The following is a 115,343-nucleotide window of genomic DNA, read 5'->3' on the forward strand; positions in this document are numbered from 1 at the left end:
TGAACGGCAACGGCTACCTGGATCTCTACGTGGTAAATTATCGGGAGATTAATGTTGTGGATGTTTTTGATGTGCAGGAGCTCGTGTGGGAAAACACCGTGCAGGATGGTGAACTGGTTGAGCCGTACGACGATTATTTTACGATCCTTGACCGCGGTGAAGGATTTCCGCCCGAGCGCCATGAAATCGGCCGGGAGGATGAATTCTACTTTAATAACGGGGATGGCACATTTTCTAAAGTGGAGGATCCCGAAAACATGTTCCTCGCTTCTGATGGCTCACCCCTCGGTTTCTATCCCGACTGGGGACTGGCCGCAAAATTTCACGACCTCAACGGCAACGGCCTGCCCGATCTCTACGTCTCGAATGATTACTGGACGCCCGACCGTGTGTGGATGAACCAGGGCGACGGCACCTTTCGCGCTATCGATACGCTTGCCATGCGAAATTCCAGTTTTTACTCCATGACGGTTGATTTTTCGGATGTGAGTCGCAATGGTCACCTCGATATTTTCACCGTAGAGATGCTCAACGACAAGCACAGCGACCGCCTGCAGATGCGCCTGCCAACCGAGCCGTTTCCGCTGCTTCCGGGTGACTATGAAAATCGCCCGCGCTATAACCGGAACTCCCTGTTCTTGAATCGCGGTGATAATACCTACGCAGAGATCTCATACTACAGCGGAGTTCACGCCACGGAGTGGTCCTGGGCCACGCGTTTTATTGATCTGAACCTGGATGGTTACGAAGATCTTCTGGTAAAAACCGGTTTTGCGTTTGATTTCCAAAACCTGGATTCACAGCGACAAATGCTCGATCACCTGATCGCCACGAGGGGAGCTGCTAGAAATTATGTAGAGGATTTTGATCGCCTGCTGCAGCAAAACCGCATCTTCAAAAATAATGGAGACCTTACGTTCACCGATCTGAGCAGCGACTGGGGATTCACCGAAAAAGATATCTCGCTCGGTATTGCGCTGACCGATCTCGATGGCAACGGTGTGCTGGATGTGGTATCAAGCCGGATGAATGATGAACCGGGAATTTTTAAAAACAGGGCGCTTGGGCCGCGAATTTCGGTTCGGCTGATCGGCACATCACCCAACACACAGGCGATCGGGGCGAAGCTGAAACTCACCGGCGGGCCTGTGGATCATCAAACCAAAGAACTCATCAGCGGAGGAGATTATCTCTCCGGGTCGGACCCGTTCGCCGTTTTTGCGGCAGATCCGGCCAATGAAAATCATCACCTGCAGATCACCTGGCCGGATGGATCGCAGACAGAAATGGACGTTCAGCCCAACCGGATGTATGAGATCGATCAGAATAACATCGCGTCGTCCATGCCGGATAATTCCAATGAGGAGTCTGCAGAACCATTATTTTCAGACCGAACCGATCAATTGAATCACCGGCACCATGAGAGTGATTTTAACGATTTCAGGGTACAGCCGCTGCTTCCTTTTGAACTTAGCAGGCAGGGTCCCGCTGTGGCCTGGCTTGATCTGACCGGGGATGGTGGCGAGGAGCTGATTATCGGTGCCGGGGCAGGTGGCAAAACCGGAATCTATCGCGTAGAAAACGGAAACTTTACCCCGCTGGATATTGATCTCTTGAATGAAGAAGCGCCCGGAGATCAAACGGGAATTGTGGGATGGAAGGAAGATGGCCAGACGCACCTTGTGATCGGTTTTGCAAATTATGAACAGGGGTCGGCGCGGGTTCCATCAGCTATTCACTACCGGCTGGAAGGCGGAGAAGTTGTGTCTTCCGATAGCCTGCCGGGAATCTTATCAACAACCGGTCCGCTTGCGGCTGCAGATTATACCGGGGATGGGCGAGTTGATCTGTTCATCGGCGGACGGTTCAAACCGGGGCAATATCCTTATGATGCCGATTCGCGCCTCTTTAGAAACGACAATGGGACACTGGTTCACGACACAGAAAACCAGGCGGTTCTGAATGATATCGGGCTGGTGACCGGGGCCCTTTTTGTAGATTACAATAACAGCGGTGAGCAGGATTTGATCCTAACTACGGAATGGGGTTCGCTGAAACTTTTTGAAAATAACGGCGGCATGTTTACCGAACGGACATCCGAACTCGGTCTCGATCGCTACAATGGTCTCTGGCAAGGCGTTGCTGCGGGAGATTTCAACGGAAACGGGTATTCCGACCTGGTGGCAACGAACTGGGGTGAAAACAGTCCGTACAGAATTGAAAATCCAGACCGTCCGCTCAGAATCTTTTACGGTGATTTCACCCGGAATGGCCGAATCGATATCGTTGATACGTATTACGATGAACAGATTGGCGGCGATGTGCCTCGCAGAAAACTGGAGGAGTATGAAAATATTGAGGATATTCTGCGCCACGTGCGGTCGAACAAGCAGTTTTCAGAAATGACCATCGGCGATATGCTTCGGGCGGACCCGGATCAGATTAACCATAAAGATGCAAATACGCTGAAGCATAAAGTGTTCATCAACCATGAAGGTGAACGTTTTGAAGCAAAATCTCTGCCGGTTGAAACGCAGTTAACGGCTGGATTTTACGCAGGTGTTGCCGACATGGACAACAGTGGTCAGGATGACATCTTCATCTCCCAGAATTTCTTTGCCGTTGCTGATCCGCAGCGAAAACCACGCCTCGACTCCGGACGCGGACTCTGGCTGAAAGGGGATGGCGATGGAAACTTTCAAACGGTACCGGGTCACCAAAGCGGCGTAAAAGTTTATGGTGAACAGCGGGGTGCCGCTCTGGCGGATTATACCGGAAATGGGAAAGTGGACCTGGCGGTGAGTCAGAATGCCGCTGCTACTCGTATTTTTGAAAACCGGTCGGCAGAACGCGGAATCCGGGTTGCTCTCGAAGGTCCTGCGCAGAACAGGCTTGGAATCGGTTCAATTGTGAGGCTGATGTATGCGGACGGATCGGCAGGCCCGGTGCGGTATATCCAGGCGGGATCTGGATATTGGTCACAAAACAGCACTGTACAGATTCTTGGAGTTTCAGGCACACCGGAAGCAGTTGAAGTGACCTGGTTTGATGGACGTGTGGATCAAATCGATATCGATCCGGGGCAGATGGATTATGTGATATCGTATTGATTTCATTTTTTTTGCCGCGGTGGCGCGGTGGCGCAGTGAGGGTGTTAAATGTACGGCTGGAGAATTTTCTCGCGGAGGCGCAACGGCGCAAAGAAGGTGATAATTATTGTGTGGTATAAAATCAAATTTTAACCTTCGTGTAGCTTAGAGTCCTTGTGTCCTTCATGGTGAAAACTGTGCGGCTGGAGTATTTTACCGCGGTGGCGCAACGGCGCAGAGATGGGGAAGATTTGTAAGGTGTAATAAAATCAATAATGAAACCTTCGTGAATCTTCGTGTCTTTGAGTCCTCGTGGTGAAAACTGTACGGCTGGAGAATTTTACCGCGGTGGCGCAACGGCGCAGAGATGGGTAAGATTGTGAGGTGTTATGATATCAATAATAGAACTTTCGTGAATCTTCGTGTCTTTGAGTCCTCGTGGTGAAAATTTTAAGGCTAATGAATTTTATTAATGTTATACCATCTTAAAAAATTGGGGATACAATCCGAAGATTTCAAAATGTAAAAATCTATCAATCGTAAAAACCCACAAGTATTGAACAAGATATCAGAGGTTCCCCGAACTTGTATTTGATATATAAAGCCAATCAACACAAACAAAAATATTTCAGAATGCCACCCTATTTGAAACCAGTTCCTGTACTTATCCTGTTTTTATCCGGATTTATAATGCTTTTAGCGGGATGCGATTCAGAATCGAACAGCGATCGTCTGCACGCATTGATGGATGAAGCTGAAGAGTTTGAAATTCGTGAAAATCCGTTTCGGGGAGGTGATGATGGAGAGTATCAGGAAAACGACAGACTTCAGTCGGTAGCGATGGAAGATCTTGAGCGCAGATATGAATTCTGGAGTGATATTCAGAATCAGCTGGAGTCGGATGTTACCCGCGATGAACTCGATCTAAGTCACCAGATTACGTACGACTCTTTCAAGCGTCAGGTTGACCACAATGTGAATCAGCACCGATACCGGAGTTACCTGGTGCCCATGAACCACGAAGGAGGTTTTTTTAACCGGTTAGTCGGCCTGGAAAACCGGGTACCGCTCGATTCCCTTCAGAACTACGAAGATTATATCACCCGCCTGAACGCTGTACCAAACTATTTCAATCAGCATATCGAACACATGCGAACCGGAATGGAAGAGGGGTATACGCTTCCATCAGTGATTTTTGTGGATGATTACGACCATTATTTTACCTCGGCAATTGTGGATGAAGCCACCGAATCCAGTTTTTATGAGCCGTTTGAGGATTTTCCGTCATCAATATCAGAATCAGATCGTGAACGTCTGGCCGAAGAGGGCAGAGCTGCAATTGAGCAGTCGGTTATGCCGGCGTACAGATCGCTAGCCGATTTTCTGACTAATGAGTATATCCCCGCTGCCCGTGAGACGATCGCGACTGCAGATCTGCCGGATGGCGAGGATTATTATAATCACCTGATAGAATATCACACCACGCTGCCGATGACGGCCGAAGAGGTGCACCAGGTAGGGCTCGATGAAGTGGAGCGTATTCGAAATGAGATGTATGAAATCATCGAAGAAGTAGGGTTTGAAGGGAGCTTTGATGAATTCCTGGAGTTTCTCCGAACCGATCCGCAGTTTTTTGTGGATGAACCGGAAGATCTGCTCAAGGAAGCATCCTACCATTCAAAACGAATGGACGGTAAACTCCCTGAAATTTTTCATATCCATACGCTGCCGAGAAGGCCGTACGGAGTTCAGCCGGTTCCCGATCACCTCGCCCCGCGATATACAGGCGGCCGGTATTCGCTCGGCGGCGGAACGCGTGCGGGTGAGTACTGGGTGAATACCTACAATCTGCCAAGCCGGACGCTCTACACGCTTGAAGCCCTGACTTACCACGAAGCTGTACCGGGACACCATCTTCAAATCGGACTGAACCAGGAGATGGATGATCTTCCCAGACGCGCAGGCGGATTAACTGCATTTTCGGAAGGATGGGCGCTCTATGCTGAACGACTCGGACTGGATGTTGGCCTTTACGACGATCCCTATTCCAATTTTGGCCGGCTCACTTACGAAATGTGGCGCGCCTGCCGTTTGGTTGTAGATACCGGGATGCATGCCCTGGGCTGGAGCCGCGAGGATACGATTAATTTTATGACTGAAAACACAGCGCTATCCCATCACGAAATCGACACGGAGACCAACCGATATATCGCGTGGCCGGGACAGGCTCTTGCCTATAAAATGGGTGAGCTGAAGATCCGGGAACTTCGCGAAACCTATGAAGAAGAACTGGGCGACGATTTCGATATCCGCGACTTTCATGAGGCGGTGCTGAAAAACGGTCCGGTTACCCTGCCGGTTCTGGAACAGCAGGTCGCTGATTTTTTTGAAAACCGGGATCAATAACCGAATATGGCTGAACAAAAAAGTATGCTGCTACGAATGAATATCAACCGGCACAATAAAACATCAGACACTATGGTATCACGAATACTTCTACAAACATGTACACTTACTGCCGCTGCACTTTTGCTTCTGCCAGCCGCTCTGTTTGGTCAGGGTGAGCTCGAAGATTATCAGCGGGCAGATGAACTGCGTGATCGTTTTGACGGCACCGTCACCGACAGAATCCTGGGTCAGCCGACCTGGCTGGAAGATTCACCGGAATTCTGGTACCGGAAAAGTGTAACCGGCGGTTATGAATTCGTACATGTGAACGCCGAAGAGCAATCACGGGAAGCACCGTTCGATCACGACCGGCTTGCACGGACACTGTCTGAAGCGGCCGGTGATGAGTATCACGGGCTTGAACTGCCGTTTAATTCATTTGAATATGTGAACAATCGATCTTCAATTGAAGTGTCTATCGATGGCACGATCTATACATGCTCGCTGTCATCCTATCATTGTGATACTCGTCCGGACGAAAACAGCGGATCTGGCTGGTCAAGCTGGGGCGTGTGGGATCATGACCTGGAACCGGTGAACCTGGCAAGAAGTGAAGAAGAACGGGAATCGCCCGACGGGAAATGGAAAGCATTTGTGAAAAATTACAACGTTGCGCTCCGTAACGTCGAGACGGATGAAGTAACCATGCTAAGCACCGACGGTTCAGAACAAAACTATTATAATTACAACTCTTTCCGCTGGTCACCTGATTCCGAAAAACTGGCTGCCTATCGCAAAATTCCGGGATACGACCGGAAAATACATTACGTGGAAAGTTCACCGCAGGATCAGCTGCAGCCGCGCCACCTCAGCCGTACATACATCAAACCGGGGGATGTGCTGGATATAGATCAGCCGGTGCTATTTCATGTGGAAGATGGAAATCAGATAAACGTGGATAACGACCTTTTCCCGAACGCCTATTCCAACAGTAACATGAACTGGTGGAGTGACAGCCGTGGATTTTACTTTGAGTACAATCAGCGCGGACATGAGGCGTACAGAATCATCGAAGTGGATGGCGAAACCGGCGAAGCGCGTGCTTTGGTGAATGATGAGCCCGATACTTTTTTCAGTTATGCAACATCACTGTACAGACATTACACTGAAAATGGCGAAGAGATTATCTGGATGTCGGAGCGGGACGGCTGGCGACATCTTTACCTCTATGATGGAAAAGAGGGTGAGCTGAAAAACCAGATTACGCAGGGTGACTGGGTTGTGCGTGACGTGGACTATGTGGATGAAGAGAACCGGCAGATCTGGTTCCGTGCCAGCGGGCTGGATGATGACCAGGATCCGTACTACATCCACTACCTTAGAATCAATTTTGACGGAAGCGGACTTACCCGTTTCACAGAAGCTGATGGAAATCATTCCGTGCAATTTTCATCCGACCGTGAATTTTATGTTTCTACCTGGTCGCAGGTTGACCAGGCCCCGGTTTCTGAACTTCGCAGAACATCCGATCAGTCCCTCGTAATGGAACTGGAAGAGTCTGATATCAGTGCACTGGAAGAGGCGGGGTGGCAGGCACCCGAGCAGTTTTCAGCTAAAGGAAGAGATGGAGAAACCGATATTTATGGTATTATCATCCGCCCGACAAACTTTGATCCGAATCAGAGCTACCCGGTGATTGAGTACATTTATGCGGGACCGCACAGTAATTTTGTGCCGAAATCCTTCATGAACTACAGCAATATGATGTCCCTTGCAGAACTCGGGTTCATCGTTGTGCAGATCGACGGAATGGGCACAGCCAACCGGTCGAAAGAGTTTCATGATGTTGCGTGGCAAAATCTGGGAGATGCCGGATTCCCGGACAGGATTCTCTGGCATGAAGCCGTAGCCGAGCAATACTCGTGGTATAATAATGAGAGAGTAGGAATTTACGGACGATCCGCCGGGGGACAGAGTTCCACCGGGGCGCTTCTGTTTCATCCCGAACACTACCACGTAGCCGTTTCATCCGTGGGCTGCCACGATAACCGGATGGATAAAATCTGGTGGAATGAGCAGTGGATGGGCTGGCCAATCGGACAACAGTACGACGATGCATCCAACATCGTACACGCCGATAAACTGGAGGGCAACCTGCTTCTTTTTGTGGGTGAACTGGATACAAACGTAGATCCCGCATCCACCTACCAGCTTGCGGACGCCTTGATTAAAGCGAATAAAGATTTTGATTTTCTGAGCATACCCGGTGCGGGTCACGGATCGATTGGTGATTATGAAGAGCGAAAGCGCCGTGATTTCTTTGTGGAGCATCTGCTTGGGAAACGGGCACCAAACTGGAATCAGCTGAGTACGCAGTGAGATCTGTGGGGTTTATACTTAGTTGGGGGTTCTCGCGGAGGCGCAACGGCGCGAAGTTTTAAAGGCGCAAAGGCGCAATGATGAAATGGGTTTTTGGACTCTATTTTTTATTTCGAACTTGCGTTGGGTATGAAATCATTTAAACCACCGTTGTAATGGATATATTGACAGTAAGCAAATGTGGAATATTAGGACCATATTTCTCATCAATTATTGAACAAACCCGCAGCAGATGAAAAATAATCGATACGTTTTCACTTCTTTTTTGATGATGGGACTGCTGTTTGCAGGGTGCAGCAGTACAAACGAAACCCGTTCGGGCGAAACCAGGTCGAATCAGCAGCCGGATATCGAAATTCATGATCCGTCACTTCGCCTCTCCGATTATTTGCAGCGTGTAGGCGGAGTGGATATTCACGAAACCGGTGGAAATATATCGGTGATTATCCGGGGGAATTTCTCTTTTGAAGCCGAAACGCAGCCGCTTTATGTAATAAACGGCGTTCGGTCGGGCCACGACTACAATCGTGTTGAGCGAATGGTGCCGGTTCAGAATATTTCTTCTGTACAAATTTTGAAAGGATCAGAAGCCTCGGTAAGATACGGACTCGCAGGCAGCAATGGCGCCATTGTTATCCGTACAAAGTAGGCTGATGAAAGGGTGAGACTCCACAACGAACTCCATAATGATCAAAAAGATATGGGATCCAAGTTGATGCCTCACGGGTTTTGCCCCGAAGTACTTCAGTACAGAATTTTTCATGAATCATGATGTAGACTTACGAATGGAGCGATCCCGCGGTTCTGAGAGCTGTTTATGGTTATGGATAGTACTTCCGCTATTTCTGCTGATGGCTTCCTGCGCGTCAGATGAGTCTCCGGATTCAGAATATAGCAGCAGTACAGCTCTTGATGAGCGCCTGACCGATAAAGAACTGATCGCCCGCCGCCATTGTGCCGGATGCCATATCTACCCGGAACCGGATCTTCTCGATAAAAATACCTGGCTCACACAAACCCTGCCCGCGATGGGTCCGCATCTCGGTATCTTTGAATATGACGGGGAAGAGTATCCGCTGGATGAGACCGAATATCTTCCCGAAAATTTCTATCCCGATTACGCTATAGCTACTGATGAAGAGTGGCAGGCCATCCTCGATTTTTATGAAGAGATGGCGCCTGAACGGCTTGAAAGAGATGACGATTTTACTGAAATCCGGCGTGAAAACCACATTTTTAAACCTCTTCGTCCGCCGTACCGGTCCGATACCCATCCCATGGCGAGCGCGGTGAAAATCGATCCGGTAAACGGACTGATTTTTCTTGCAGATGCCAACCTTGGACGGATGTTAATTTACAATCGTGACCTCGATATTGTTGACACTTTTGAAGTACCGGCTGCCATTTCTCATATCGCCTTCACCAACGATACATCCGAACCGGGAAGGAGAGAGCTGATGATTACCTACATCGCAAATATCAATCCGTCGGATGCCAAAGATGGGTTTATTTCCCGTGGATGGTACGATCCGGACAGCGGCAACGGTGAGTTCGATGATCGGTTTATCGAGAATCTGGCTCGTCCGGTCGAATCACTCCTCGCTGATCTCAATCAAAATGGTAAACTGGATCTTCTCGTAAGTGAATTTGGTCACAGGGAAGGTTCTGTGTTCTGGCTGAAAGGGGAGGGAAGCGGTAATTTTAATCAGCAAAAAAACATGCTGATCAACACGCCCGGCTGCCTGGACAGTGAGATCATTGACTGGACCGGAAATGGCCTGCCGGATATCCTGGCGCTCTGTTCACAAGTGGACCAGGCGATCTACCTGTTTGAAAATTTGGGCGATGGGCAATTCAGCCGCAAGACACTTCTCGAGTTCCCGATTACCGCAGGATCCAGCTCTTTTGAACTGCACGATTTTAATAACAACGGCCGCCCCGATATCCTTTATACAAGCGGTGATAATGCGGACTACTCGATGATGTATAAACCGTATCACGGGGTCTATATTTATATGAATGAAGATGAAAATCAATTTTCGGAAAAGTGGTTCTACCCGATTAACGGGGCATACAAAGCGATTGCAAAAGATTTCTCCGGAAACGGACATCCCGATCTTGCAGTTTCATCCTTTTTTGCGGACTACTCCCGCAAGCCGTATGAAGGGTTCATATTTTTTGAAAATGAAGGAAATAACACATTTACCCCGTTCCACCCGCCCGAAGCTTCTTATGGCCGATGGATCGCAATGGATGCCGCAGATTTTACCGGGGACGGAGCCGAAGATATTGTGCTCGCCAACTTTTCGATGGGGCCTACACGAGTCCATGAACAGATCGAAAATATCCTTACTCAAAGTCCCCATATTTTGCTTCTGAAAAATGAATCAGCGTCCGTTGAAAACTGAAGTTCCCTCTCTTAATTACAATTGGTTGTAACGAGTCAGATCTCCAAAATACCTGCTTTAAAAAGCTTCTGAGTGGTGTTTCTGGTAATTCATCCACGCCTTTAAATAAATTCTGACAAACAAAACAACAAGATAGTATTAGTTATATAAAGTCAAATTAGTAACCTTTTTAACAGCTATATAAAATCACAATAATCTTTATCTAACATAGATTCACTCATATCAAAACATAAGGGCAATATGAATTCAAACATACGATTAGTCTCTTTTCTGAAGATACTAATGGTTATCCCACTCTTGCTTGGAATATCCAATAGTGTCTTAGCTCAACATCAGGTATCCGGTACTGTTACTGATGCAGAAACCGGAGAAGCGCTTCCCGGTGTAAGTGTTTTAGTACAGGGAACCGATACTGGCGATGCAACCGGTCTTGACGGCAGCTTTCAGGTTACCGCACCTTCCGATGATGCAACACTGGTCTTTACCTACATCGGTTACGAAAGACAGGAAGTGCCGATTGACGGCCGTTCTGAAATTAATGTAGAAATGGTTAGTGCAGCAATCTTAGGCCAGGATGTTGTTGTGGTCGGTTACGGTACACAGCGCGTAGAAGACCTCACAAGCTCCATCTCCAGTGTGTCTTCGGATGATTTTGTACAGGGCTCTTCACGGAGTGCAGCTGAACTCATTCAGGGGCAGACCGCCGGTTTGATTGTAACCACCTCAAGCGGGAATCCCCGGTCAAGAGGTCAGATTAGTCTGCGTGGTATTACAACTATGAATGCGAGTACATCGCCTCTTATTTTGGTAGATGGCGTTCCCGGTTCACTTGACACGATAGCTCCGGAAGACATTGAATCGATCGATATTCTGAAAGATGGTTCAGCTGCTGCAATCTACGGCTCACGAGGGCAGAATGGTGTGATTCTGATTCAGACACGAAGAGCAGCACGCGGACAGGCACCCACAATTCAATACAGCGGATATGTAAATACGCAGACCGTTTACAATCGTCCTGAAATGCTGACTGGTGATGATTACCGCCGGCTGATTGACGAGGGGGTAAACTTTGAGGATTATGGTGCAAATACAGACTGGCAGGATGAAATCATGCAGACTCCTGTGGGTCAGACGCACAACCTTACTCTGATGGGTGGTGGTGATAACACCAGTTATACCGCTTCTCTGAACTATAAGCAGTGGGAAGGAATCTTCATCACATCAGATGATAATGAGTTAACCGGTAGAATTAATATCCGGCACTCTATGTATGATGATATGCTCACTGCTGATGTGAACCTGCTCTCACGTAAGAGAACTTTTGATAATTCCTTTGGGAACTACGATTATCGCCAGGCACTCATCCGAAACCCAACCGATATTGTTCGCGATCCGGTTGACGGTTCCTGGATTGAACGGGACGGTTTTAATTACGATAACCCGGTTTCCAGAATTCGTGAGACCAGCAGTGATGTAGAACAGCGTGAACTCCGCCTGAACGGTACTTTAACACTCGACCCTACCGAAAACCTGAGTTTATCATTGCTTGGATCTACTACGTTGTATAATGATCAGCGTGGATTTGCCCGATCATTTAACCACACTGCAACCGTTATGGGCGGGGAAAACGGGTATGGCAGCCGAAACTTTGATTCCAGCACAGAAAACCTGCTCGAATTTACCGCGAACTACCAGGATGTGGTTGGCGCGCATGATTACGGGCTTCTCGCCGGATATAGCTGGCAGGAGACAACGTATGAAGGTTTTGGAGCAAGCAACTACCGCTTTCCAACCGACCTGTTTTCGTACAATAACCTTGGTGTAGGGAATGCACTTTCAGATGGCGAAGCCGGAATGGGCAGTTATAAGAATGACTTTCGCCTGATCGGGTTTTTCAGTCGTGTAAATTACATCTTTGACCGGCGATACCTCTTTATGGCGAGTGTACGGTATGAAGGAAACTCCCGCTTTGGTGATAACCATAAATGGGGAATGTTTCCTGCTGTATCTGCTGGCTGGAGAATCAGCGAGGAGAGCTTCATGGATAGATTCGATTTTCTGAATGATCTGAAAGTTCGTGCCGGTTTCGGTATTACAGGTGTGGCACCGGGATCTTCTTATCTCTCATTGACCAGTTACTCTTATGGCGGACGAATGCTTGTGGATGGCAACTGGGTACAGGGTATTTCACCCGCACGGAACCCGAATCCGGACCTCAGGTGGGAGCAAAAAGAGGAGATCAATGTGGGTGTCGATTTTACCATGTTTAATGATCGCCTGTCAGGTACATACGATATCTACCAGCGGGATACCAAAGATATGCTCTGGAACTACTCCGTTCCTGTCCCTCCCTATTTGTATGGGAGTATTCTTGCAAACGTAGGACATATCCGAAACTACGGTATGGAAGCGTCTCTGAAATATACAGCAGCACAGACCGAGAATTTCCTCTGGAACACTGGCATAAACTATTCAACCAACTCTAATCGCTTGGTTACTCTCTCAGATGATCTATTTGAGACATCGGATGACTTCTTTTATGCCGGATATACAGGCGAACCGATTCAGCAAAGTACTCACCGGGTAGATATTGGCGGCCCGATCGGAAACTTCTACGGCTGGGACTCTGTGGATATCACTCCGGAAGGAGAATGGATCATTCGGAATGCAGAAGGTGAGCTAATGCCGATCAGTGATGCAGGCCTTGGGGACAGAACAATTCTCGGAAACGGAATTCCCGATCACTTTCTTTCATGGAATAACAATTTCAGATACCAGAATTTTGATCTGAATGTGACCATGCGCGGCGCGTTCGGTCACCAGATTCTGAACTTCCAGCGTCTGTACTACGAAAATCCAAGAGTTATTCAGTATAACATGCTGAACACTGCTTTTGATGAAGTATTTGGCAAAGCTCAACTCAACCAGGATCTCGCTTATGTGAGTTACTACATTGAAGATGGCGATTACTGGAAGCTCGATAACGTAACGCTCGGCTATACCATCGATCTGACCCGATTTGCAATCAACAATGCACGGGTATATGTCTCCGGCCGTAATCTGTATACATTTACCGGCTATAAAGGAATGGATCCTGAAGTCAGTTTTTCAGGTACAGATCCTGGTTCCGACCAAAGGGATAAATTCCCAACGACCCGAACATTTACGCTGGGTGTAAATCTTACGTTTTAAAAGAAACTTCTAAATAAAGCACATTATGTTTAAAGTAAAACAGATTGTTACGTTTGTCGTGCTCGGGTCGCTGATTATGCTGGCCTCCTGCACGGATTTATCGGAAAATGTGTACGATCAGATCACGGAGGAAAATTTTAATCCTACCGGTGACGAGATCGGATCACTCGTGGCGCCGGCCTATTCGGTGCTCCGAGGGATGAAACTCGGCTGGTACTCCTATTTTGACCTTCAGGAAGAATCATCCGATATCATGGTTACCCCTGTGCGGCCCAACGGCTGGTATGATGGCGGGGTTTATATCCGTCTTCACCGCCACAACTGGGATCGATTCCAGGGACAGCCTAATGGCTTATACGGCAATGCATTTAATGGCATTAACTCGGCAAACCGTGTAATCTATCAGCTCGAATCAGGTGCCGTTGTTATGGATTCCGGTTCAGAGCAGGTTCTCGCAGAACTTCGCGGGGTTCGCGCCTACTACTACTGGCTGCTCTTGGATAACCACGGAAATGTGCCGATTGTAACCGACTTTGCCGATGATTCTCTTCCAGAGCAAAGTACAAGGCAGGAAGTTTATAATTTCATTCTGAGCGAACTGGATGAGATTATGCCAAACCTGACTACAGAAACAGGAACTGCCACCTATGGCCGGTTCAACTACTGGGCAGCCCAGGCACTGCTGACCCGTATTTATCTGAATGCTGAAGTCTATACCGGCACTCCTCAATGGGAAGAAGTCATCGATCGTGCAGATGAAATCATCGACAGCGGACTTTTTGCCCTTGAACCTGCATATAGAAATAACTTTTCACTGACGAACAGTAACTCTGGTGAAGCAATCTGGGCTGTACCGTACGATGAAACTATGGCTGGAGGAAATCAATATCACATGAAAAGTTTCCCGCCAATCATGCAGCGAATCTGGGGAATGCAGGCACAGCCGTGGGGTGGTAACGCAGCTCTTCCGCAATTCATCGATACGTATGATGAAGATGATGGCCGGCTGGATGATACCTGGCTGACAGGTTCGTATGATGATCCGGATACGGGTGAAGAGCTCGTAAATTTCCAGAACTACCTGGAGACAACCGAATCAGGTGTACCACAGCCCTTCGACTGGGGATACTCTCCGGCAAAATATGAAGTGCCAATTCCTGGCGCCCAGGTGGATATTTCAACCGATTATCCTGTGTTCCGTTATGCTGAAACACTGATGTCGAAAGCAGAAGCACTGCTCCGTCTGGGAGATGGTGGACAGGCAGCGAACTATGTGAATCAGGTACGTGAGCGAAACTTCGATCCGTTCTCAGAAGATAAAATGGTTAGTGCTGCTGATCTTGAAGGCGGAAGTTCCTATCCCTACGGTTTCGTAGAAGATGGTGAAGTTGTGGATTTTGAAGGCGGAGATGATATCGTTTTTGGCGGAATGCTGGACGAACTCGGTTATGAGTTCGCGGCTGAAGGTCACCGGCGTATGCAGCTTATTCGCTTCGAGACAACTTCCGGCGAACCTGTATTTACAGCAAAAAGCTGGTTCAAACGACGGGCCACCAACAGCCCGCACCTGACAATCTTCCCGCTAAGTGACGGTGTATTAAATACCAACACCAACCTGAGTCAGAACCCGGGATATGACTAAAAATTCGCTCAATTAATTTATTTGTAACCTCAAAAACGGTGCATGGGAACATGTGCCGTTTTTTTTTTGATGGGTGCAAGTCCCGGAACTTTTACCAACGACGAGATATGGTATTTCTCAGGGAAACCACTGTGTTCCTATTTTCGAAGCCTTTTCAGGATTGTGAATAGTGCAAAATTCAGAACCTTCAGAAATACCATATCTGGGTTACGACCAACTTTCCGATGAGAGATAAGGTATTTCTCAAGTAAGCCAGCATGTTTCGATTTCCGAACCCTTTTTGGGATTGTGAATAATGCAAAATTCAAAACCCTCAGAAATACCATATCTGATAGGATAATACTTGAAATGTATTTGGCTGCATTCCAAACGAAAACCGCCCCGGATGGGGTGGTATGTTTGTAGAAAATGCAAATTGATTCACAAAGCCAGATTTCCCGAGGCGGATCATTACGAAATGGCGAACAAATATGTCGAGGGATTGTCCGATGAATTATGCAACAAACCGAGCCCGTTGAACAAAATCGATAAACGACCATCGGATATGCATCGCCCGATGGCCCTAATTTATTGCCATATCTTCCCCGGGATACGCCCGATTGCATCGTGCTTCACCCGGGCTACAAACATTTGTCCCCTCCGGGCCATTTGCAGGCAATGCAATGTATGAAGGCCAATCAGATGTTTCACTGGTGATTGACTTTGTAACATTGAATTTATCCCAATTTGTGGCAGGTCAAACAATCAAGCCCCGAACGGGGCGCAAATCAACAGCCCGGGGGTGCAACCCTGGGAAAAACAATGGGCACAAAAACGAGGAACCCCGAGGCAATAATCAATGCAGAATCAATGAACCAACCGAGAGGTTGTTCGATGAATTATCCACAACACGGAATCCGTTGATCAACATCTGTGAACCGCCATCGGATATTATTCCCAATCCATCGTTTATGCATCGCCCGATGGCCTTAATCTATTGCCACATCATTTCCCCGGGTTACGCCCGATTGCATCGTGCTTCACCCGGGCTACAAATATATGTCCCCTCCGGGGCCAGTTTGAACAACATTTTTGTGTAGGCTATATAATGCCTGTTGACCAATCGTATGTTTTAAGGTTGATAGATCGCTTGTTTGCCATATAATTTATTCTAGTAAACGAAGAATAATAAACCTGTAAACCCAGCCCCGAACGGGGCGCATATCAACAGCCCGGGGCAGCAGCCCCGGGAAAACGTTGGAAATCAAAAACAAGAACCCCGAGGCAATAATCAATGCAGAATCAATGAACCAACCGAGAGGTTGTTCGAAGAATGTTGCACCACACCGAATCTATTGACCAACACCGATAATTTCCCCGAAAACCCGCCCCGGATGGGGTGGTATGTTTGTAAAACATGAAGGTTGGTTCACAAAACCAGATTTCCCGAGGCAATAAAAAAAGCAGAATCAATGAACCAACCGAGGGGTTGTCCGAGAAATCAATTCAGATCCCTCAGAAATGCCATGTCTGGATTTCCACCCAACCCTTCGATGAGAGATGTGGTATTTCTAACGGAAACCAACGTATTCAGAAGTCCGGAGCCTTTCCGGGATTGTGGATTGTGAATTATTCAGATCCCCCAGAAATACCATATCTGAAATCTTATCTCTTAACTTGTTGGGTTCGTTTTACCGGTTCCTTCCGTGGATTGGGTTCGGGCAGCGATTTGTCTGTTGTAATATTTGAAGAGCGCCATCATAATTCCCCATTGTACAAAAACTGTGGCTACAGAGAATGTACTCAGCGGATTGTACCACGTGTCGGGTGCGTAAACTGCAGCGCTTAAGTAAATCCACCATCCCAGGAGTGTGATTACCTCAACAGGGATCACATATTTAATGATGGCAGTCCACCACGGTCCGAGCTGAAAATGTGTCTCTTCAGTATTTACCAGTGTTTCTCTGAATTTGTCTGCACCAAAAGAGATCACGGCAAACGAAATGAACCCGCCGGAAACCATCAGTCCAACTCCCCAGACAAAATCCTGGTTAGCGAAAAATTCAAGATTGATTGCAGATGGAAGTCCGAAAAGGAATCCGGTGGTGCAAACTGCAATGGCAGCTTTCTTCCGGGAAATGCCCATATCAACAAAAACTCTTGTTGCAAGCTCAATCATTGAAATGAGTGAACTGAATGCAGCAAATGTAAGTGCCAGGAAAAACAGAATGGCCAGGATCTGTCCGCCAGCCATTTCATTGAAAAGCTGCGGCATCCACATAAAAGTAAGACCTGTTCCTGCAGGGCCGGATGTTTGCATCACGTTCAGAATTTCTCCATCTGTCATCTGGCTGCCAAGTGTACCGAATACAGTGGAGAAAATGATCATGGCGGCCACAAGCGAAACAATGTTATTCCCAATTCCGGTCTGCAGAGCTGTTATCGTGATATCGTCACGATTCCGCATATAAGCTCCGTAGGTTAGAATTAGCCCCCAGGCGGCACCGGTATCCCATGCATTCTGTGTCAGCGCTTCAAGCCAGAGTCGTGGTTGGGAGAGAGTTGACCAATCCGGAGTAAACAGATAAGAGAGGCCTGCGCCGCTGCCCGGCAAAGTAAGCGCACGCACGAGTGCGATAATCAGCACAACAAGCAAAGAAGGAATCAGCACTTTATTGATCCTTTCAATGCTTTTAATCCCTTTTATGATGACCAATGCCCCGAAGAACATAACAATGGCGTGAAATGCGGAGGGCAGCATAGAGCCCTGAAATCCGGTCCATACTGCATCCGCCTGTTCCAGACTTTCCGGAAGAGCAGAGAAGAGAGATTCAAGAAGATAGTACAGGCACCACCCGGCTACCACACTGTAGTAAAACATAATGGCCGTAGCAACAAAACCGATGAATGAGCCCATCCACGCAAACTTTTCACCAGCAACTTTTATGAAAGATCCGATAACCCCTTTCCGGCCATTCCGCCCGATCCCGTACTCCGCAATGATGAGCGGAATCGACCATATAAACAGAAAAGCAAGCCACGCAATCAGAAAAGCTCCGGCTCCGTCGTCACCACCCTGCTGAGCCGCTATCCGGGGAAACCTCCATATGTTACCTGTGCCAACCGCAATTCCTAATACACTGAGTATAAGTCCCCATTTTGTGGCAAATCGTTCTTTCTTTTTAGTCACAGGTTTGTACGGTATGATATATTGTTGAGGTTCCGGCGATCTATCGGTCGTAGATACTAAAGATCTTACGAATTAGCCAATATTTTTCTTTTGAAACATAGACCTTTTTTACGCTGCAATTTATTTAGCGAAATGTATTAAGTAATCAGGTACAAACGCATCTTTCACTCTTGCATATCATAATAAAATTAGCTAATAATGAAATGTAAAATTTACACTTAAGTCACTGGCACCATTTTGAGAGATGTTTCCAGTGATTTTTTTATCAATAACTGAAAGGGCTTTTTTATAACCATACATAAGAAGCTGGAATGCATAAATAGAATATATTTATATGAATTTTAATCACTCATCACCATTTCTTACTGGATTTTTGATCCTCACACTCTTATTTACTGGCTGCACAGAAACTGAAGAAAATGAAAGAGTAATGGAAACGAACATGGAATTATTTGGTCAGCTTGAAGATGGCCGGGACGTGCATCAGTTTACACTGAAAAGTGATGCCGGTATTGAGGTTAAAATTATTAATTATGGTGGGATTATCACATCTCTTTACGCACCCGACAAAGATGGTGAACCGGGAAATGTAGTTCTTGGGTTTGATAATCTTGATGATTACCTGGGAGATCACCCTTATTTTGGTGCACTGATCGGCCGGTTTGGCAACCGGATTGCAGAAGGCCGGTTTGAACTGGACGGCGAAGAATACCAGCTTGCCACCAACGATGGAGAGAATCATCTACACGGCGGGGAACAGGGTTTTGATAAAGTTCTCTGGGATGCCGAATTGGTGGATGACCAAACCCTGCAGTTAACCTATCTGAGTGAGGATGGGGAAGAGGGATATCCCGGGAATCTCGAGGTTACCGTTACATATACTCTCACCGATAACGAGCTTGAAATTGATTATCGTGCAGAAACCGATAAGGCCACTCCGGTAAATCTGACGGCACACAGTTATTTTAACCTGACCGGGGATCCATCAAACACCATACTCGATCACCAGTTGAAACTCAATGCTGAAAAATTTACCCCGGTAAATGAACAGCTTATCCCAACCGGCGAAATAGCTGAAGTTTCAGGAACGCCGTTTGATTTTACCGATTCTCACACTATCGGCCAGCGTATTGGGAACGTTGAAGGCGGGTACGATCACAATTTTGTTTTGGATAATGAAAATGGTGAATTAATTCTGGCAGCTGAAGTAACGGAGTCTGAGTCGGGCCGGGTACTCTCTGTATACACAACCGAACCTGCAATTCAGTTTTACTCCGGAAATTTTCTGGATGGTGAACTCCAAAGTCCGGATGGAGTGTCCTATGAGCAATACAGCGGGTTTTGTTTGGAACCTCAGCATTTCCCTAATTCACCCAATGAACCTTCTTTTCCATCGACCATATTGCGGCCGGGAGAGATTTATGAGACGAAAACGGTATACTCATTTTCGACTCAATAATAAATTTTGAAAGAAAAAAAGTGAATTGGAAAAAGGTTCTGGTTATCTCCAAACCGAGAGCCTTTTATTACCTATAAATCTAACGAATGGACTATCGATGGAAGTGAATCAATATGAAGAGTATGACCGGATTTTTGTAGCACTTGACTGTATCATTTTTGGATTCGACCGGCAAAATTTGAACTTGCTGCTGATCAAAAGAGATTTTGAGCCTGAAAAAGGGAAATGGTCACTCATGGGGGGCTTTCTTAATAAAGATGAAAGTCTTGATGATGCCGCAAACCGAATTTTATATGAGTTAACGGGTTTGAAGAATATTTACCTCGAACAGCTTCACGGTTTCGGTTCGGTTGACCGTGATCCGGTAGATAGAACGGTCTCAATCGCCTATTACGCATTAATCAACATACATGATCACGACGAAGACCTGTCGAGCGATTACCAGGCAAAATGGTTTCCGATTGATGAAGTTCCCGACCTGATTTTCGATCATGAAGAGATGGTTGAAGCTGCAAAAGAGAGGCTTCGCTACAAAGCATCAAATCAGCCGGTTGGATTTGAGTTGCTTCCGGATAAATTTACGCTCCCTGAACTTCAGCAGCTTTATGAAGTGATTTACGAAACCGAGTTCGACAAACGAAACTTCCGCCGCCGGATGCTTTCTATGGATGTGCTCGAAAAAACAAATGAAAAACAGAAAAAATATTCAAAAAAAGGGGCCTTTCTCTACAAGTTTAACGGTGAAAAATATGATCGTCACGTTAAAAAAGATGGTGCATCTGCGATGAAATTCAAACCCCCTAACGCCTGATTTGAGAAGTTTAAGGCGATTAACAATAAAATAGCAGCAGTAACGTGAAATATTGTAGTTTCGGCGTCTGATAAAAATGTTTACATTATTAAATGGCTCAGTTCTGCTCAATGCTTTTATTTGAACCCCGGAATTTAATTTGCGGCCATTACGCTGGATAATCCGATTTTTGATTTCATGTCAGGTATGTATAAGATTTTTTTTGCTACACTATCGTTGACCTTCCTTTCTCTATTTTTATTCATTGGCTGCAGCAGTGATCCTGATGAAGTATCAACAGAATCTGAAGATTACCAGCAGGCGATCTCTGATTTTTATGTGAGCCTTGGGGCGAGTGAGACCCAGGAGGCTCGTTTTGCATTCAACAAAATGAATGATGTGGCACAGGCTTTTCCACAGGAACCGGCAGCATGGGCTAATCTGGGAGTTTACGCCATGCGCCAGGGAAATTTTGAACTTGCCGACGACCGTTTTACTGAAGCCAGGAACCTTGCACCGGATCATCCGGATATCTTATTCCTTTCCGGTTTATTTGAAAGCCGAAGGGGGGATGTTGACCGGGCTGTAGAGTTTTTGCGGGAAGCCCATCAAGCCGATCCAAACAGCGTTATGATCCAGTATTCGCTGATAGAAGCGCTGGAACGTCAGGATGATGTGGCAAATGCTGATGAAATTCTTGAACGGATTGAATCACTTAAAAATCAGCATCCCGAAAACCAGGCGGTGCTTTTTGAAGCGGCCCGGATTGGAGCGAAAGAACAGAATGCAGAATTGCTGCAGTCCGCAATCGAGTCACTTGGAGAGTTCACCTACCTTTGGGATGATGAAGCGGTTGAGCAGTATCGTGTAGTCAGCGAAGTGATTGAAGACCGCGATTTTTCCGAACTTAATTTTGAGCTTACATTTCTCAGAAATGCCGTTGAACCTTCCCCGGCATTTCAGCAAAATCTCAGGGAAATAAAGCTGGAACCGAATGAGGTTGGTTTCCTGATGCAGAGATTTATCACGCTCCCGATGCCCGATTTTCGAGCGGCTGATCCCGATCTCGAAACCACTTTTGCAGCCGGCGAAACCGCTGCCCCGGATCGCCGGGCTACCCTGGTTAAATCCGTGACGCTCCTTGAGGAGCTTCCGCCTTTTTCCATTTTTGTAGCCGACGGTGAACTTCACATCGATGATGATAACCGGCTTCCGTTTCCCGGTGATACGGCTGAACAGCTTCCGCCATCTGCACTTGCAGAAATCGATTACAACTATAACTTTCGCAACGATATCGCACTGGCCGGCAGCAGCGGATTCCGCTTATTTGAACAGAACAGCGACGAAACATTCAGCGATATTACCGGTCGGCTTAATCTCCCCTCATCGGTAACAGAAGGTTCTTACCGGGGTGTCTGGCCTGCCGATGTTGACCTGGATGGTGATCTCGACCTGGTTTTGGCACCGGAATCCGGATCACCGTTTGCGCTCAGAAACAATACGGATGGCACCTTTACAGAGATCAATCTCTTTGATGACGTAGAAAATGTGATCGATTTCCGCTGGGCAGATCTCGACAGCGATGGCGCTGCTGACGCACTTTTTCTCACCCGGCAAGGCGAACTGGTCATCTACAGAAATGAACGGGGCGGAGTGATGACCCGCGTAGAGAATCTGCCGTCCGGAAATGATTTTAACGCTGTTGCGATCAGTGATATCGATGCGAATGGCGAGTTTGATGTGCTGGCCGTGCGCGGAATGGAATCCATCGAACGGGTATTTTATAACCGGGGTACGGGTGAATGGCAAACCGATACACTGGTTGATGATATCCGGATATCGCAATCCGGGAACTCTGACTTCGCTGCACTTTTCTCAGCAGATATCGATAATAACGGGAGCCTTGATATTATTTTTTCCACCGGTGATGAGACATCGGTCTGGCTGAGTGACAGCGAACGAAATTTTTCAAAGCTTGATCTCTCGCTCCCCGGCAATCTATACTCGATTTTTGATATCGATGGAAATGACCGCCTCGATCTGCTCGGTCTCGAATCGGACGGGTCGATATACGAGTTGATGAACAGCGGACCGCAGAACTATTCAGCCCGATCCATTCGTGCGCGTGCATCCGGCCTCGAGGGAGATCAGCGGATCAATTCATTTGGGATTGGGGGAGAGATGGAAATCCGGACCGGTCTTCTTTATCAGAAACAGCTTATCAGTTCGCCGATTGTACATTTTGGTCTGGGGATACACGATGAAGCAGAAATGCTGCGGATCATCTGGCCAAACGGATCGGTTCAGGCTGAATTTGCAGAACTTGGTATGGGTTCTACCATCTTCAACGAACAGATTTTGAAAGGATCATGCCCGTGGCTTTTCACTCATGATGGCGAGGAGCACCACTTTATTACCGATATTTTATGGCGTTCACCGCTCGGTCTGCGGATTAATGCGCAGGAAACGGCAGGAGTTATTCAAACACTCGACCGTGTACGAATTCCGGGGGATCAGCTCAATCCGGTGGATGGAATCTATGATATTCGCATCACGGCAGAGCTTTGGGAGACCCATTTCTTTGATTATGTGAACCTGGTGGCGGTGGATCACCCCGAAGGTTCTGAAATCTTTGTGGATGAACGATTTGTATTTCCCGCACCGGACCTGTCCACCCGGGCCGTATCAAGCCCGAATCCGGTGGCCCGTGTGTTGAAACAGAATGGTGATGATGTCACCGATACGGTAAGTAAACTGGACCGGAACTACATCAAACCGTTCAGAAAAACGAGCTACCAGGGATTGGTTGAAGAGCACTACATTGAGATCGACCTGGGAGAAGAGCCTCCCGCTGACCGCCCGCTCTACCTGGTTGCCTCGGGCTGGCTGAGACCAACCGACAGCTCGATCAATTTAGCGCTCAGCCAGGGGGATCATGAGCCTCCGGCCGGGCTGAGAGTTGAAGTATCCGACGGAAACGGCGGCTGGACTGAACTGCATGAAAATTACGGAGTGCCCGCCGGTAAAACGAAAACCATTCTGCTGGAACTCGACAACGTATTTGAAGATGCCGGTGACCGAAGGGTTCGGCTTCATACCACATCAGAAATCTACTGGGACGCTTTGATGTGGGCTGAAAAGCTGCCGGTTGACCAAATTACCGAAACGGAACTGCAGGCAACAAAAATGGATCTCCGTTACCGCGGATTTTCAGAGTGGAACCGTGCGAATGAGGTTTCTCCCAAAATGCCGACTTACGGTGAAATTTCAAGCACAAATCAACGTTGGAGAGATCTGGTAGGTTATCATACACGGTTTGGTGACGTAACCGAACTTTTATCCGATATTGATGATCGTTATGTTATTATGAACGCCGGGGATGAAATTGTGCTGGAATACGAAGCCATCGACGAACCGGCTCCCGGCTACACCCGAAGTTATATTTTTGTATCGGATGGCTGGGTGAAAGATGGAGATTACAATACCGAGGCATCCAAAACGGTAACACCGCTGCCTTACCACGGGCAGACCGATTATGATTACCGGTCTGGGTCCACGCTTCTTGATGACCCGGTCTACCAGAAACACCGAAGCGACTGGGTGAATTATCACACCCGTTTTGTCACTCCAGAATCATTCAGATCCGCTTTATTATTCGAATAAACCGTTAGCATCATGGAAAAATCAACGATTATACGAATAGGTGTGATCGCCTTTTTTTTGGCGCTTTTTGCCGTTCCTACCGTTCTGAAACAGCTCGACAACGTTGACCTGGATCAGATGTTTGATGATCGCCAGGAAGTGATCGACCGGTACGGTTTTTTCCTCGAGGAAGCTTCTGAAGAGTTGGGAGTTCAGTTTGTGCATCAGCGGCCGGAACTCGATAAAAAAATTGAGCATATCAACCCGCAGATCGCTTCAGTGGGAGCATCGGTTTCGGTTGTAGATTTTAATAACAACGGACTGCCGGATCTCTATTTCACAAACAGCGAATACGGAACAAAAAACGCCCTCTACATGAATCTGGGTGACGGAACGTTCCGCGATGTTGCAGAAGATCTTGGTATTGCCGATATCAACACAGATGGTACAGGTGTTTCGATGGGGGCGATATGGGGGGATATCAACAACAATGGATATGAAGATCTTTTCGTGTATAAGTGGGGGCGTCCGGAGCTTTACCTGAATAATGAGGGCACGGGGTTCACCCGGGTGACTGAAAGCGCCGGTCTGCCCGATTGGGTAAATGCAAACAGTGCGGTCTGGCTTGATTACAACAACAACGGGCTGCTCGACCTTTTTGTCGCCGGGTATTACCATGAAGATGTTGATTTCTGGAATCTGACCACCACTCGGATTATGCCTGACAGCTATGAATATGCTACAAATGGCGGGCGGAATTTTCTTTTTGAGAATCAGGGGGATGGAACCTTTGTAGATAAAACCGAAGAGCTTGGACTCAATACACGTCGGTGGACGCTGGCCGTGGCTGCTGCTGACCTCAATGATTCGGGTTATCCCGACCTGGTGATTGCAAATGACTACGGTGTGGATGAACTTTTTATCAACGATGGTGGAAACGGTTTCATAAATGCGGGAGAAAGTGCCGGCATGGGATTTGTCCCTAAAAGCGGAATGAGCGTGGCCTTTGGCGATATTATGAACCAGGGACAGCTCGCTATTTATGTCACCAACATTTCAGAGGCTGGAGTATTGATGCAGGGTAACAATCTTTGGGTTCCAACCCGCCGCTCAACGCCTGAGCAGCTTCGGTTCAGAAATCTGGCCGGGAATATGGGTGTGGATATTGGTGAATGGGGATATGGCGGTCAGTTTATCGACCTGAACAATAACGGCAACCTTGATCTTTATGTAGCGAACGGTTTTGTTTCGGATGAACCGGGCACAGACTACTGGTATGATTACGCAAAAGTAGTGGGCGGAAACAGAAACGTGATTATTGACGCGAACAACTGGCCGGCTATGAACGGGCGGACGTTTTCGGGATATCAGACGAACAAAATTTGGATGAACGATGGTGCGGGTCGATTTCGCGAAGTATCTGCAGCTGTGGGCGGTACCCTCGATCTGGACAGCCGTGCGATCGCCTACGCCGACCTTGATCAAAACGGGAGCCTCGATCTGATCGTGGCCAATCAGAACGGCCCGGTGAAAATTTACAGAAACCATCAGTCCGGCAGCAACAACTGGCTCGGGCTGAAACTTGAAGGCACAAAAAGCAACCGAAGTGCGATTGGTGCGGTAGCTATCCTGCACTGGGATGGCAAACAGAAAAAGATGGTTGTATCCGGCGGGGATGCATTCAGTTCACAAAGCCAGCGATCACTCCATTTTGGGCTTGGCGGGCATGATGAAGTAGACCGTATTGAAATTCGGTGGCCATCCGGCGAAACCCAGGAGATTCACTCTCCGGAAATCAATCTTGTACATACGATTACCGAACCGGTTGATGCATGAATAAAATTGCTACAACGTTAGGATTCGACAAAGGCTTTTCCATTCCCCGGCAATATTTTGCTCCGCTTCTGATTACAGGAATTCTGCTGGCAGCCCATATCTCATTCGGTATACTCGACAGTTTTAATAAACTTCTGACAGCCATCACCGTTGCGGTTTTAACCGAACTCGTACTGCACCGCGTGGTCACCGGGAAATTCAGAAACCTGAGCAGCGCTTACGTTTCGGGAATCAGTGCCGGGATCCTGGTACGCTCTCCGCTGCTCTGGCCATTTGCACTCTGCGCAGCCATATCAATTGCATCAAAATATGTGCTCCGGTATAAAGGGCGCCACATCTGGAATCCAACAAATTTTGGTGTTGTTGCGCTTATCATCATTGCTTCAGACAGCGCGGCAATCCTCAGTATCCAGTGGGGAAACAACATGTGGGCGATGTTTGTGATCTGGATGATCGGGCTGGTATCCCTCTGGAAAATTAACCGGCTGAATATAGCGCTCACATATATTCTTTGTTTTACACTCTTTGCGTGGGTCAGAAGTCAGTTTACAGGTCACGTTTTTCTTGCCGAGCTCGCCCCGCTCACGGGACCGATGTATCAGCTCTTTACCCTGTTTATGCTTACAGATCCAAAAACAACTGTAAAAAGCACAAAAGGGCAAAACCTGACCGTCGTAGCGATTGCCTTTCTTGAGATGATTTTGCGCCTGAACGAATTTATTTACGCACCGTTTTATGCTTTATTTATCATCGGGCCGATTGCTTTGATTATTGAAGATCGTATTCGGGAAAAGAAGGCGGGTAAACAAGCCGATTTAGAATCTGAAAAAAGTGCTGTGGTGTCATGAGTAAAACTCCGGAAGTTAATCCACATTTTATTTTTCTTTTTGAAAGGGCTTTCATATAGTTATGTGGTCATTTCGGGAATATGTCGAAATTCATTTCCAATCAATTTTTCATAGCTTTCACACGGTTTTCTGTTACTGTAAAAATCAGACAATATATTTTAATGAACTACCTCGGGGCAGAGCCCACGAGGTATCCACTTAGAATCCATAACTTTTTAGTCAATATTGAGTTTATGTTGAAGTGTCCCCCTTCGAAGGGGGCAATGGGGGATGACCTGTTATTCTTAACAACTACAAATGGGCACACTTCCGAACTCAGAGAGTCATCCCCCAGCTCTCTCCGTTCGCTTCCCCCTTCAAAGGGGGAATTTTATCCTTTCCGACCCAAAGGGTCGGGGAATTAAACCACTTTTTATTAAATACCAATGTCACGAATTTTCAGAATGAATATACTTACCAGGTGTACCGGGTTTTTCCTCCTCATGTTTATTGTAGCTGTCGGCTGTTCATCGGAGTCTGATGAGGAGCAGGAGCTCGGTTCTGAAGAGATCAGAACACTTCCCATGGAAAAACTGCAGCTTGATGAACTGACAGGATTTCAGCCCACCGGAGATAACTGGACAATTGCCGGGAATGTGCAGTCCGATTACCAGGCAGAACACTCGATGGACGTTTCGGATGGAACCGGAGTTCTGGTGAATCTGGGTGATGGGGATGAAGATCACATTTTTACAGATTTTGAACATGGTGATATAGAGCTGAAACTTGAATTCCTGGTACCGCGGGGCTCCAATTCCGGTCTCTATTTTCAGAGTCGTTACGAGGTTCAGATCCTCGATAGCTGGAGAGTGGAAGAACCGCAATTTTCCGATCTTGGCGGAATTTACGCCCGTTGGGATGGTTCGCGTCCCGATGGAGATGAACATTTTGAGGGATCGGCACCATCCGTAAACGCCGCCCTGGCTCCCGGTCTGTGGCAGGAGTACCATATATTGTTCAGAGCACCCCGGTTTGATGACGCCGGGAATAAAACAGCGAATGCCCGTTTTGAATGGGTGGAGCTGAACGGCGTTCGGGTTCAGGAAAATGTTGAGCTTTCAGGTCCAACACGTGAAGCTGCATATGAAGATGAGACAGAAACAGCACCGCTGATGATTCAGGGAGATCATGGCCCGGTGGCGTTTCGAAATATGGAATATAAACTCTACGGACAGACCGATTCTCTTTCGGTAGGCGAGCTGAACTACAGGGTATATGATTACGAGGGCGATCGAACGCCGGTGAACTTTGATGAGCTTGAACTGCTGGCAGAAGGTACAGTCGATTCATTCAATGTATCCCAGGTGAGCCCGAAAGGAGACCGCTATGCAGTGGTGCTCACAGGAGAACTGAACGTACCCGTTTCAGGAGACTACCTTTTTCAGACGCGCATGAATAACGGTGGAAATTTTTATATCAATGATGAATTGATCATTGAAAATACCGGCGAACTGGATGAACAACAGCTGGGCCGAATCATTCATCTTGATGAGGGCACACACGACCTGAAGCTCACTCACTTTCAGATTCAATGGGGGACATACGCTTCTCTGGTTTATGAAGGGCCGGGGATGGAGCGGCGTTCACTGGCTTCAACGGAACCGTATACCGGAGGAACTCAGGAAGATCCGCTCACTGTACAGCCGGAATCAGACCGCACAGAAATTGTCGGCGGATTTACAAATTACGGTGGCGAAAAACGCACACACACTCTCTCCGTTGGACATCCGGATGGAATTCATTACAGTTATGATTTGAATCGTGCGGCTCTGTTAAAAGTCTGGCGCAATCCTTTTGCCGATGTATCACAAATGTGGCGGGGAAGGGGACATGAGCAGCTTTTGGCTCCAATGAATGCGGCCGTCGAAGAATCTTCGGGGATATCTTTTATGATTGTTGGATCTGATGACGCTTTTGACAATCACCGGCTGAGTTCAGATTACGGAGTAGATGAGTATCAGTTAAACAGCTCGGGTGAACCCACATTTATAAGCCATCATGGTGATGTGCGGATTGAAGACCACATTTCACCATCCGATGATGGCACAGAATTTATCCGCACCCTCCGTTTTGAACGAGATGAGCAGAATGATAACGGAGCTGCACGAATTGCGCAGGGGAGTTCAGTGGAACAGCTGCCAAACGGGCTCTACAGGGTAAACGGAAGATATTATTTAGAGATTCTTGATGATGGAGGCCAATCACCCGAAGTCATCGAAAACGGGGATATTCAGGCACTCATCATTCCGGTGTTACGAGGTCAGAATTCATCTGAAATTCGATATCAGCTCATCTGGTAACCTGAACCATCCATTCACGATTTTATGAAATACGTTATGAAGCCATCAAAAACAGATATTTTTCCATTTATAGCCGCACTGAGTTTGTTCATTTGTTTCGGGCAATCCGCGCTCTTTGCCCAGTCATCCGATCGCAGTGAGTCCGATTATTTTACGATATCAACCCTGAATATTCCGGACGAAATCGTGATGGAAGCCGGCGGACTTTCTTTTGATGATGAGGGAAACCTGGCTGTGGTTACGCGCAGGGGGGAAGTGTGGATTGTGAATAACCCCCAAAGTGATAATCCATCGTTCAGCCGTTTTGGTCAGGGCCTGCATGAGCCGCTCGGAATTGCATATCGGGAAGGCGCATATTATATCGCTCAGAGGGGTGAACTGGTACGTCTGGAGGATAGCAGTGGCGACGGGTATGCAGATCTGTATCAAACCATCTATCGCTGGCCGCTCACGGGAAACTATCATGAGTATTCATACGGCCCAAAATTTTTACCGAATGGTGATATGCTCGTTACGCTCAACCTGTCTTGGATCGGTTATGGTGCGAGTCTGACCGACTGGCGCGGATGGATGCTGCGAATTACACAGGATGGTGAGATGACACCCTTTGCAACCGGTCTTCGTTCCCCGCTAGGGTTTGCACTAAATGCAGAAGGCGATATTTTTTATACTGAAAATGAGGGCGACTGGGTCGGATCGGGATGGATGACTCATCTCGAAGAGGGTGATTTTGCCGGTCATCCGGAAGGATTGAGATGGACCGAAATGGAAGGCTCACCCCTCGATCTTCGTTTTGATGATATCGATGATTCGGAAGGATTGACCCTCTATGAGCAATCACAAAACATCCCGGAGATCAAAAATCCTGCAACCTGGTTTCCGCATACGATTATGGGAATATCCACATCCGATATTTTACTCATCGAAAATGACGACCAGGTTGGTCCTTTTGCAGGTCAGTTTCTGGTAGGCGACCAGGGACATTCCAAAATCATGCGGGTTTATCATGAGAAAGTAAATGGCGAATACCAGGGAGCCGTGTTCGATTTCAGGGAAGGATTTCAATCCGGAATCATAAAGCTGGAATGGGGACCGGATGACCAGATTTACGTGGGAATGACAAGCCGCGGCTGGGGATCCACAGGCCGGGATCAATATGGCGTTCAGCGGATGCGGTGGAATGGCGAAATCCCGTTTGTAATGCAGAAAATCAACGCAGAATCAAATGGGTTTACGCTGACGTTTACAGAACCTGTTGATCATCAAAGCGCAATGGATATCAACAATTACAGCGTAACTGATTTTACCTACCGGTATGATGCTGCTTATGGAAGCCCGGTGATCAATCGTCAGAACAAAACAATCACACGTTTGTCGGTTGCCGATGACGGGATGAGTGTTCGCCTTTATGTTGATGGGCTCCGTGAAGGATATATCAATGAGGTGCAGGCCGCGGGTGTGCTCAATGAAGCGGGACAGAATCTGTTGCATTCTGCCGGATATTATACTCTGAATAACCTGCCGGAAGGAGAACGGTCTGCTGTAGCGGATGGTACGGGAGTGGATCGTCCGGACGACGAACCGGGTCCGTCAGCAAAAAAAGTTACGGAACGTCCGTCAGATTGGGATACCGGGCCGAATATGAGAATACAGCTCGCTACAGAACCGGGCTTGCAGTACGATCAGACACTCATCACGGTTCAGGCCGGCAGCCGGGTTGCCCTTACCTTTGAGAACGATGATGATATGGCTCATAACGTGGTTATTACTCTTCCGGAATCCGCCGATCAGGTGGGAGAAGCCGCAATGAGGCTCGGGTTGGATGCCGATGCGCTGGAGTTCGTTCCCCGCTTAGAGGAAGTTCTGTTTCATACATCCATGCTTCAGCCCGGCCAGAGTGAAACAATCTATTTCGAAGTTCCCGAAACTCCGGGTGATTACGACTTTGTATGTACATTTCCCGGACATCACATCTCTATGCGCGGCATTTTTAGAGTTGAGTAGATTCTTTAAACGTATTAATCGGCAGTGAACTTTTTGCTGCCGATGATGAGATGTCTTTATGGGAATTATTCCTCTCGCACATCTTTCAAGTTATTGAGAAGATGGATTCTTATATAATGCATTGGTGATCTGACTGATGCAGATGCTCTCCAAAGTTTTTCATCTAAACCACTGTTATAAATTGAGATAAAGTGTAATCTTCACACTTACTTCATATAATTCTCAGGTTTAGCAGAATCATCAAAAAAAAATTCAATTCTGCTAAAAATGAAATTGCACTGAGGAGAGATACATAACAAATCATGTTATATCGAATGAACACATTTCTGAAAGCAACAGATGATTAAGCACTTGATACTCAACAAGTAAGCGCTTACATCATATAAACAATCTACGTTTGCTGTGTAGCGAAAACAATAAAAGACACTGAAACGTGTAAGGGTGTATGTTTCTTATGAAAAACTTTTATATATGGAAGGGCTTTTTTATAATGTGAAGCAGATGTAATATTATTTTACATTTAGTTCGTTCCCACTGTGCCGGGAACAAAAGCTTCACCTAATTGCACAGAAGATGTAACTGCTACACTGTCACATTAACCACAGGTAATTCATATGAATGGAAAATGGCTACAAAAAAATGACCTCAAGGCAGGATTGACGGGAAGCGCTACCGGGATGCTTGCCGCAGGAAATGTCTGGTATAAAGGAATCATCCGAATATCGCTCACCTTCGGATTGATAGCAATAATGGGCGTTTATTCTGCATTTGCCCAGGATCGGGTAACAATAACAGGAGTTGTTACAGATGCACAGGATGGTTCCTCACTGCCCGGTGTAAATGTAACGGTTCAAGGCTCACAGGAAGCTACCGGTTCTACAATTGGTACAACCACGAATATGGATGGAGAGTACACCGTACAGGTACCGGGGGAGCTCAATTTTCTTGAGTTTTCTTTTATTGGCTATCAAAGACAGGTAGTTGAAATTGATGGGCGGACTGAGATAGATGTAGAACTTCAGCAGGATCTTCAGCTTCTGGATGATGTAGTTGTAGTAGGATATGGCACGCAGGACCGGAGGCAGATTACCGGATCAATTTCCAGCGTTAGTTCTGAAGATTTTGTTACGGGGAATGTGGGTAGTGCTGCTGAACTGATTCAGGGTAAAGTTCCGGGGCTGAATATTTCGCGCGCCGGTGGAAATCCGAATGAACCTCCAACATTGCGACTTCGGGGTGTTTCCAGTTTTGGCGGGGCACAATCACCGCTGATTGTTGTGGATGGAATTGTAGGTGCAGATCTCGCAAACATCGATCCCAACGACATTGAATCGATCGATGTACTTAAAGATGCGTCTGCAGCCGCAATTTATGGTACCCGGGGCGGAGCCGGTGTAATCGCGATTACCACAAAGAAAGGGGTTGCCGGTGAAACATCTGTATCCTACAGCGGGTCAATGACCCTAAACGGTGTGGAAAACAAAGTTGATATGCTGAGTGCAGATGAATTCAGAGAGCTTTCGGAGCTAACACCTTTCGAAATCAATGACTTGGGTGGAAATACAGACTGGTTTGATGAGATTACACAACGAAGCCATACTCAAATTCACAATCTATCGATCTCTGGGGGAACCCAGGCAACCACTTATAGAGTCTCTGGTAACTTTCGCGAGAGTCAGGGTCTACTTCGTACAACTGGGTTTGAGCAGTTAGGCGGGCGATTGAACATCAATCATCGCGCTTTAAATGATCAGCTTACACTCACAATTGATTTGGGGGCCACGAACCGCGAGGAGGATTACGGTTTTAATAACGCTTTCCGTTATGCTGCAACGTTCAACCCAACCGCACCGGTACGCGCTTCGGGTTTTGACAACACTGGCGGATACGTAGAGATTGATGCATTCGACATATTTAATCCCGTTGCCATTGTTGAAACTGCTGAAGATGTACGACAACGACGCCGGCTGAACGCCTCGTTCCGGGCCGATTACGAATTTGATCATCTCGTCCCCGGCTTAAGTGCATCAGCATTCTACTCAACTGAAACCTTCTCGGGAACGGAAAACCGGTTCTGGGCGAGAACCAATAAGTTTACAGGTGGTGCAACAACGTCATCTCTCGGCCGCGGCCAGGCTGAAAGGCTGGCGAGGGATAATAAAAGAGAACAGCTCGATTTTACCGCTAATTATATAAACACCATTTTTCAGGATCTTCGGGTAGAAACTCTTGCCGGGTACTCATTTCAGGATTTTGAGAGCAGCGGAACCACGGTTGCTGGGGGTGACTTTATCTCTGATGCGGTTCGCGCCAACAATCTCGAATTTGCCCAGGATTTCAACAACGGGCTGGGTACAGTTCAGAGTTTCCGAAACAGCAATCGTCTGATTGCCGGTTTCGGTCGAATCAGCATGAACTGGGATGATACCTATTTCGCCAATGCAAGTATTCGCCGTGAAGGTTCTTCAAGATTTGGTGTAAATAACCGATGGGGAACATTCTGGTCAGTCGGGGCAGGCATGGAGGTAACCAACCTGGTTGATTTAGGACTGATAGATCGATTAAGACTTCGCGGAAGCTATGGGCTTACAGGTCTCGACGCTCCGTTTGATGGTATTTCCAGACTTCGGTTCGCACCAAGAGGAAACTTCTTCGTAGGGGGCAGTTTTGTTCAGAGTTTCGGCCCGGTTAGTAATGATAACCCGGATCTGAAATGGGAAGAGACTGGCGAGTATAATATCGGGGTGGACTTTTCCATGTTCGATGAACGTCTTACCGGTATTGTAGAATATTATCAAAAAGTTACTTCTGACCTGATTTTTGAGATCGAAGTTCCGGTACCTCCAAATCTCTTCCCAACATCTTTCATCAATGTTGGTGAAATCGAAAATAAAGGGATTGAAGTTACACTCAACTACGATGTACACCGATCACAAAACGCAATGTACAACACAGGTATTACATTCACGACCTATGAAGTAAACCTGAACCAGTTCGAATCAGATGTTCCGCGATATATCGCGAATGTGGGATCACCCGGCCAGAACAATACTCAGATGGTGCGTCTGCGTGAAGGTGAGCCTCTCGGGCAGATTTGGGGGCCAAGATTTCACAGCATCGGTGATGACGGCCGCTGGAGATTTATTCCTGCCGAGTGGAATGGTGAATTTGACACTCTTCTTTTCAGCGATGAAGTGGCCCGTGAAGATGAGGCTATTATCGGTAACGGAATTCCTGAGTTTGAACTGGGCTGGTCAAATTCCGTTCGGTTCCGGAACTGGGACTTCAACGCATTTATCCGGGGAGTTTTTGGGCATGATCTCGTAAACAGTACGCGAGTATTCTTCGAGAATCCAATTAACATAACTACCTATAACGTTACAAAATCTGCATTTGACCTTATTGATCTGGAATCAGCCCCGGCTTATTCAAGCTACCATGTTGAAGATGCATCATTCATAAGACTGCAAAATATGTCTATCGGGTATACTGTGCCTTTGCCCGCTACAAGTATGATCAACCGCCTGCATCTTTCAGTCTCAGGTAACAACCTGTTTACAATTACAGGATATGATGGAATTGATCCCGAAGTGCGCTGGCTGGATGGTGGCGATCCGCTGGCACCGGGAATTGAGCGGAGAGAGCAATGGTATTCCGCACGCTCATTTACCTTCGGAATTAATCTTGATTTTTAAAATAACCAGGTCAACACTATGAATAAAAGAATGAAAACGTACAAAAAACGAACATTTGCATGGCTTCTTCTCCTGCCGGTCCTTTGGATAGGATCGTGTACGGATCTGACCGAAACCGTTCATAACCAGGTAACCGCCGATCAGTTTTTTCAAACTGATGAGGAGTTTATTTCAGCCCTGGGTGATGCATACGGGCCGATGACCAGCTTCGGTGGAAACTGTTGTGTAACGGCAATAAATGAAGTATCCAGCGATGAAATTGTGGTAACACAAAAGGGTGCTGACTGGGAAGATGGCGGCGTGTGGATTCGGCTGCATCGCCATACATTTACTCCGTCTGATGACGTGATTAACAACACATGGAACAATTTTTTCAGTGGTGTTGGTAATGCCAATCGACTGATTTTTCAATTTGAAACGGTTGTTGAGGCTGGTAATGTAAGTGAAGAAGATGCCGCTGCATTTATTGGTGAATTAAGGGCGCTGAGGGCATTTTACTACTACCAGCTGCTGGATAATTTTGGCAATGTTCCCATTGTAACCAGTTTTGAAGGGGCACCTGAAAGTCCGCCACAACCCAGTACTGATTTTCAGCAGGGCCGCACCGAAGTGTTCAATTTTGTTGAACAAGAACTGCTGGAAGTACTTGACCAGGTGGATACCGATGTGAACGCTACACTTGGAAGAGTGAATCGTTGGGTTGTTCACATGACGCTGGCTAAACTCTACCTGAATGCTGAAGTCTACACCGGACAACCACGCTGGGAGGATGTTATTACACATACGGATGCAATCATCGATTCTGGTAATTTTAATCTATTGGTTGATTACTCAGAGAACTTTATCGTAAATAACACCGGCAGCGCGGAGCATATATTTACGATCCCATTTAATGAGATTTTCCTGGGAGGATTTCAGCTTCATGTGATGACAAACCACATTCTCAGCCAGCCCGCGTTTAATTTTGGTGAGCAGCCGTGGAACGGCTTCCAAACCGTTGCTGATTTTTATGAATCGTATATCGATCCGGATCAAAATCCGGGTCCACAGGGAGAGGTTGTTGGGATGAGCCCTACCGGGGATATGACCACGGGTACGCTCGACAACAGACTCAGTAATTTCCTGGTCGGACCGCTTCTGGATCTTCAGGGTAATCAAATTGAAGACCCGGGTGTTGAGAGTTCCGACCCTGTCGGTCCTCCGATTGTTCATACTCCATACATCAATGAATTGGCACCTGGTGGCTGGAGACAGGCAGGAGCCCGTATTGCCAAATATGAGATGGAGATCGGGTTAAGTGGGGCCAGTATGAATAACGACATGGTGATTTATCGCTATTCAGATGTTCTTCTGATGAAAGCAGAAGCTCTCTGGAGAATGAACCCATCCGATACGGATGCCCTGATGCTGGTAAACGAAATCCGAAACCGTGCCGGAGTGGATCCTTTTGATAATTTGGACGCTGACAGACTCCTGGCCGAAAGGGGCCGTGAACTCTTCTGGGAGGTCGTTAGACGGCAGGATCTGATTCGCTTCGAAGGCAATACCGGACTAACTCGCTTTAACGATCCATGGTGGGAAAAAACGTCCAACAATCCGGACCGAAATGTATTTCCAATACCACAAAATCAGTTAGAAGCAAACTCAAGCCTGGTTCAGAATCCGGGATATTAATCCAGCAGTTAACATTATTACATTGAAGACACTCCGGTTCTTTACCGGGGTGTCTTTTTTTTATCTCACAAAATTGATACCATCAAAAATGCCTGTTCCGCCGGGCTGATTTGTAATACCGCACAGATATCAATGTTCGTTGTACAGGCAATATGAATAAGTCGCAGTCTATCTTTTTCAGTTTTGTGATGATTCTGTTTTTAGTGCACTGTTCTTCTTCCGAAGATGCAGAGACAGATCCCAGTCTTTTTGAACGCTTGCCATCCTCCGTTACCGGTATTGAGTTTGAAAACCGGCTCTACCCCACAGAAGAGTTTAACATGTATGTGTTTCGCAATTTTTATAATGGCGGGGGAGTCGCTATAGGCGATGTCAGCGGAAATGGTCTTCCCGATATTTTTTTTGGCGGAAATATGGTTTCCAACCGGCTCTATCTGAACAAAGGTAATTTCGAATTTGAGGATATTACCGAACAGGCCGGCCTGCTTTCTGATGGAATCTGGACCACCGGCGTGAGTATGGTTGACATTAACGGGAATGGCCTGCTTGACATTTATATCACAAAATCAGGTCCGCCGGAAGGGGAGAGACGTTATAATGAACTCTTTATTAACAACGGAGATCTGACCTTTACCGAAAAAGCGGAAGAGTATGGCCTGGCTGAAATTGGACTTTCGACACATGCTGTATTTTTTGATTATGATGGAGATGGTCTGCTGGATATGTACCTGTTAAATAATTCTTTTGATCCGGTTGGGAACTACGATGGAGTGACGGGTGAATCGAGAAAGATCTACGATCCTCATGGCGGCAGCAAACTTTTCAAAAACGAGGGCGGACGATTTACAGATGTTACCGAGAAAGCAGGTATTTACGGGAGTAGAATCGGGTTTGATTTAAGCGCATCCATTGCTGATTTCAACCGCAACGGTCTGCCGGATATTTACGTGGCAAATGATTTTTTTGAACGCGATTATCTCTACCTGAACAATGGAGATGGAACGTTTCGTGAAGTTCTTGAGGATAAAATGCGGAGTATAAGCTCAAGTTCGATGGGCTCTGATGCTGCTGATCTAAATAATAACGGATGGCCGGATATCTATGTCGCAGATATGCTACCGTATTCAGAAGAGCGCAGAAAATCGAAAATGAATTATGAAACGGAAGATGAGTACCGGGAAAGCTTTGAAAAAGGATTTCACCATCAATTTACACGAAATACTTTTCAGATGAACAACGGAGACGGAACGTTTTCTGAGGTCAGCCGGCTCACAGAAACAGAGGCTACGGACTGGAGCTGGGCAGTTCTGATCGCCGATTTCGATCACAGCGGCCACAACGATATTTATGTTACAAACGGAATTTACAAAGATTTGCTTGATCAGGATTATCTTGAGTATACCTCAAATCCCTCCAGAATTACTGAAATCATAGAAACAACGCCTGATCGTGTGATTATGTCACTCATGGATATCATCCCTTCGGAGCCTGTGGGGAATGTACTGTTTTCGGGAGAGGGGGAGATGGGGTTTCGGGACAGCAGCGAGGCGTGGGGCCTGGGTGAGCCGGGATTTTCGAGCGGTGCGGCGTGGTCCGACCTGAACGGGGACGGGGCTCTGGACCTGGTGGTCAGCGATGTGAACGGCCCGGCCCGGATCTATCGCAACCGCACCGCAGAGCTTCGCCCGGACCACCGCTGGCTGCGTGTGGACCTTGAGGGAACCGCGCCCAACACGCAGGCGATCGGCGCGCAGCTGCAGGTGTGGGCCGGCGGGCGGCAGTGGTACCGCGAGCAGATGCTCCAGCGGGGCTTCCAGTCGAGCGTGGAGCCGGGGCTTTTTGTGGGCCTTGGGGAGATCTCCCGCGTGGATTCGCTGGTGCTGCGCTGGCCGGACGGGCAAACCAGCCGGGCGGCAGACCTGGAGCTGCCGGCCCGGATCACCCTGCGCCAGGCGGAGGGTGAAGAACGTCCGGCCCCGCCCCCGGGACTGGCCGTACTTCCGGGCGATTTCCAGAACCTGCAAGAGTCCGAAGCGGAGCGGAGGTCCCGGCAGCGTTCAGGGGCAGAGGACCTGACAGAGTTGAGCGAATGCGAACCCTGTAAGAGTCCGGATATCGGGGCGGAAATTCATGACACAGACGCTCATTCATCCGACTCTGGCAGGAACGCAAAAGAGCGTGCTCTGCCAGGTCGTTCGTGGCTTCAGCCGGTGGAACTCCCTCCGCTGAGCGACCGGGCCCACGAGCGCTACCCGTACAGCGACTTCACCCGCGAGCGGCTGCTGGTGCACATGCGCTCGTCGGAAGGCCCGGCCCTGTGCACCGGGGACGTGACGGGCAACGGGCTGTCCGATGTCTACATCGGCGGGGCGCGGGGGCAGTCCGGGGCGCTCTACCTGCAGGATGGCGGCGGCTTCCGCGAGCAGACCCCGGCGTCGCTCACCGGCGACGCCGCCTCAGAGGATACCGACTGCGCGCTTTTTGACGCCACGGGCAACGGACACCTTGACCTGTACGTAGCCAGCGGGGGCAACTCCTTTTCGAGCAGCTCCTCGGCGCTGATGGACCGCCTGTATTACGGGGACGGCAGCGGCGGGTTTGAGCGATCAGGCCAGGTCCTGCCGACCCGGAGCCGGTATGTGAGCAGCTCGACGGTGGCGGTGGGCGACCTCACGGGCAACGGGCACGCGGACCTGTTCGTGGGCGAGCGGCTTCGGCTGTTTTCGGTGGGCCTGCCGGCGGGCGGCTACCTGCTGGAGGGTGACGGTCAGGGGCAGTTCCGGGACGTGACCGGGCAGTGGGCGCCGGAGCTGGGCGAGCTGGGGATGATCACCTCCGCGGTGTGGACCGACTGGACAGGCGACGGGCGCGATGACCTGGTGGTGACCGGCGAGTGGATGTCCCCGAAGGTGTTTGCCAACCGCGGGGACCGCCTGGAGAACATCAGCGCAGACCTGGGCCTGGAAGAAGTAACCGGTTGGTGGAACGCGGTGCACGCAGCTGACCTGAGCGGGAACGGCCTGCCGGACCTGGTGCTGGGTGGCCACGGGCTGAACTCGCAGTTTCGCGCAAGTGAAGAATCCCCGGTGCGGATGTGGGCGGGCGACCTGCAGGGCAACGGAATGGTGGAGCAGCTGCTGAGCATGCCGCGGGAGGGGCGCGACTACCCGGTGGCGCTGCGCCACGATTTGATTGATGAGATTCCCACGCTTCGGGAGGCCTACCCGGACTATGCGAGCTACGGGGGGCAGACGGTTCAGGATGTAATCGAGGCGGGTGGGCTGTCGCCGTCGGTGGAGCTGCAGGCTGCGGAGCTGGCCAGCGTGGTGGTGTGGAACGAAGGAGGCGGGCAGGTGCGTGTGGAGCGTATGCCGCTGCGGGCGCAGCTGTCGCCGGTGTACGGGATCTGGAGCGGCGACCTGAGTGGGGACGGCCGCCCGGAGGTTGTGCTGGGGGGCAACCTGCACGAGGTGAAGCCGATAGCAGGTCCGTATGACGGAAGCTTCGGCGTGGTGCTGTCTGCAGGAGAATCGGGGGAGCTGACCGCTTATCATCCGGAGCAGAGCGGGTTTCGGGTGCGCGGGGCGGTGCGCCGGATCGCGGCAGTGGAAGGCGCCGAAGGACAGAAGTGGCTGATCGCCGTCCGCAACAACGACACTCCGGTTCTCTTTAAAATGAATCAGAAAAATAATTAAGCGTATAGACTATGAATCGATTCATAATCTTACTAATTACCTTTTACCGAGTGAAATTAATGTTTTTGAATTGTTTTATTCAGTTGAAAACTGAACATGAATACAGAAAATTATACATTTCAATTTCTTAAGCACACTCTTATCATCAATTTAATATCATCGAAATCGAAACAGACAAATCTTATGAAGTACCTCGTTTTCATCACAATTATCTTCAGCTTAATTGCGTGTGATCAGAGAAGCGATTACGAACGTCTTATTCAGGACGGCCAACGCTCCGATGTTCGTCACGACTCACTTTTTCTCGGTTATGAACTTGGAATGGAACAGCAGCAATTCCTCGATCATAGCTGGCAGTTGAACCAGGAAGGTTTAATTACCGGCGGCACACAAATTGAGTACCGGCTCACAGACCTTTCATATGATGCACGGATGGTATTCTATCCGCATTTCGAAAATGGTAAGATTTATAAGATGCCGATTGAGATATCCTACAATTCCTGGGCAATCTGGAATCGTGAACTCTACTCAGAACACATGATCAATGACCTCCTTGAATACTATGAAAATATTTACGGAACCGGGTTCAGGCAGGTCGATCATCCGGTGCTAAACCGCCAGGTATGGATGAAGGTTGACGGGAACCGAAAAATAGTAATCTATCCTAAAGATGATATGATTACCCGGGTTGAATTTACGGATCTGTCAGTCCAAAAAGAATAAATGGAAATTATGAAACTGTTGGGAGACAATCGTATATCATATGTTGCCTTCATTATTTCTATATTGATTTTCTCTGCATCCTGCACTTCCGAAACGCATGATGAAGTGCTTTTTGAGAAACTTTCGCAAGATCAAACCGGAATTGATTTCGAAAACAAGCTCTCATTTGATCCCGATTTTAATATCTACAGATATAGGAATTTCTATAACGGCGGCGGAGTGGCTGCGGGTGATATAAGCGGAAACGGACTTCCTGATCTTTTCTTTATCGGTAATATGGAGCCGAATCGTCTTTACCTGAATAAGGGCGATTTTACGTTTGAAGATGTAACCGAATATGCCGGTGTGGCCGGATCGATGGGATGGTCAACCGGTGTAAGCCTGGTCGATATCAACGGTAACGGATTGCTCGATATATACGTGACAAACTCCGGGCTTTTTGATGAAGATGAGAGAAGAAACGAGCTTTTCATAAATAACGGGGATTTGACCTTTACTGAAAGTGCAGCAGAGTACGGACTGGACGATCCGGGCTTTGCGATTCATGCGATCTTTTTCGATTACGATGGTGATGGGGATCTCGATATGTATCTGCTGAATAACTCAAACCGCGCGATCAGCAGTTTTGATATCAGTGAAAATCTGCGCGATGTTCGGGATGAGCATGGCGGAGATAAATTATTCAGAAATGATAACGGTACGTTTGTTGATGTCTCTGAAGAAGCGGGCATATATGGGAGCGAAATTGGGTTTTCATTAAGTGCATCCATCGCCGACATCAACCGCAACGGCCTGCCGGATATTTACGTGGCAAATGATTTTTTTGAACGTGATTATCTCTATCTGAATAACGGAGACGGTACCTTCCGTGAAGTTCTGGATGAACAGATGCGAAGCATCAGTGCGGCTTCAATGGGTTCTGATATTGGGGATCTCAACAACAACGGATGGCCCGATATTTACGTATCGGATATGCTTCCCCAATCAAACCGCCGTCTGAAAACAATGACTACATTTGAGGACTGGGACCGATATACGGAGAAGGTGGAGTACGATTACGGTCACCAGTTTACACGAAATGCTTTTCAGATGAACAACGGAGACGGAACGTTTTCTGAGGTCAGCCGGCTCACAGAAACAGAGGCTACGGACTGGAGCTGGGCGGTTCTGATCGCCGATTTCGACCACAGCGGCCACAACGATATTTACGTTACAAACGGTTTATTACAGGATATCACCAATCTCGATTATCTTGGGGATATACGATCACCTGATATGGTTCGGTCGATTGTTACTGGCGAAGGTGCCGACTTTGAAGAGCTAATCAATATCATCCCTTCGGAACCTGTGGGGAATGTACTGTTTTCGGGAGAGGGGGAGATGGGGTTTCGGGACCGCAGTGAGGCGTGGGGCCTGGGCGAGCCGGGATTTTCGAGCGGTGCGGCGTGGGCCGATCTGAACGGGGACGGGGCTCTGGACCTGGTGGTCAGCGATGTGAACGGCCCGGCCCGGATCTACCGCAACCGCACCGCAGAGCTCCGCCCGGAGTACCGCTGGCTGCGTGTGGATCTGGAAGGTAAAGCGCCCAACACGCAGGCGATCGGCGCGCAGCTGCAGGTGTGGGCCGGCGGGCGGCAGTGGTACCGCGAGCAGATGCTCCAGCGGGGCTTCCAGTCGAGCGTGGAGCCGGGGCTTTTTGTGGGTCTTGGGGAGACTACCCGCGTGGATTCGCTGGTGCTGCGCTGGCCGGACGGGCAGACCAGCCGGGCGGCAGACCTGGAGCTGCCGGCCCGGATTACCCTGCGCCAGGCGGAGGCTGAAGATCGTCCGGCCCCGCCACCGGGCCTGGCCGTACTTCCGGGCGATTTCCAGAACCTGCAAGTGTCCGAAGCGGAGCGGAGGTCCTGGCAGCGTTCGGGGGCAGAGGACCTGAAAGAGTTGAGCGAATGCGAAACCTGTAAGAGTCCGGATATTGGGGCGGAAATTCATGACACAGACGCTGACAGGACCCCGGAAAACGCGGGGGCGCTTTCAGGTCAGCGTTCGGGGCCGGAGGCTCATTCATCCGACTCTGGCAGGAACGCAAAAGAGCGTGCTCTGCCAGGTCGTCCGTTGCTCCAGCCTGCGGAACTCCCTCCGCTGAGCGACCGGGCCCACGAGCGCTACCCCTACAGCGACTTCACCCGCGAGCGGCTGCTGGTGCACATGCGCTCGTCGGAAGGCCCGGCCCTGTGCACCGGGGACGTGACGGGCAACGGGCAGTCCGATGTCTACATCGGCGGGGCGCGGGGGCAGTCCGGGGCGCTCTACCTGCAGGATGGCGGCGGCTTCCGCGAGCAGACCCCGGCGTCGCTCACCGGCGACGCCGCCTCAGAGGATACCGACTGCGCGCTTTTTGACGCCACGGGCAACGGACACCTTGACCTGTACGTAGCCAGCGGGGGCAACTCCTTTTCGAGCAGCTCCTCGGCGCTGATGGACCGCCTGTATTACGGGGACGGCAGCGGCGGGTTTGAGCGATCAGGCCAGGTCCTGCCGACCCGGAGCCGGTATGTAAGCAGCTCGACGGTTGCGGTGGGTGACCTGACGGGCAACGGGCACGCGGACCTGTTCGTGGGCGAGCGGCTGCGGCTGTTTTCGGTGGGCCTGCCGGCGGGCGGCTACCTGCTGGAGGGCGACGGTCAGGGGCAGTTCCGGGACGTGACCGGGCAGTGGGCGCCGGAGCTGGGCGAACTGGGGATGATCACCTCCGCGGTGTGGACCGACTGGACGGGCGACGGGCGCGATGACCTGGTGATAACCGGCGAGTGGATGTCCCCGAAGGTGTTTGCCAACCGCGGAGGCCGCCTGGAGAACATCAGCGCAGACCTGGGCCTGGAGGAAGTAACCGGCTGGTGGAACGCGGTGCATGCAGCTGACCTGAGCGGGAACGGCCTGCCGGACCTGGTGCTGGGCGGCCACGGGCTGAACTCGCAGTTTCGCGCAAGTGAAGAATCCCCGGTGCGGATGTGGGCGGGCGACCTGCAGGGCAACGGGATGGTGGAGCAGCTGCTGAGCATGCCGCGGGAGGGGCGCGACTACCCGGTGGCGCTGCGCCACGATCTGATTGATGAGATTCCCACGCTGCGGGAGGCCTACCCGGACTATGCGAGCTACGGAGGGCAGACGGTGCAGGATGTGATCGAGGCGGGCGGGCTGTCGCCATCGGTGGAGCTGCAGGCTGCGGAGCTGGCCAGCGTGGTGGTGTGGAATGAAGGAGGCGGGCAGGTGCGTGTGGAGCGACTGCCGCTGCGGGCGCAGCTGTCGCCGGTGTACGGGATCTGGAGCGGCGACCTGAGCGGGGACGGCCGCCCGGAGATTGTGCTGGGGGGCAACCTGCACGAGGTGAAGCCGATCGCAGGACCGTATGACGGAAGCTTCGGCGTGGTGCTGACTGCAGGAGAAACGGGGGAGCTGACCGCTTATCATCCGGAGCAGAGCGGGTTTCGGGTGCGCGGGGCGGTGCGCCGGATCGCGGCAGTGGAGGGCGCCGAAGGACAGAAGTGGCTGATCACCGTACGCAATAACGACACTCCGGTTCTCTTTAAAATGAATCAATCTGAAGAACCGTAAATCGCACCTTATTAAGGTTAAAAATAGGTAAAGGGATCACCCATTTGTTTGCATAATTACCGAATCTTCATTATCTGTATGAGTCAGAGTAAACCTACATAAAACCAGCAAAATCATATTGTTTACATGAGTAAAAAAACAAAATTAGGAATGGTAGGCGGAAGCCTCGACGCTTTTATTGGAGAGGTGCACCGAAAAGCCGCAGCAATGGATGGAAAGTTTGAGCTTGTTTGCGGTGCGTTTAGCAGCAGTCCTGAAAAATCGAAGAAAACAGGCGAAGCGCTGTCACTCGATTCATCCAGAGTGTATGGCTCGTACAAAGAGATGATCGAAAAAGAGAGCCAGCTTCCTGAGAACGAGCGAATGGAAGCGGTTTCTATTGTTACGCCAAATCATGTGCATTTTGAGCCGGCAAAACTCGCCCTGGAAAATGGGTTCCACGTTATTATTGATAAACCCATTACGTTCTCGCTGGAAGAAGCGAAACAATTGAAAAAAATCGTGGATTCTACAGGAAACATCCTGGCTCTTACGCATACGTACACCGGTTACCCGATGGTAAAGCAGGCCCGTCATATGGTTGCTACCGGACAGCTGGGTAAAATCAGAAAAATTTACGTGGAATATCCACAGGGATGGTTGTCAACCCCGCTGGAAGATGAGGGAAATAAACAGGCATCCTGGCGGACAGATCCCGAAAAATCGGGAGCAGGTGGCGCAATTGGCGATATCGGAACACATGCCGCAAATCTTGCTGAATATGTAAGCGGACTGAATATCACCCAGATATCAGCTGATGTAAACATTTACGTCGAAAACCGTCGGCTGGATGATGACTCAGCCGCGCTGCTGAAGTTCGAAAATGATGCTTCCGGCGTATTGATGGCAACACAGATCGCTGCGGGTGAAGAGAACGATCTTAAGCTTAGAGTTTATGGCGAAAAGGGCGGTGTGAAATGGATTCATTCCGATCCCAACTCCCTGCATTACAAAACTCTGGATGGCCCGTACCAAACTCTTCGGGCCGGAACAGGATACCTTGCGGATAGTATCGCAAAATTCACGCGAACTCCTGCCGGTCATCCCGAAGGATATCTCGAAGCGTTTGCCAATATCTATCTTGAATTTCACAACGCCGTCTCCGATTTCAAAAACGGAAATTTCAGTTCTATCGAAGATTACGATTTTCCGGGAGCCGATGATGGAATCCGCGGAATGGCTTTTGTTGATACGATGCTCGAATCAAATAAATCAGAAACTAAATGGACACCGTTTAAAAAATGAAAACTATAAAAGGACCCGCAATATTTTTAGCTCAGTTTGTTGACGATGAAGCCCCTTACAACGATATAATTTCAATCTGTGAATGGGCAGCTTCTCTCGGATATAAAGGCGTTCAGATTCCAACATGGGAATCGCGGCTGATTGACCTCGAAAAGGTCGCCGAAAGCAAAACGTACGCTGATGAGTACAAAGGAAAAATTGAAGAGACCGGAGTAGAGATCACCGAACTTTCAACCCATCTTCAGGGACAACTGGTTGCCGTAAATCCCGCATATGATGTGATGTTTGATGGATTTGCGCCAGAAGAAGTTCACGGCAAGCCGAAAGAGCGCCAGAAATGGGCGGAGAATCAGCTTAAAATGTCCGCTAAGGCAAGTGCAAATCTTGGCTTAAATGCTCACGCATCATTTTCCGGAGCGTTAATGTGGCACACGGTATATCCCTGGCCGCAGCGTCCCGCCGGACTGGTTGAAGACGGATTTGCTGAACTCGCAAAACTGTGGAAACCGATCCTCAACGAGTTTGATGAACACGGCGTGGATGTATGCTACGAACTTCATCCCGGAGAAGATCTGCATGACGGCGTGACGTACGAACGTTTCCTGGAAGCGACCGGTGATCACCCACGGGCACGTATCCTTTATGATCCGAGTCACTTTATCCTTCAGCAGCTTGACTACCTCGCATTTATCGATATCTACAAGGATTACATCAAATCGTTTCATGTGAAGGATGCCGAGTTCAATCCAACCGGAAGAGCCGGGGTTTATGGCGGCTACGAAAGCTGGATCGACCGGCCCGGCAGATTCCGTTCCATTGGTGACGGACAGATCGATTTCAACGGCATCTTCACTAAACTTTCTCAGTATGATATCGATTGCTGGGCAGTTCTGGAATGGGAGTGCTGCATCAAACATCCCGAGCAGGGCGCGATCGAAGGCGCACAAATCATTCAGGATCACATCATCCGGGTGACGGAAAAAGCGTTCGACGATTTCGCAGGAGCCGGAAGCGACACCGAACTGAACAAAAAAATACTCGGTGTGAAATAAACCCGGGTTCAAATTTCAACTTCAGATCAAAAGAGAGCTGTACGATCTGCGTGCGGCTCTCTTTTTTATATACAACTTTTAGTCTTTGGTACCAGGTCGTTTACCAATAATTTCATTTTGATTCCGGTTTGATTTAGTTGTAACTATCCAGATATGGCAATACGATATTCAGAATTATTATTACTCTCTCTTTCCTTATTTCTGATTTTATTTTTTGCCGGCTGCAGCAGTGAAGCGGATACACATTTTTCACTTCTGTCCACCTCCAAAACAAATATCGATTTTGAAAACCAGGTTACGAGTACGCCTGAGTTTAACATCGTAAACTACATGTATTTTTATGATGGTGCCGGAGTTGCAGCCGGTGACCTGAATAACAATGGCCTGCCGGATCTCTTTTTCGTGGGAAACGAAGAACCGAATAAACTATATTTCAACCGGGGAGATTTTCAGTTTGAAGATGTCACCGAAACGACCGGGGTTGGCGGCGATCCCGGTTCGTGGTCAACCGGCGTGACCATGGCTGATGTGACCGGAAACGGTTACCTGGATATCTACATCAGCCGGGTCAACTATCTTACGAAATCAGGGCCAAATCAATTTTTTGTGAATAACGGCGATGGCACATTCACCGAACGGGCAGCTGACTATGGCATCGATTTTGAAGGATATTCCACGCAGGCTGCTTTTTTTGACTATAACAAAAATGGCCGGCTCGATCTTTTTATCCTGAACCATTCGTTTCACAGCGAAAGAACGTATGGTCCGGTTGATGTACTCCGCGATATTCACGATCCAAAAGCTGGTGACCGGCTTTTTCGAAATGAAGGAGATCATTTTACCGATGTAACGGAAGAAGCGGGAATCATAAGCAGTGCTCTGGGATACGGCCTGGGCCTGGCGATCAGCGACATCAACAAAAACGGCTGGCCCGATATTTACATCGGCAACGATTTTCATGAAAATGATTATCTCTACATCAATAACGGGGACGGCACATTTACCGAATCACTTTATGAATCGATCGGCCATACAAGCGGATCATCCATGGGAAATGATATTGCCGACATCACAAATGACGGTTATCCCGACATCGTATCCCTGGATATGATGCCGGAAGATCACAACTCATTTATGAGATCAGGCGGACCGGATCTGACTGTTGTAGCCGAAACCAAGGCTAATTTTGGATTTGGTGATAAAAATGCCCGAAACACCGTTCAGATTCACCGGGGAATGGCGCCCGATGGTCGTCCGGTTTTCAGCGAACTTGCCTTCACCCTCGGAATGGCAAAGACAGACTGGAGCTGGGCATCCCTTTTTGCTGATTTTGATAACAGCGGTTATAAAGACCTTTTTATAAGTAACGGTATGGTGCGCAGACCGAATGACCTGGATTATATCCGGCGTGTCGGGGATTTTCGGGAACGGAGTACGGAAGGAACCGTATCGGACGAAGAGTTTGAATCGATTCAGTTCATGCCGCCGATCTATATTCCGAATTACATCTACAAAAATCATGGAGAACTTCAGTTTGAAAATACCACGGAAGAGTGGGGGATAGATCAGCCATCATACTCCAGCGGTGCTGTACATGCGGATCTGAACGGCAATGGAATGCTCGATCTTGTTGTAAGTAATGTTAATATGCAAACTTTTGTATATCGAAATAATGCTGAGGTTGACTCTCTTCACAATTATCTGAAAGTCTCCTTTTCCGGCAGCCGGATGAACAGCACTGGAATCGGGACGAAAGTTATACTGTACAAAAATGATGAAATTTTCTACCAGGAGCAGTATCCCACCCGTGGATTTCAATCTTCGGTGGATCATGTCCTCCATTTTGGGCTTGGGTCTCATGCTGAAATCGATTCACTCTTGGTCGTCTGGCCGGATGACACATACCAGACCATTTATGATATCTCATCAAACCAAAAGCTAAGTCTCGATCATCAGGATGCCGGCGGGAGTTTCGACTACACCAGGCTTCACAGAAGTTATGAGAATGCTTTGGTTGAAAATGTCACCCACGATTTCTCTATCGATTTTGAACATCAGGAAAATACACACAACGATTTTTCCCAGGAACCTCTGATTCCCTATAAAATGAGCAGAATGGGTCCGGCAGTGGGGATAGGTGATGTGACCGGAAATGGCCGCGATGACATTTTTATGGGAAATGCGCATCGAAATCGCTCGGTGCTCTACCTTCAAAATGAGGCCGGTGATTTTACGTCATCGAATGAAACCTTGTTCACAGCAGATGCGAGATATGAGGATGTGAGCGCCCATTTTTTCGATGCAACCGGCAATGGATCTCTCGATCTCTATGTAGTGAGCGGAGGAGGTCAGCTTTTTGAAACGAATGAGCTATTTATGGACCGGCTCTACATAAATGACGGAGACGGAAGTTTTGAGCGGTCAGAAGGGCGGTTACCCGACCTGAGAAATAACGGCAGTGTGGCTGTAAGTTCAGATTTTAATGGAGATGGAAGTCTCGATCTGTTTGTGGGAGCCCGGTCGAGGCCGTGGTATTATGGTGTGTCACCGGAGAATGTTTTACTGCAGAATGACGGGACAGGGCGATTTCAGGATGTGACCGATGAAGCGGCCCCCGGACTCAGAGACATCGGAATGATTACAGATGCAGCCTGGGCGGATATTACCGGAAACGGTTATGATGATCTTATCCTGGCGGGTGAGTGGATGCCGGTAACCGTTTTTGAAAACAGGGGAGGGAATTTAGTGAACATAACAGAAGATCTCGGTTTTAACGAGCTCAGCGGATTGTGGCAGTCGATTACTGTTGATGATCTGAACGGAAACGGTGATTTGGATATCATTGCCGGAAATTTTGGGACCAACTCACGGCTGCAGGCGGACGAAGATCATCCGCTTAAGCTTTTTGTGAATGATTTTGATGAAAGCGGATATACATCGGGATTAATTTCGAGAAGAGTTGACGGAAAAGATGTGCCGTTTGAACAGCTGGATGAACTGTTACAGGAGTTTCCGCAGCTCACGCAACAAATTACCAGTTATGTGGATTTTGCATCGAAATCGGTGCAGGAGCTATTCGGCCGGGAGGCGATCGATGATGCTCAGACCCTTGAAATCCGTGAGCTTCGTTCCATGATTTTTTGGAATACCGGTGATGGCAGTTTTGATGTCCAGCCTCTGCCTGTGATGGCTCAATCGTTTCCTATAAATGCAGTTGAGATACATGAAGATTCTGAAAATAGAAAACATCTCCTGGCAGCCGGAAATCATTATCATGTGAAACCGAGTATGGGTGGTCGGCAGGATGCCGGGTATGGCCTTCATTTGATTTATGATCCGGAAATCGGGTTCAAAACGTTGAATCTTCAGGAGAGCGGATTCTTCACGGAAGGCGTAGCCAGATCTATAAATACAGTGGATATTGGCGGAGAAATGTATTATTTGGTAGGGAAGAATAATTCCGCGCCGGAGCTCTTCAGATTTACCGAGTGATATCTGAACGTAAAAACAGGAACTAAACTAAGAACACAATGAAAAAATTTACCGGAATATTGATCATTTTATGGGCTATGGTACATATGCCTGCCTGCGCACAAGACATGGACAACGAACGGGAGTGGGAGCCTGAAGACACTGAATTTTACGAGCCGGTTCCCCCCGTTGTTGAGGCCGAAGGCGGGTTTATGGATCCACCTTCAGATGCAATTATACTGTTTGATGGAAGCGATTTTTCCGCATGGCAGTCCGCCAATGGAGACGAAGTGGACTGGATGCTTGATGAGGGAGAGATGACCGTGATGCCGGGATCAGGCAATATTGTAACACGGGATGGTTTCGGTTCGATTCAGCTCTACCTGGAATGGAAAACGCCAACAGAAATTGATGGTGACGGACAGGGCAGAGGGAACAGCGGTGTTTTTCTGCAGAGGAGATACGAAGTGCAGGTTCTGGATTCTTATGAAAATGAAACCTACGTAAATGGAATGGCCGGAAGTATTTATAAACAATACGCCCCGCTTGTCAATGCAGCTCGTCCGCCGGGTGAGTGGCAAACCTACAACATTATTTATGAAGCTCCTGAATTTGATGACAATGACGAACTGGTATCACCCGCATATTTGACTGTATTCTGGAATGGTGTGATGATTCATAACCGGACGGAAGTGAAAGGAGATACTGAATACATCGGGCCGGCAGATTATTCAGTACACGGCAATGACGGAATCATGCTTCAGGATCACGGTGACCTGGTCAGTTTTCGAAATATCTGGGTGAGGGAACTGGATGAAAGCCCGGTGTGGGGGCATGAAGGGTTTTGATTGATTCAATATCAATCAAATTCAGAGCAGGAAACAGACTGTAAGAAGGCCGGTTTGTTTCTGCTCACATTTTTTTTCATCAGGATTTCTTACGTTACATTCAGGATAGTAGTCGTTTCAAAATCTCTCCTTACCTATCCTGTTCACTCACCAATTGAACATGAATAACTTCGGCCGAAGTGTTCTTATGAAATCATCCAAATGATCAAAACCTGTATAGAGTGATTTCAGACTCTCGTTGTATTCATATATTTAATTTATAGTTTCAATAATAAAAATGTGAAAATATAATGCACTAAAGATAAATATTGATATCATAATAATGTTTATATGTTATATAAAAACGTAATTTATATTAATAAACAATGTTGTTTTGTTAAGGTTAACATAGAGAGGTTGATTACTGAAATTGTAAAACTTATGATCAGTAAGAATATGAAAAATATAGACTTGTGAATTTGTCCCGAAAGTGTATTTAATACACTCTTTATTCTTTAGTTATAATTTGTTAATTAAAGAGAGGAGCTAAAATGTGAGGGAAATTCAATCGAAATTTTCTCTCAGCCATTCAGATGAACAATTAAAAAAATTGGGTTTATCACAACACGTATTGGATTTCTAATCTGAAGTAAACTGTACTATGGAGCAGGAGTGAATAGTGTTGTTGATTCATATGTGTAATATTATATAAATAATAAAACATATCATTTATATTGAAATAATTTATAAAAAAACATAATTGTATCAATATTAAAAGTATTAATTTTGTTTGATATGCATTCAGAATCTCATAAAAAATTATGGTTAAGATATGTGGAAGGCGATTATAGCGTCTACAAAAAAATATTTGAATCTTACTATAGTGGGCTTTTTGGCTATGGAATGAAGTTATGCAATGATTCGACCATTGTTGAGGATAGTATCCAGGATGTTTTTATTTATATCTGGGAAAAAAGAGAGGATTTAATGCATATCAATTCACCAAATGTATATTTGTTCGTATCACTCAGGAGAAAAATTATCAAAAGAAGAAATAAGTATCGTAATAAAAAGAAAATAAAAGATGGGGATTTCTTCATTGAGTTTGGTGTTGAAGAAATTATGATAAACAAAGAGATAAGGGATGAACAGAAAGAGGAGCTTCATAAGGCGTTGAATTTACTTTCCAATCAACAGAAAGAGGTACTGTTCTTACATTATTACAACGGGATGAGCTATGGTGAAATTGAGGAAATCCTTTCTATAAACAGGCAGTCTGTTCGAAACCATATGTACCGGGCAATAAGTACACTTAGATCTGCACTCAACAAAAATACTCTTCGCCTTGTTGTTTGATTTTTGGTGGATGATTATCTGCTCACCGATATCCGACCACTATAGTCAGCGGTTTTATAATCCTATACACTTCTATAATGTGATGAAGTTTGATCTGATGTAGATTGAAAATCATTTGTCAGTTAAATATGAATATATCTGTAGGTGTAATAATAACAGGTAATTAAGAGGCGCCATATCTTATAGAACTTCATTAAATCGGAGTTTCAGATCTGGCTTTTTAAAAAAGTTCAAGTCAATTTGAGTACGGAAGCGGTTTCATCAACTCTCCTATATCGAACAGGTCATCGATAAGCTTTCAATTTAACACTGTGACAGACAGAGAATATACGGTAGAAGAATTATTGGAGGATTCCTCGTTTCGACGATATGCGAAAGGCAGAGGTACAGCCGAAGATATTGAAAAATGGGACAGTTGGGTTGAAAGGGGTTTTGAGCAAAAAATTCTTTTTAAGGAAGCTTCAAAACAGTTGGCCGGTTTTGAATTCAGAGTTGATGTTGAATCGAAAATTGATAAAGCGTGGAAAAAAATATCTTCAAAAACTGTATCAAGACAAAGATATAGTTTTGAAAAACGACGTGATAGAAACTTTCACAGAAGGATATTTTATTTAGCCGCATCCGTGCTTCTGATTTTAAGTATGGTTGGCATAGGAGTTTTTCAGTTCAGTCAAAATGAAGAAGGTATTACTAACCTGGAGCAGCAGAACGAAGAGAAAATCATTACTACCGATGAAGGGGAAGTAAAAACACTTAGATTTTCAAATGGTTCACGAATTATTCTGAACAGCAACTCATCAGTGGCATACAAAGCAGGATTGCTGCAGGATGAAACCATTGAAGTCTCACTGCAGGGAGAGGCATGGTTCGAAACGGATCACTCGAATAGTAGTGCAGAACCGTTTTTTTCAATATCAACTTCGGAAGGTATCATCCGTGATATCGGGACGGAGTTTTTGGTATCTACCTCCAAAGATGATACTAAAGTAATTTTGCAAGATGGTCTTGTAGAAATTGAATACAACCTGGACGGTCAACACTCAGCAGATCAAGCCATTACGTCAGAAATCATCTTTGTTGAAAAGGGTGAAATGGTTCAATTCAGAAAAAATAAAGTAATCAACCGGGAGAGTGTGAATCCCACATTTTATACCTCTTGGGCAACCGGTTATCTCGAGTTTAACAAAACGAGTATTTATGAGCTGGCAGAGTATGTAGAACAACGGTTTAATGTAAAAGTAATTATTGCACAGAACGACCTGCAAGAGATTACTCTGGATGGGGCTATCTACTTCAATTCACTGAATGGTCTTGTGAGATCAGTTACTGATGTAATCGGTGTACCTGCGTTTCGAGATCCGGAAAGTGATAAAGTCTTTATTGGAAATCCAAATGGTGTGGATGATTAAAATATCGTCGGCTTTTAAGCCGAATGGGGCAAGTTCAATCAAAAATAAAATCAACTATGAAAAATGTTACGATAAAACTAACGAGGATTCTTATTGGTGTATTTTCAATTTGTCTTGCTATGAATTTCGGGCAATTGGAAGCACAGCAATTAGGTTCACTAATTCAATCTTCCGGCTCAACAGCTGATAAGAACCAATTACTCGACATTGTTTTAGACCAGGGGATGGATTTGGAATCGGCATTGGAAGTGGTGGAGGAGCAATTTGATGTTGTATTTCTGTATCGAACGGAAACGGTTGAAAATTATAAAATCAGTAAAGATTTCCGTTTATCTACAAATTTAGAACACAATTTAGAGAACATTTTAGGCAGCTTAGAACTTGAATTTAAAAACCTGAACCCGAAAACGTATGGGATCTATCCAAAAGCGGATGAGCCCGCTTTTGAAGAATCTTTGCCGGATCTGGACCATGAAATACGGGGGACGGTTACGGATCAAACCTCCGGGGAAAGCCTGCCAGGTGTAAATGTAGTGGTGGAAGGTACCACTTTGGGTACATCAACAAATATTGAGGGTATTTTTGAGCTAACGGTACCTTCACTGGAAGAAACCCTGATTTTTTCTTTCGTGGGGTATGAAAGAAAAGAAGTGCCACTCGATGGCAGAACAGAACTTACAGTAGAACTATCACCGCAGGCATTTGTTGGTGAGGATGTGGTTGTTGTGGGGTATGGAACTCAACAGGTGGAAACATTAACGGGATCAATCAGCAGGGTAGCCGGTGAAGATATGACAGCAAGCCCGGCCCCGAATGTTGCCGGTAATCTTGCCGGCCGGCTTCCGGGTTTAGTTGTTAATCAGCGTACGGGAATGCCCGGTTCAGAAGATGTTAATATTTTAGTTCGCGGTTCATCAACATTTGGAGATAATTCTCCTTTGATTGTTATTGATGGTGTGCCTCGCGGCAACATGAACAGGCTCAATCAGAACGATATAGAAAGTGTTACTGTGCTGAAGGATGCGTCTGCAGCTATTTATGGCGCGCGAGCAGCAAATGGTGTTGTACTGGTTACAACAAAACATGGTCAGGAAGGCAGCCCGGTTTTTGATTTGTCATACAGTACTGCACTGCAGCGTCCTACACAGCTGCCGGATATGCTGGATGCAGCTACATTTGCCGAAGCATTTAATGAGGCTGAATGGTACAGGGCCGGCCGGCCGGATAGGGAGAATTTTACACCGTTCTATTCGGACAATGCCATACAACGATATCGTGATGGCTCTGATCCCGTTTTATATCCAAATACGGACTGGGTGGATGAGGTAATGCTTCCATATTCGTACCAGCATAAAATTAATCTGCAGGCAAGTGGAGGAACTGAAAATACAAGATACTTTTTATCCTTTGGGATGAGAGATCAGGATGGAGGTTTTCGGAATAATCCTACTCATTACAGGCAATACAATGCCAGGGGAAGATTTGATGTGGATTTGACCCAGGATTTGACAGTAGGAGCGAATGTTAATGCGATCATTAATGAGCGAACGTATTCGTCAACAGCAACGGATGTCGATTTTGTTAATATTTTACAGGCAAATCCAACGCTCGCAGCGGTTTACCCGAATGGGTTAATTGCACCCGGCCGATTGCGGGAAAACCCTCTGCTGCTGGATCAGCGTGGTTTTGATAATATGAGAGATTATCCAATTCAAACTACCGTTACGGCCAACTACCAGGTGCCTTTCGTAAATGGACTTGAATTGAATGCCTCCTATAATTACGATCTGAACAATCAGTTCCAGAAAAACTTCGACAGGCCTTATTTCTATCATGAATACAATGTAAACACGGAAGAATTTGAACGCCGACAATATGGTGAAGAAATTCAGTTAACCGATACATACCGCAGATGGAGGGAATCGCTTTTTAATTTCAGAATTAATTACCAAACGGTTCTCGGGTATCGGAATAACGTATCAGCAATGGCAGGCTTTGAGCAGCAAAGGCAAGAGTTTAGCTATGCAAGTGCCTATCGAAAAGGTTTTGTGAGCCCGGCAATACCTCAGATTAATGTAGGTGGAACTGACCCCGAAGATATTAACAATTCCGGAAGCGCTTCGGAAAGTGCCTATAATAACTTCTTTGGGCGAATCAACTATGATTTTGATATGAGATACCTGTTTGAATTTGTGTTCCGGTATGACGGATCACAGATTTTTCCTGAAGGTAACCGGTATGGGTTCTTTCCCGCAGTTTCTGCAGGATGGCGAATGTCGGAAGAGGATTTTATGAGGGATAATTTTCCTTTTGTGACTGAATTGAAACTAAGGGCGTCCTATGGTGAAATAGGTAATGATCGTGTGGGTGCTTATCAGCATTTACAGGCCTTCTCTTTTGGCAACAATTATGTATTTGGCAGCAGAGATGCCCCCGGAATCTACTCAAATACGATGCCGAACCCGGATATTACCTGGGAGGTAAGCAGAAAGTTTGATCTTGGATTAGACCTTGAGCTATGGGATGGGTTACTCGGTGCAGATTTCACTGTTTTCACAGAGAACAGGTCAAATATATTAACTCAGCCAAATCTATCCGTGAGTCGTGTGTTTGGATTTCCGTCACTGCCAGATCAGAATATCGGTGAGGTGGATAATCGTGGTTTTGAACTTTTAATATCCCACCAGAATAATGTGGGCGATTTAGCATATCGCATCTCAGCAAACACATCATTTGCCCGTAGTGAGATTGTGTTTATGGATGAACCTCCACAAGCTGAAGACTACCAAACTCAAACTGGAAGTCCGTTAGGCGCAGGTTTATTCTATCGGACAGACGGTATCTTCAGAACACAGGAAGAACTGGATAGTCATCCGCACGGCAGTGGAGCCCAGGTTGGAGACATCCGAATCGTTGATATCAATGGTGATGGTGTTATCGATGCTGATGATCGTTATAGAGCTCAATACTCTGAAATTCCGGAAATTGTATTTGGGCTGAATTCCAATTTCCGGTATAGGGATTTTGATTTAACCTTGTTTATTCAGGGTCAGACAAATGCTCTGCACTACGATGGTGAAGTTGCGCAGCTTGGAGGGAGTGATTTTGCAAACACCCCTCATTACCGGGCTGATAACCGATGGACTGTAGACAACCGTGAGGGGGCTACAATGCCCAGGGCAGACCACTGGCAGCCAGGTGCTACGGATTTCTTCTTGTTCGACGCAACGTTTGTGAGGCTGAAAAACGCAGAACTGGGATACCATCTACCGGCCAGGTTATTAGCACGCACCGGGGCCCTCAGTGACGTTCGTTTATACGTTAATGGATCAAACCTGTTAACCTGGGCCAAAGAGATCAAATATAAAGATCCGGAGATGGGAGGACAGTTCGGGTTTAATAACTATCCCCCGATGCGCATGGTAAACTTCGGCATAAACGTAACATTTTAAATAGGTAAGAAACATGAATAAATTAACAATAATACCCGTTTTATTTGCACTGTTTTTGATATCCTGTGAAATGGACGTTTTGGATATATCCCCACAGGATCGTGTATCAGAGGATGCTGTTTGGGAAGATCCCAATCTAATAACGGCATACCATAATGAGCTATATAACGCAATCCCACACGGATTTTACCTTCACATGTACTCAAAATATACCGATGAGGCCTATAACTCAGCTCCTTGTTGCGGAGCCGATATTTTTGCCAGGAATACATTTGATCCGGATAATATTTCACAGGTAGGAGAAGGTGATTTCTGGGGCGGATACATGTACTACTGGGATCGGGGATATGAATATATCCGAAAAATTAATGTATTCCTGGAGAAAGCAGAAGAGGATCTCGGTTTGGAAAATCAAGACCGGATGGTAGCTGAAGCACATTTTCTCAGAGCTTTCACATATTTCGAATTGATTAAACGTTTTGGTGGTGTTCCCATTGTTACTCAAACTTATCAACTCGGGGATGAAGTTGAGTTTGTAAGAGATTCATTTGAAGAAGGAGTTCAATTTATTGAAGATGAACTCGCACTGGCAATGGCAAATTTGTCTCAGAGCTATCCATCTACGAGTTCTGAATATGGCAGGGCAACGGTTGATGCAAGCCAGGCACTGCTCTCCAGAGTTCTGTTGTACGCGGCCTCGCCACTGCACAATCCATCGAATGACCAGGAAAAATGGGCGCGGGCTGCCGATGCAGCTGAAGCACTTCTTGAATCCGGTTATTCACTCTATCCAGACTATCAGGAACTTTTTACGCTCTCACATGGGGATAGCCAAAATGAGGTGATATTTTCCAGAGGTTTTACTACCTCAAACTATCATGAAACACCAATGCATAATTTAAACCGAAGATTTGAAGCTTACGGTGGATGGTGGGGAAGTAACGGGCCTTCCCAAAACCTGGTGGATGACTATGAAATGATAAATGGTGAACGTCCATTTTTAGAAGATGGAACCGTGAACACCACTTCTGGATATGATCCTCAAAATCCATACCAGGATCGGGATCCGAGACTGAATGCATCTATCATATACAATGGGGGTGAATTTCGGGAAACTACATTTGAGATGTGGGTAGCTGAGGATGGCGAATCATGGGGATTTGATTCCTACAGAGAAAGTGGCGACAATCCACGGAGTCATTACGTTTTGAAAAAATTCATGCCTACAGAGGGACCGATAAATTGGGAAACTTCCTATACGATGAAATGGCCCCATTTTCGTTTGGCTGAGATTTACCTGAATTATGCTGAAGCTCAATTTGAGCTGGGGAATGAAGATCTTGCCAGGCAATATCTTAATGAGGTCAGAAGCAGAGAAGGTGTGAATATGCCTGATATTCCGGCAACTGTTACTGGTGAGGAGTTGAGACAAAGAATTTATAATGAGCGGAGAGTTGAATTGGCTTTCGAAAATCACAGATTCTTTGATATCAGACGATGGCTTATTGCCGATGAGGTTGAAAACCGTCCGATAAGAGGTATGGATATATTTAGAAATATGTCAACCGGTGAACTTTCATATAGTCCGGTGCAATTATTGGAGAAAATTCCCTGGGAAGATAAGATGAATTTGTTACCGATTGCATCTGATGAGATCCGTCGAAATCCTGGAATAGAACAAAACCCGGGATGGTGATTTTGAGTAGTTCATATTCATAAATATTTAAAACTAATAATATTAATAATAACTGGTCAGGTCGTTTGTTGATTTCGGATAGTAAAAATTCCGAAGACAATGTTACGACTGATCAGTTATTTATATGTTTAACTACATTTTGTTATTATTACTTTTAAGGTTAAAAATATCACAAAACTTTTATACTCTATGGTTTAGTTTGATTCTTGTTAATTCGTTATATACAAATCTGCTATCAAAATTAAATGCATTTAAACTAAACCATAGATGAAGTTAACTTTTCTCTCAAAAATTGCAGTCCACAATATTATAATCGGAACGTTGTTTCTGTCATTTTTCCTGGTGCAATGCACTTCATCAGACCGGGATGTGATCGAGCTTCATCCGGATGACAGCATTGTTTTGATCGGCAACAATCTTGGCTCACGGATGATGCACTACGGTCATTTCGAAACGGAGCTGCATGTTCGGTATCCCGGCCACTCTCTTGTTATTCGCAACCAGAGCGAGTCGGGGGATACGCCCGGGTTTCGTCCCCATTCTTCACGCGATACCCCGTGGGCTTTTCCCGGTGCCGAACAGTTTCAAACCGAGTATGCCACCAATTCCGGAAGCGAAGGCCATTTTCCTGAGCCGGATGAATGGATTTCGAAATTTAATCCGGAGGTACTGATCGCATTTTTCGGTTTCAGCGAGTCGTTCCGGGGCGAAGAGGGTCTTGAAAATTACAAAGCGGAACTGGACGCGTTTATTCGCCACACGCTCAGTCAATCCTATAATGAAGAAGGCGAAACCGAACTGGTTCTCGTTTCTCCGATTGCTTTTGAGGATCTGTCCGATCGGTATGATCTGCCCGATGGAGTGGAGGAGAACCGGAATCTTGAGCTCTATACAGATGCCATGAGGGACGTCGCTGATCGGCATGATGTTCGGTTCGTGGATCTCTTTCGCCCGACAAAAGAGTGGTTTGATAATAGCAGTGAACCTCTGACGATTGATGGTTCTCAGCTGAATGATGAGGGATACCGGCAGTTATCGGTTCTGCTTGCAGATCAAATTTTCGGATCCCGCTCTGCTGCCGCTGATGAGTATCGGGATCAGGTTCATGATGCCGTACTCGACAAAAACTGGATGTGGCAAAACGATTATAAAATCCCGAATGGGGTACACGCGTACGGCCGGCGGTTTGAGCCGTTTGGACCGGATAACTACCCGGCTGAAATTGAGAAAATTCAGCAGATGACCGAAATTCGTGACTGGGCGATCTGGAAGGCCGCCAATGGTGAACAGCTGGATGTGGCGGCTGAGGATGAAAAAACCCTCGAACTGCCGGAGATTGAGACCAACTTTGACCCCAATCAGCACGGAAATCCGGAGTATCTGTATGGTCAGGATGCACTCGATAAACTTACCGTTCCGGATGGATATGAGGTTGCCCTGTTTGCATCGGAGGAGGATTTTGCCGATATGGCTAACCCCGTTCAGCTTACGTTTGATAACGAAGGACGGCTCTGGGTGGCCACACTGCCGAGTTACCCGCACTACAAACCGGGAGATACGAGGCCAAATGATAAAATCATCATCCTCGAAGATACTAACGGCGATGGCAAAGCAGACACACAGTCTGTTTTCGCCGACGGACTTCATCTGCCGATCGGGTTTGAAATCACCCCGGAGGGCGTATATGTATCTCAGGGGCGTGACCTGGTTCTGCTTCGGGATACCAACGGCGATGGAAAAGCCGACACCCGTGATATTATTCTCAGCGGTTTTGACGACCACGATACGCATCACGCCCACAGTACTTACACCACGGATCCGTCGGGAGCTTTTTACCTGGCCGAGGGAGTGTTTCTTCACTCAAACATCGAAACGTCATATGGACCGGTGCGGGCTACCAACGGAGGTTTCTACCGATATAATCCTCAGCGAAAAAAACTTGAAAGAATAGCCCAGATGTCGATACCCAATCCGTGGGGCATCGCGTTTGATGAGTGGGGTCAGCCGATATTTGCCGAAACATCCGGCCCCGACGTGCTCTGGATGCTGCCAGGAATGATTCGTTCGCGTTATGGAGTGGCCAGCCCAAAATCCCGGAATCTGATCGAAGATAGTCACCGGGTCAGGCCCACATCGGGATTGGAATTTGTATCCAGCCGGCACTTTCCTGATGATGTTCAGGGTGATTTTATCATCAGCAATTCCATCGGCTTTTTGGGCACAAAACAACATTCACTTGAGGAGGATGGTACAGGATATTCAAGCCAACACCGCTTGGATCTGTTTCGCGGAGGGGATCCCAATTTCCGGCCTGTGGATATGGAATTTGCCCCGGACGGCTCGCTCTATATCGTAGACTGGCACAACGTTCTGATCGGCCATATGCAGCATAACGCACGTGATCCGCTGCGTGATCATGTTCACGGCAGAATTTATCGCATCACCCATACGGAGCGCCCGCTCGTTGAACCTGCTGAAATTGCAGGCGCTGATATCGATGTACTCCTGGAAAATCTGAAGCTCCATGAGATCAGGGCGAGAGACCGCACACGACGTGAACTTCGGGGGCGGGATGCGGATGACGTATTGCCACGGCTGGCTGACTGGATTGAAAATCTCGATACGGAGGATGAGCGGTACGACCATCATCGGCTTGAAGCACTTTGGGTGAGCTGGGGACTGAACCGGATAGACCAGGAATTATTGCGAGAACTGCTGGTGAGCAGCGATCACCGGGTTCGCGCAGCGGCGGCAAATGCAGTGCGTCATAATGGTCACCAGGTTGAAGACCATGTGGATCTTCTTGTGCAGGCCGCGGGTGATGATCACGGGCGGGTGCGCCTCGAAGCAATTGTGGCGGCATCGTGGCTGGATGTAGATAAAGGCATTGCAATTTTAAACGAAGCAGCCAATCATCCGCTCGACGACTGGATGTCGCGAAGTTATGAAGCTTCTATGGCACACCTGCTGGGTAATGTTCCGGCTGAATCGGTGGCCGAGGAGACTGAAACCAATCTTACAGGAGCCGACCTGGAGCTTTTCCAAAAAGGACGTGAAATTTATGTACGGGATGGATATTGCGGAACCTGTCACCAGCCGGATGGACAGGGGTTGACCGCTGCCGGATTTCCGCCGCTTGCAGGTACGCGCTGGGTCACCGGAAGTGAAGAGCGTCTGATAAAACTGACGCTTCACGGTCTGGTGGGCCCGATGGAAGTTCTCGGTGAGGAATATCCCGGCAGTGTACCGATGACTCCGTTTCGCGGCCTTCTGGATGATGAAGAGATGGCAGCTGTTTTGACCTACATCCGAAACAGTTTCGGAAACGAAGCTTCGCCGGTATCTGAAGAAAAGGTTCGTGAAGTTCGCGAGGCAACATCCGACAAAACCGGTTTCTATTCACCGGATGAACTGCTTGAGGAGCATCCGCTTGAATGAAATCTAAAACCAAAATATTTAAATTAACTAAGAGCCTGAGTTCGATTCTTAAAAATTGACTTCTAAAGTCTCCCCTGAGGCTGTCCAAAAAGGGCGAAAAAGAAGATCATTCGTCCTCAATTTAGTCATGCCGGACTCCGATCCGGCATCTCCTGCCCATATTAGAGATGGGAGATCCCGCATCAAGTGCGGGATGACCTTATGATCACATATTATCAGGTCCTTTAAATCAAATTAACTATCAATCCGATTAAACCACATCATGCAAAAAATAGCTATTCTTCTCGCTGCACTCACTCTTTTATGTACCACACAAATAGCGTGCGCACAGCAAAACGATTCCTGGATTACGTTTGAACCGGATGATGGAAATGGAAAGCACATTGTGCTGGTAAGCGGTGATGATGAATATCGTTCAGAGGAGGTTCTGCCGATGCTGGCGAAAATACTGACTGAACATCACGGGTTTAAAACCACCGTTCTTTTTGCGATCGATCCGGAGACCGGAGAGATCAAACCGGATCATCAAACCAACATACCGGGCCTGGAGCATCTGCAATCGGCGGATTTGATGATTCTATTCACGCGGTTCAGGGAGCTCCCGGATGATCAGATGATCTATTTCGAAGAGTATCTCCGGGAAGGGAAACCGATTGTGGCGATGCGCACATCAACCCACGCTTTCCGCTTTGAGCGCAACCCGGATAGCCGCTTTGCGAAGTATTCTACCTGGAGTGATACGGAAGGATGGGAAGGAGGTTTTGGCCGGCAGATACTGGGTGAAACATGGATAAATCACCATGGGGATCACGGTTCGGAAGGTACGCGAGGTTTGCTTGACGGACGGAAAGTGAATGCAGATCATCCGATACTGCATGGCGTATCCGATATCTGGACGCCTACGAACGTTTATGAAGTTGGCGAACTGGAGGGTGAAAATGAGATTTTGATCTGGGGCCAGTCCACATCAGAAAAAACTGCCGATTCACCGGTAAACTGGGAAAAACCGGTGATGCCCGTTGCGTGGACGCGAGAGTACTCCGTGGAAAATGGAGCAGCCGGTAAGGTTTTTACGACTACGATGGGATCAGCCGTCGATTTTGAAAATGAAGATTTGCGAAGGCTGATCGTAAATGCAGGATATTGGGCGCTGGAGATGGCCGATGATCTGCCGGAAGATGTAAACGTGGATATTATCGGCGAGTACAACCCGACAATGTACGGATTTGATGATTTCATAGAGGGACTGCGGCCATCGGATTATAAGTAGAAAATTTCCAATCAGAATTCACAAAAACATATTTAATTATCAATTTTTATGCTAAACGTACATAATTCGTTATGGCCCGGAATCGTGGGGAAAGGAGAAGGGGCGGATGAACCTGTTATTTCCCTGCAGCGGATGCTGGAACTTACGGAAAACGCCAGGGCAAATGGCCAACGGTTTGATGGTGTGGACCTGAACGTAATGGAGCCTCATCTGGATATAGATGCTGAAAAAAAGCAAATTCTTGAATTTGCTGATCAGGTTTCAGAAAGGGGTTTACAAATTGGATCTATCGGCGCACCAGTATGGCCGGACGCCGGCGGCGGATCGGCAATGGGGGACCAATCCGGCAAGCAACGATTTCTGGATGCGATTCGAAAAACCTGCGAATATGCCAAAGTGCTGAATCAACACGGAGTTCGACAGTACGGAATTATTCGGATTGATTCGGCAGATTCCCCCGAAAACTGGGTTAATGATCCGGATGGAAACACAAAAGAAATTGCCGAAACGTTCAGAGAAGCAGCAAAAATTGCATCCGGTTATGGGGAGCGGTTGGCTGCTGAAGGGGAAATTTGCTGGGCAGGGATGCATTCATGGCGTCACATGCTCAATCTTCTTGAAGAAGTTGGTATGCCCGATAGTTTGGGATTTCAGGCTGATTTAGCACATACTTATCTGTTTCTGCTTGGATATAATGCCCCGGATCATGCGCTGATCGGTAAAACGTATTCCGAAGAGGAATTCTGGCAGGGTTATAAAAAAATGACCGATGCACTTGGCCCATGGACAATAGATTTTCACGTGGCTCAAAGTAACGGTACCGTATTTGGCAGTGGTTCCCATGATAAAACAGGACGCCACTGTCTGCCGGATGATCCGGAGGGTAAACTCGATATTGTGGAGTGCAGCCGGTATTGGCTGCTGGATCAGTCGGGAAACCTGAGAAATAATATCCGTCATATCTGCTGGGATGGCTGCATGTTTCCAAACTCAGCACTTGAATCAGAGGAGACCTGGAAGGATGTTTTACAGTTGCTGATCCGGGTAAAAACAGATATTGAGAAACGAACGTAAAGTTAACCGATCAACCAAATACAGATGACAAAAATAGGGTTTAATATGCTGGCATGGTCACAGGTTGTTTCTGATGACCTGATGCCAAACGTGGAACGGCTTAAAAAAATCGGCTATGATGGTATTGAAGTTACATTGGGTACGGATGATATCGAGGCCTATCGAAGGCTTGGTAATTTTGTATCTCAGTTAGATATGGAAGTGAACTGTGTGATGCCATTGGGCCCTCAGGAAAACCCGATAAGTTCAGATCCGAAAGTTAGATCAAAGGCAATAGATCAATTAAAATGGGGGATTGATCGCGCTTCAGAGATGGAAGCCAAAGTTATATGCGGGCCGTTCCACTCCGCTTTTGGAACGTTCGCAAATAAACCCCCGGATGAGCAGGAAATGCAATGGAGTGCAGAAGTGCTGTCAGCCGCCGCAGAATATGCCGGTCAGGCAGAAATTACATTGGCGATTGAAGCTCTGAACCGCTTTGAATGTTACCTGTGCAATACAATGGAACAGCTTGTGGAGTTATCAAAACGGGTTTCTCATCCAAATCTTGGGGTGATGTTCGATACCCATCACGCAAATATCGAAGAGAAATCATTCTCGAAAGCGATCGATACCGCAGCTCGGCACCTGAAACATGTCCACATCAGCGAAAATGACCGCGGCACACCCGGTGATGGTTTGGTTCAGTGGGATGAAGTATTTGCCAGCCTATCGAAGCACCATTATGACGGTTGGTTAACCATCGAATCATTTACTCGAAACGACCCGGAATTCTCAAACGCTATCAATGTCTGGCGTGAATTTTCTGCCCCGTGGGATGTGGCTGAAGATGGGTTTGTATTCATAAACAGGATGCGGGAAAAACACGGACTTTGAATTTGTGGGAAGTCACACAACACTTATTTTAATTTAATTGCAATAAAATCAATTACTTAAAATGTTTATTAAGTGGTGATCGTTGTTAGGTTATTTAGCGCAGATTTACGCTATGTATGACGCAGATTCCCGCTGATTTTCAGCGTAACTCAGCGATTCATCTGCGTGACTCTGCGAGATAACAACCTATTGATTAAAAAATGGGATAATTCCTCTTAAACTGAAACATTTAGGCATACAAAAAAGATATAATTTAGATATGCAAAATTTACCTTTCAAATTTGGTGCAGAAGTGTACACCTGGTTTATGGATAACGAAGGAGAAGCCCATGCGGGCCGTCTCGGTCATATGATTGAAGTAGCGTCACGTGCAGGTTTTCAGGGAATCGAGCCGATGCATTTTTGGATGGGTGATTTAAGCGATCCCGGTCTGCTGGAGGCTAAATTACGGAAAGAGAATATAAAACTGGCTGCCATTGCGCTGATCCTGGAATGGAATGGTCCGGAAGAAACGGATAAGGAACGCCGGGAGGCAGATCAGGTTATTGAATTACTGAAACGATTTCCCGGAGCGCTTCTTTGCACGGTTCAAATGCCAACAGGACGGCATGATCTGGAGAACAGGAGAGAACATCTCATTTCAAATGTGAATGCAGTTTCCCGGCGGGCTTCCGCACAGGGAATTACCTGCAGTTTTCATCCCAACTCCCCGGAAAGTTCTATAAATCGAACCGAGGAAGATTATCGTGTGATTTTGGAGGGATTGGATGAGAAGGTTACAGGATGGACTCCCGATGTGGGACATATTATCAACGGAGGGATGGATCCGCTGGAAAAAATGAAAGAGTATAAATCCCTGATCAATCATGTTCACTATAAAGATTGGGATGGAGAGCCCGAATTCGCCCTGATGGGAAAAGGAGTGATTGATTTTACAAACATCACTCAGTGGCTCAAAGATGAAGGATACGACGGATGGATCGTTTGCGAGGATGAGGCACCCGAAGCGGTTGAAAATCCCGATGAGGTTACACTGCACGACGGGGAGTGGATTCGTCGCGATCTGATTCCTTCACTGAAATAAATTTTCAACCAAAACATATTTCAACATGCCCTACGCACAAGCAAACGGAATAAATATTTATTACGAGGAATACGGAACGGGTGAACCGCTTCTGTTGATCATGGGAATCACAGCTCCCGGATCGGTTTGGGAGAAACACTTGGCTTACTGGAAAAAACATTTTCGATGCATCCTGTTTGATAACCGGGGTGTGGGTAAATCAGACAAACCTGCAGGAGCCTACAGCAGCTCGCAGATGGCCGAGGATGCCGCAGGATTGTTGCAAGAATTGGGAATTTCAGAAGCACGGGTTGTGGGTGTTTCGATGGGCAGTATCATCGCTCAAGAACTGGCAATACGCCATCCTCAACAGGTTCGCTCACTGGTGCAAATGTGCCCCTGGGCACGGTGTGACCGGAAAGCTAAGGCCATATTTCGTCACATTATGCATATTAAAGCGCATCTCAGGCCCGAACAGTTTCAACATTTCATTCAGCTATTAATCTTTGATAAAACCAGCTGGGATGATGATGAGGTGTATCAGGAGTTAACGGACGGACAAAAGGAAGCGGCTTCCGACCCTTTACCACAGCCTTTGCATGGGCTGGAAGGGCAGGCACAGGCGTGCATGAATCATGATGTACTGGAAAAACTCGCAGATATTAAAACACCCTGCCTGGTTACCGGGGGAGAAAATGACAGATTTGTTCCATCATGGATGGTGCGGGAAGTGGCCGATGCTATCCCGGACTGCGAACTGTATATGTACAAAAACGCCGGTCACGCTTTCCACTGGGAAAATATTGAAGATTTTAATCCCAGGGTGTGTAACTGGCTGTTAGATCATTGATCAGCCATACAGTGCTTTTGAATAATTGGGTTGATAATCCGCCTGATGTTTTCACAAAACTTTTTACATTTTGATTAAACAATTTGTCCGATCATGGGAAGACCATTCCACTCAATGTACACTCTGCCATATGGTTGCCGGATTTGGATGCAATGTGGGTCCGGATCATTCAGATGATAAGCCCGGATCTGACTGAGGTCGAAATCCGAATTTCGAACGACCTGTTTGAAAGCATGAAGATATTGGGGTAATTAAATCAAATGAAGGTTAAATAGCAGTCTAAACTTTATTTTAAAAATGGAGCTCAAAGAATGATCATTTTATACCTGGTAATTAGTGTAATACTCATTATTCTATTAACGGCCAGGTATAAAGTGCATCCCTTTCTTGCCCTCTTTATGGTGGCGATTGTGTATGGGCTTCTCGCCGGTATGTCACTGGAACTTATCGTGGAATCGATCAACCAGGGATTTGGAAATACACTCGGCAGTATCGGGCTGATCATTCTGTTTGGTGTAATTATCGGCGCTTTTCTGGAAAATTCCGGGGCAGCGTATGTTCTTGCTGAAAAAATCCTGAAAGCGATTGGCAGGAAACGGGTTGGTCCGGGGATGGGCATCATCGGTTATTTTATATCCATCCCGGTTTTTGCTGACAGTGGTTTTATTCTACTCTCCCCGCTAAATAAAAGTCTTACAAAAAAAGCGAAACTGTCGCTTGCCGGAACTGCAGTAGCGCTCGGCCTGGGCTTAACTGCCTCGCACACCATGCTTCCTCCAACTCCCGGACCCATTGCCGCTGCCGGGATCTTGAATGCAGACCTTGGCCTTGTGATGCTGATCGGCCTGCCGGTGAGTCTGCTCGCACTCACGGCCGGAATCATCTTTGCCGTTAAAGTTGCTGCCCGCACAAAAATAGAACCCAATCCCGGAACAACCGATGCCGAAATTCAAGAACGCGTAAAACAGGCGCCGGGTGCGCTTCACGCCTCCTTTCCGGTTTTGGTTCCGATCGTGCTGATTATCATGAAATCACTCACGGAAGGGCTGAATTTATTGCCTGAAGGGAATTTGTACCAGTTTATTCTTTTCATTGGTGATCCGGTTATCGCTCTGATGATTGGTGTCTTTTTAGCTTTCACACTGCCGAAAAATCTGACACCCAAAATGCTCTCTTCTTCCGGCTGGATGGGCAAGGCGATCGAAACGTCTGCATCAGTCATCATGATTACGGGTGCCGGTGGAATTTTCGGGATGATCCTCCAGAATTCAGGAATTGCTGACGTACTGGGCGAACTGCTTGCGGATGTTCACCTCGGGATTTTCTTGCCGTTTTTATTAACTGCGGCCATTAAAACCGCCCAGGGATCATCCACAGTTGCACTGATCACCGCCGCATCCATTATGATGCCGATGATGGATTCACTCGGTTTTGAAACCGAAATGCAGAAAGCACTTGTTGTATTGGCGATCGGGGCCGGATCTGCCGTCGTTTCCCACGCGAACGACAGTTTTTTCTGGGTTGTGACACAGCTCACCGGAATGACTACAAAAACCGGATATAAACTGTATACTACCGGAACACTAATATTGGGAAGTACCGCCGCAATTATCGTCTTTATTCTCTATCAAATTGTTGCGTAATTGTTTGTATAACGGGTGATTGGGTGAAAATCCATCAAATCAACAAATCGAAATCTTCATAACACAAAAAAACTGCTAAAACATGGGTGATAAGAAAAATTTAAGAAGTCAGGAATGGTTCGGGGCATCGGATAAAATGGGATTTGTTCACCGTTCATGGCTCCGCAACCAGGGATACCCGGACGATTATTTTACAGGCAAACCGGTTATTGGAATCTGTAACACCTGGTCTGAATTAACGCCATGTAATGCCCATTTGCGCGATTTTGCGGATGTTGTGAAACGGGGTGTTGTAGAAGCCGGCGGTGTGCCGTTTGAATTTCCGGTAATGTCACTGGGTGAAACCCTGATGCGTCCAACCACCATGCTGTTCAGAAATCTTGCCAGCATGGATACGGAGGAATCGATTCGGGCAAACCCGATTGACGGCGTTGTTCTGATGACCGGGTGTGATAAAACCACGCCATCAACGGTGATGGGAGCCTGCAGTGTGGATCTTCCAACCATCGTGGTTCCGGGCGGACCGATGCTGAACGGCAGATTTAGGGGTGAGACGATTGGATCGGGAACGTTCAGCTGGAAAATCAAAGAGAAGCAGGAAAATGAGAATTTTACCGAGCAGGATCTGTTTGAAGCGGAAGCCTGTTCATCACGCAGCAGCGGGCATTGCAATACAATGGGAACGGCGTCAACGATGGCTTCGATGAGCGAGGCATTGGGGCTGACCCTTCCCGGGGCGTCAGCCATTCCGGCGGTGGATTCCCGTAAGAAAAAAATGGCTCAGCTTTCCGGCCGAAGAATTGTGGAGATGGTCAATGAGGACCTGAAACTTTCGGATGTGCTGACTCGCCAGGCGTTCGAAAATGCAATCATCGTGAACGCAGCTGTCGGGGGATCAACAAACCTGATCCTGCACTTGCTGGCCATTGCCGGCAGGATAGGCGTGGATCTCGATCTGAAAGATTTTGACGATATCGGCAGTAAAATACCCCTGCTCCTGAACCTGATGCCATCCGGAGAGTTTTTGATGGAAGATTTTTATTACGCAGGCGGACTTCCGGTTGTCATAAATGAACTCCGTGATGTACTTCGAAAGGATAGTGTCTCCGTTAACGGAAAGTCTATTGTTGAAAACAGTAAGGGAGCGAAATGCTACAATCGCGATGTAATCAAAGAGTATGATAAACCCCTGAAAAAAGAAGCCGGAATCGCCGTGCTGAAAGGAAATTTGTGTGAAAACGGTGCGGTTATCAAACCTTCGGCTGCTACGGATGAGCTGATGCAGCACAGAGGCAAGGCCGTCGTTTTTGAATCGATCGAAGATTATCATCAGCGAATTGATGATCCCGATCTGGATATTGACGCGTCATCTGTGATCGTATTAAAAGGAGTTGGGCCCAAAGGGTATCCCGGAATGCCGGAAGTTGGGAATGTGGATCTGCCTGCAAAGCTGATCAAAAAAGGAGTAAAAGATATGGTTCGTATTTCTGACGGAAGAATGAGCGGCACGGCGTACGGAACCGTGGTTCTGCACGTCGCCCCGGAATCGTCCACCGGTGGTTTGCTGGCACTTGTTCAGAATGGCGATATGATTGAGCTGGATGTGCCGAATCGGAAACTCACCCTGGATGTGCCGGATGATGTATTGGAGGAGAGAAGAGCCGTATGGGCACCTCCGGAACCGTCGACAGACAGAGGGTATGTGAAACTCTACCTGGACCATGTCCAACAAGCGGATAAAGGAGCCGATTTTGATCTTCTGAGAGGAGGTTCCGGCTCCGGGGTCGCGAGGGATTTGCATTAGCGGAGTTCATAGAACATTTAAAATCCATAATTTTAATTGGTCATGAATTTTTTAAGGAGTGTCCCCCTTAGAAGGGGGCAATGGGGGATGATCTTTTGTGCTTCGGAACCTAATGTGTGACCTTACCAGATTATGAAATTCATTTGAGACAATTTTTTTAGCCCCAGAGTATCGGGAAATCAAACCACTTATTAATTAAAGCCCACAGTAAAAATGAAAGCATATAACTTAAAAAACAGTATTTTAATCGAAGATGATACATCGGCATACCTGGTGAATGACCAGGATTGGGACTCTTTCATCAATGATGATAATCTGTACAACAAACTAAAGGACATCACTCAAACAGCTGAACCAGTTTCCGGATCAGCTGATTCAGTGAAGAAAGATCTGCTCCCGCCGATTGGAAGTCAGGAAATCTGGGCAAGCGGTGTTACCTATAGCAACAGCAAACTTGCCCGGCAGGCGGAATCGGCAGAGGCCGGGGGAGGAGAATTCTATGCCCGTGTATACGTGGCTGAGCGTCCTGAAATCTTTTTTAAAGCTACACCGGCACGAACGGTGGGGTCCGGCGGAAAAGTTCGCATTCGTAAAGATTCAACCTGGGATGTACCAGAACCTGAACTAACCCTTGCACTCACATCTTCCGGTAAGATTGTCGGCTACACGATTGGTAACGATATGAGTTCACGAAGTATCGAGGGGGAAAATCCGCTCTACCTTCCACAGGCCAAAACCTATGATGGATGTGCTTCGGTGGGCCCCGGAATTTTTGTGCCTGAAAAACCACTCTCCAAAGAGACCGAAATTGAAATGGAGATTTTACGATCAGGAAAACAGGAATTTCACGGCACGGTAGAGATCGGACAGATGAAACGTGAGCTGGATGAACTTGCCGATTGGTTATTCCGGGAACTTTCTTTTCCGAACGGATGCCTGCTGATGTCCGGCACAGGAATTGTCCCGGGTGACGGTTTTACGCTTCAATCCGGTGATGAAATTCGAATCACAATTGAGCCCATAGGTAGGCTTGTGAATTTTGTGAGCTGAAATTCGATTAAATTTATATTGACTATGGAAAACTCTCTCCTAATGAGACTGAGAGAAAACGTCATGTCAAATAATCGGTACCTTTAATTTTTTAACCGCAGGGGCGCATACAGCCGCGGAGGTTATTTATTCATATTCTTTATGTATTTTCGTTCTTCATGAAGAGGTCTCCTATGGATTTATTTAAAGTTGTGGAACTTTAAATCTAATAAATTCAGGGCGGCCTCTTTTTATAATACCTTGGCGATAAACATGTTTCAATATCCAGTTATGTTCACCCCCAATCCCGGCATACTCTATAACTTTGATAAATGTAATGACACATTTTGCGACAACTCCCGCACTCTACTCTCCAAGCCGCACCACGGGCCAGTCGTTTTCATCCCACTCCATTTCGAGAATCAACAGTTTGGAATTCCCTTCGTCGGCAACATCATAACCATGGGCAATCAGGTAGTCGGTCCCGTTAAATGTGTAGGCGGCATTATGACCAATTCCGGCATAATTTTCATTGCCCTGGAGAACCAGCGATCCGCCGCCGTGTCTCATGTCCTCGCCTTCTTTGTCAAGATATGGGCCCGTTACTTCTTTTGACCGTCCAACCACGACTTTGTATGTGCTATCTTCCCCGCGGCAGCAGAAATCCCAGGAGACAAAATTGTAGTAATAGCCATTTTTCTTAAAGATAAACGGTGCTTCGATTGCGCTGCTCATATCGTTGCCGGCAGTGCGGTCGTCAAGCTTCCAGTACCTGTTCCGGGCCGCGATCGTGTGCCACTCCTGCGGATCTCTGTCGATTTCAACCATATTGTCATTCAAACGAACCAGTTTCATTCCTTTCCAGAATGAGCCGAATGTCATCCACGGCGTGCCATCATCATCAAATACGATGTTTGGATCGATCGCATTCCAGAGATCTCTGCCGGGTACCGATCGGACTACTTTTCCGTGATCGGTCCACTCAAAATCGGGATCATCGGGATGAAGAGTCGGATTTGAGAGAACGCCAATCGCCGATGTATTTCTCCCAAACGCTGATACAGAATAATAGAGATAGTATTTTCCATTGTGATGGGTGATATCGGGAGCCCAGAGGTGGTACCGGCCACCATCTACAATCTCTTCGGTCCACGGCGGTGTTTCTGCAAATACGGGATCGAGCCGCTCCCAGTTTTCCATATCATCAGATGACCAGACCGCAATGCCGCGGCCGGTTCCAAATAAATAGAAGGTGTCATCCTGCTGCGCCATGACCGGATCGTGAATTCGAACCTCAAGATGTTGGGCTTCCAGGTCGCTGACCATCAGAGAGGCTCCAAAAATCAATAAACAAGTGAAAAAACCGCACAATAGTGCAGACTTCATTGCAGGGCGCGGGGAAATAAATGTCAATCTATTCATAGCTATAGTGGTTTGAAAATTGTGTGTGGCGATGAAAGTTCAGGTTTACCCGATGAGGTTAATCATCGAATTGAATAACCGGCCAGCCATCGCTGTCCCAGGTCAGTTCGAGGATCATCAGTTTAGGGCGGCCTTCATCTTCGAGATCGTAGGCGTGAGCAACCAGGTAATCTCTCCCATCAAACGTGTAGACAGAGTTGTGGCCGATCGCGGAGTAGTTTTCATTGCCTTTTACCACCAGTGATCCGCCACCGTAATTCATATTTTGGTCTTCTTTGTCAAGATAGGGTCCGGTGATCGATTCCGACCTGCCAACAACCACTTTATAGGTGCTGTCCTCCCCGCGGCAGCAACGGTCCCAGGAAACAAACAGGTAGTAATATCCATCTCTTTGAAAAATGAACGGGGCTTCAATTGCACCGCTTTCCGATTGTCGGTTCAATTCAAAGATGGCATCTGGGTAGAGCTCATCATAATCGAGTTCAGGATTGGCGGAGTCGCCTGCATCTCTCTCATCCAGTTTCCAGTAGCGGTGCCGCTGTGCAATGGTGAACCACTCATCACCTTCAGGGGTGATGGCAACCGATTTGAGATCATCCTCCAGTTTCACCAGTTTGATACCCATCCAGTGAGACCCGAAGGTTAGCCAGGGGGTACCATCATCATCAAAAGAGAGGGTGGCATCAATAGCGTTCCACATATCCCGGCCGGGCACCGATTCAACTACGATCCCGTGATCAACCCACTCAAAATTAGGATCATCCGGATGCAGCGTTTCATTCGTGACCAGTCCGATGGCCGAATTATTCCGGCCAAAAGAAGAGATGGAATAGTAGAGGTAGTATGTTCCCTGGTGATAGGAGATACTGGGTGCCCAGATATGATTTTCAAAACCAGGAACCACGCGTTCGGTCCACTCGGGAGCTTCCTCAAAAATAGGATCGAGCCGTTCCCAGTTTACCCTATCGTCAGAACGCCAGTTCGTGATTCCACTTCCGGTATTGAAAAGGTAGTAGGTGTCATCCTGCTGAATCATCGAAGGGTCGTGAACTACAATATCTATATGATGATTGATACGGTCGCTTTCAGAGTTTGTTTGATCGGTTGTCATTTCAGAAGAGCTGCAGCTAATCCATAAAAACGGAAAAATGAAAACTGCAAGTAAACAGGGGATATGTGCATTTCTTCTCTGCCGTAGTTTAGATCGTATGAAGATTTTCATCGTATTGGATTAGTGGTTTTTCGAAACAGAACTTTAAAATTGGTGATCAATAAAGCAGAATGTAACGAAGCGCTTCTGTAAAAACGGCTCTGAAATATTAACAAATGTAAATACAACAAATATTTTTGTTTCAGTTTTGATCCGGACAAAGCTGAGTACCATTATTTTCTACAATTCATTGAGTGTAAACACTTCATTTAAGTCTGTTTAATTAGTACAAAGTGATATTTATAAGTGGAGGGACATTAAATATGAAAATTGAGAATTAAATATCGATGTGAGGAAAAATAACAGAATTAGTCAGATAATAATTAAGTAGTTAAGAGGGGAGGTGAGTCTGATTGGTATAAGCTGGGTTCGCACAATTTTCACTCTTTATAAAGACCTCCCATATAGTGAGATTCGTCATAATTCTGAATGACACTTAACAGTGTTAAGTCATATATAATATCTGTGTTCAAGTATGAGAATCTGTTCATAAAAACCCTTGAAATTTGATCAACTCGCACAGAAATCTCCGACTTTTTTAAAAAAAATTACGCAATAAATTGAATATTGAATATTAAATAAAATGTTTTGAAAAATTTTAAGCTTTGTCAGACAATCAGAAAAGCGCTTTTAGTAAACCTGATTCCCCTTCCTCGAAAAAAATGAGAATCGTAGTTGAAGAGTATTGTTTTTTTGGTGTAGAAATGACACTATTGGGTTGTAGCTGGAAGCGCTTTTAAAATTTCGGCCCAAAAATGTGATTTCGTTCTATCAAAATTCACATTTTTAAGATCCAAAAAGGAGCACTTTCAAAAGATCAACTAAAATTCACAACAAATGAACCAAACGTTACTCTCTAAATTAATTATGAAGATGTTGCTGGTAATTCCGCTTCTCCTTATCGGGACAAACGGAATGGCTCAGCACGACGTATCGGGTACGGTGATCGATGGGAACACCATGGAGCCGTTACCGGGTGTAAGTATTCTTGTTATGGGAACCGATCAGGGAACCGCCTCAAATATTGACGGTGAATTCTCACTTTCTGTACCTGATCAAAACTCAACTCTTGTTTTCACCTACATTGGCTACGTGAGACAGGAAGTTCCTCTCGAAGGAAGAAATGAAATTACTGTTGAACTTCAACCAAGCATCCTCATGGGGGATGATGTTGTGGTTGTTGGATATGGTACACAAAGATTAGAAAGTCTGACAGGATCTGTAGCATCCGTTTCGGCGGAACAGATGGCAAAAGTTCCTGTTCCAACGGTGACTCACGCTCTGCAGGGTATGGCTCCGGGACTTCAGCTGCTGGATGGTGGTGACAGGCCCGGCCGAAATCAATTAAACTTACTTATTCGAGGTCAGGGTACATTAGGACGTGGAGATCCTGGAAGTGCAAATGCATCCAGACCTCTGGTGCTTGTTGACGGTGTAGAGGCAAATCTTGCAAATGTTGATATAAACGATGTAGAAAGGGTGTCCGTACTCAAAGATGCTTCTTCCGCTGCCATCTATGGCTCTCGTGCTGCGAATGGTGTAATTTTGGTTACAACCAAACGGGGAGCAGCCCAGGGAAGGGTTCAGGTTTCTTACAATGGATACATTGGTATGCAGAATATTACTGCGTGGCCTGAACAGGTAGATGCTGAAACCCATATGCGACTTGCAAACGTGGCCAGAACGAACTTTCTGAACTGGTGTCTTGATGGACGGGATCCAAATGCTCAGACTGAAGCCGCATGTTATGATAATCCAAGCTATGCACCAAGATATTCAGAGGAGTATATCCAGAATACGATTTCTAGTAACGATCGTGATGCATTTCCTGCTGATGATCATGTGGATGCAATGTTCAATCCGGCTCCGATACGCGATCATACCTTGCGTGTATCGGGTGGAAATGAAACCGCCAGGTATGCACTTTCTCTGAATCACATGGGTGAGGATGGCTTGATGCCAAATACTGGTGCAAATCGAACTGGAGTTCGTTTAAATACCGATTTCCAATTAACTGAGCAGATTTCTGGTGGTGTTGATGTGTCGGCGACACGTCGCTGGGACACAATTCCTGCAGAAAACTGGGGCTCTACATTTTTCCTTATTCACGATACACCTCCCACTATAAGAACCCGATATACGGATGGTACATATGGCCTGAACTTATTTGGCCATAGCCCTTTAGCGTATGCTGAAGTCAGCGGTAGTGAAGATCGGGTATTCTGGGATGGTACACTTACAGGACGGTTCAACTATCAAATAGTACCCGGAATCGTAGAAATTCAAACTCTTGCGTCATATGACTATGGAAGTATGGATTGGGAGAGATTCCGTACAAATCCGGCTCTGATTGATGATTATCCATCAAATGGTACCAATTGGGGACCAAGTTTTGGTGAAAATCGAACGAACACATCCCGGCAGTTAACTCTTCGGGCTCTGGCAGATTATTCCTACATCTTCGATCAAATTCATGAGGTGTCTGGTGTTGTCGGTTATGAGCAAATTGAGTATAACTTCGAAGAGTTTCGTGCGTGGAGGGATCAATTCTACAATAACGAACTCAGACAGTTGAATCTGGGTAATTCAGCAAATGACGGGAATTCGGGTTTTGGTAACGAATGGGCCCTGCATTCTGGTTTCACACGATTCAATTACACGCTTCTGGATCGTTATATGTTTGAATTCAATGCACGGTATGATGGGTCAAGCCGCTTTGCGGAAGGAAATCGTTATGGATTTTTCCCGTCATTTTCCCTTGGCTGGAGACTTTCTGAAGAATCATTTTTCAATGTAGATTGGGTAAATGAATTGAAATTCCGTGGTTCGTGGGGTAAACTGGGGAATCAGGATGTGCCTCTTTATTCCTATTATTCCTCCATCAACTTGGGGATTCCTTATTACTTAGGGAATTCCGGCGGTACTCAGGCTGTAGGCGGGGCTGCTACAAATCTTGTGAACGAGGACCTTTCCTGGGAGACTACCACTGTGATAAATTTCGGGGTGGATACAAGGTTTCTAAATGACCGGTTATCGATGTCGGCGGAATTGTATACACGGCGAACAGAAGACATTCTACTCCAATTACCTGTTCCTGATATGGTTGGTCTTGATGCTGCCTATCAAAATGCAGGAGTTGTTGAAAATAAAGGATGGGAATTATCTCTCGGATGGGAAGATGTTGTAGGGGATGTTAGTTATGGAATAAACCTTAACCTTTCGGATAACCGCAATGAGGTAGTGGATTTATTCGGCACTGGCCCTTATGTCTTGGGCGGGAATCTTGATGGCCATGTTGTGCAGGAAGGATCTCCGATTGGAGCCTGGTATGGACTTGAAGCCGTAGGATTATTCAACTCATACGAGGAAATTGATAATCATGCGCAAGTTGCCGGGTGGGAAACACGCCTTGGTGATGTAATCTTTAAAGATCAGAATGGAGATGGCATTATCAATGACGAAGATCGTGTAGTGATTGGTGATCCGAACCCGAGATATATATTTGGGGTAAATCTCAATATGGGATGGAGAAACTTCGACATGAGTGCATTTTTTCAGGGCGTTGGAAAGCGTGACCAATATCTGGGTCTTGGATTTGCCCAGGGGCCGGTTTGGGAAAACTTTACTTCGGAATGGCATAAAGACCACTGGACTCCTGATAATCCTGATGCCAGACATCCGGCTTACTATTCCAACTATAACCGAAATTATTACACTACAAATTCCTGGTGGATTTTGGATGGAAGCTTTGTGAAGCTTAGAAACCTTCAGTTGGGGTATAGTTTACCTCAAACACTAATTAACAGGTTGGGAATTCAAAATGTACGATTGTACGCAAATGGTAAAAATTTGTGGACTCGTCATAATTTAGGTCTTGATTTAGATCCTGAATATCCCTGGACAGTAGGAGATTACTATCCACAAACTCGTGTAATTAGCATGGGCGCCAATATTAGCTTCTAAATTTCCAAAAAAATGAAAATTAATATGAAAGACACAATGAATTATACGAGGACGAAAGCAATGAAACTGATGGTTTCAGGATTGCTGGTACTCTGTGTTGTTATAGGTACCTCAGGTTGTAGCGACGGTTTGCTAACAACAGTACCCACAGATAGAGTGTCATCAGGAACATTTTGGGCTAATGAACGTGATTTCAATACGGCCCTTAATGGAACGTATGAACGAATGGTAGGTGTAAATGGAAACCTTCCATTTTTTGATGGAACTACCGAAATTGGCTATTCGCATGCTGATTGGGTACGCCAGCACGGAACCGTTATGGGACGATCCGATGGACAATCGGGATGGCCAGCCGGTTTCTGGGCTCGGAATTATAATGGAATCACCCGTGCCAATGAAGTATTGTCTCAATTGGAAACGGTTGAAGATGGTGTTCTCTCAGCAGAGGCATCAAATCACATACGGGGTCAGGCTCTTTTTCTAAGAGGATACTTCTACCATCAACTTCTTTGGATGTTTGGTGAAGTACCAATTTTTACAAGTGTACCAACCGTTGAAGAAGCAAGCCAGATTAGCCGTAATTCCAGGGATGAAGTATACGCCAGAATTACGGATGACTTATCAGAAGCAGCAAACTTATTGCCTCCAAGCTGGCCATCGTCTCAATATGGGCGTGCAACAAGTGGAGTAGCTATGGGTTATCATGCCCGCACGGCCTTATATGAGGCGAGCTGGAAAAAGTATCATGAAGGCAATGATGCCCGTGCAAATGAACTGTTTAATACAGCAGTTAATATGGCGCAGGCTGTTATAAATCTGAATGAGTATTCCCTGCACCCGGATTTTCGGGAACTCTTCACATACGCTGGTGAACAAAGCAATGAAATCATATTTGACTACCAGCGGGTATCCGGTCAAAACGGATGGAGCGCCTGGCGAGCTTTTGCACCCAGTTCAATGGGCAGTAATGTTGATATAGCTCCAACGCGTGAACTGGTGGATCGATTTCCAATGGAAGACGGATTACCTATTGATGAATCGCCGCTTTATGATCCGGAAGCACCGAGAATTACGTATGACGGCAGTGGAAACCCTACGGTTGAAACGATTGGTAAGTATGCGAATCGTGACCCAAGGTTTTACGGTACTGTGCTATATCCGGGCGCTGAATTTAATGGTGTGATCTATAATTCCTACCCCGCTTGCGGTGATGGAGCACCCGCAGGTTATTGTAGCCCGACATCTGACAGAATCTTAATTTCTGATTACAATAATACCTACACCGGGTATATTGCGATGAAATATTTAGATCCTCAGGATGAAGCTTCTCCAACCAACAGCGGGCTAAACCACATCAAAATGCGATATGCTGATATTTTATTGATGTATGCAGAGGCCAAGGTTGAACTGGGCGAGCAGGATGCATCCGTAAACGAGGCTATTCAGGAAATTCGTGATCGATTAAATATCCCTCTTCCATATGACTTAACAACTATGTCACAGGAAGATGCAATTGATTTTATTCGAAATGAACGAACGATTGAATTTGCCTGGGAAGGGTTACACCTGGCTGACATTCGCCGATGGGGAACAGCTGAAATCGTTTTAAATGGTGAGACTCACGGAATTGATGTAAATCGGGGTGGAAATCAGTTTGAACCGATACCCGGACAACACGTTAGAAGCTTCTCCTCACCACGGGATTATTTATGGCCAATCCCTACAAGTGAACGAGACCTTAACCCGAACCTGGTACAAAATCCGGGATACTAATAAGTAGTAACAGATGAAATGTTGAATGAGGAAGGGGGCGGAATAGATCATTTCGCCCTCTTTTTTTTATTCATACGTAGTTTAATTCCCCGGCCCTCAGGTCGGAAATAATAGAAGCCCCCTTTGAGAGGCTGTGAGATAATGATTTATGATCTTGTAATACCCTAAAAATATATACCGCCAAGGTCGCTGAATACGCAAAGAATATGAATAAGTACCCTTTGCGGTTGATTGCGCCCCCGCGGTTAAAAAATTAAAGGCATTGATAATTTTACAAGGTATTTTCTCAAAGCCTCTCAAAGTGGGATACTCCAGGATAACCTCCATATCGACCAGAAAGGTATGGGATTAAAGTTGACACCTCACGGGTCCTGTCCCGAGATAGTTCATTTCAATCTTCTTTCTTTTATAAAGATTCGTGTGAATTACAGTTAATGAAAAAAGATATAAACGATTGATCATTACTGAGGGTCTCTTTTGTATTATAACATTCATACAATATCTTCAGTCATACAATTTCAGTAACAGCAAATCAAATCTGTAGCAATTTACACAGCAGTTGAATGCAAAAAACAATTATCACCTCAACCTGTTTATTGATTGGGGTTTTGTCTTGGTTCTTTTTGGCCGGATTTCAGGAAAATGAACCCTTTAGAATAGAGATAGATGCCATTGAAGGATTACAGTTTTCTCCCGTTCGATTCGCCGTAAAACCGGGTCAAGAAGTCGAATTGGTATTTCGTAACCGGGACGATATGATGCATAATCTTCTGATAACACAGCCCGGTGCACGTGAAGAGGTTGCAGAATTGGGACTCGCGAGCGGTATGGCTGAAAATTTTGTACCGGATACAAATTTAGTTCTCTGGGCAACTGAGGTGATTTCTTATGGAGAAACACAAACTATAAGATTCACTGCGCCGGATGATGAAGGCGAATACCCATATGTTTGTACATTTCCGGGCCACCCCGACCGGATGTTTGGAGTGATGTACGTAACCTCAGATGAAACTTCACTCCCCGAACTTTCTGAGGATCCCAATATACCTGAATATCTTCGGGATGAATTAGAAACCGACAGGGATCGTTTATTGATATGGGAACACAATCCAGCTGATGCCCCCAGGAAAGAAGTTCGCCGTACCTTTATACGGGATGCCGGCCCATCCGCAATCGGTGTGCATGCAGGGCGAAATCTATCTTTTATTTGGGATGCAGATACGGCCCATTTGCGGTATGCATGGTGGGGCGGATTTTTGGACAGCGAGCAACACTGGACAGGAAATCAATCCGATTTTTCTGAAGTAGAAGGTCATATTTATTATCGGGCATTGAGAGAGTTCCCTATTCGGCTGGGAGAAACATCCTACATTCCCTCCAGGAGTTTCCTGGGATACGAATTGATCGATGAGTTGCCAGGATTCGAGTATTACATGGATCAATATAGAGTCCACCAATACATTAGCAGTCTTCCGGACGATACAGGGCTGCGCATGGAGTTTGAGATACAGGACATCGATCAACCGGTCTATTTTGTCACAGATCTAAACGCCGGGGCTGAATTCCGGAGTTCTGCGGGTGAATGGGACAATGGAGTGCTGAAACTATCAGCAGAAGAAGCTGAAGCATTTTCAATTGATTTCATTGAACGTCCCGAACATGAACCCATTGGTTACTGGTCGATGAACGACGATCCGTGGACCCAATTTCAAAACGACCGGGTTCGCGAGGGAGTGGTGGGCCGGTCACTCCATTTTGAGGAACACGAGAAATTATCAAAAATTTACGGGGATATTGTCGATCCCGATATGACGTTTGCCGGATGGGTAAAAATCCAGGACAGTGAAAAAAATAATCAATTCATTTTTGGGCAGAGGGATGAAGATTCTGGCAGAGAGTTTTCATTACTATTTCATGACGGATTATTTAAAATCCATTATCCCGATGAGTATGGTGAACAGAATAGCGAAAATCTTTCTGCATCGATCCAGCCGGGGGAGTGGAATCACTTTATGTGGACCCGGAGTGGTTCAGATATGGAGGTTTTCGTAAATGGAAATCTGGAAACAAATCTGCGAATGGGTACGCTGCTTTATGACCAGCCATTTACAATTGGGGCCAGTAATGAAGAATATCACATGGATGGATATCTCGACCAGATTCTTATCTGGAGAAGAGTATTGAATGAGGATGAGCTTAACAGTCTGTATGAAAAGCAGGCGGATCATTTAAACGGGGAGTAATGCTATGAAAAAACGTAACATGATTTTGAGGTCTTGTTCTATCATATGCTTGATATGTACTTTTATGGCATGTACCCAGGTATGTACCGAGTGGAGTGAGTGTTATGAAATAGAGAACATCAGTCTGCCGGAGGGGGTTGCAGCTGAGGTGGGGGGAATCGATCTGCTGGATGATGGCCGTCTGGTTTTTGTGTTCAATCGGGGTGAGGTATATTTTTATTCACCGGATACGGAAGAATGGTCACGATTTGCAGAAGGACTGCACAATCCTCTTGGTGTGTATGCCGAAGCTGCAGACGAGATCTATGTAACACAATATCCTGAAATAACCAGGCTCCGGGATACAAATGGGGATGGCCGCGCAAACCGCTATGAAACCGTAAATAATCAGTTTGGGATGTCGGGCAATTATCATGAATTTCATTTCGGGCTTGTAAGGGATGAGGATAATAATTTTTATTCTACACTGAATGTCGCTTCAAATGGAGCTGGTGTACGATATGAAACGCGGGGAGAGATTAATCCGGATGGACGCCAGGGAAGGATGTTTTCAGCAATACCTTACAGGGGCTGGGTGATCAAAACAACACCTGATGGTAAACTGGAGCCTTTTGCTTCAGGATTTCGGAGCCCTAATGGAATACTTCTGAACAGTGAAGGCAATTTGTATGTGACAGATAACGAAGGAGACTGGATAGGAACCAGCGTGATTCATCAGGTTGAAAAAGAAAAATTTTACGGACATCCCATTAGTCTTGCCTGGGAAGATGGCTGGGATAAAGGCGTGGTGGCTGATTACAACTCCACTTATTTTGATAATCGCAGAGTGATGCCTGCTGCGGAGTTTCCTCATGGTGATTTATCGAACTCGCCTACTCAGCCGCTGGAAGATTCCACGGATGGAGCATTTGGGCCATTTTCCGGACAAATCCTGATTGGTGAAATGAATCATCCGCACTTAATCAGGGTCATGCTGGAAGAGGTGAATGGTGTAACCCAGGGTGCGGCTGTGAAATTTCACGATAGTCACGGTTTGGACCAGGGAAATAACCGGATGGTTTTTGATCATGATGGAAATTTGTGGCTGGGCCAGACTCATCGCGAAAGAAACTGGACTGGATCAACGGGAATTCAGAAGATCAGCTGGACTGGAAAAATTCCTATGGAAGTGGAACATGTACGTCTGACTGATCAAGGTTTTCGGGTACGATTTACCCGGCCCGTTGAATCTGAAACTCTGCCGCAAGAAGGAGATTTTCTCATTGAGCGATATCATTACCGCTATGATGCTTCGTACGGATCACCCAAACTTGGGATTGAAGAAATAACAGTGTCAAATATGAGAATAACGCGGGATCGAAACGAAATTAAGTTTGATATCGAAGATCTCGAACCTGGATATATTTATGAAATGAACTTCAGTGAAATTGAAAGTACAGACGGAGTAAACGTTATGCATCCCGCTGTTATGTATACATTACAGCAGTTGCATAGTGGATCAAGTGAAGTATCTGCCAACTTTAATCAAAAATAGTACCATGAAAATTTTGAAATATGTGATGTTTCTGATGGGTATTGCACTCATTGTTAGTGGCTGTGCGGATGATAACTCATCCCAGCTTACAAGTCCCGATGGCGATCTGCAGATTGACGTGTGGCTGAATGATAATTAAGGCATTATACCCACCGGTTAGAACTAATGAAAAACACTCACTGATCAGTTATTCGAAGGGGACGGCACCGAATGCTTTCCAAACTGATTACCAGGAATAAAAAGAGATCTGGTTCGTAGTTGGAAATTATTGGGCAGGAGATAGAAAAAACCATCACATTCTGACTTCCATTTCTTGATGATTCTGCATCCGGCTATTTTATCCAAACTTAGCGCATGTATATGTTTCATCCATTGTAAAATACCGGTATCCATACCATAATGCCGTTCAGTCAGCTAATTGGACTTTACATCTTCATATAAGGTTTATAGCTGAAAATATAATCATAACTTGAATTTGCTATTTACAATATTCCTTTACTAATTAAACTTCAGTCTACATTTATAGCTCAATGTCTAACTTGATAAACTAATAATGCATGATCTGAACGATACAAAATTAGTTCAAAAAATCATTGAAGGGAGTGAGGAAGCATTCAGAGAAATTTATTGGTTGTACTGTGACCAATTGCACAGACTTGCTTTTCAATTTCTCAGGGATCAACAACTTGCAGAAGATGCAGTTCAGGATATTTTTTTAAAACTCTGGAATCAAAGACACCAGCTTGATGAAAACAGATCTATAAAGGGATTTCTGTTAATTTCGTTGAAAAATCATGTTCTGAACTTGTTAAAAATTAACAAGAGAAGAATATTGCGCCAATTTGAATACTCTAGAATTAACACGAATAAAGTAAATGAAACTGATGGTGCAGTAATCTGTTCAGAACTTCATTCGCTAATAGAGCATTGTCTGGAAAACTTACCTGTCGCAAAAAGGCGGGTATATGAACTTAAAAGAGTTGGAGATTTTAGTAATAAAGAGATAGCGTCCGAGTTGGGCTTGTCTGAAAATACCGTGAAATCACATTACTATCTGGCTAAAAAAAAAATGCAAGAGCTTATATTCACTTATCAAAATTCATCTAAGAAAACCTCTCCTTAGTCTCATTTAAATCAATATTTAGGGTATTCTTTAGAAGCTGGTGAATATTTATCACATACTTTTTGCTTACCGTGTTGTATTTATAGTAAATGCAATACAATTTGGGCATGAAAACACCAGATCAGAATTTACTTGATAAATATTTTAATGGTACAGCAACCAGAAAAGAGGCTGAAATAATACTGGAATGGTTTCAATCAGTAGAGGGTACCAGATATCTTGAAAATCATTTTCAAAATGCTGCTTCTTCAAATGAAATCAATTCTAAAGTACCTATATATAAAGTCAGAAAACATGCCGTCCTGAATTCAATTCTGCATCGTATTTCCAGAGAAAATACAGAAGCAATTCTGAAAAAACCGATAAGAAACACAAGAAGGAATTCCTACAAACTGGTTGCAGCAACAATACTTGTTTTATTTTCACTTCTTTTTTTGTTGCAAATCATTCACACGAATACACCTGATGTAGAATACAGATATTCAACAGGTCCTTATGAAATGCAGAGAGTTAACTTATCAGATGGAAGCATGATCGGATTAAGTGAAAATTCAAAATTAACGATATCTGAAGATCCATCGAACGAAGATTTTGAGATATCACTCGAAGGGCAGGCATATTTTAATGTCTCAAGCCGGGAAAACAGGGAGTTCAGGATTTATACGGACGATACAGAAGTCTCTGTATTAGGTACTGTATTTAATATAAAAAGCAATAATCAGACAGGGCAAGTAATAGTTGCCGTCGAAAAAGGTAAAGTCTCATTTAAAAATGTAAAACAGAATTCCGGTACAACTCTCACCGAAAATATGATTGGGATATATGAAACTAATAACATGAGTTTGCATACCGAGTCCTCAGAGGTTCATAATTACATGAGCTGGTACCATGGAAGTATCGTTTTTACCAATACGCCTTTTGAAGAAGTATTGCAACAGCTTGAAAGAATTTTTGATATAACCAATAAAATAGAAAGCGATGATTTGAATTCCCTTCGACTAACCGCAAATTTCAAAAGAGGTTCATTGGAGCACACTCTAAGTACAATAGCAGAAGGATTAAACATTGATTACACCATCAGAAATGGGACAATACACTGGAATCAGAAAACAAATTAAAATCAAGTGCCTTAGTTACGATATCCTCAAAAATTAAACAATAACTTTAAATCACACAAAGGATGAATGAATTAAGCAAAGATACAAATTCTGGATCGGTATTCATGCTGGTCTGTATTGTGATGTTATTTGCCGGTGTAAGTATGATACTTTCTCCGATAACATCAAATGCACAAACTATTGGGTCCGAATACCTTGTAAGTCTTCAAAATGATTTTGAGGAGGATCTTCTGACAGCTGATCTGAAAGACATGAAACTTACTGATGCATTGGAATATATTGCAGAACAGGCTAACCTTGGAATCTCTTATAACTCCAATTTAATTCCGGATGGAAGCGCTTCTCTTGTGATACAAGAGATGCCCGTTTTGGAAGCAGTAAATATTTTGCTTGAGGGAACTGGGCTATCAGCCCATTACATTTCGAATGGATCGGTTATATCAATTCAGGAGATCAAAACTCCTTTAAATAGTATTTCAGCGATGAACTTAGATGTAGATCGCCAGGAAACTGTAAGTGGAACAGTTGTGGATGTCAATACAGGTGAATCTTTGCCTGGGGTGAATATTCTTATAATGGGTACAGAAACTGGTACAGCTACTGATACCGATGGAAACTTCACATTGACGGTTCCCTCTCTTCAGGAAATACTGGTTTTTACATACATCGGTTATCAGAGACAGGAAGTTCCCATTGATGGCAGAAGTGAAATCCACGTTGAACTTCAGATGCAGATATTTGGAACTGAAGAACTCGTAGTTGTAGGTTATGGTACAAGGGCTCGTGAGACATTAACTGGATCCGTAACATCTATCTCAGGTGAAAGACTTCAACAGGCACCTGTCACGAATATATCAAACAGCATATCTGGTCAACTTCCCGGAGTTGTTACTGTGAATACAAGCGGTGAACCCGGCGCAGATGGTGCGATGATCCGTATTCGTGGAGAACATACACTCGGTGATAATTCACCTCTGGTCGTAATTGACGGAGTTCCTAACCGGTCAGGTGGATTGGAGCGTTTGAATCCAAGAGATATTGAAAATATAAGTGTGTTGAAAGATGCATCTGCAGCAATTTATGGGGCACAGGCGGCTAATGGGGTGATTCTTATTACCACGAAACGGGGACAGGTAGGTGCTACTCAGTTCAATGTTGATTTCAATCAGGGATTCAATCAACCTACAAGAGTACCAGAAATGGCGGATGCTGCCACTTACCTGGAAATGTTGAATGAAATCTCTCTATACAGAGGAAATGCCGCTCCGTATTCACAGGAAAGAATCGAAAATCACAGGCAGGGTACAGATCCTTGGCTTTATCCAGATACAGATTGGTTTGCTGAAACTCTTAAACCTGTTTCACACCAATCTCGTGCAGATATGTCTGTTTCTGGTGGCAGTGAATCAGTACAATATTATGTATCATTCGGTGGGTTAACGGAAGATGGCTTCTATCATAACAGTGCAACGCGATATAATCAGTATCAATTCAGAAGTAATATTGACGGACGCATTACCGACAATGTAACTCTTGGATTTGATGTAACGGGCCGATTTGAAGATCGAAACTACCCGACAAGATCTTCGGGTGATATTTTTCGGATGGTTATGAGAGGCAAACCTCATTTACCGGCTTATTGGCCAAATGGATTACCGGGTCCTGACATTGAATATGGGGACAACCCGGTTGTTGTGGGAACACCGGAAACAGGCTATAACAATGATGAACGGTATTACTTTCAAAGTAATCTTAGTGTCAATATTGAAGTTCCCGCTGTTCCGGGCCTATCAGTAAGAAGTAATATTGCCTATGACAGAAATTTCAGGGAACAAAGTGTATGGCAAACACCGTGGACATTATATACCTGGGATTATGAAACATATGAGAACGGTGAACCTGCGCTGGAAGGTTCCTCAAGAGGGTATGCTGAACCCAGACTGTTTCAGGAACGCGGTAGCGGCCAAGATATCATGGTGAACCTGGTTGCCAATTACCAGCTTGATCTTCAGGACCATTCATTTGGTGTTTTGTTAGGAACCGAGCGCCAGACATTCAATAATTCGTATATGAATGCGTTTCGTCGTTATTTTGCATCTGATCAAATCGATCAGCTTTTTGCCGGTGGTGACGATGAACTAACCAATACAGGAAGTGCTTCAGAAGGTATTCGGCAAAACTACTTCACACGGTTTAATTACGACTACCAAGCCAAATACCTGTTTGAGTTCGTTGGGCGATATGACGGTTCATACATATTCCCTGAAGGTCAAAGGTTCGGTTTCTTCCCTGCTGCTTCTGTTGGTTGGAGATTAACCCAGGAAAACTGGTTTCGTGAAATGACCGGTTTCTTTGACGAATTGAAACTTCGGGCATCCTGGGGACAAACTGGAAATGACCGCATCGATGAATTCCAATATCTTGCTACATTCGGATTTGGCAGTGGTTATGTCTTTGATAATAATGTTATTGTCAACAGTATTCACCCAACCCGAAGTCCAAATGAAAACGTTACCTGGGAAGTTGCTAACCAATTTGACGTTGGTTTTGAAGCAGAATTTCTGAATAACCGGTTTTCAATTGAACTGGACTACTTCAATTATCTGCGTGAGGATATCCTCTGGTTTAGAAATGCATCAGTTCCTATGACATCAGGTTTTAGTTTACCTCGTGAAAATATTGGAGAGGTATCCAGTTATGGTTTTGATGGTTCAATAACCTATCGAAACCAGGTTAGTGGAAGTTTTATGTTTGATATCAGGTTGAATGCCAGCTATGCGACCAATGAGATCAATTTCTGGGATGAAGCTCCCGGCGCACCAGAATGGCAGAGATCCACCGGTTCACCGATGAATACAAGCCTTTATTACAATGCGATAGGAATTTTCCAGGATGAAGAAGAAATCGCAAATACTCCAAGCTGGGAAGGTGCACGTCCTGGCGATATCATTTTTGAAGATGTCAATGGGGACGGTGTAATAGATGGACGAGACAGAATTCGCATCGATAAAAACCATCTTCCAAAATGGAATGGTGGCCTGAACATCAATGCAGTGTACAGAAATTTTGATCTCTCAGTTCTGTTTCAGGGTGCAGCCGGAGCAGTGCACTATCTGAATACTGAATCCGGTGAGATTGGAAATTTCCTGGCTGAATTTGCAGAGAATAGGTGGACAGAAGATAATCCGAGCACGACCCACCCAAGAACCTGGAACAGGGGTGATGAATATTGGTCAAGTAATGCTAATACTTACTTTTTAAGAAATACCGATTACGTCAGGCTTAAAAATCTCGAGATTGGTTATAACCTTCCCCAGGATGTTAGTAATCGCTTAGGGTTACAAAGGTTCAGAGTCTATGCTAATGGATTTAATCTCTTGACCTGGGATAGTTTGAATGTAATGGATCCGGAAGCTGCAAGCAGTTCTGGTCAATACTATCCACAGAAGCGAGTTTTTAACCTCGGTGTCTCTTTAACTTTTTAATATCATAACTGAAACATACCTATGAAAAATTTAATTATTATTATATTAGTAATTCTGGGTTCACTGGCATTCTTTTCGGCATGTGATCACTCCGCGCTGAATGTTCAGCCGTTAAGTGAGATGTCGCAAGAAGATGTCTGGAATGATCCCGGTTTGGCAAGGTTATACCTGAATGATATCTATCAGGGAATGGGGAACGGTTATGTCGCACTGGCATTAGCATCAGGTGTGGATGAAACAAAACATACACACGGCTGGGATGATGGGCCTGTAAGGCAATCCATAATCACTCCTGATAATCTGGGATTTTTCAGGAGCTGGGAGAATTGGTTTCCTCATTTCAGGTGGGATGATAACTATAGTAAAATCCGGGATGCCAACATTTTGCTTGATAATATTGATGATGTTACAATGTCTGAACATGACAAAAATATCATGAAGGGAGAAGCATTGTTCCTGAGAGCGTATTTTTATCATAATCTTGCCCGTTTATGGGGTGGAGTACCTGTACTGACTGTGCCACATACATTGGAAGATGATTTTTTTGTTTCCCGCAATTCTTTTGAGGAGACTATTGATCAGATTATATCAGACCTGGATCAGGCTGCATCTTTGCTTCCCGAGGTTCAAAGTCAGGATGGACGGGCTACAAAAGGTGCAGCATTGGCCTTGAAATCCCGCGTACATCTGTATGCAGCAAGTGACCTCTATCATGTAAATCCAGGTGGTATGCCCGAGACCGGATACAATGGCGCAAACCAGCAGGCACTTTGGAGAGCAGCGAAAGATGCTGCACAGGAGGTCATCGATATGAACTTTTACCGTTTGCATGAAGCAAACCCGGCACCGGGCGACTCAGCAGCGGAAAACTATGCCAATATCTGGCTTGTTGATGGCCATGCAGAAACGATCCTCCAGCACCATTTTACACCATCACATTCATACAGTTGGTTTCAAGCTGATATAGGTCTTTTTAATGGTCCTAACGGCTGGCATAATTGGGGTGGAGATACTCCACTGCAACAGCATGTAGATGCCTATGAAATGGCTGATGGAACTCCCTTTAACTGGAATAATCCGGATCATGCCAATGACCCATATGTAAACCGGGATCCGCGTTTTTACGCTTCCATTTTTTACAACGGTTCACAATGGAGACAGCGGCCGGATAACATGCTGGCGCTCGATCCGGACGGTATTGTTCAGACTGCAGACTATGAAGTTGCCGGACAGAGCGATATGAGGCCTGGTCTTGACACAAGAAGTGGACCAATCGAAGACTGGAACGGAACTCATACAGGCTATTATATGCGAAAGTTTCTGGATCCGACTGTAAATCATCAGTTTGAGATGCAGGATCGGCCCTGGATATACTTGAGGTATGCTGAAATTCTTCTCAACTACGCTGAAGCTTCAGCTGAACTCGGTGAATATGGCGATGCCAGGGATGCATTAAATCAAATCCGTCGAAGGGCCGGAATGCCGGATGTACCAGTTGCAGAGTCAGGAGACGAACTCCTTGAAAGGGTACGAAATGAACGAAGGGTTGAACTTGCATTCGAAGAGCACCGATTCTTTGATGTTCGTCGCTGGATGATTGCTCCGGATGTGTATCAAGATGGCCAACGAATCAGAATCATAGGAAGACTGAATGGTGATGGCTCTTATACTTATGAATATTCTGTTGAGGCCACGGATAATCGTGGATGGAATGACCGAGCCTATTTCCTTCCGATCTGGCGGGATGAAATCAACAGTAATGACAACCTGGTTCAAAATCCGGGATATGATTGAAAATTCTTCTTTTGATTCCAAGTAGCGTAAGCAGTTGAACCTGGTTCGGGTGCTTATGCTATATTTATTTCATCATAAAAATGTCAAACACTACTGGATTCTGTATGAAAGTTAGTAATCGAAATGTATCTTGTTTTAATATACCGTTGTTGTCATCTATATACCTGATTTTCCCGTTATTTGTCCTCTTTTATATTTCCTGTCAAAGTTACCCTGCTATAGATAAAGATGATGGTATCGATATAAATGATCTGTCTGGTGACGAAATACACAACCCCGACTATGCACTGCTGGGTGTAGAAATGAGAGAAGGACTTGACATTACTCTTTTTGCTTCTGAAGATATGGTCAGAAACCCTACCAATATGGATGTTGATGACAAAGGGAGAGTTTGGATAACTGAAGGTGTGAATTATCGACCGAGATTAAATCCAGATATACCTCAAAAAGAAGAAGGAGACCGGATCGTTATACTCGAGGATACGAATGGTGATGGGAAGGCTGATAAGGAAATCGTTTTTTATCAGGGTAATGATATCAATTCGGCGCTTGGTATTATGGTTCTGGGTAACAAAGCCATTGTTTCAAGAAGTCCCGATGTTATGATTTTAACTGATACTACCGGTAATGATCAGGCAGATACAAAGGAAATACTATTTACAGGCATCGGTGGTGAGGATCATGATCATGGTGTACACGCATTTGTGTTCGGCCCGGATGGTAAACTCTATTTTAATTTTGGAGATGCGGGAAGCCAAATTAGAACACCTGACGGAGAAATCGTTGTTGATGAGTCCGGAAACAGGGTAACAGAAGAAGATGATATCTACCGAAAAGGAATGGTATTTCGTATGAACAGGGACGGATCGGAATTTGAGGTTCTCGGACACAATTTCAGGAATAACTATGAAGTAGCAGTCGACTCCTACGGAACATTATGGCAATCGGATAATGATGATGACGGTAACCGTTCGGTGAGGATTAATTTTGTCATGGAATATGGCAATTATGGCTACACAGACGAAATGACTGGTGCAGGATGGAGAACCCGGAGAGTCAACCTTGAAGATGCCGTTCATGACAGGCACTGGCATCAAAATGATCCGGGTGTCGTCCCTAATCTTCTTGATACGGGATCAGGGTCACCAACCGGGATTATCGTTTATGAAGGTGATCTGTTGCCTGAGGTTTTTCACAATCAAATGATTCATACAGAACCTCTCCATAATGTTGTTCGGGCATATCCAGTTGAAAAGGATGGGGCAGGATACTCAGCAACGATTGAAAATCTCATGGTGGCACCAGATAATCAGTGGATTCGACAGGTTGATGTTGCAGTGGCTCCGGACGGTTCATTGTTTGTTATTGATTGGTATGACCCCGGTGTTGGCGGACATCAGTATCGGGCACCAGACAGGGGAAGGGTCTATCGGATAGCTCCTGAAAATACACCTTATCGTGTACCTGAAGTTAATTATTCAACTATTGAAGGAGCAATTGACGCATTGAAAAGTCCAAATCATGAAACAAGGTCGAAAGCCTGGCTGCGACTTCATGAATGGGGGACAGATTCTGAGAATGCACTGGCTGACATGTGGAATTCTGACCATTCAGTATTCAGAGCGAGAGCTCTCTGGTTATTAACAAAAATTGATGGTAGAAGCGAATATTATATTGACGAGGCATTGCAGGATGAAAACCCTGATATCCGGATCACTGGTATTCGTGCTGCCCGTCAGCTTGATATTGACATCATACCAATCATTGAGCGAATGGTCAGTGATCCTTCTCCACAGGTTCGCAGGGAAGCAGCGATTGCTCTCCGACATAACGAATCTTCTGAAGCACCTCGGTTATGGGCAGAACTTGCTGCTCAGCATGATGGCCAGGATCGATGGTATCTGGAAGCTTTGGGAATTGCAGCAGACAGGCAGTGGGATGCTTTTTTATCGTCCTGGCTTGAATATATCGATGAGGAATGGGATAATCCTGCCGGCCGTGACATCATCTGGAGATCAAGATCGGAACGTGCACTGCCATTGCTGGCTAATATTATTACAAATCATTCAACAGATATTGATGATAATTCACGTTATTTCAGGGCTTTCCATTTTCACACAAGTGATTTGAAAACAGAGACATTGATAGGTTTGCTCGAGGGAGATCATCCACAGCAAACGAGTATTACAACATATTCACTTCAACAGCTAAACAGGGAAGATGCAGAACGATACCCTGAAGTGATGCAGGCGTTAAACCGGGCACTTGATCGTGCTGAAGGCACATATGAGTATCTGGATCTGGTTGAACGCTTTCGACTTGAAAACCGACACGATGAACTTGCTGATTTAATAGTCAGTTATCCCGACAGCACTCTTGGAATTAATGCAGCAAGGCATATGCTCAGTCATGGTGGAAGTGATCGTCTGGAAGCAATGATTGAAAGTTCGGATCAACATGAAGTAGAGAGTGCATTACGTGCTTTGGGGCCTGTGGGCAGTAATCAGTCTCTGACTTTTTTACGAACAACTGTGCTGGATGAAAGTAAAGATCTGGAAACCCGGCAACAGGCAATTGAAGCCTTTGGGTACGGTAGCTGGAATTCTGAAGACTGGCTGCTTGACATGGCTCGTGACGGAGTTATCCCTGCTGAACTGGAGACAGCTGCAGCTAACGTTCTGCTAGGTGCATACAGAGCAAGTATCCGGGAAGGTGCCAGGGAATATTTGCATCTGGCAGGTGCAGCTGAAGAGGTTGATATCAGGCCGGTATCAGAGCTTATACAACAAACTGGTGATATAGAAAATGGCCGTATGGTATATGACAGAACCTGCCAGATATGTCATCAGGCAGAAGGACGCGGCACACATTTCGGCCCTGAGTTATCGGCCATCGCAGATAAATTGCCCAGAGAAGGTCTTTATAATGCAATCCTTGAACCGAATGCAGGTGTTGTGCTCGGATATGAAGGCTACATATTCCATTTAAATGATGGTTCTCAAATTTCCGGTATCATTGAAAGTGAAACCACCTCTGAACTCGTCCTGCGACTGCCAGGCGGATTTACCAGCAGTTATGATGTAAATGAAATAACTTCCAGAGAACAGATGGAGCAATCATTAATGCCTGCTATGCAAAATAGTATGACTGAGCAGGAATTAATTGATTTGGTCGAGTACTTAACTACACTTCAAAACTAAAACAAAATCAGATAGTTATGAAAATTTCAAGACGTAATGCGATAGGTAAATTGGGAGCTTTGGCCGGCTCAACTGCTTTTTTGGGAATGTTTAAGGGAATTAATAGAGCTGATAAAACTTTGGAGAAATATGATTTAAAGGGCAGAGTCAATCATTCTGTCTGCAGATGGACATTCAGCGATTTCAGTCTTGAGGAACTCTGTCAGGCTGCAAATGAGATCGGAATTACTTCCATTGAACTGGTTGGACCCGATGAGTGGGACATTTTGAAAAAATACAATCTGGACTGTGCCATGCCCTGGGGAGCAGGACTTGGTATTGAGAGGGGATGGAATAATCCTGAACTCCATAATGAACTCGTGGAATCATTTGAAGAAGTGATCCCGCAAGTGGCAGAAGCAGGATTCAAACAGATTATCACATTCTCAGGTAACAGAAACGGAATGGATGATGAAACCGGGTGGGAAAATTGTGAGAGAGGTATCAAACGCATTATGAGCACTGCTGAAAAACATGACATCATTGTAAGCATGGAGTTGCTGAACAGTAAAGTAAATCATCCTGATTACCAGTGTGACAATACACCCTGGGGAGTTGAGATGGTGGACCGAATCGGTTCAGATCATTTTAAGCTCCTGTATGATATTTATCATATGCAGATCATGGAAGGGGATGTGATACGAACCATCCGAGACTATCACGACTATTTCTCGCATTACCATACCGGAGGTGTACCGGGAAGAAATGAGATTGACGAGACTCAGGAACTTTACTATCCTGCCATAATGGAGGCAATCGTAGAAACAGGGTATGATGGTTACATTGGACAAGAGTTTATACCCACATGGGATGAGCCCTTTGAAGCTCTGAATCATGGTGTTAAGGTATGTGATGTGTGAATAGATCAATCCTAATTTCTCAAGTCTAAAATAAGTATGAAGTATTTGATAAGTGTATTGACAGTTATTTTAATTTCAGTTTTTGCGTTTACTGCTAACGGCAGTGATTTGCCGGATTTAGTTATAAAGGATTTTGATGATGGAAATAACATCTTGATTTTTTCAAAAACTGCAGGGTTTCGGCATAGTTCTATAGAAACCGGCAGAGAAGCATTAATGGAATGGGCTAAAGAAAACGGAGTGTCGGCAACAGCAACTGAAAATGCAGCACTGTTTACTGACGAAAATCTGGCCCTTTTTGATGCCGTTGTGTTTCTGAGTACAACTCAGACTGTCTTTAATGATGACCAGCGTGCTGCTTTTAAAAGCTATATTCAAAATGGTGGCGGTTTTGTTGGAATACATTCAGCAACTGATACAGAATATGAATGGCCCTGGTATAATGAACTGGTGGGCGCTTATTTCAGCAGTCATCCTCAAATACAAACCGCAACCCTGAATGTTGAGAATTCCAATCACCCATCGATGACCATGCTGCCGGATGAGTTTGAACGGAGGGATGAATGGTATAATTTTAGAGATTTCAATCATGATGTGAATGTACTGATGACGTTAAATCCTCAAAGTTTCGAAGGTAGTGAGCATAGTGATATGCATCCTATTGCCTGGTATCATGAATTTGATGGAGGAAGAGTGTTTTATACAGGCGGCGGGCATACAGAAGAGTCTTACTCCGAGGAACTGTTTATGAACCATCTCTGGAAGGGTATTGAATATGCAATGGGTTTACATGACTAACTGGAAGAATTGCTGTTCTCGTAAAATATTTGTCAACAGATTTTTTGGCCTTAGAGAAAGGTTCATATCCAGCACTCTAATGTTCGATCACAATCAGATTAAGGAAAAAGATACTGACTGTTTAAAATTGGATATGGACCGTAAACTCATCTCAAATAATCTTTTAAAAGAAGCATTTAAAATGCCTGACTTACGGGTACTTTTTGAAGCTGTATGTCAAAAGAAATTTACCCGAAAAAATATTCAGCGAAAGATGTTAATTCTTGAAATATCAGGCAATGTTGGAAAAAATCAATAAGGTCAGGCTAATAAAGCTTCATAATTTTTTTCATTGTCCAGGCTTGTGATGTGTGAATAAAAAATCATTATTACTCAAATCAAAAATAAATATTAGGTATTTATAAGTGTTCTGATAGTTGTATTAAATTCGGTTTTGCGTTTACTGCTAACAGTAGTGAAGATATAAATGATTACCAGCAACATAGAGGCCCTATGGAAATTGAATTGAGAACTAGTTATTTGTGCACTCTTGATTAAGAATCTATATTATCTGATATAAGAATATCAAATTTAAATTTATAACTATGAAATTTGGTGTAAGTTTATGGCTTTGGACCTCTCCTATAACTACAGATGTGGTGGCTACATTTGCTCCTAAATTATCAAAATGGGGATTTGATACAATTGAAATTCCTCTTGATGAACCGGATTTATTAGATGCATCTGAAGCCAGGAAAATAATTGAAGACAATGGACTCCACGTAACTACGTGTGCGGCTATGGGGCCTGGCAGAGATCTCATTCACCCAGAGATAAAAGTTCGGGATAATGGAATGGAATATATGCGAAAGTGCCTGGATAAGGCGAATCAATTAGGCGCTCCATCTTTTGCAGGTCCTATTTATGCTGAAGTAGGTCGATGTTGGCGATCTTCAGATGATTATGCGAAGGAAATGGATCTTTACGTTGAGCAATTAAATAAGTTGGTAGATCAAGCGGAATCGAATGATGTTGTAATGTGTATTGAACCTTTGAACCGTTTTGAAACCAGTTTTATTAATTTAACAAAACAGGCTTTAGAAGTTGTAAATAGAGTTGGAAGCAAGGCGTGTAAGGTTATGATTGATATGTTTCATGCTGGAATTGAAGAAAAAAATCTCGGAGAAGCAATTCGGCTTGCAGGAAAAGATTTATATCATGTACAACTTGCAGAGAATGACCGTGGTACGCCTGGAACAGGTCAACTTGACTGGGATGAAGTGGCAACTGCTTTAAAAGAAATTGATTATGATCGTCATGTAATCATAGAAACTTTTTCACGCGATAACGATACTCTTGTTGCCGCTGCTGCAATCTGGAGAGACTTGGAGGAAAGCCCTGATAAGTTAGCTGTTGACGGATTGAAATTCTTAAAAAAAACAATGAAATAATATAGTTTTTGCTATAAATCAATTATGTATTGTAACTTATCAAGTAAGGCATTACCTATTTGGTAATTTTGAAAATTTCAAAAAAAATTTGGGGGCTAAATCAAAATCGTCCCTTATATATTTGTATTGCAAAATATACATTTTAAAGTTCAACAGAGTATATAACTAATTTAATAATATAATAATCTTACAATGAAAAAGATACTATTTGGAGTGGCGGGCAGTTTAATTCTTGCCTTGTTATCGATAACAGCACATGCCCAGTCCCATAATGTTCTCTATGTTACCGGAGGAGGACATCACGATTATGAGGCTCAGGAAGAGTTTTTAAGAAGTGAATTGACAGACCGCATGGATATTTCCTGGGAAACGGACTTTACTGCAGGTCAGGATCGAAACGATTTTATTATTGAGCGATTCAACGAATCAAACTGGATTGATGGTTACGATGCCGTCATTTATAACATGTGTTTTGCCGATGTTACGGATAATGAGTATATCGAGCGAATTACACAGGCTCATTACGATTCCGGAGCTGCTGCGGTTGTTCTGCACTGCGCAATGCATACATTCCGGGATGCTGAAACGGAAGAGTGGGACCGTCTGATCGGCCTCGATACGTATTATCACGAACGACAGCAGAGATCTTTTAAAATTGAACCGATCAACCGGTACCACAGAGTGATGGATGAATTTCCCGAAGTTGCCTGGGTCCAGCCGGTCGATGAACTCTATATCGTAACCGATACCTACGACGACTTGATTCCGCTTGCCGAGGCGTGGGGACCCGAAACCGAAGAGTGGCACCCGGTATTATGGCTTAACACTTACGGAAATGCTCGTGTGGTTGGTACTGCTGCCGGACATAACACAGGCGTGATGGAAGATGAAGTCTTTCTGAATTTTCTCGTGAACGGGCTCGAATGGGCGTTTGACAAGTAAGCTTATACCAATAATCTATATTGAGATCTCATGGATCGGTCAAAATACCGATCCATTTTTTTTGCTTATTTGAAATGCCAATCTCTATGTCAATTTTCTTCTTTCAAAAAGCTCTTCACCTCAAATCAACTATCTCACATCTATAATCCATCATCTGTTAATCCTTTGCCTGGCAGGATCGGTTAGCGGCCGGATGTGTAAACTTTGATTGATTCTATTCTGATTCATGTCAATACTTAACTCCAGTCCCTGGTACCGGTCACTTGCCCGTATGACTTCACCAAGATAGGCTGGGTTTCCGGCTTCAGAGATTTGATTGAAAAGATAGGTACCCACATCATAACCAATTTTACCGAACTGGTCGGGTTCAATTCCAAATCGGGTTTCAAAATCCTGACGAACGAAATTCACAACACTTGTATCCGCTTCAGTGCCGAATGCCTGGGTGTAGTAAACCTCAAAATTTTGGCGCTGCCAGGAGGATAGATTTGTATTTTCCCATTCTTCAGAACCCATTATAACCATATTGCTTCTTAATACCTCCAGGTCGGTCATAAGCAGATTTATCAACGTGTTAGCGGCCTGGCCTGTAAATGGTGCATAAATCCCATCTGTTCTCATATAATTATGTTCTGAGATCTCTTCAGGGTCCCGGGTAAAAACTTTAGTAAAATCGGAAAGATCATAACCGAAAGAAGCAAAATCCTCTTCGATGTAGTAGGATATAAAAGCACCCAGACGTTCAGCTTCATGCCGGAAACTTCTTGCTGAAGCAGTTCCAAGGGCATCTTTTTGCGAAATCACAGCGAGTGTATCGAGTCCCAGGGTTTGAACTGCGTGACGAGCCATTCTTTTTCCGTGAACTTCAAATGTCGGGTTCATTTGATAGGTGTAGTTATAGCCGAGATTGATCTGATCGGAATTAGCAAGGGGGGCAAACATCGGTACCTGATACTTTTCTGATAGTTCAGCCATAGAGCGGGCTGGTTCAGAAAATAATGGACCGATAACAGCATCAACATGACCATTCAGAACAAGATCACGGAAAGCATTTGCTGTTGAATCAGCATGTCGGTGGGAGTTTTTGAATTTCAGAAATATCTTTTTATCAGAATGCTGACTATTAAATTCTTCAGCAGCAATTGTAATTCCATAAAACAAATTTCGCGGAACCATCATATCGGCAGAACGTTCTTCTGAGGCGGGAAGAATTACCCCGATGTTATAAACCATTCCCTCAGGAGGAGTAGGGTAATTTCTTTGCATCGATTCAACCCGCGGTTCCCGGGTGAGCTCTTCACGAAGGGATTCATATCGTTCCGAATCTGTAATTCTGTTCAAAAAAGCATTTTTGAGAGCATTATACTCGTTGTGGCTCACGTAATCCCATGATGAACGAACCACATCACCTGCTACATCTGTATTCCGGGTCTGATTTAAAACCTGAAACCGCTCTTCTGCACTGAGATACCGTAGAATTTGCCTGTAGAACCGCTGAGAATCCACCCGTATTCTGCCGCGCTCATCACCGGTAATTAAATCGTGAAGCTGATCGAGGCTTTGCGCATAATGCTTCATCCGGAAGTGGGACAGTGCAATTGTGTATGCAGCTTCCTGGCGATAGTTTGCCTCAGTTGAATTCTCTGCTACGTGTTTCAAATATTCATTGGCGCGGGCGTAATTTTGCATTCCGAAATAGCTTTTTCCGGTAAAAAGTACGGCCCTGTCATCATTAAGCTCGCTGAATATTTGTGCAGCCTCTTCGAAGTTTCCTTCTTCGTATAGCTGTAAAGCTTCATCAAAATCCTGGGCAATGACAAGGTGGGCAGTAGCAAAAAAAGCGAAAAAAAGGAGTGTAAAATATTTCATGATCGTATGGTATTCAATTTGTTCAAATGAATAAAAGCGAGAGCAAAATGTTCCCGCTAATATTCAATTCGGGTACATATCTTGGTGGAATTAAATTTTTCAGTTCGTTTTTTCCGAAGTCAGAATCGAAATGAGTGATATGTAAATTTTGATTCTCATCCGCTGACTTCACAACATCGAATGAGTTAAAAGAGAGACATAGTACTCTTTCAGGCTATCCGATGGAGATTATAACGGCCGGACAATTCACCGATTGAAGCGAATTCACCTGGTGAAAACTATCATCCGGCATCCCCATCACTCGAACATGATACTTCATCGTATGACTGCACATGGTCGGCCTGAACCGGTTATTTACGAATTTACTCCCACTCTATTGTGGAAGGTGGTTTAGAACTTACATCATACACCACCCGGTTAATTCCCCTGACCTCATTGATGATTTTGTTACTTACTTCGGAGAGAAAATCGTAGGGGAGGTGCGCCCAGTCTGCTGTCATTCCATCACGACTGGTAACGGCCCGGAGTGCAGCCGTGAACTCATACGTTCGTTCATCGCCCATGACGCCCACAGATTGCACAGGCAGAAGTACGGCAAGTGCCTGCCACACCTGATCATAAAGATCATACTCACGCAGTGATTCAATAAAGATATGATCTACTTCGCGGAGCAGGTTCAGACGGTCAGGTGAAAGTTTGCCAATAACACGAATTCCCAAACCAGGCCCCGGAAACGGATGCCGTGAAATAAATGATTCCGGAATTCCGAGTTCACGCCCTACATTTCGCACTTCATCTTTAAACAGCTCACGAACGGGTTCAACCAATTCAAGATTCATCTTTTCAGGAAGTCCGCCCACATTGTGGTGAGATTTTATGGTAGCAGAGGGCCCTTTAAAAGAAACACTTTCAATAACATCGGGATAGAGTGTACCCTGCGCAAGAAATTTATAGGATTTATTATCTGATACTTCCCGGTCGAATACTTCAATAAATGTATTCCCAATAATTTTTCTCTTCTCTTCCGGATCAAATACTCCATCCAGGTTATCAAGAAATTCTTTGGATGCATCTACTCCTTTTACGGGAAGATTTAGTTGTTCCTCGTATGTAGTAAGAACCTGCTGAAATTCATTTTTTCGGAGGAGACCGTTATCAACAAAAATGCATTGCAGCTGGTCGCCAATCGCTTTATGTAGAAGAGTCGCAACTACCGTAGAGTCAACGCCGCCGGAGAGCGCACAGAGTACTTTTTCTTTTCCAACCTGTTCACGCACAAGCCTGACCTGTGTTTCTATAAAAGATGCAGCTGTCCACTCTCTGCTGCATTTGCAAATGGTATCTACAAAATTTAGAAATATTTGTTGTCCCTCATCCGTGTGCGCTACCTCAGGATGAAACTGTACACCAAAAATTTGCTTCTTTTTATGCCGAACCGCAGCCACGGGTGCATTGGCGGTATGTGCAATGACTTCATAGGAATCAGGCAGCGAGTGGATATGATCGCCATGACTCATCCATACTGCAGACCGTTCATCAATGTTATGTAAAAGATCTTCACCTTTATCAACAATAAGAGTTGCACGGCCAAACTCTCTTTTTTCAGCTTTTTCAACGGATCCGGGATGTATTGTATGTGCAAGTGATTGCAGTCCATAACAAATACCAAGTACAGGTACGTTAAAATCGAGATAATCGAGATTCAGCAGGGGGGCATCCTCATCATATACACTACTGGGTCCGCCGGAGAGAACAATTCCTTTTGGCGGATCATCGTTGAAAGATTCAGGTGAGGTGTTATAGGGATGGATTTCGCAATATACGTTCAGCTCTCTGATTCTTCGGGCAATAAGCTGGGTGTACTGCGATCCAAAATCAAGAATGAGGATCCAGTCTTCGGTATGATTATTCATTCAATCGTAATGATGCATTTAGTCTAATCTATCAATTCGCCGTATTCCTCGGCGGAGAGGAGGGAGTTAAGTTCGGATGGGTCGGATACTTTAATTTTTACCATCCAGCCTCCACCATAGGGGTGATTGTTAACAATTTCAGGATCGTCTTCTAAAGATTCGTTGATTTCTACGATTTCACCACCGACAGGAGCAAACAGCTCTGATACGGTTTTAACAGCTTCAACGGTACCGAACACATCGTCTTTATCGAATTCAAATCCTTCGGCTTCAAGTTCAACAAAAACGATATCTCCAAGTTCTCCCTGGGCAAAATCGGTGATACCCACCGTAATTGTACCGTCTCCGTTATCCTTAACCCATTCATGTTCCTGGGTATATTTCAGATCAGATGGAATATTCATATGCGTTCCTGTTACTCTTTATCGGGGTTAAATTTGAACGATTTTTCAAGATAATGAGTGTTGAATTCACCTTTTTGAAATCCTTCATCATCCATCAGCTGCAGATGGTATGGAATGGTGGTTTTGATACCTTCAACAATAAATTCCTGCAATGCACGGCGCATTCGTTTGATTGCTTCCTCGCGGGTTGGTGCACTTACAATCAGTTTTGCGATCATGGAGTCGTAATGCGGAGGTATTCTGTACCCGGCATAAGCGTGGGTGTCCACACGGGTGCTGTGTCCGCCCGGAATATTAAATGCGGTAGCAACTCCGGCAGTTGGCCGGAAATTATGGGCAGGATCCTCAGCGTTAATTCTGCATTCAATGGCATGACCGCGAATCTTTAACGGTTCATTTTCTATTTTTTCGCCTGCAGCAACACGAATCTGCTCTTTAACAAGATCGACGTAGGTAATTTCTTCGGTCACCGGGTGTTCTACCTGAATCCGGGTGTTCATTTCCATGAAGTAGAAATTATGGTCTTTATCCACAAGAAACTCAATGGTTCCCGCTCCTTCATAGTTGATCGCTTTTCCGGCTTTCACCGCAGCAGCTCCCATTTTTTCGCGAAGTTCAGGTGTGGCAATGGGAGAGGGGGCTTCCTCAAGCATTTTCTGATGGCGCCTTTGAAGCGAGCATTCCCGTTCTCCGAGGTGAATTACATTTCCGTGCTGATCACCAAGGATTTGAATTTCAATATGGCGGGGATTTTGAACGAATTTTTCGATGTATACAGCCGGGTTCCCGAATACCGTAGAGGCTTCATTTTTACACGTGTCGTACGATTGCTTAAATTTTTCTTCGCTCTCCACAACCCTCATTCCGCGGCCGCCGCCGCCTGCACTTGCTTTGATGATCAGGGGAAACCCAATGTCTTCAGCGATCTTTTTGGCATCTTCATAGGTCGTTACGATACCGTCTGATCCCGGAACTACGGGAACACCACTTTCGATCATGGTTGCTTTTGCCGTGGCCTTATCACCCATTTTTGCAATCATTTCGGGGGATGGACCGATAAACTTCAAATTGTGTTCGCTGCATATTCGGCTGAATTCAGCGTTTTCTGACAAAAATCCATATCCGGGATGTATAGCTTCGGCGTTAGTGATTTCTGCGGCTGCCAGAATAGATTGTACCTTCAGATAACTTTCTTTACTGGGCGGAGGGCCAATACAAACCGCTTCATCCGCAAATTTCACATGCAGTGAATCCTGATCAGCAGTAGAGTAGACAGCAACCGTTTTGATTCCCATCTCTTTACAGGTTCGTATGATTCTGAGGGCGATTTCACCTCGGTTGGCTACCAGAATTTTTTCAAACATAAAAAGGGGTTACGATTTTTTGATAATGAATAACGGCTGATCAAACTCAACCGGTTGTCCATCGCTGACCAAAATTTTCTGAATAGTACCCGAAAATTCGGCGTCAATTTCATTCATAATTTTCATCGCCTCAATGATACATAAGGTATCGCCTTTGCCAATACTGTCGCCAACTTTAACGAATGCATCGGAATCGGGGGAGGGGGCTTCATAAAATGTTCCAACGATTGGTGATTTAACAACTTCACCGTCAGGCTGTTCTTCTGATTTTGATTCTGAACCACTTTGCGAGGAAGCAGGTGCAGCAGCTTGCGGCTGTGCGGGTGCGGCTTGTTGTTGTGCAGGCATTTGATACTGCAGCTGCGGAGCCGGAGAATCAGACTGCTTTTTCACCTTCAGTTTAAATTCTCCTTCTTCAATCGAGACCTCATTTACATCGCTTTCAGAAATAAGATCCAGCAGGTTTTTAACTAATTTTAAATCCATGATAATATTTTTTAGAGTTATTTGGCTCGTTCCAGGTAGTCACCGGTTCGGGTATCTACCTTAACTTTTTCTCCCTGATCAATAAACAGGGGAACTTGAATAACAGCTCCGCCGGAGATGGTGGCCGGCTTACTGCCTCCCTGTGCTGTATCTCCTTTAAGACCGGGGTCGGTTTGAACAATTTCAGCTTCTACCTGATCCGGGGGTTCGGCATAAAGAATGGTATCGTTCTCGACGTCAATAACAAGAGAGCAGACAAGTCCGTCGAATATAAAATCTTGCTTTTCAACTCGTGCCGCTTCAAGAGGAATCTGTTCGTAGGTTTCCTGGTGCATAAAGTAGAACATATCACCATCGCGGTAGAGAAACTGGTAAGCATGTGTTTCAATACGGATGGATTCAACATTTTCACCGGATCGGAACGTTTTGTCGATATTTTTTTCGTTAACAACACCTTTCAGTTTTGTACGTACAAATGCCGGACCTTTACCCGGTTTTACGTGCTGAAATTCGGTGATTGTGTAGATTTCTCCATCCATCAGGATGTTTAACCCGTTTCTAAAATCAGATGTACTTATTTTTGCCATAAATGCTTCTATTCAATAAAAATTTTGTTCAAAAATACAGCGGGAGCTGTTCTATAACAAATGATGGATCAGATCTTTTTCGCACATCTTAATAAGTGGTTTAAAAAAAGTACTCTATATGCGGTATGTATGTCTCAATTAATACAGACACGAAATTTACATCTAAAAAATCCCATAAATCGTGGTTCCCAGGATCAGTGCAATCAGTGCGGGGCAAATAAATTTGATGAAAACTTTCCATACGGGCCAAAACCAGTGATTATCTAAATTTTTAAACCCCTGTTCAAGCTCCAGTTTTGCATTTTCTGTTTTCCAGATGTAAGCCAGGAAAATACAGATGATAAATCCGCCCAGTGGTAATCCGATCACACTGAAAATGAAATCGATATCGTCGATGAGGCTCGTGTCAAATGCAATAAAAACAGAAATTAAGGAGATAACTCCGCCAACTAAAATGGCTGCTTTCTTTCTCGATACATTGTGTTCATCTATGATATAGGATGTTGGAACCTCGAGAAGTGAAATGGATGATGTAAGTGCAGCAATGGTTAGCAGCAGAAAGAAAGTGCCACCAAAAATCAGTCCAATTATTCCCCCCATTTCATGGAAAAGTTCCGGAAGAACCTGGAAGATTAGGGCAGGTCCCGCCACCAGTGAGCCTGCATCATCATAAATCACCAACCCTTCTGCTTGTGCCATATAAATGGTAGGCATGATTAGCATACCGGCAAGAAATGCAATTCCAACATCAAATCCTGTCACGTAAGCGGCTGCTTCCGGAATATTTTCTTTCCTGTTCAGATAGGAACCGTACGTGATGAGCGCTCCCATGCCCAGTGAAAGTGAGAAAAACGCCTGCCCCATTGCGGCAAGTATCAGGTCCATATTAATGGCGCTGAAATCAGGAACAAGATACTCCCGTAATCCTGCACCGGCACCCGGCTGAAACATCACATAAACGATCAAAATTACAATAATGACAACAAGCATCGGCATGAGTGTACGAACAGCTTTTTCTATACCCTGACTAATTCCTCCCAGAATTACTGAAATGGTGATCCCCATAAATAACAGGGCAACACCAACATTCAGCCAGCCATTGTCGATATTTGATACCCATTCGGCAAGGGAGAACATGCCAAAATAGTAGAAGATTTGTTCAAAGAAGTAACTGATGGTCCATCCGGCTATCACCACATAGAAGGAGAGGATAGCCACTCCGCAAATCACACACCAAAAACCGGCAAGGGTAAAGATTTTATTACTGCTCAGTGCCTTAAATGCACCAACAGGATTTTTCCGTGTTTTCCGGCCAATACTTAATTCAGCCACCATAACAGGGTAGCCGATAACAAAAACGAGCAAAGCATAGATAAAAAGGAAAGCGGCTCCGCCATTTTCAGCCATCACGGTGGGAAATCGCCAAATATTCCCCAAACCAACAGCCGACCCCGCTGCGGCAAGTATAAATCCAAGTTTTGTGTTCCAGGTGCCCCGGGAATTTGCTGGTGTTGTAGCCAAGTTTTACTCCGTATTCGTATTAAATGGTTCTGTTAATGGTTCTGATGCCTCAACTTCCGGAACAGCATACCACCTTTAGCCGGAACTTCTAAATTTCCGCTTAATATATCAATTGCTTGCGACGATGCCATCTGTTTATTTGCAAGCAGTTCCCATGACCCGGGAGGAAGGGTTACATCAGCGGGATCAGACCAGTTGCCATTTAGAATAATATAGTAATCGAACATATCGCCGGTTGATTTTCCGGAAACCCTGAAGGTTAGCAGCAGCGGGTTGTTGTAGTGGTCGAAACAGATGTCATTGGGTTCCGATTTTCTCAGGGAAGGTGCTTCCTTCCGAATTTTGATTAACCCTTTGTAGTAATCAAAAAGCTCCCGGTTTTGAGCCAGCACATCAAAATTGAGCCAGTTTGTCTCGTTATCTTTCTGATAGCTGTTATGATCCATTTTTCCAATATCCGGATCATCAGCATCGGAAACTGCGATGATTTTTGATCTGCCAAACTCCTGGCCTGCATGAATCATGGTGATTCCCTGGGCACAAAACAGACTGAGTGCTGCCAGCTTTGCGTGCTCCATTTGCTGCTCATCTAATTTATTGAAATCAACCGGATTCTCAATTTTTTGATCCTGTAGTTCAGGCTGCAGTCCGATTCGTATAAAATCGGCAAGCGTATATCCGTCATGACTTTCCAGATAGTTTACGCTGTGCAGCGATGTTTCATACAGCCCGCCATCGGCACCTTTTAAAGTTCCTCTGAAAAGATTTTCAAGGCGGCCTCGTCCGGTTTCGTGCTGCCACTCCGAAAAGATAAAACCACGGTCGTGCTGCGGGTCGGAACCTTTGATGCTGTTTCGGATCCGGTCGTTCCAGGAGGACCAGTTGTGCTCCGAGAAAGCCGATGGAGAGTAGTATCCGCCCCAGGGTTCGGCAATCAGTACAATACCCGGATTAATATCGTGCATTTCCGTGCGGATTACATTCCAGGATTTTTGATCCAGCAGGGCAGCCAGGTCAAAACGGAATCCATCTACATGATACTCTTCAACCCAGTGTTTAAGAGAACTGATAATCAGATCCCGGGCAATAGGCGCTTCTGATTTATATTCGTTTCCGGTTCCGCTCCGGTTCATCAGCTGACCTTTTTCGTTGTACCTCAGGTAGGTATGTGAACATAAATGAGTACACGGATTTAAATCAAAAAGGGAGGTATGATTGTAGACAACATCCATCAAAACGGTAATTCCGTGTTTGTGGAGCTCTTTAACCAATTGTTTAAACTCGGTAACCGACGCTGTTGTCAGACCCGAAATCTTTTCCTCTCGATCAGAAGCAAAGGATGTTTCCGGTGAGTGGAAAAATGAGGTCATGTATCCCCAGTAATTTTCACTGTAGGGATTCCAGGAGTTAAAAAAGCCTTCGGTTGTTTCTTCACCGTAGGGTGGCTCCTGAGGGGCAAATTTCTGGAGGGGCAGAAACTCCACACAGTTTACGCCCAGTTTCTTCAGGTGGGCGATGCCGCCTTTTTGGTTCAGGTCGATGAATTTATTATAAAATCCATCACCTTTCGCACCGCTCGATGGGTGGGCTGTGAGATCCTTAAGGTGAGTTTCGTAGATCACGAGGTCCCTGGGATCATCCGGAAATTGATGCCGGTCGTCTTCCCAGTCAAACGTGTCATTGAATATATAGGATTTTGCCCGCTGATCGTACCGGTTCAGCGTAGTTACATGTTTACTGTAGGGATCGGCAAAAAGCTCCCCTTTATAAGGATTCGTTATTGCAAGTTCTTTGGGGTGTTCTACCCGATAACCGTACCACTTTCCGGTTAGGTCCTCATCAATTGTAAGATGCCAGTAGCCATCAGAATCGATCTGCATCTTCTTTTTAGTTCCATTTTTCTGATCGTACCGGTCAAATATTTCGCAGTGAACACTGCGGGCATCTTTGCAGTAAAAACAGAAATGTGTGGAGTTATCCTGTACCGAAACTCCGGGTGTCTGAATCGTATCGCTTACTTCCATTGTGTAAAAAATCTATGTGACTGGGCTACCGGGTTCAGCCGATGTGGAGACAAAATGGAGAACACCATCTGAATTTTCCCCCATCAAAATCATCCCGTTACTTTCTATACCCATCATTTTTTTTGGAGCGAGGTTGGCTACAACAACCACCGTTTGACCGGTAATTTCATCAGGTTCGAAAAATTCTGAAATACCTGACAAAATGGTTCTTTTTTCAAAGCCAACATCTACTGTTATTTTCAGCAATTTTTTAGATTTCTTAACCTTTTCAGCCTTTAAAATTTTACCTGCACGCAAATCAAGGGACATAAAATCATCGAATGTCGCAGTTTCTTTGAGTGGAGGATAGGAAGATTCTTCAGTTTTGGCTTCAGCGGCCTTCTTTTTGAGTTTTTCTATCTCCCGGTCCACAACATCGTCTTCGATTTTGTTGAAAAGTATCGGCTCATCCGAGAGCAGGTAGCCGGCCGGAACCAGGTGATCATTAATCTGATCCCATGTTGTATTTGCTGGTATCCCAAGCTGTTCACGAAGCAGGTTCATTTTACGAGGCATGACCGGGTGAAATAGCAGGCTAAGTGCTCCGCAGATCTGTGCGCAAACGTAGAGAGTATTGGCGCATTTTTGCGGGGCTTCTTTGCGGGTTTTCCACGGTTCGGTTTCTGTAAAGTATCGGTTACCCGCCCGCGCAAGATTCATGGTTTCGGCTATCGCTTCACGAAACCGGAAATTATCGTATGCAGTTTCTATTTGCTTTTTTTGAACGTCTATTTCATGTAGAGCCTTCTTGTCGGCTTCACTTAAAGATTCAGGTTTTGGAACGGCACCATCAAAAAATCGCTGTGTGAAACTGGTCGCCCTGAATACAAAATTTCCGAGAATATCGGCAAGCTCTCCGTTTATGCGTGCCTGGAAATCTTTCCATGAAAAATCAGAATCTTTAGTTTCGGGCAGAGTTGTGCCCAGAACGTAACGAAGGAGGTCCGGTTCAAACTCTTCCATGTACTCGTCCAGCCAAACGGCCCATCCTTTGGATGTGGATAGCTTCCGGCCTTCGAGATTTAAAAACTCATTGGCCGGCACGTTTTTCGGCAGTACATAATCACCATGCTGCATGAGCATTGCCGGAAACATGATGCAGTGAAAGACAATGTTGTCTTTGCCGATGAAGTGGATAAGGTCGGTTTCTTCATCCTGCCAGTAGGTTTTCCACAGATCCGGTTCGCCGCGTTTTTCAGCCCACTCCTTGGTAGCGGATATATAGCCAATCGGGGCATCAAACCAGACGTAGAGCACTTTACCCGCGGCATCGGGCAGGGGCACTGGAACTCCCCAGGTGAGATCACGGGTGACGGCCCGGTCTTCGAGTCCGCTTTTTAGCCAGCTTTTGCACTGACCGGCTACGTTCGCTTTCCAGTTTTCCCGTGAATCGACCCACTTTTCGAGCTTTTGCTGGAAATCACCGAGAGGCAGATACCAATGTTCAGTTTTTTTCAGGATGGGTGTTTTTCCCGAAATGGCGCTGATCGGGTTGATCAGCTCAGTGGGAGAGAGGGAGGAGCCACATTTTTCACATTGATCGCCATAGGCTTCCGGGTGCCCGCACTTCGGACATTCCCCTTTAACGTATCGGTCCGGTAAAAACATCGAGGCATCATCATCATACAGCTGCTCTTCTGTTTTCTTTTTGAATAACCCCTGATCATGAAGAGTTTTAAAAAACGCCTGGGAGGTTTCCTTATGCGTAGCTGAACTGGTTCGGCCGTAATAGTCAAAATCAATTCCAAACTGCTCAAAAACCTGCTTATTCATGGTGTGAAATTTATCCACTACCTGCTGGGGTGTGATCCCTTCTTTTTCGGCTGCAATGGTAATGGGTACACCATGTTCATCAGAACCACAAATATGGAGTACATCTCTTCCTCTTAGCCGCAGATAGCGGGTGTAAAGATCAGCCGGTAAATAAGCTCCTGCAAGATGGCCAAGATGAATCGGTCCATTTGCATACGGTAGAGCAGATGTTATCAGTGTGCGTTTAGACATATAAATATTTTCCTATCATTAAGGCGCCGAAAATAACGTGAAACAGACTAATTTACCAATTTGAAGGTACAACTTTATCGATTTGTTTTCTGCTCGAACAGGTTCAGAAATCCATAAAGCGCAACACCACAGGCTACAGATACATTTAATGAATGTTTCGTGCCATATTGCGGTATTTCAACAGAGCTGTCGAGAAGAGGCAGAAAATCGTCATCGATGCCGGTGACTTCATTTCCAAGCACAAGAACAATTTTAGGTGAGGGCATTTCAAACCGGTTCAGAATAACGCTTTGGTCTGTTTGTTCAAGACCGGTGATGTGATAACCGTCATTCTTTAAGAGCTGAGCACTTTCGGCCGGATTTTGAACTGTACTCCATGGGATATGCTCTTCAGCGCCAATCGCTGTTTTGGTGATCTCTGGCCGGGGTGGGGTTGGTGTGTATCCTGAAAGCAGTAACCGGCTCACACCAAAAGCATCCGCATTCCGGAATGCAGCCCCCACATTGTGAAGGCTTCGGATGTTGTGAAGCCACAGAATGAAGTGGGAGCCAAGCGGTGTGCTTCGATTCTGGTTATCCTCTAAAATTCTTCGTGTGGATCGTTTTCGCAAATGAAGCTGAAATCTTTAATCATTAAAAATTGGGGTTGGGAAACAGCGTGGAACACCTTATTTTCTTAGTCTGTAAAAAATATGGATTAAGGAAGAAAATGGCAGTTGTCAGAACTGCTTTTTTTATTTTTAAAAATCGAAGAATTGTAAGGTAAACCGAATTGACGGAAGTATGAAGAAAAATTATTTATCGAAAGAAGGGTACGAAAGGCTTGATAATGAGTTACGGGATCTGAAAACACGCGGAAGAAGAGAGATAGCTGAGGAGATTGCCGAGGCAAGAGCCAAAGGCGATCTAAGCGAAAATGCTGAATATGATGCCGCTAAAGAAGCTCAGGGGCATCTTGAATCCCGCATAGCAGAGCTTGAAAATACCCTCGCAACGTCCAGTATTATTGATGAGAAGAATATCGACGACACAAAAGCGTACCTTCTCTCAACAGTTACCATCTTAAATCATAATACGAATAAAGAGATGCAGTATACGCTGGTCTCGAAAGATGAGGCAGATTTTAAAGCCAAAAAAATATCTGTCGATTCCCCCATTGGTCAGGCTATTCTCGGAAAAGAAGTTGGAGATGTTGTAGAAGCAGATGTGCCGGCCGGCAAACTTAAACTTGAAATCAAAAAAATAGAGCGCAGATAGAATGAAAATTGCAGTTATTGGAACGGGATATGTTGGATTGGTAAGCGGTACATGTTTTGCTGATAGCGGAAATGAGGTAACATGTGTGGATATCGATGCTGATAAAGTTCAGCTGATGCGCGAAGGCACAGTTCCCATCTACGAACCGGGACTAAACCGTGTCTTCGATCGTGCAATCCGGGAAAAACGCCTGAAATTCACAACGAACCTGGAAGAAGCGTTTGAAACTGCAGAGATTATTTTTCTTTGTCTGCCCACACCTCCGGGAGCCGACGGCCAGGCAGATCTGAGTTTTGTTCTTAATGTAGCTGATGAGCTTGGAGACCTGTTTGAGTCTCATCCGGGATATCGTGTAGTGGTAAACAAGAGTACCGTGCCGGTGGGAACCGCCGATAAAGTCCGAGAAAAAATTGCGGCTAAAACCGACCAGGAATTCGATGTAGTATCCAACCCGGAATTTCTCAGGGAAGGCGCTGCTGTTGAAGATTTTATGAAACCTGAGCGAGTTGTTGTAGGAACAAGAAGCGAAAAAGCGGCTGAGGTTATGACTCGTTTGTACGAGCCCTTTGTTCGAAGCGGAAACCCGATTATTGTGATGGATGAGCGTAGTTCTGAGCTCACTAAATACGCGGCGAACGCCATGCTTGCTACAAAAATCACATTTATGAACGAGATCGCTAATGTATGCGAAACTGTTGGAGCTGACGTGGATAACGTCCGCCGGGGCATCGGAACTGATTCTCGTATCGGGAAACGTTTTCTGTTTGCCGGAATCGGTTACGGCGGAAGCTGCTTTCCTAAAGACGTTCAGGCAATTCACTATACGGCCGAACAGAATGGATACAATTTCCAGATCCTGGACTCCGTGATGAAAGTCAACGAAAAGCAGAAAGTATCTATCGTTCAGAAAATGAAGGATTATTACGGCGAATCGCTGAAAGATAAAACGGTTGGTATCTGGGGATTAAGTTTTAAACCGGAAACCGATGATATCAGAGAGGCACCCTCACTTTACATCACTAAAGAACTTGCCGAAATGGGTGTGAAAATGAAAGCCTACGATCCTGAAGCTGTTGATACGTTTAAAGCTGCTTTATCAGAAGAAACACTTAAGCAGATAACATTTGAAGAAGATCGCGATAGCGTGATTGAAGGTGTGGATGCCCTTGTAATTTGTACGGAATGGAATGAATTCCGCCGGCCTAACCTCGAAAATTTCACAAAAAAAATGAATTCACCCGTAATTTTTGATGGCCGTAATCTCTATGGTCTGGATCGTGCTGAAGAGGCCGGTCTGACCTACTTTAGCGTGGGCAGAAGAACCGTCGGCGCTAATCATAAGCAGATCAACTGACGGTTTTAAATTTCACTAAGAAAACACTTTTAAAATATGGCCAAGAAAAGAGTTCTTATCACCGGCGGATGCGGCTTTTTGGGTTCACACCTGTGTGACAGGTATCTGAAAGAAGGATATCAGGTTATCTGTATGGATAACCTTTTAACCGGTTCAGCGGAAAATATTGCTCATTTGATCGGTAATGAAGATTTTGAGTTCATCAAACACGATGTAACCAACTTTATTTACGTGCCGGGCGAGCTCGATCTTGTACTTCATTTTGCATCACCGGCGTCACCGATTGACTATCTTGAAATGCCGATTCAGACTCTCAAAGTGGGTTCACTCGGAACTCACAAGGCACTCGGACTTGCCAAAGAAAAAAATGCAAGGTTTCTGCTGGCATCCACAAGTGAGGTGTACGGAGATCCGCTGAAACATCCGCAGAATGAAGATTACTGGGGAAATGTTAACCCGATTGGATTTCGCGGAGTGTATGATGAAGCCAAGCGTTTTGCAGAAGCAATGACGATGGGCTACCACCGCTATCATAATCTCGAAACGCGTATTGTTCGGATTTTCAATACGTATGGTACGCGAATGCGTTTAAAGGATGGCCGTGCGCTGCCAACCTTTATGCGGCAGGCGCTGAAAGGTAACCCGATCACCGTATTTGGTGATGGTTCTCAAACCCGGTCATTTACATATGTGGATGACTTGGTAGAAGGAATCTTCCGGCTTTCGCAAAGTGACGAGGTAGAACCGGTGAACATTGGAAATCCACAGGAAGTTACGATTCTTGAGTTTGCCAAAGAGATCATCAAACTAACCGGAAGCAAGAGTGAAATTGTACATGAAGAGCTGCCGGATGACGATCCAAAAGTTCGTCAGCCCGACATTTCCAAAGCAAAACGTGTATTAGACTGGGAGCCGACAGTGGATCGTATCGATGGCCTCAGGAAAACACTCGCCTACTTCAAAGAGAAGGTTGATAAAAGCAATGGCTAAAAAAAAACTCATCGATCTTTATCTTTACAGAATAAAGAACAATAACGTTGAGTTTCTGCTGTTCAAACGGTCAAGTGGTAAGATTTACGAAGGGCAGTGGAGAATGATTGGCGGGAAAGTGAAGCCTGATGAAACCCGCTGGCAGGCTGCCCTCCGCGAACTGAAAGAGGAGACGGGCCTTAAGCCCCTGCACTTCTGGACAGTGCCAAGCATTAACCAGTTTTACGAGCAGAGCAGCGATACAATCCACAGTATTCCCGTTTTTGCTGCAGAAATCGATGCCAGCCCCGGAATCAGCCTCGATGATGAACATTCCGAATACAGGTGGATTAACCCCGACAACGCTTCAGATTTTATTCAATGGCCGGAACAAATTCGACTCATCAAGCTTACAAGTCAACTTATCAACACAAATCGAA

Annotated in this window: 68 protein-coding genes (2 of these 68 cut by a window edge); 55 read left to right on the forward strand and 13 right to left on the reverse strand. The window is 45.7% G+C overall.

Features of this window, described 5'->3' with window-relative positions:
- From DYD21_RS05290 to DYD21_RS05320, 7 genes are all read left to right on the forward strand, one after another.
- Positions 1–3,110, forward strand: the 3' portion of a protein-coding gene (locus DYD21_RS05290) for an FG-GAP-like repeat-containing protein (protein WP_158551424.1). Its footprint begins 574 nt before the window's first position; only the last 3,110 of its 3,684 coding nucleotides appear in the window; the start codon falls outside the window, past its left edge; its stop codon occupies positions 3,108–3,110.
- A 612-nt stretch (positions 3,111–3,722) separates the two neighbouring features.
- Entirely contained in the window at positions 3,723–5,495 is a 1,773-nt protein-coding gene (locus DYD21_RS05295) for a DUF885 family protein (protein ID WP_116033747.1), read from the forward strand.
- A 72-nt stretch (positions 5,496–5,567) separates the two neighbouring features.
- The gene (locus DYD21_RS05300) at positions 5,568–7,856 is read left to right on the forward strand and encodes a S9 family peptidase (protein ID WP_116034571.1); all 2,289 of its coding nucleotides are present in this window, start codon (positions 5,568–5,570) and stop codon (positions 7,854–7,856) included.
- 232 nt (positions 7,857–8,088) lie between these two features.
- Positions 8,089–8,505 (forward strand): TonB-dependent receptor plug domain-containing protein, encoded by a 417-nt coding sequence (locus tag DYD21_RS05305; RefSeq protein ID WP_116033749.1) that lies wholly within the window; start codon positions 8,089–8,091, stop codon positions 8,503–8,505.
- A 112-nt stretch (positions 8,506–8,617) separates the two neighbouring features.
- Positions 8,618–10,264, forward strand: a complete 1,647-nt coding sequence (locus DYD21_RS05310) for a VCBS repeat-containing protein (protein WP_116033752.1) — start codon at positions 8,618–8,620, stop codon at positions 10,262–10,264.
- Between the two features lie 240 nt (positions 10,265–10,504).
- On the forward strand, positions 10,505–13,456 hold the full coding sequence (locus DYD21_RS05315) for a SusC/RagA family TonB-linked outer membrane protein (protein WP_116033754.1): 2,952 nt from the start codon (positions 10,505–10,507) through the stop codon (positions 13,454–13,456).
- 25 nt (positions 13,457–13,481) lie between these two features.
- Positions 13,482–15,098: a RagB/SusD family nutrient uptake outer membrane protein gene (locus DYD21_RS05320; RefSeq protein WP_116033757.1), complete on the forward strand. Its 1,617-nt coding sequence runs from the start codon at positions 13,482–13,484 to the stop codon at positions 15,096–15,098.
- Positions 15,099–16,749: 1,651 nt separating this feature from the next.
- Here the strand turns inward: DYD21_RS05320 and DYD21_RS05335 are convergent.
- Positions 16,750–18,267, reverse strand: coding sequence for a sodium-dependent transporter (locus tag DYD21_RS05335; RefSeq protein ID WP_116033763.1), 1,518 nt, complete (start codon positions 18,265–18,267; stop codon positions 16,750–16,752).
- A 430-nt stretch (positions 18,268–18,697) separates the two neighbouring features.
- On the opposite strand from DYD21_RS05335, the gene DYD21_RS05340 reads away from it, so the two are divergent.
- The 29 genes from DYD21_RS05340 (at position 18,698) to DYD21_RS05480 (ending at position 72,199) form a co-directional block, all read left to right on the forward strand.
- Entirely contained in the window at positions 18,698–19,726 is a 1,029-nt protein-coding gene (locus DYD21_RS05340) for an aldose epimerase family protein (protein WP_199535464.1), read from the forward strand.
- Between the two features lie 97 nt (positions 19,727–19,823).
- On the forward strand, positions 19,824–20,537 hold the full coding sequence (locus DYD21_RS05345) for an NUDIX domain-containing protein (RefSeq protein ID WP_116033768.1): 714 nt from the start codon (positions 19,824–19,826) through the stop codon (positions 20,535–20,537).
- 186 nt (positions 20,538–20,723) lie between these two features.
- Entirely contained in the window at positions 20,724–24,179 is a 3,456-nt protein-coding gene (locus tag DYD21_RS05350) for a CRTAC1 family protein (protein ID WP_158551425.1), read from the forward strand.
- Positions 24,180–24,191: 12 nt separating this feature from the next.
- Positions 24,192–25,994 carry a CRTAC1 family protein gene (locus DYD21_RS05355; RefSeq protein ID WP_116033773.1) on the forward strand — a complete coding sequence of 601 codons (1,803 nt, stop codon included), beginning with the start codon at positions 24,192–24,194 and terminating at the stop codon, positions 25,992–25,994.
- On the forward strand, positions 25,991–26,842 hold the full coding sequence (locus DYD21_RS05360) for a hypothetical protein (protein WP_116033776.1): 852 nt from the start codon (positions 25,991–25,993) through the stop codon (positions 26,840–26,842). The genes DYD21_RS05355 and DYD21_RS05360 overlap by 4 nt, the downstream gene beginning before the upstream one ends.
- Before the next feature lie 443 nt (positions 26,843–27,285).
- Entirely contained in the window at positions 27,286–29,181 is a 1,896-nt protein-coding gene (locus DYD21_RS05365; RefSeq protein ID WP_158551426.1) for a family 16 glycoside hydrolase, read from the forward strand.
- Between the two features lie 24 nt (positions 29,182–29,205).
- A complete protein-coding gene (locus DYD21_RS05370) occupies positions 29,206–31,185 on the forward strand; it encodes a plastocyanin/azurin family copper-binding protein (protein ID WP_199535465.1) in 1,980 nt (659 codons plus the stop codon).
- A 614-nt stretch (positions 31,186–31,799) separates the two neighbouring features.
- Complete coding sequence (locus DYD21_RS05375) at positions 31,800–34,880, forward strand: SusC/RagA family TonB-linked outer membrane protein (RefSeq protein WP_116033780.1); 3,081 nt, start codon at positions 31,800–31,802, stop codon at positions 34,878–34,880.
- Between the two features lie 18 nt (positions 34,881–34,898).
- A complete protein-coding gene (locus DYD21_RS05380) occupies positions 34,899–36,554 on the forward strand; it encodes a RagB/SusD family nutrient uptake outer membrane protein (RefSeq protein WP_199535466.1) in 1,656 nt (551 codons plus the stop codon).
- 152 nt (positions 36,555–36,706) lie between these two features.
- Positions 36,707–40,249, forward strand: coding sequence for a VCBS repeat-containing protein (locus DYD21_RS05385; protein WP_116033783.1), 3,543 nt, complete (start codon positions 36,707–36,709; stop codon positions 40,247–40,249).
- 183 nt (positions 40,250–40,432) lie between these two features.
- Positions 40,433–40,972, forward strand: coding sequence for a hypothetical protein (locus DYD21_RS05390; RefSeq protein ID WP_147303502.1), 540 nt, complete (start codon positions 40,433–40,435; stop codon positions 40,970–40,972).
- On the forward strand, positions 40,973–44,584 hold the full coding sequence (locus tag DYD21_RS05395; protein WP_116033788.1) for a VCBS repeat-containing protein: 3,612 nt from the start codon (positions 40,973–40,975) through the stop codon (positions 44,582–44,584).
- 126 nt (positions 44,585–44,710) lie between these two features.
- The gene (locus DYD21_RS05400) at positions 44,711–45,868 is read left to right on the forward strand and encodes a Gfo/Idh/MocA family protein (protein WP_116033790.1); all 1,158 of its coding nucleotides are present in this window, start codon (positions 44,711–44,713) and stop codon (positions 45,866–45,868) included.
- Positions 45,865–46,920, forward strand: a complete 1,056-nt coding sequence (locus DYD21_RS05405) for a sugar phosphate isomerase/epimerase (protein WP_116033793.1) — start codon at positions 45,865–45,867, stop codon at positions 46,918–46,920. Before DYD21_RS05400 ends, DYD21_RS05405 begins: the two co-directional genes overlap by 4 nt.
- A gap of 153 nt (positions 46,921–47,073) precedes the next feature.
- Positions 47,074–50,412 carry a VCBS repeat-containing protein gene (locus DYD21_RS05410; protein WP_116033795.1) on the forward strand — a complete coding sequence of 1,113 codons (3,339 nt, stop codon included), beginning with the start codon at positions 47,074–47,076 and terminating at the stop codon, positions 50,410–50,412.
- Positions 50,413–50,450: 38 nt separating this feature from the next.
- Complete coding sequence (locus DYD21_RS05415; protein ID WP_116033797.1) at positions 50,451–51,239, forward strand: DUF1080 domain-containing protein; 789 nt, start codon at positions 50,451–50,453, stop codon at positions 51,237–51,239.
- Between the two features lie 774 nt (positions 51,240–52,013).
- Complete coding sequence (locus tag DYD21_RS05420; RefSeq protein WP_116033800.1) at positions 52,014–52,574, forward strand: RNA polymerase sigma factor; 561 nt, start codon at positions 52,014–52,016, stop codon at positions 52,572–52,574.
- A gap of 311 nt (positions 52,575–52,885) precedes the next feature.
- On the forward strand, positions 52,886–53,983 hold the full coding sequence (locus DYD21_RS05425; protein WP_116033802.1) for a FecR family protein: 1,098 nt from the start codon (positions 52,886–52,888) through the stop codon (positions 53,981–53,983).
- Between the two features lie 56 nt (positions 53,984–54,039).
- The gene (locus DYD21_RS05430; RefSeq protein ID WP_199535467.1) at positions 54,040–57,435 is read left to right on the forward strand and encodes a TonB-dependent receptor; all 3,396 of its coding nucleotides are present in this window, start codon (positions 54,040–54,042) and stop codon (positions 57,433–57,435) included.
- Positions 57,436–57,448: 13 nt separating this feature from the next.
- Complete coding sequence (locus tag DYD21_RS05435; RefSeq protein WP_116033805.1) at positions 57,449–59,131, forward strand: RagB/SusD family nutrient uptake outer membrane protein; 1,683 nt, start codon at positions 57,449–57,451, stop codon at positions 59,129–59,131.
- Positions 59,132–59,398: 267 nt separating this feature from the next.
- Positions 59,399–62,569 carry a PVC-type heme-binding CxxCH protein gene (locus DYD21_RS05440; protein ID WP_116033807.1) on the forward strand — a complete coding sequence of 1,057 codons (3,171 nt, stop codon included), beginning with the start codon at positions 59,399–59,401 and terminating at the stop codon, positions 62,567–62,569.
- Positions 62,570–62,831: 262 nt separating this feature from the next.
- Positions 62,832–63,839, forward strand: a complete 1,008-nt coding sequence (locus DYD21_RS05445) for a ThuA domain-containing protein (RefSeq protein WP_116033810.1) — start codon at positions 62,832–62,834, stop codon at positions 63,837–63,839.
- Positions 63,840–63,887: 48 nt separating this feature from the next.
- Complete coding sequence (locus DYD21_RS05450) at positions 63,888–64,913, forward strand: TIM barrel protein (protein ID WP_116033812.1); 1,026 nt, start codon at positions 63,888–63,890, stop codon at positions 64,911–64,913.
- A gap of 24 nt (positions 64,914–64,937) precedes the next feature.
- Positions 64,938–65,789: a sugar phosphate isomerase/epimerase gene (locus DYD21_RS05455; protein ID WP_116033815.1), complete on the forward strand. Its 852-nt coding sequence runs from the start codon at positions 64,938–64,940 to the stop codon at positions 65,787–65,789.
- A 259-nt stretch (positions 65,790–66,048) separates the two neighbouring features.
- Positions 66,049–66,873, forward strand: a complete 825-nt coding sequence (locus DYD21_RS05460) for a sugar phosphate isomerase/epimerase (RefSeq protein ID WP_116033817.1) — start codon at positions 66,049–66,051, stop codon at positions 66,871–66,873.
- Positions 66,874–66,898: 25 nt separating this feature from the next.
- Positions 66,899–67,702: an alpha/beta fold hydrolase gene (locus tag DYD21_RS05465; RefSeq protein WP_116033820.1), complete on the forward strand. Its 804-nt coding sequence runs from the start codon at positions 66,899–66,901 to the stop codon at positions 67,700–67,702.
- 311 nt (positions 67,703–68,013) lie between these two features.
- Positions 68,014–69,345: a GntP family permease gene (locus DYD21_RS05470; RefSeq protein ID WP_116033822.1), complete on the forward strand. Its 1,332-nt coding sequence runs from the start codon at positions 68,014–68,016 to the stop codon at positions 69,343–69,345.
- An 82-nt stretch (positions 69,346–69,427) separates the two neighbouring features.
- The gene (locus DYD21_RS05475; RefSeq protein WP_116033825.1) at positions 69,428–71,149 is read left to right on the forward strand and encodes an IlvD/Edd family dehydratase; all 1,722 of its coding nucleotides are present in this window, start codon (positions 69,428–69,430) and stop codon (positions 71,147–71,149) included.
- Positions 71,150–71,362: 213 nt separating this feature from the next.
- A complete protein-coding gene (locus tag DYD21_RS05480) occupies positions 71,363–72,199 on the forward strand; it encodes a fumarylacetoacetate hydrolase family protein (protein WP_116033827.1) in 837 nt (278 codons plus the stop codon).
- A gap of 345 nt (positions 72,200–72,544) precedes the next feature.
- Here DYD21_RS05480 and DYD21_RS05485 read toward each other — a convergent pair whose 3' ends face one another.
- A complete protein-coding gene (locus tag DYD21_RS05485; RefSeq protein WP_199535468.1) occupies positions 72,545–73,600 on the reverse strand; it encodes an arabinan endo-1,5-alpha-L-arabinosidase in 1,056 nt (351 codons plus the stop codon).
- Between the two features lie 58 nt (positions 73,601–73,658).
- On the reverse strand, positions 73,659–74,822 hold the full coding sequence (locus DYD21_RS05490) for an arabinan endo-1,5-alpha-L-arabinosidase (protein ID WP_199535469.1): 1,164 nt from the start codon (positions 74,820–74,822) through the stop codon (positions 73,659–73,661).
- Between the two features lie 825 nt (positions 74,823–75,647).
- Between DYD21_RS05490 and DYD21_RS05495 the strand changes: the two genes are divergently transcribed.
- The 15 genes from DYD21_RS05495 to DYD21_RS05560 all read left to right on the forward strand — a co-directional run bounded on the left by DYD21_RS05495 (position 75,648) and on the right by DYD21_RS05560 (position 99,112).
- On the forward strand, positions 75,648–78,773 hold the full coding sequence (locus DYD21_RS05495) for a TonB-dependent receptor (protein ID WP_116033832.1): 3,126 nt from the start codon (positions 75,648–75,650) through the stop codon (positions 78,771–78,773).
- A gap of 60 nt (positions 78,774–78,833) precedes the next feature.
- The gene (locus tag DYD21_RS05500) at positions 78,834–80,546 is read left to right on the forward strand and encodes a RagB/SusD family nutrient uptake outer membrane protein (protein ID WP_158551427.1); all 1,713 of its coding nucleotides are present in this window, start codon (positions 78,834–78,836) and stop codon (positions 80,544–80,546) included.
- 563 nt (positions 80,547–81,109) lie between these two features.
- Positions 81,110–82,789 carry a LamG-like jellyroll fold domain-containing protein gene (locus DYD21_RS05505; RefSeq protein ID WP_116033837.1) on the forward strand — a complete coding sequence of 560 codons (1,680 nt, stop codon included), beginning with the start codon at positions 81,110–81,112 and terminating at the stop codon, positions 82,787–82,789.
- 64 nt (positions 82,790–82,853) lie between these two features.
- Positions 82,854–84,323 carry a hypothetical protein gene (locus DYD21_RS05510; protein ID WP_116033840.1) on the forward strand — a complete coding sequence of 490 codons (1,470 nt, stop codon included), beginning with the start codon at positions 82,854–82,856 and terminating at the stop codon, positions 84,321–84,323.
- 4 nt (positions 84,324–84,327) lie between these two features.
- The gene (locus DYD21_RS21370; RefSeq protein WP_255415903.1) at positions 84,328–84,462 is read left to right on the forward strand and encodes a hypothetical protein; all 135 of its coding nucleotides are present in this window, start codon (positions 84,328–84,330) and stop codon (positions 84,460–84,462) included.
- A 414-nt stretch (positions 84,463–84,876) separates the two neighbouring features.
- Positions 84,877–85,446 (forward strand): RNA polymerase sigma factor, encoded by a 570-nt coding sequence (locus DYD21_RS05515; protein WP_116033842.1) that lies wholly within the window; start codon positions 84,877–84,879, stop codon positions 85,444–85,446.
- Positions 85,447–85,553: 107 nt separating this feature from the next.
- Positions 85,554–86,564 carry a FecR family protein gene (locus tag DYD21_RS05520; protein ID WP_158551428.1) on the forward strand — a complete coding sequence of 337 codons (1,011 nt, stop codon included), beginning with the start codon at positions 85,554–85,556 and terminating at the stop codon, positions 86,562–86,564.
- 62 nt (positions 86,565–86,626) lie between these two features.
- Positions 86,627–90,049, forward strand: coding sequence for a SusC/RagA family TonB-linked outer membrane protein (locus DYD21_RS05525; protein ID WP_116033846.1), 3,423 nt, complete (start codon positions 86,627–86,629; stop codon positions 90,047–90,049).
- 21 nt (positions 90,050–90,070) lie between these two features.
- Positions 90,071–91,843 (forward strand): RagB/SusD family nutrient uptake outer membrane protein, encoded by a 1,773-nt coding sequence (locus tag DYD21_RS05530; RefSeq protein ID WP_116033849.1) that lies wholly within the window; start codon positions 90,071–90,073, stop codon positions 91,841–91,843.
- A 149-nt stretch (positions 91,844–91,992) separates the two neighbouring features.
- Positions 91,993–95,043 carry a PVC-type heme-binding CxxCH protein gene (locus DYD21_RS05535; RefSeq protein ID WP_158551429.1) on the forward strand — a complete coding sequence of 1,017 codons (3,051 nt, stop codon included), beginning with the start codon at positions 91,993–91,995 and terminating at the stop codon, positions 95,041–95,043.
- Positions 95,044–95,060: 17 nt separating this feature from the next.
- On the forward strand, positions 95,061–95,942 hold the full coding sequence (locus DYD21_RS05540) for a hydroxypyruvate isomerase family protein (protein ID WP_116033854.1): 882 nt from the start codon (positions 95,061–95,063) through the stop codon (positions 95,940–95,942).
- 36 nt (positions 95,943–95,978) lie between these two features.
- The gene (locus DYD21_RS05545) at positions 95,979–96,740 is read left to right on the forward strand and encodes a ThuA domain-containing protein (protein ID WP_116033857.1); all 762 of its coding nucleotides are present in this window, start codon (positions 95,979–95,981) and stop codon (positions 96,738–96,740) included.
- A 79-nt stretch (positions 96,741–96,819) separates the two neighbouring features.
- Positions 96,820–97,038 (forward strand): hypothetical protein, encoded by a 219-nt coding sequence (locus DYD21_RS20980; protein ID WP_116033860.1) that lies wholly within the window; start codon positions 96,820–96,822, stop codon positions 97,036–97,038.
- Between the two features lie 286 nt (positions 97,039–97,324).
- Positions 97,325–98,170 carry a sugar phosphate isomerase/epimerase gene (locus tag DYD21_RS05555; RefSeq protein ID WP_116033863.1) on the forward strand — a complete coding sequence of 282 codons (846 nt, stop codon included), beginning with the start codon at positions 97,325–97,327 and terminating at the stop codon, positions 98,168–98,170.
- A gap of 192 nt (positions 98,171–98,362) precedes the next feature.
- Positions 98,363–99,112: a ThuA domain-containing protein gene (locus DYD21_RS05560; protein ID WP_116033866.1), complete on the forward strand. Its 750-nt coding sequence runs from the start codon at positions 98,363–98,365 to the stop codon at positions 99,110–99,112.
- A 150-nt stretch (positions 99,113–99,262) separates the two neighbouring features.
- On the opposite strand, the gene DYD21_RS05565 is transcribed toward DYD21_RS05560, so the two are convergent.
- The 10 genes from DYD21_RS05565 to DYD21_RS05610 form a co-directional block, all read right to left on the reverse strand.
- Entirely contained in the window at positions 99,263–100,981 is a 1,719-nt protein-coding gene (locus tag DYD21_RS05565) for an ABC transporter substrate-binding protein (RefSeq protein WP_116033869.1), read from the reverse strand.
- 362 nt (positions 100,982–101,343) lie between these two features.
- Positions 101,344–102,894: a glutamine-hydrolyzing GMP synthase gene (gene guaA / locus DYD21_RS05570; RefSeq protein ID WP_116033872.1), complete on the reverse strand. Its 1,551-nt coding sequence runs from the start codon at positions 102,892–102,894 to the stop codon at positions 101,344–101,346.
- Between the two features lie 23 nt (positions 102,895–102,917).
- Entirely contained in the window at positions 102,918–103,298 is a 381-nt protein-coding gene (gcvH, locus tag DYD21_RS05575) for a glycine cleavage system protein GcvH (RefSeq protein ID WP_116033874.1), read from the reverse strand.
- 11 nt (positions 103,299–103,309) lie between these two features.
- Positions 103,310–104,662, reverse strand: coding sequence for an acetyl-CoA carboxylase biotin carboxylase subunit (gene accC, locus DYD21_RS05580; RefSeq protein WP_116033877.1), 1,353 nt, complete (start codon positions 104,660–104,662; stop codon positions 103,310–103,312).
- 9 nt (positions 104,663–104,671) lie between these two features.
- Complete coding sequence (accB, locus tag DYD21_RS05585) at positions 104,672–105,148, reverse strand: acetyl-CoA carboxylase biotin carboxyl carrier protein (protein WP_116033880.1); 477 nt, start codon at positions 105,146–105,148, stop codon at positions 104,672–104,674.
- A gap of 17 nt (positions 105,149–105,165) precedes the next feature.
- Positions 105,166–105,735: an elongation factor P gene (gene efp / locus DYD21_RS05590; RefSeq protein WP_116033882.1), complete on the reverse strand. Its 570-nt coding sequence runs from the start codon at positions 105,733–105,735 to the stop codon at positions 105,166–105,168.
- A gap of 162 nt (positions 105,736–105,897) precedes the next feature.
- The gene (locus tag DYD21_RS05595) at positions 105,898–107,256 is read right to left on the reverse strand and encodes a sodium-dependent transporter (RefSeq protein ID WP_116033885.1); all 1,359 of its coding nucleotides are present in this window, start codon (positions 107,254–107,256) and stop codon (positions 105,898–105,900) included.
- Between the two features lie 32 nt (positions 107,257–107,288).
- Positions 107,289–109,280, reverse strand: a complete 1,992-nt coding sequence (locus tag DYD21_RS05600) for an alpha-amylase family glycosyl hydrolase (protein WP_116033887.1) — start codon at positions 109,278–109,280, stop codon at positions 107,289–107,291.
- Positions 109,281–109,292: 12 nt separating this feature from the next.
- Positions 109,293–111,323 (reverse strand): methionine--tRNA ligase, encoded by a 2,031-nt coding sequence (gene metG, locus DYD21_RS05605; RefSeq protein WP_116033889.1) that lies wholly within the window; start codon positions 111,321–111,323, stop codon positions 109,293–109,295.
- Positions 111,324–111,397: 74 nt separating this feature from the next.
- A complete protein-coding gene (locus DYD21_RS05610; protein ID WP_116033892.1) occupies positions 111,398–111,934 on the reverse strand; it encodes an RNA methyltransferase in 537 nt (178 codons plus the stop codon).
- A gap of 172 nt (positions 111,935–112,106) precedes the next feature.
- Between DYD21_RS05610 and greA the strand changes: the two genes are divergently transcribed.
- The 4 genes in view from greA to DYD21_RS05630 are tightly spaced (at most 36 nt apart) and all read left to right on the forward strand, a layout consistent with a single transcriptional unit that may run on beyond the window.
- A complete protein-coding gene (gene greA / locus DYD21_RS05615) occupies positions 112,107–112,580 on the forward strand; it encodes a transcription elongation factor GreA (RefSeq protein WP_116033894.1) in 474 nt (157 codons plus the stop codon).
- 1 nt (position 112,581) lies between these two features.
- Entirely contained in the window at positions 112,582–113,934 is a 1,353-nt protein-coding gene (locus DYD21_RS05620) for a UDP-glucose/GDP-mannose dehydrogenase family protein (RefSeq protein ID WP_116033897.1), read from the forward strand.
- 36 nt (positions 113,935–113,970) lie between these two features.
- A complete protein-coding gene (locus tag DYD21_RS05625) occupies positions 113,971–114,924 on the forward strand; it encodes a UDP-glucuronic acid decarboxylase family protein (RefSeq protein WP_116033900.1) in 954 nt (317 codons plus the stop codon).
- Positions 114,917–115,343, forward strand: the 5' portion of a protein-coding gene (locus DYD21_RS05630) for an NUDIX domain-containing protein (protein WP_116033903.1). 32 nt of this gene lie beyond the right edge of the window; the window shows 427 of its 459 coding nt (coding positions 1–427); its start codon is at positions 114,917–114,919; its stop codon lies beyond the right edge, outside the window. The genes DYD21_RS05625 and DYD21_RS05630 overlap by 8 nt, the downstream gene beginning before the upstream one ends.

The organism is Rhodohalobacter sp. SW132 (assembly GCF_003390325.1).
Classification (GTDB): domain Bacteria; phylum Bacteroidota; class Rhodothermia; order Balneolales; family Balneolaceae; genus SW132.

Bases quoted from the DNA above. Each gene is read 5' to 3' on its own strand.
- DYD21_RS05295 (WP_116033747.1), top strand. From the start codon at position 3,723: ATGCCACCCTATTTGAAACCAGTTCCTGTACTTATCCTGTTTTTATCC.
- DYD21_RS05300 (WP_116034571.1), top strand. From the start codon at position 5,568: ATGGTATCACGAATACTTCTACAAACATGTACACTTACTGCCGCTGCA.
- DYD21_RS05305 (WP_116033749.1), top strand. From the start codon at position 8,089: ATGAAAAATAATCGATACGTTTTCACTTCTTTTTTGATGATGGGACTG.
- DYD21_RS05310 (WP_116033752.1), top strand. From the start codon at position 8,618: ATGAATCATGATGTAGACTTACGAATGGAGCGATCCCGCGGTTCTGAG.
- DYD21_RS05315 (WP_116033754.1), top strand. From the start codon at position 10,505: ATGAATTCAAACATACGATTAGTCTCTTTTCTGAAGATACTAATGGTT.
- DYD21_RS05320 (WP_116033757.1), top strand. From the start codon at position 13,482: ATGTTTAAAGTAAAACAGATTGTTACGTTTGTCGTGCTCGGGTCGCTG.
- DYD21_RS05340 (WP_199535464.1), top strand. From the start codon at position 18,698: ATGGAAACGAACATGGAATTATTTGGTCAGCTTGAAGATGGCCGGGAC.
- DYD21_RS05345 (WP_116033768.1), top strand. From the start codon at position 19,824: ATGGAAGTGAATCAATATGAAGAGTATGACCGGATTTTTGTAGCACTT.
- DYD21_RS05350 (WP_158551425.1), top strand. From the start codon at position 20,724: ATGTATAAGATTTTTTTTGCTACACTATCGTTGACCTTCCTTTCTCTA.
- DYD21_RS05355 (WP_116033773.1), top strand. From the start codon at position 24,192: ATGGAAAAATCAACGATTATACGAATAGGTGTGATCGCCTTTTTTTTG.
- DYD21_RS05360 (WP_116033776.1), top strand. From the start codon at position 25,991: ATGAATAAAATTGCTACAACGTTAGGATTCGACAAAGGCTTTTCCATT.
- DYD21_RS05365 (WP_158551426.1), top strand. From the start codon at position 27,286: ATGAATATACTTACCAGGTGTACCGGGTTTTTCCTCCTCATGTTTATT.
- DYD21_RS05370 (WP_199535465.1), top strand. From the start codon at position 29,206: ATGAAATACGTTATGAAGCCATCAAAAACAGATATTTTTCCATTTATA.
- DYD21_RS05375 (WP_116033780.1), top strand. From the start codon at position 31,800: ATGAATGGAAAATGGCTACAAAAAAATGACCTCAAGGCAGGATTGACG.
- DYD21_RS05380 (WP_199535466.1), top strand. From the start codon at position 34,899: ATGAATAAAAGAATGAAAACGTACAAAAAACGAACATTTGCATGGCTT.
- DYD21_RS05385 (WP_116033783.1), top strand. From the start codon at position 36,707: ATGAATAAGTCGCAGTCTATCTTTTTCAGTTTTGTGATGATTCTGTTT.
- DYD21_RS05390 (WP_147303502.1), top strand. From the start codon at position 40,433: ATGAAGTACCTCGTTTTCATCACAATTATCTTCAGCTTAATTGCGTGT.
- DYD21_RS05395 (WP_116033788.1), top strand. From the start codon at position 40,973: ATGGAAATTATGAAACTGTTGGGAGACAATCGTATATCATATGTTGCC.
- DYD21_RS05400 (WP_116033790.1), top strand. From the start codon at position 44,711: ATGAGTAAAAAAACAAAATTAGGAATGGTAGGCGGAAGCCTCGACGCT.
- DYD21_RS05405 (WP_116033793.1), top strand. From the start codon at position 45,865: ATGAAAACTATAAAAGGACCCGCAATATTTTTAGCTCAGTTTGTTGAC.
- DYD21_RS05410 (WP_116033795.1), top strand. From the start codon at position 47,074: ATGGCAATACGATATTCAGAATTATTATTACTCTCTCTTTCCTTATTT.
- DYD21_RS05415 (WP_116033797.1), top strand. From the start codon at position 50,451: ATGAAAAAATTTACCGGAATATTGATCATTTTATGGGCTATGGTACAT.
- DYD21_RS05420 (WP_116033800.1), top strand. From the start codon at position 52,014: ATGCATTCAGAATCTCATAAAAAATTATGGTTAAGATATGTGGAAGGC.
- DYD21_RS05430 (WP_199535467.1), top strand. From the start codon at position 54,040: ATGAAAAATGTTACGATAAAACTAACGAGGATTCTTATTGGTGTATTT.
- DYD21_RS05435 (WP_116033805.1), top strand. From the start codon at position 57,449: ATGAATAAATTAACAATAATACCCGTTTTATTTGCACTGTTTTTGATA.
- DYD21_RS05440 (WP_116033807.1), top strand. From the start codon at position 59,399: ATGAAGTTAACTTTTCTCTCAAAAATTGCAGTCCACAATATTATAATC.
- DYD21_RS05445 (WP_116033810.1), top strand. From the start codon at position 62,832: ATGCAAAAAATAGCTATTCTTCTCGCTGCACTCACTCTTTTATGTACC.
- DYD21_RS05450 (WP_116033812.1), top strand. From the start codon at position 63,888: ATGCTAAACGTACATAATTCGTTATGGCCCGGAATCGTGGGGAAAGGA.
- DYD21_RS05455 (WP_116033815.1), top strand. From the start codon at position 64,938: ATGACAAAAATAGGGTTTAATATGCTGGCATGGTCACAGGTTGTTTCT.
- DYD21_RS05460 (WP_116033817.1), top strand. From the start codon at position 66,049: ATGCAAAATTTACCTTTCAAATTTGGTGCAGAAGTGTACACCTGGTTT.
- DYD21_RS05465 (WP_116033820.1), top strand. From the start codon at position 66,899: ATGCCCTACGCACAAGCAAACGGAATAAATATTTATTACGAGGAATAC.
- DYD21_RS05470 (WP_116033822.1), top strand. From the start codon at position 68,014: ATGATCATTTTATACCTGGTAATTAGTGTAATACTCATTATTCTATTA.
- DYD21_RS05475 (WP_116033825.1), top strand. From the start codon at position 69,428: ATGGGTGATAAGAAAAATTTAAGAAGTCAGGAATGGTTCGGGGCATCG.
- DYD21_RS05480 (WP_116033827.1), top strand. From the start codon at position 71,363: ATGAAAGCATATAACTTAAAAAACAGTATTTTAATCGAAGATGATACA.
- DYD21_RS05485 (WP_199535468.1), bottom strand. From the start codon at position 73,600: ATGAATAGATTGACATTTATTTCCCCGCGCCCTGCAATGAAGTCTGCA.
- DYD21_RS05490 (WP_199535469.1), bottom strand. From the start codon at position 74,822: ATGAAAATCTTCATACGATCTAAACTACGGCAGAGAAGAAATGCACAT.
- DYD21_RS05495 (WP_116033832.1), top strand. From the start codon at position 75,648: ATGAACCAAACGTTACTCTCTAAATTAATTATGAAGATGTTGCTGGTA.
- DYD21_RS05500 (WP_158551427.1), top strand. From the start codon at position 78,834: ATGAAACTGATGGTTTCAGGATTGCTGGTACTCTGTGTTGTTATAGGT.
- DYD21_RS05505 (WP_116033837.1), top strand. From the start codon at position 81,110: ATGCAAAAAACAATTATCACCTCAACCTGTTTATTGATTGGGGTTTTG.
- DYD21_RS05510 (WP_116033840.1), top strand. From the start codon at position 82,854: ATGGCATGTACCCAGGTATGTACCGAGTGGAGTGAGTGTTATGAAATA.
- DYD21_RS21370 (WP_255415903.1), top strand. From the start codon at position 84,328: ATGAAAATTTTGAAATATGTGATGTTTCTGATGGGTATTGCACTCATT.
- DYD21_RS05515 (WP_116033842.1), top strand. From the start codon at position 84,877: ATGCATGATCTGAACGATACAAAATTAGTTCAAAAAATCATTGAAGGG.
- DYD21_RS05520 (WP_158551428.1), top strand. From the start codon at position 85,554: ATGAAAACACCAGATCAGAATTTACTTGATAAATATTTTAATGGTACA.
- DYD21_RS05525 (WP_116033846.1), top strand. From the start codon at position 86,627: ATGAATGAATTAAGCAAAGATACAAATTCTGGATCGGTATTCATGCTG.
- DYD21_RS05530 (WP_116033849.1), top strand. From the start codon at position 90,071: ATGAAAAATTTAATTATTATTATATTAGTAATTCTGGGTTCACTGGCA.
- DYD21_RS05540 (WP_116033854.1), top strand. From the start codon at position 95,061: ATGAAAATTTCAAGACGTAATGCGATAGGTAAATTGGGAGCTTTGGCC.
- DYD21_RS05545 (WP_116033857.1), top strand. From the start codon at position 95,979: ATGAAGTATTTGATAAGTGTATTGACAGTTATTTTAATTTCAGTTTTT.
- DYD21_RS20980 (WP_116033860.1), top strand. From the start codon at position 96,820: ATGTTCGATCACAATCAGATTAAGGAAAAAGATACTGACTGTTTAAAA.
- DYD21_RS05555 (WP_116033863.1), top strand. From the start codon at position 97,325: ATGAAATTTGGTGTAAGTTTATGGCTTTGGACCTCTCCTATAACTACA.
- DYD21_RS05560 (WP_116033866.1), top strand. From the start codon at position 98,363: ATGAAAAAGATACTATTTGGAGTGGCGGGCAGTTTAATTCTTGCCTTG.
- DYD21_RS05565 (WP_116033869.1), bottom strand. From the start codon at position 100,981: ATGAAATATTTTACACTCCTTTTTTTCGCTTTTTTTGCTACTGCCCAC.
- guaA (WP_116033872.1), bottom strand. From the start codon at position 102,894: ATGAATAATCATACCGAAGACTGGATCCTCATTCTTGATTTTGGATCG.
- gcvH (WP_116033874.1), bottom strand. From the start codon at position 103,298: ATGAATATTCCATCTGATCTGAAATATACCCAGGAACATGAATGGGTT.
- accC (WP_116033877.1), bottom strand. From the start codon at position 104,662: ATGTTTGAAAAAATTCTGGTAGCCAACCGAGGTGAAATCGCCCTCAGA.
- accB (WP_116033880.1), bottom strand. From the start codon at position 105,148: ATGGATTTAAAATTAGTTAAAAACCTGCTGGATCTTATTTCTGAAAGC.
- efp (WP_116033882.1), bottom strand. From the start codon at position 105,735: ATGGCAAAAATAAGTACATCTGATTTTAGAAACGGGTTAAACATCCTG.
- DYD21_RS05600 (WP_116033887.1), bottom strand. From the start codon at position 109,280: ATGGAAGTAAGCGATACGATTCAGACACCCGGAGTTTCGGTACAGGAT.
- metG (WP_116033889.1), bottom strand. From the start codon at position 111,323: ATGTCTAAACGCACACTGATAACATCTGCTCTACCGTATGCAAATGGA.
- greA (WP_116033894.1), top strand. From the start codon at position 112,107: ATGAAGAAAAATTATTTATCGAAAGAAGGGTACGAAAGGCTTGATAAT.
- DYD21_RS05620 (WP_116033897.1), top strand. From the start codon at position 112,582: ATGAAAATTGCAGTTATTGGAACGGGATATGTTGGATTGGTAAGCGGT.
- DYD21_RS05625 (WP_116033900.1), top strand. From the start codon at position 113,971: ATGGCCAAGAAAAGAGTTCTTATCACCGGCGGATGCGGCTTTTTGGGT.